The organism is Peptostreptococcus anaerobius 653-L (genome assembly GCF_000178095.1).
In the GTDB taxonomy this organism is placed as follows: domain Bacteria; phylum Bacillota; class Clostridia; order Peptostreptococcales; family Peptostreptococcaceae; genus Peptostreptococcus; species Peptostreptococcus anaerobius.
In genome coordinates this window covers 57,672-153,656 of record NZ_ADJN01000043.1, presented here as the reverse complement: position 1 = coordinate 153,656, position 95,985 = coordinate 57,672, and the positions used below count along the sequence as shown (strand labels likewise).

Here is a 95,985-nt window from a genome sequence, read left to right as displayed (position 1 = left end):
TGATATTTATATTGAATAATGAGAGCTGCCTAATTTTTGTAGTCTATATCATTGTAGATAAAGTCTTTTAGGAAAGAAACAGAAGTAGGGTCAAACCTTATTACCCAACCATGTGATCCGTATATACCGCTAGTAGTGTATTTTGGATTATCGACTAGTGGAAACTCCATCTGCTTTATATTAGATATATCCTTAGTCATGATACTAAGTCCATACTTGATAAGTTTCATTGTGTCCATATTTGTAGTTATATATGGAGCGGCAGTTTTTAATATAGATAGATATTTAAATTTTGATGTAGCCTTTAATTCCTTCATAAGGCTAGAAAGTATCATTCTCTGCCTGTTGTCCCTACCAAAAGCACTGTCATTATGCCTGATCCTTGCAAATGATAGAGCCTGGTAACCATTAAGCTTTTGGATTCCACTTGACTTGACTAGCTGCATATCACCCTTGTCTTGACGTGTATCCCAAGAATATGTTTCAGGTATAAACTTGTTTAATTCATTTATATCATGGTCCTTGACCTCTACAGTAACGCCGCCGACTGCATCAATTATTGCCATAAACGATTTAAAGTCAATTGCTACAAAGTCATCTATATCTATGTCAAAATTATCTTCCACAGTTTTGATTAACAATTTTTCCTTACCAAAAGCATAGGCATGGGTAAGTTTTGACTTGCCATGATCGTCTATATTTACTAGGGTATCTCTAGCAAGAGATGTTATTTTAACATCATCATGAATAGAGTCAATACTCATAATCATAAGTGAATCACTTCTAGAAACTTTGTCTCCTGGACGTGCATCTGAACCCATTATAAGGATATTTTTAATGCCATCCTTGTGAGAGTGACTGTATTCAGTTAAACTACTTGTATCAATGTTCTTGTCGTGGATTACTCCAGATATCTTAAATGTTAAAAAATAAGCTATGATTGGAATAACAATGACCATTACTAAAAGAAGCTTTATTATTCTTCTAAGTGTTTTCATATTATTATATCCTTTCTTTTAATTGCCCTAAGTTTACTATAGAAAGGTTAAGTTAACCATAAATATAAATTAAAAACCACCTGAAGCTCAAGTGACTCTCAAGGGTTAGATCTAAAAATCCAACCATTAGGAGTGCCTAGAGCACAGGTGGTTTAATTGTAAATTTTAGAGTAGAGCTATGGATTACTTGAACTTATCTAGCTACGATGTATTATTCAAATTTAGCTAATAATATATCATTCAAATAATATTGCTCAACTAATCTAATAACCAACGTTAGACATATACTCAGGGTCGTTTATATACTGGGTAGTTTCTCCAGATTTTTTCCATTCCTGAGTTGCCTTTTTAATCGTATCAGCCGTTGGTTTAACATTGTCGAATATGTATGAGTGAAGCAGCTTTACTTCATACTGTTCAAACGGTATTACATATCCTGATGCAGGAAGCCTTACTTCATTTTCAGGGTGAAGAGGGAACTGCATAGTATCTAACTTGAGATCTCCAACTTTCAATATATCCATACCCAGATATAATATATCTTTTGGATTCATATTTGTCTTAACATATGGTTTAACTGCATCTAATAAAGCTGGATACCTGGTGATAGAAGTTGATTTTACCTTTTGCATTATAGCTTCTATTACCTGCCTTTGTCTATCATCTCTTTGCATAGTACCGTCGTTATGTCTTATTCTGGCAAATGCAAGAGCCTGATATCCTAGGAGATGATGTTTACCAGCTGTTTTTACATACTGGATTTTATTATCTCTATTTTTCTTATCCCACTTGTGACATTCTGGTATAAACTTGTTAAGTTCTCCAATTTCTTCTTCTGTAACAGTCACTTCAACGCCATCAAGGGCATTTATAATATCAATAAATGAGTAAAAATCGACTTTGGCATAGTTCTGAATATCCAATTTGAAGTTTTGCTCGATGGTATTTATCAATAATTCTTCCTTACCATATGCATATGCATGGGTAAGTTTTTCGTATCCATGTCCCTTTATAGCGACATAGGTATCCCTTCCTAGTGAAGTCAGTTTTAGTTTGTTATTTTTAGTGTCGACTGTCAGTATCATCATCGAGTCTGATCTAGAGACTTCTTCTCCTGGTCTAGCATCACTACCGACAAGCAAGATATTGGTAATTGCATTGTCATATTTATAGTTTTGTGAAGCCAACATAGAGAAATTACCATCTACATTCATAGCCTTTAGTTTTGAGTACATCAGGCCTACAAATACAGCTGGTATGGTCAATACTAGAACAAGTAGAAAAATAACAAATTTTCTAAGTCCAGACAAGTCCTCACCTTCCTTTCTTTAAAATCACATATATATTATATTAGATATGATTACTATAGTAAATACCATATATAAAATTTGATTATTTATTTTGACTAGGTGTTTATATGGAAATACAGGGTATTAATATGGTATAATAGAATAGATTATGGAAAAATTGTAATGAAATAGGAGGATTAGATGATAAAATTTGTAGTGGTAGATATGGATGGTACTTTTCTTGATGACAACAAGCAAAAGAGTCCAGAATACGAAAGGGTTATAAGGGAGCTATTGAATAAAGGAGTCAAATTCGGCGTAGCTAGTGGTAGACAGATGGCTAGCATAAAGAAGGAGTTTCCTACTTTAAAAGATGACATTGTATTTATAGCTGAAAATGGAACTCTAGTAGAATATGAAGGCGAAATAATCCGTGAAGAATGCATGACAGCTCAGGTTAGAGATATGATATTAGATAAGGTAGAAAAACTTGAAGACAAGAAGACTATATATTGTACTAAAAACTGTACTTATGTAGATGACCTATCGCCTGAGTCAATGGAAAACATTAGAAAATACCTTCCAGCATATGAGTATATTGATAGTTTTAGGAACTTAGATTTACTACCACTTAAGATATCTGTATATTCACCAAATGGGCATGACAAGGATATAGAAGAAATATCCGAATTAGTCAGCGATTGGGCCAAGGCTTGTACATCAGGTAATGAATGGTTGGATATAATTCCTAAGGGTGCAAATAAGGCTACAGGTATAAAGGCAGTAGCAGAAAAAATGGGCATAAGCATGGATGAAATTATGGCCTTTGGTGACGAGATGAATGATTTTGAAATGATGACAAGTGTTTATTACTCATATGCAATGGACAATGCTGCTGACGAAATCAAGCAAGTGGCTAGGTTTACAGCTCCTAGCAATAATGAATACGGTGTAATACAAGTGATAAAAGAAAGATTTAATATCGACTAAAATGGATATATATAAGATAGATGGCGGTGTAAAATGGCGAAAAGAAAGAGGATTAATAAGAAAAAGCTTATATTTGTAATTCTTGTACTTGTCTTTGTTTTATATTTAGTATTTAGGATAATATCTGGCATAGGCAACTTTATAGAAAAGAAGAGGAATCCAGAACCAATACCAAGGGTTAAAACTGCAGAGGAAATACAAGAGGAAGAAAATAGAAAAATAAATATAATAATTGATCCTGCCAAGGGTGGTAAAGAAAAAGGCTTGGTTGGCTTCAGGGGAAGTCAATATGAAAAAGACTTGAATTTAGATATAGCCAAGTTGGTTGAAGCCAATTTATCAAAGCATTCAGATGTAAATGTTAAATTAACTCGTAGTTATGACAACTCAATGACCACTGCGGAGAGGGTTAAGTTTGCAAAGAAAAACAAGGGTGATATCTTGGTATCTATCATGATAAATGCCCAAGGTGGCAGCAACGAAGCGAGTGGTATGGATGTATACTATTCAAACCCAAACTCTGCATCAATAGCCCAAAAGTCTATTATCGATGAGGAAAATCAAAAAAATAATAGCCAATCTAATAATGGCAAAGTTGCAGATAAATCTTCAGACAAGATAAATGATAAAAATTCCGATGACAAATACGGTCAAAAATCTACAGACAAAGATAAGGATATAGGTGACAACAAGGGTCAGGATGATAAGACTGGTGATACCAAAAATAATGTAAGGCAAGAATTGTCTAAGTCTATGGCGGAGCAAATACAGTCTACCAGCCTATCTTTTGTACAATTTAAAGACAGGGGCATTAGAGAGGCTACATATGATATACTTGGGTATGCCGAGATGCCATCTGTAATTGTCCATACAGGTTTTATTACCAACAAGGAAGACGTAGAGATATTAGAGACCCCATCTACAAGGGAAGAATTGGCCAATGGAATAAGTGAGGGTATATTGAGGTTTATAGATCAAAACCGTAAAAACATAATAAAAGACAGGATAAATTTTAGATAGATAATTTTATGAATATAATTCAAAAAGATATGGAAAATTTCCCGTTTTTAGAGTAAAATATAATTAGCGAGATTTTTTAAGTCCAACTAGGACACAAAACGACCAATGGGTCATTAAATGATAAAGTAAAAGAAATAATTTGAATTTAAATTGGAGGTAAATTATGGAAAAGAATGTAACAATAATCAATGAAACTGGTCTACATGCAAGACCTGCAAGTATGTTTGTAAAGAAGGCATCAGAATTTAAGTCAAGTGTTGAATTGATACACAATGGCGAAAAGGTAAACGCTAAGTCAATAATGGGTATAATGAAGCTTGGACTAGCTAAGGGTACAGAAGTGACAATAGTAACTAATGGTGAAGACGAAGAACTAGCACTAAACTCAATGGTAGAATTAGTTGAAAACGGTTTCGGTGAAAAATAGTCTATTATGGATGTCAGGAGTTAGTCTCTTGGCATCTTTTTTATGGATAGTTATTATTCGTAAATACTGATTATTAGGTGAACTGTTTAATGGGGTCATATATAGTTTTATAATTATGGAGATTGACCCTTGCTTAAATTGGAGGAATTGATTATGGAAATAAAAGGTATAGGAGCATCTCCTGGTATAGCTATAGGTAAGGCACTTGTTTTAGAGCACAAGGAGATGGTAATTGAAAAGAAAGAAAATGTAAATGTAGAAGTAGAAGTTGAAAAGCTAAACTCTGCTGTAGATATATCAAAAAAAGAATTAAGTGCTGTCAAGGAAAAGGTAGCCAAGGAATTAGGGGAAGAAGAAGCTGAAATATTCGGTGCCCATCTATTGGTTCTAGAAGACCCTGAATTCATAGGAGAGGCAGAAAACAAGATAAAGAATGAATCATTAAATGCTGAGTATGCCTTAAATGAAGTAAAGGATATGTTCGTTTCTATATTCGAGTCAATGGATAATGACTACATGAGGGAAAGGGCAGCCGATGTAAAGGACGTAACGAATAGGGTTCTTAGACATATACTAGGCATTAAGATAATAGACCTTTCAAACCTAAGTGATGAGGTAGTTCTAATAGCCCATGACCTTACACCATCTGATACAGCGACTATGGACAAGAAAAAAGTTCTAGGATTCCTAACAAATATAGGTGGTAGAACATCTCACACTGCTATAATGTCTAGGACACTAGAAATACCTGCTATAGTTGGTCTAAGTGATGTCACTGACAAGGTTAAGGATTCAGATATGATAGTATTTGATGGAGACAAGGGTATTGTAATTGTCAGCCCAGAAGAAGATGTTGTAGCTGAATACCAGGAAAAGAAGAGAATATTTGAAGAAGATAAAAAGGCTCTTGAATTATTAAAGGGTCAGCCATCTGTAACAACTGATAAAAAGCACGTTGAACTAGCTGGTAATATAGGTACACCAAACGACCTTGAAGGTCTAATCAACAATGACGCAGAGGGTGTTGGACTATACAGAACAGAATTCTTATATATGGATAGTGATGAATTCCCAAGTGAAGAAATACAGTTTGAAGCCTACAAGAAGGTTCTTGAAGGTATGAAAGGAAAGCCAGTAGTTATCAGAACACTAGACATAGGTGGAGACAAGAAGCTAAGTTACTTTGAGATGGAAGAGGAAATGAATCCATTCCTAGGATACAGGGCTATAAGACTATGCCTAGATAGGACAGATATATTCAAGACTCAGTTAAGGGCCTTATTTAGAGCTTCTGTTTATGGTAAGTTAAGAATAATGTTCCCTATGATATCTTCACTTGAAGAGCTACTAGCTGCTAAGGCTATATGTGAAGAAGTGAAGTCTGATCTTAAGGCAGAGGGATTAGGATATTCAGATGATGTAGAAATAGGTATGATGATAGAGATACCATCAGCAGCTGTAATATCAGATCTACTTGCAAAGCACGTTGATTTCTTCTCAATAGGAACAAATGACTTGATCCAGTACACTTGTGCAGTTGACAGAATGAACCAGAAGATATCTTACCTATACAACCAGTTCAATCCAGCAGTTCTAAGACTTATCAAGATGGTAATCAAGAATGCTCATGCTGAAGGTAAGTGGGTAGGTATGTGCGGTGAGTCAGCTGGAGACCAGATGATGATACCAATACTTCTAGGATTTGGACTAGATGAGTTCTCAATGTCACCAATCTCTATATTAAGGGCTAGAAGGCTGATAAACTCAGTATCAGAAAAAGATATGCAGGCTCTTTCTGACAAGGTGTTAGAATTTGGAACAGCGAAAGAAATAGAAAGTTATATGAAGGACTTTATTGCTAGAAGGTAATTAAGTTGAAAAGATAGATTTAAAAGATAACAAATTAGATGTATTGTATTCTAATAAGTTAAGTCAAATATGTATGTATATTTTAGCGTTGGTAGTTATGGGTTTTGCCATAAGGTGAAACTTAGCATACCAACGCTATTTTTATGAAGACCAAGATTGGATTTGGTTTTGAGCGATTAATACCAAAATTGTATTTGGTTTTTGGTAATTACTCTTCATCGAAATAAGACGGGTTGAAAATAAATAGTAGTCATATATATGATAAATGACTTATATATCTTGTCTTTGCGAACATATAAATATGGGTATAATCATAAAAAAGTATTTAAACAAACTAAAAAACACAATTAGTATATTACATATAAAATAAATGACCTACAAATATAGTGGGACACAAAAAGTACAACTAAAATTTTTTTGGTATTTATATTTAATAAAATTAACTCAAATTGCCAAATTATCAATATTTACAAAAAATATATGGTGGGACACTTTTGTTTAACGCTTTCCCATATGAAAATATCTTGCTTAAAGCTATAGACGAGCGCACATAAATATGTTATTATTTAATTGGAAATCAATTTCCTAGATAAAATAAAATATGTGATGGAGGATTTTAGTATGTTAGGAGATATTGTTAGATATAACTTTTTTGCCTTGGATGAAGCTGATAAGGAAACTTATTCATTAGACTACGCTGTAGTATTGGATATTGATGAAGCGAAGGATGCTATAAAGATCCTGCCAATAACTAATAAGTTCTGCAAGGATTCAATAGAATCATTTTGTATAGGACATATACCTGGATTTATGGAGATAAAGAATGAAGGGTATGTAAGCAATAAGCAGTATGTTCGTTTTGATAAAATAATGGATGTTCATGAGAGTGAATTGATACCAGTACATATACAGGATGAATATGGTATGATACATAAGAATGACAAGGGAGATGCTATATCTGTAGCCCTTACTGAAGACCAGTTAGAGAAAATAGTTAAGAAATACAGGATATATGAAATAGGAGAAGAGAGGAATTTAGTAAACTTACTTTACAAGTCAGACGCAAAATTCCAGTTAGCTAAAGATGAATGCGACCTAGATATTATATCAAGAGTCTGCAAAAAAGAAATGCAGAAATACAGGGAATATAATCATGAAGGAAGAAAAGTAGTAGTATTCTTTGTAGATGGTAATCGTTACTCAGTTATAATGAATGAAACTGACAATCTAGATATAGATATGAGAAACAAGGACTTGAAAATGGCCCTAGGTTTCTAAGTTGCTATCACGTTTTGTTTACAAAACTACCATAATCACTTAAAGTAAAAACCTGTGGGTCACCACAGGTTTTTGCTTTATATTTGTATAAATATTTGATTTGATAGATAATCCCTTGTTCCTACTAGATATGAAAGTTAATAAATAATCGTGTATTTATTAGTATTCATTAGCTAGGAGTTCTGGGTCTTTTTTAGGTACAGGGTCTTTTTAAGTAATATAGGAGTAACAATCGTAGTTACAACTACCACTAGTATAATAGGTGAGAACATATGCTTGTCTATAAGACCAAGGTGGAATCCCTTTTGTGCAACTATAAGGGCTACCTCTCCTCTAGACACCATACCAATACCTATATTCAATGATTCGAACCTGTCATATCCACATATTCTAGCCCCTAATCCTGCGCCCAGTATCTTAGTTATGATGGCTACTACTAGCAGGATCATTGAGAAAATAACTAGCTCTTTAGTAAAGTTGCCTAGTTCCGTTTTAAGACCTATACTAGCGAAAAATATAGGTGAAAAGAATAGGTAAGACATGACATTGGTTTTCTTGATAATCTCGTTTCGTATACTAAACTTAGAACATATCATACCCACTAGGTAGGCACCAGTGATATCTGCAATACCTACATATTTTTCTGAAATATAGGCTACAAAAAATACAAATGCAAGTACATATACAGAAATACGCCTTTTATCTTCCTTAAAGTCCAAAAATCTTGCTCCAAAAACTGTTATTAGAGACAGTATAAACATACATATAAAATAAATAACTATTTTAATAATTACAGTAGAAACGTGTATGTTTGAGTCCTTAAAACTACAGATTATACTAAGTACAATAATTCCTATAATATCATCCACTATAGCGGCTCCAAGTATGGCATTACCTATACTAGAATTAGCATATCCAAGCTCTTTTAGAGCCTCTATTGTTATGCTGACAGAAGTTGCAGTAAGTATTACTCCTATAAATATAGCCATCAATAAATCCTGCTGGTTACCTGGATTTAGATGGAAGAACCACATATAGGCTATAGAGCCACCAATCAATGGTATAATCACACCGAATAAGGCTATTAAGAGATAGGATAAACCTTTTCTTTTTAACTGGCCTATATCTGTATCAAGACCTGCCATAAACATTAGTATAATAACACCAATCTGAGAAACACTATCCAAAAAGCTAGTGTCATGAACAATGTTAAATGCAGCGGGTCCTATTAAAATACCTGCTACAAGGGCACCAACTACTTGGGGAAGATTTATTTTCTCAGTAATACTTCCAAGAAATTTCGTGGAAATTAAAATAATAGAGATACTTAATAAATATGAATAATCAAGCATACTAACCTCCTATATAGTTTTGAAAAATTTGAATTGTACACAATATATCCATTATAACATACAAGTGCGAATTATTGAATTAAATAGAAAAATTAAACAAAAAAACTTTTACCAAAATTTGAATAAAAAAATCCCCCAGATTAAATCTAGGGGATAGGTATTATCTTGAATAGTAGGCAGCTCTAAATGCACTTATAAATATTGCTCTTGCTTCAGAGACCTGACTTCCTTGTATAGGATTGTCGCCTTCTAGATCATCGAATAACTGACCTGCAGTCTGCTCTATCTGGGCTTCTGAACCACCACTCTGTTTGAAATTTGCACCTGCACTATAACCTGCAGATTTAATTTCATTTCTGATGCTGTTGTTTAGGCTTGATACCTTTGGAACAAAGCCCTGTGAATCATTTGATCCTGAACTACTTGAGTTGCCTGGTTTTGTCCTGCTAGTGCTAGAAGAATCACCTGAATTTCTGCCTCTGTCTGATCCACTTCTGCTGTTTGAATCATTGTCTCTGTCCTTGTCATTAGACTTATTGTCTGAAGAGTTATCAGAGTCCTTCTTGTCCTTGTCCTTATCTTTGTTGTCTTTTTCTGCTACTTCAGTAACTAAATCATCCTTTTGATCTTCTGTCTTAGGTGATTTACCTCTTACCTTTTCTACATCCTTACGTATCTCATCCATCAAGTCCTTGAACTTTTTGAAGTATTTGTCATATTCTTCTAGGTCTTTTTTATACTTATCAGGATTTGAAACTACGTCCTCAGCCATTGTTTCAGATACATCATACATGTCAACTAGTATCTTTTTAGCATCCTCCAAAGGCTTGTACTTAGGTTTTACACTAGCAAGTAGTGTAGTTCCATTCTTGATGGAGTCTTTTGCAGCTATAGCATCACTCTCAAGATTACTGTTATTGCTTACATCACTAAGAGTTTTTAGGTTATTTTTTAAGTCATTGTAGTATGACAAGATTTCCTTGTATTCTATTACAACTTGTTCTACATTATCTTTCGTTATCTTAGTTATATATTCAGTTTTTTCGGTCTTTGTTTCTGATTGTTTTTCTGTTGTTTTCTTACTTGGGCCACAAGCAACAGCTGATACTGATATCGCTATAGCCAAGGAAGAAACAAGAAACTTCTTTAACAATTTCAAATTTACTCACCTCCATGATTATATAAACCTTATTATACCATAAATATATAGATTTAAAAACACCAAACTGGAAATTAGACAAGACACTACTTATTTGATTAATTTTAAAGCTAAAGCATAGGTTAGAGTGTTAGACCTATAATGTTGGCGATATAGGTAGAATATTTTTTTATATTGTATACAATTTGTGGTATAATAAAATGTAAAGCTGATTTGTAAATTTTTATATATTATTATACAAGGTAGACTTTAAATTTATACTATAGGATTTCTATAGTATAGGCGAGGCATTATACAATTTATAAAATATAACAAGGGAGGAATATATTTTGAAGTTGATACACAAGTACAATATGAATGGATACAATATCGTAGTAGACGTGAATGGCGGTGCTGTACACGTTGTAGATGATGTTACATATAGAGTCTTAGATTATTATGAAGATAAGAAAGTAGAAGATATAGTAGACCTACTTGCTGGAGAGTTCTCAGAGGACAAGGTGAGAGAAGCTTATGAAGAAATTGAGGGACTTGTTGAAGAGGGGCTATTGTACTCAGAAGATGAGTATGAGTTCCATCCTAGTTTTGTAAACAGGCAGCCAGTTGTCAAGGCACTCTGTCTAAACGTTGCCCATGACTGCAATCTAAAATGTAAGTATTGTTTTGCCAAGCAGGGCGACTTTGGTGGTAAAGCAGAACTAATGCCACTTGAAGTAGGTAAAAAAGCTATAGACTATTTGATAGCCAATTCAGGAAGTAGAAAGAACCTTGAGATAGATTTCTTTGGTGGTGAACCACTTATGAACTGGGAGGTAGTCAAGGCCCTAGTAGCCTATGGTAGAGAGGTAGAAAAACCAGCAGGCAAGAACATAAGATACACAATAACAACAAATGGTGTCCTACTTGATGATGAAAAGATAGACTTTATAAACGAACATATGCATAATGTTGTCCTATCACTAGATGGTAGAAAAGAGGTAAATGATGGAATGAGACTTACCCTAAATGACAAGGGCAGTTACGACCTTATAGTTCCTAAGTTCCAGAAACTAGTAGCACAGAGGCCAAAGGACAAGTACTACTATGTAAGAGGTACATTTACTAGAGACAACCTAGATTTTTCGAAGGACGTAAATCATTTCTATGATCTTGGCTTTGAACTTACATCAGTTGAGCCGGTTGTTGATGATGAGACAAACCCATTTGCCCTAAGAGAAGAAGACCTACCAAAGATCTTTGAAGAATATGAAAACTATGCAGCTGAACTAGCTGAGAGACAATTAAAGGGAGAAAAAAATAAATTCTTCCACTTTACGATAGATCTAAACCAGGGTCCATGTGTAATCAAGAGGATTACAGGTTGTGGAGCTGGTAACGAATATATATCTGTAGTTCCAAACGGAGATATCTATCCATGTCACCAGTTTGTAGGCAAGGAAGGATTTATATTAGGGAATATAAATGACGAAGAGATAGTTATTCCAGAAAATATAAAGAGCATGTTTAGGAATGCCCATGTATATAATAAGGAATCATGTAAGAAGTGCTGGAACAAGTTCTACTGTTCAGGTGGTTGCCACGCAAATGCCATCAACTTTAACGGAGATATCACAAAGCCATATGACTTGGGTTGTGAGATGCAGAAGAAGAGAACAGAATGTGCAATTATGATCCAGGCTAAGCTTTTAACTGAGGGAGAATAGGCATTACATAATAGTACCAATAAAAAGTAGGTGAGATATATGAGAGTCAGCTATAAATATCTAGGAAGATACAGGGAAATTGCAACCGTACTCATAAAGTACGGTTTTGGTTTCATTGTAGACAAGCTAAATAAGGAGTCTGTGGCGGGAAATGTGACTACACATGGACCGGGTTCTAGTGTCAAAAAAATGACTACAGGTCAGAGGTTGCGTTTTGCCTTTGAAGAACTCGGACCTACCTATATCAAGATAGGGCAGATTATAAGCACCAGAAAAGATTTATTTGACGATGATATAATTAGTGAACTCTCAAAGTTAAGAGATGATGTTGAGCAGTTTGATGACTATATAGCCATGGACCTACTGGACAAGGAGCTAGGAGTAAGCAGAAAAGAAGTCTTTTCGTATATAAGTGAAAGCCCAATAGCTGCAGCGTCAATAGGTCAGGTCTATAGTGCAAGGTTAAAGGATGGTACAGATGTAGTTATAAAGATACAAAGGCCTAATATAGAATCGACTATAAAGGCTGATATAGAAATCTTAAAGAGGCTATCATCCAACCTTGAGTTCCTAAAAAAAGAATGGAATGTAGACATATACGATCTTATCTCTGAGATGGAGATGCAGCTAGTAAGAGAGCTTGACTACAAGTTTGAAGCAGTCAATGGTACCAAACTTAGAAATATATTCAAGGACAGCAAGGAAGTATTTATACCTAGGATATATGATGAATACACTACTAAGAGATTGTTGGTAATGGAAAAGGTCAATGGCCTATGCCTATCAGATATATCTAGTCATAAATTATCTGATGACAAGAAGAAAAAAATAGTCGACATAGGTGTGAGGTCTTTTTTTAGGCAGGTTATGACTTGTGGATTTTTCCATGCAGACCCACATCCTGGAAATATATTTGTAATGGACGATATGAGGTTGGCATATATAGACTTTGGAATGGTCGGCCTGATAGATGATAAGACACTAGGCCAACTCAACCAACTTATATTGGCTGCTACAGATAAGAATGTAGACAAGATAATAAGGATACTGGCGGACATGGATGCGATTAGCAAGAGTTCAAACGATGAAGGTTTAAAAAGAGACTTACTATATCTTGTTCACTATTATTTTGATATACCTTTTGACAGGCTGAGGATATCTGAAGTACTGGATGAAGCCTTTAGGTTTATGAGAAATCACAGGGTATCACTTCCGTCACAACTAGTTATACTAGGCAAGACAATGATTACCCTAGAGGGGACGTCAAGGGGGCTATACAAGGAGTTTTCAGCTGAGACAATAGCTAGTTCATATATAAGATATTACAAACATGAAAAGCTTGACATAAGGAGGAATATCAATAACCTAAAATCAGGTTTTGATGAATATTATTTTGATTTAGTATCTGTACCGGGCCAACTCAAGAATATTATAAGCATACTTGAGAAAAATGAGCTAAAGCTGGATATAGGAGAGATGAGATCTCCAAAGATAGAAGAAAATATCAGAAAGTTTACGACTCAGGTTTCAATGGCCATAATGTTGACTGCTTGCATAGTTGGTTCATCCCTTATACTTGCATCAGAAAACATACAAAAGTCAAGGACAATAAAATTTGTTGGTATATGTGGTTTCATTTTATCGTTCATCATAGGGCTTGCCCTAGTATTTCTGATATTTAAGAATAATTACCATAGAAAAGACTAGCAAATAATCAGATTAATTAAAAACTAACTTATAACAAGATTAATTAAAACCAACTTATAACAAGATCAATTAAAACTAACTTATATGGAAAGAAGATATAACAATGAAAAATTGGATAGTAAAGAGCCTAGGCAGGTCCAAGGGCAATGAAGTTACTAAAAAATTTAATATAAATGACAATATTGGTCAGATACTTATAAATAGGGGCATAGAGACAGAGGAACAACTAGACCTTTATATGCATCCAGACCTTACTAGTCTTAGGGATCCATTTCTTTTGAAGGACATGGATAGGGCTGTTGACAGGATCAAAAGAGCCATATCAAACAATGAAAAAATATGTATATTTGGAGACTACGATGTAGATGGGGTATCATCCACATCAATACTGTGCCTGTATTTTGAATCTATAGGTTATCAGGTGGAATTTTATATACCAAATAGGCTTGAAGAAGGGTATGGTCTAAATGATGAAGCTATAAGACAGATTGGTCAAATGGGAACAGACCTGATAATAAGTGTAGACTGTGGTATCACATCTGTAAATGAGGTAGAGACAGCTAGGAAACTTGGAATCGACGTTATAATTACAGACCACCATGAGCCACAGGAAAAACTACCCCAGGCCTATGCGGTTATAGACCCCAAAAGAGAAGATTGTAGATACCCTTTTAAGGGGATTTGTGGATGTGGTGTTGCCTTTAAGCTAATCCATGCCCTTAGTGGTGATAGAGACTTTTACAATAATATAAATAGGTACCTTGAGATAGTTGCCCTAGCTACCATATGTGATGTTATGCCAGTCCTAGATGAAAATAGGATAATAGTCAAAAATGGACTGGAGATAATGGGAAGAGGAAACAATATTGGTATGAGGGAACTTTTGGGTGTATGCTCAATACTAGACACAAAGATGAAGAGTTCTCATCTTGGCTTTGCTATTGGTCCAAGGATAAATGCATCAGGAAGACTTGGCTTTTCTAGGTTGGGTGTAGAGTTATTTACATCCAAAGATCCACAAAAAGCTAGGTTATTAGCAGAATCCATGAACTTAAAGAACGAGGAAAGACAGATGGTTGAAGCCAAGATACTCATGGAGGCAGAGGCTATGATTGATAGAGACTCTAAGTACCAAGAGGAAAAAGTAATAGTATTGGCAGGTCATGGCTGGCACCATGGAATAATTGGTATTGTAGCATCAAAGCTTACAGAAAAATACTACAAGCCTACTGTACTACTTTGCATAGAAGATGGTGTAGCTACTGGTTCTGCAAGGTCTATAAAGGGATTTGACCTATTCAAGGCCATGAGCGAATGCAAGGATCTTATGATGAAGTTTGGAGGTCATGAACAGGCTGCAGGTCTTACTATGGCAGAAGGAAATATTCAGGCCCTAAGGGAGAGAATAAATGCTATAGCAGATTATGAACTCAAAAAAGAGGATCTTATAGAGAACATAAATATAGAATTTGAACTTGAAGAAGATGCAATAAGCCTTGACCTAGTCAAGGACCTACATATACTTGAACCATTTGGTATTAAGAATCCAACGCCGTATTTTATGGTTAGGGATTATAAGGTAAAGAAGGCTTACCTGATAGGCAAGGATAAAAACCACCTTAAACTCTCTATTGAAAAAGAATATACATATGACTGTATAGGATTTAATATGGGCCACTTGATGGACAAGTTTTCTGTTGATGATAGGGTAGATATTGTATTTCAGTTGGATGAAAATACCTTTAAGGGAAGAACTACAGTTCAGATGCTTATAAAGGACATTAGACTATCCAAGCCGGATAAGATATACAAGCATAATAATATTTTAAAAGTCCAGTCAAAAATAGTAGATTTTGATGGTTTATCATCTATAAATGGGTATAAACAAGAAAATAAAACTTCTTGCGATACTATAGGTAGATTTAGAGACATGTTTAAAAGAGATACGTCAAGAGATATTGAAATATCAAATAAGATTGATGATGATACTCTTGTTATAATAAATACTATAGAAGGTTATTTTAGGGCTATGTCAGATATTAACATATCGAATAGTGAAAAAATAAAACCTATATTCCTTTCAAATATTGATAAAACCTATTCAAAAGTATATAATAAAATTGTTATCTATGACTACTTTGATAATATTAAAGAAGTAGACAAATTAGAGGGGATATTGTTAGCTGATACAGAATTAATTTTTAATATGGATGAGTTAGATTTTATATACCAAGCGAACAAGATAAAGGACTTGGAGTTCTCTAGGGATTGCTTTGTAGATATATACAAGAGATTGGCATCACAAGTAGAGTTAAATGTCAAGTTATCTAGCTTTGTAGCAGCTACTAGGATTTCATTTACCAAGCTGGTATCTATACTTAGGGTTCTTGAATCAGAGCAGCTTATATCCTATGAAATAGATTATGATGAGGGCATATTTAAAAATATTATGCTCCCAAAACCAAAGAATAAATTGAATTTAGAGGACAACAGACTTGTAAGGGGACTGGAGTCTTTGATTAATAATTTTAAGACTAGCTATGGTATGTAGCAACGGAGGAAAAGATGAATTTAGAAGAGAAGATTAGAAACGTGCAAGATTTTCCAAAGCCTGGTATAGGTTTTAAGGATATTACAACCCTAATAGCAGATGGGCAAGCCTTTAGATATGCTGTAAGTCAGATGGCTGACCACCTAAAGGGACTAGGGGTTGAAGCCATAGTAGGCCCAGAGGCGAGAGGATTTATATTCGGAACACCAGTGGCATGTGAGTTAGGTGTAGGATTTATACCTATTAGAAAGCCAGGAAAATTGCCAGCAGAAGTAGAGTCATTTGAATATGATCTTGAGTATGGTAGCGACACTCTAGAAATTCATAAGGATGCTATAAGGCCTGGAATGAAAGTAGCTATAGTTGATGACCTACTAGCGACAGGAGGAACAGTAGCTGCTGTAGTTAAGCTGGTTGAAAAATTAGGTGGCCAAGTAGTAGGCCTAGAATTCCTTATAGAGCTTACATTCTTAAAGGGAAGAGATAAACTATCTAATTACAAGGTGAATACATTAGTAGAATATGATTCAGAATAGGGACATATATAATATAATTTATAGTAATGTCTGATAGGATATAAGACACGTTGAAATTTAGTCGTTAGGAGGTGTAGTCTTATGCATGAAAATGAAATTAATAAGTTAATAGAAAAAATTAAGACATATGCCCCCCATGCCGATTTCGACAAGGTAGTGAGGGCTTATGAATTAGCTGAAAAAGCCCATGATGGACAGGTTAGAAAGTCTGGAGAACCCTATATTATCCATCCTCTAGCAGTAGCCAATATACTTGCTGATATGCAGTTGGATATGGATACAATATGCGGTGGAATACTCCATGATGTAGTTGAAGATACAGAGTATGAAGAATCAGATATTGAAGAGATGTTTGGCAAGGATGTAGCAGTCCTTGTAGATGGTGTTACCAAGCTAGGTAAGATCCAGTATATGACCAAGGAAGAATCTCAATCAGAAAATCTTAGGAAGATGTTTCTAGCTATGGCCAAGGATATGAGAGTAATCCTTATTAAGTTGGCGGATAGACTCCACAATATGAGGACTCTTGAATATATGGACAGTAACAAGGCTAGATATAAGGCTAGGGAGACCCTAGATATATATGCCGGTATAGCTCACAGGTTGGGTATTCAGACCATCAAGTGGGAATTAGAAGACCTATCTCTAAGGTTTTTGGATCCAGAAGGATATTATAGCCTAGTCAAAAAAGTTAACAAAAAAAGAGAACAGAGAGAATGCTATATAGCTAATATAGTGGATATGTTAAAGGGCAAGTTCCAGCAGATGGAGATACCATCAGATGTATATGGTAGACCAAAGCACTTCTATTCTATATATAGGAAGATGAAGAAAAAGAACAAGTCATTTGACGAGATATACGACTTAACTGCTGTCAGGATTATAGTTGATACAGTCAAGGATTGCTATGGGGTGTTGGGTGTAGTACACACTTTGTGGAAGCCTATGCCAGGTAGGTTCAAGGACTATATAGCAATGCCAAAGCCTAATATGTACCAGTCACTCCATACAACAGTTATAGGTGCTGATGGTGAGCCTGTTGAGATACAGATTAGGACAAAGGAGATGCACCAGGTTGCAGAATATGGTTTTGCAGCCCATTGGAAGTACAAGGAAGGTGTAACAGACAAGGATGTATCAGCCCTAGACGAAAAGTTACAGTGGTTTAGGATGATGATGGAATGGGAAAAGGACGTAAAAGATCCTCATGAATTCCTAGATGCCCTAAAGGATGATGTTTTGACATATCAGGTCTATGTATTTACGCCACAGGGTGAGGTAATAGAACTACCTACAGGTTCAACTACAATAGACTTTGCCTATAGGATACATTCAAAGGTAGGTAACTCATGTGTGGGTGCCAAGGTCAATGGAAGAATTGTACCACTAGACCACATCCTTAAAAATGGGGACATAGTTGAAATACTTAGGTCCCAATCTTCACTAGGACCTAGCCGTGACTGGTTAAATATAGTAAAGACTTCAAATGCTAGAAATAGGATTAGGCAGTTCTTTAAGAAGGAAAGACGTGAAGAAAATATTGAAAGAGGTATAGCAATCTTAGATAGGGAGCTAAAACGTAACCACCTTAACAGGACTGATCCAGAAGTTTTGGCAGCCCTAAAGGAGATAGGTGTCAAGTTTAACCAACCAAACTATGAGGACTTCTTGGCTACAATAGGCTATGGTGGTATCATGGGCAACCAGGTTGCTACAAAGACAAAGGACCTACTCCTAAGAGATGTAAGAAAACAAGAAAAAGAGCAGATGGCAACCCTTGAGGAGGATGTAGAAGTCCACAACAAGGTTGACGCATCTAAAAATAGATCAAAGAAAAAAGAAAAGAGACACACAGGGGTCATAGTAGATGGACTAGAAGGAATCTATGTTAGGTTTGCAAAATGTTGCAACCCATTGCCAGGTGATGAAATAGAAGGTTATATCACAAGGGGAAGGGGTGTTACAGTCCACAGGTCTGATTGTCAGAACCTTATTAGGGACAAGGAAAACTACAAGAACAAGATGATCAAGGTGTCTTGGGTAGAGGATAACAACTCTAGGTTTGAGGCTGATATCCAGCTAAAGGCCAATGATAGGAGGGGGATTGTAAACGAAATCACCCACGTTATATCCAACGAGAAGATAGGCCTAGTCAGCATTTACGCTAGAAGAGGTAACGATATTGGAATAACGATAGACCTTACCCTAGAAGTATCTGGCATTGACCAGATGAACCAAGTAATGAAAAAAATTATGAATGTACCGGGTGTTGACGATGCCTACAGGGTGCATAGTAAATAAGGAGCAAGTATGAGGGCAGTAGTTCAAAGAGTTGCTTCATCAAGCGTCACAGTTGAAGGAGAGACGACTGGTAAGATAGATAAGGGTCTGATGGTCCTACTAGGTGTTGCTGATGGAGATACAGACAAAGATGTAACATATATGGTTGACAAGATAGTAAACCTTAGGATATTTGAAGATGAAAACGACAAGATGAACCTATCTCTTCAGGATATAGGAGCAAGTCTACTAGTTGTCAGCCAGTTCACCCTACTTGGTGATTGTAGGAAGGGTAGGAGGCCTAGCTTTATTGAAGCTGCCAGACCTGAAATGGCTGACAACCTATACCAAAAATTTGTGGACAAGGCTAGAAGTATGGGGATAAGAACAGAGACAGGAAGGTTTAAGACCCATATGATGGTTGAACTGATCAACGATGGACCAGTTACAATATTGGTCGATTCCAATAAGAATTTTTAGGAGGAAAAGATGAAGTTAGAAGTGCTAGTAGATAGGATGATGCAAGAAAATACATATGTATACTATGATGAACAAACTAGGCAGGCAGTTATAGTAGATCCAGCCCTTAACTTCAAGGATGCTGTTGATACTATAAAAAGACTTGACCTAGATGTCAAGTACATACTACTAACTCACGGTCATGCAGACCATATAGGTGATGTTGAGAAACTAAAGGAATATACAGGGGCCAAAATTGTAGCCCATATAGATGAAAAAGAAATGTTAAATGATGCCAGCAAGAACCTAAGTGTCCAGTTCTATCCAGAGAGTATAGAGTTTGATGCAGACATATATGTTAAGGACAGGGACAAGCTTAAGATGGGAGAAAATACCTTCTCATTTTTCGCAACACCGGGTCATACTAAGGGTGGTATGTGCATAAGATGTGGCATGGATATGTTTACAGGTGATACCTTGTTTAAGGATTCTATAGGTAGGACAGACCTATATGGTGGAGACTACAACCAGATACTCAAGTCATTAAAGAAGCTTAGCAAGATGGAAGACGACATCACAGTATATCCAGGCCATGGACCAGCTACCAAGCTAGGTATAGAAAAGAAAGTAAACTACTATATGCAGTTGATAGGATAAGTTGTAATGTTAAATATAGTACTAAAGGGACACAATTATAAATACGAGATATCTGAATTTTTGAGATTGTTTACATCTAGCTTTGATTTTATAGAAGATGTAGATGGCGGTATTTTTGAAAGTCAGATAGAGGACTCAGAGGACGTAAAGGCTTCTGAGCTTTCTTGTCTAGCCAACAAGTTGGATATTGACCTAAAAGACCAAAAAATATATATCCAGTCTACAACATATGCCTATGAGTATGGGCTTAGGGTATATTATAAGTCTACACAAGATACAATTGACCTAAAAGAAAAAAAATTTGCAAACAATCAAAAAAAGATAGATAATAGAGTAAAGACCATTTCAAAAAGACTCATTCAAAGGTCTATGTTTGACTACCTCAATGACAAGTACGATGCCAATGTACCTTGGGGTATACTGACTGGTATTAGGCCAGTCAAGCTGATACATAGCCACTTGGATGAGGGTATTGATGAGTCTACAATCAGGGATACCATGAAGAGGGAGTACCTGATAAGTGACGAAAAACTAGACCTTATAATAGATATAGCCAAGAGGGAAAGACCTTACATATATCCTCTTGATGGGGACAAGATTTCCCTATATGTATCTATACCATTTTGTCCAACGAGGTGCCTGTATTGTTCATTCCCATCAAATGCCCTTGGTATACAGGGGTCAAAGAGGGGACAATATGTGGATACACTCCTAGTAGAGGCAGAGGGACTAGCTGATATAATTACAAAGCAAGGCAAGACTATAGAGTCATTTTATATAGGTGGCGGAACACCTACAGCCCTAGAGGCTCATGATTTAGACAGGTTAATCACAGGCCTATTTGACATATTTGACCTCTCTAGGATTGAGGAGTTTACAGTAGAGGCTGGTAGGCCAGACACCATAACAAGAGAAAAACTCCTAGTCCTTAAAAAGCATGGTGTAGGCAGAATATCTATCAATCCACAGACTATGAATCAAGTCACACTTGACAAGATAGGTAGACGTCATAGTGTTGAGGATATAGTAGACTGCTTTAATATGGCAAGAGAGTTGGGATTTGATAATATCAATATGGACCTGATATTGGGTCTTCCAAATGAGACTCCAGATATGGTTGCTCATACAATGAATACGATAGTTGGTCTGAACCCTGAAAATGTGACAGTACATACACTGGCACTCAAGAGGGCATCAGACTTGAAGATAAATATAGAAGACTATGAAGACGAATTGACGTCATATAGGCAAATGGTTGAAATGATAAAAATATCAAGAGATGCCATGGCCCAAAACGGCTACAATCCATATTATATGTACAGGCAAAAGCATATGCTAGGCAACCTGGAAAATATTGGTTATGCCAAAGAAGGTAAAGAATGCCTATACAATATGCAGATAATGGAAGAAAAACAGTCAAACTATGCAATAGGTGCTGGTGCAGTATCCAAGTTCGTCTACCTAGACGAAAATAGGATAGAGAGGGTTGACGATGTCAAGGACCTTGACCACTACCTAAGTAGGGTTGATGAAATGATAGAAAAAAAGAGGCGGGAGGTTGAAAAGAATGAAAATTAGCGCTCCAAGAGGAACAAAGGATATAACTTCAAAAGAATCATTCAAGTGGAATTATCTAGAAACTAAGTTTAGACAAATATGCTCGATGTATGGTTATGAAGAGATAAGGACACCTATATTTGAAAACACAGAACTATTTCAGAGGGGTGTAGGTGATACTACAGACATAGTTCAAAAAGAGATGTACTCATTTAAGGATAGGGGAGATAGGGATTTAACTCTTAAGCCTGAGGGTACAGCAGGAGTGATCAGGGCATTTATAGAAAACAAGATGTTTGCAGATGCCCAGCCTACAAAGTTATTTTACATAACACCTTGTTTTAGGTATGAAAGACCCCAGTCAGGTAGGCAAAGACAGTTCCACCAATTTGGTGTAGAGGCAGTAGGAAGTGACACACCATCTCTAGATGCAGAGGCTATATCACTTGCTATGCAGTTCCTGGGTGAATTAGGACTTAAAGACCTGTCAGTGTCAATCAACTCAGTTGGATGTCCAGTATGTAGAGAGTCATACAACAAGTTACTTAAGGAATATTTAGAAAAAAAGTCAGATGTATTATGTGATTTATGTAATGAAAGACGTGAAAAGAACCCTATGAGAGTTATAGACTGTAAGGTTCAGACTTGTCAGGACAACATCAAGGATATACCGCTTATGGCAGACCACTTGTGTGAAGACTGTCAAGACCACTTTGAAAAACTAAAGTCTTACTTAGACGAGATGAATATCAAGTACCATGTAGATAAGAAGATTGTAAGAGGGCTAGACTACTATAAGAGGACAGCATTTGAAATAATATCAAATGACCTAGGTGCCCAGTCTACTGTATGTGGTGGAGGTAGATATGACGGACTAGTAGAACAGATAGGCGGTCCAGAAGGCTACAGTGGAGTAGGATTTGGTATGGGTGTTGAAAGACTGTTGCTTACTCTAGAAGCCAACAATATAGAAATAGAAAATCCAAATAAAACGGATATATATATAGTAACTCTTGGAGAGATGGCCAAGTTAAAGTCATTTGGTATATTAAAGAACCTAAGAGACAACCATATATCAGCTGATAAGGACCACCTTGACCGTAGTTTCAAGGCCCAGTTCAAGTATTCAAACAAGATAAATGCCAAGTACACAATTGTAATAGGCGATGAAGAGCTTGAAAAGGACGAGGCTACACTTAAAAATATGGAAACAGGTGAGCAAAAGTCAGTCAAGATTAGCAATCTAGTAGAAGAATTTAAAGGCTTGTTATAGGAGGAGATAGAGTGGATAATATTAAAGGAATGCATAGAACTTGTTATGCAGGAGAACTAAGAATTGAAAACGTAGGTCAGCAAGTAACCCTAATGGGATGGGTACAGAAGAAGAGAAACTTAGGTGGACTAGTATTCGTAGACCTTAGAGATAGGGGAGGAATAGCCCAGCTAGTATTCGATATTGATGTAGACAAGGAAGCTTTTGAAAAGGGCGAAAAGTTAGCATCAGAGTATGTAATAGCTGTAAGGGGTAAGGTATGTGAGAGACAGTCAAAGAACCCTAACATGGCTACAGGTGATGTAGAAGTATTCGTCGAAGAACTAAGAGTCCTAAATGAATCACAGACACCACCAATCTATGTAAAGGACGATGATGATGTAGCAGAGGCCCTAAGACTAAAGTATAGGTACCTAGATCTTAGAAAACCAAAGATGCAGAAGAACCTAATGCTAAGACATAGGGTGACAAACATAGCTAGAAACTACTTATCAGACAACAATTTCTGTGAGATAGAGACTCCATTCTTGGTAAAGCCTACTCCAGAAGGAGCTAGAGACTACCTAGTACCATCAAGAGTAAATGAAGGAAGGTTCTACGCTCTACCACAGTCACCACAGTTATACAAGCAGTTGTTAATGGTATCTGGAATGGACAGGTATTTCCAGATAGTAAAGTGCTTTAGAGATGAAGATTTAAGAGCGGATAGACAGCCAGAGTTTACACAGATAGACCTTGAGATGTCATTTGTTGAAGAGAACGACGTAATGACAATGATGGAAGGTTTCCTACAGAAGTTATTTAAGGAAATCAAGGGAATAGATATAGATCTACCACTTCCAAGACTTACATACAAGGAAGCGATGGATAGGTTTGGTTCAGATAAGCCTGATACTAGATATGGACTAGAATTTGTAAACATATCTGATGTAGTTGCAGACTGTGGATTTAAGGTATTTGCAGATTCAACTAAGGATGGAAAATCAGTAAGAGGTATCAATGTTAAGGGTGGAGCAGAAGAGTTCACTAGAAAGGCGATATCTCATTTAGAAGACCATGCCAAGCTATACAAGGCTAAGGGACTTGCTTGGATGAAGATTACAGAAGCAGGTGTAACTTCACCAATAGCTAAGTTTTTCTCAGAAGAAGAACTAGAATCTATAAAGACAAAGATGGGAGCAGAACTAGGAGACTTGTTACTGTTTGTAGCGGACAAGGATTCTGTAGTGTATGATGCCCTAGGTCAGGTCAGAATAGCAGTAGCAGACAAGCTAGGCCTAGCTGATCCTAACAAGTTCAACCTATTGTGGGTGACTGAGTTCCCAATATTTGAAGAAGACGAAGAAAATGGAAGATTTGCAGCCAAGCACCATCCATTCACATCACCAATGGATGAGGACCTAGACCACCTAGAAGATGAAGATAAATTAAAATTAAGAGCCAAGGCTTATGATATAGTCCTTAATGGATATGAAATAGGAGGAGGATCAATTAGAATATCTGATTCACAAGTCCAGAAGAGAATGTTTAAGGCTCTTGGATTTACAGATGAAGAAGCCTACAACAAGTTTGGTTTCCTAATAGATGCCTTCAAGTTTGGTACACCTCCACATGGTGGTATGGCATTTGGTCTAGACAGACTAGTAATGCTACTTGCAGGAGCAGACAATATTAGAGAGGTTATAGCCTTCCCTAAGAACCAGAATGCTGTTTGTCCTATGACTATGGCTCCGTCTATTGCAGAGGACGATCAGTTAAAGGAATTAAGTATCAAGGTATCTATAGAAGAATAAAAGCATCAAGGTATCTATAGAAGAATAATAAAGGTGGCTAGATTATAGATGAGTGGTTGTTGCACACATGAAGTGAACAAGGATAGAAAATTGAATTCTAAAAATGACAAGGATGCACTAATCAGGCGCCTTAAAAGGATTGAAGGCCAGGTCAAGGGTATCCAGTCAATGGTTGATGACGAGCGTTATTGCATAGATATACTGACACAGGTTACAGCAGTAAAGTCAGCAATAAATGCTGTAGGAGTCATGATACTAGAGAACCATATAAAGGGATGCTTGATCGATGCTATTGAGAATCAGGAAGAGGACAGAGATGCCCTAATAGAAGAACTGATAAGCTTGATAGGCAGGTACTCCAAGTAATTGAATTTGACAGGTCTTCAATAGGAGGTAGCATAATGGATCAAAGAGGATATATAGTAGAGGTAATGGATGATAAGACAGCCAAGTTTCAGATGAGGAGAATGTCAGCCTGTGCTAGCTGTGGTAAATGTATAGGTGCTGCAAAGAGTGAGTCTATGGATATAATAGTAGAAGTAGACAACAGTATAGGTAGTCAAGTAGGTGATTATGTAGAGGTCAGCATGGAACATATCAATGTCATGAGGGCTCTAGGAATCCTATATGGACTACCATTGACAGCCCTAGTAGCAGGCACAGTAGGCTCCTACTATGCACTTGGATCAGTGGTTGCTGGTCATTTACTTGAAGTGTATAGTTTTGGAATAGGACTACTAGTGACAGGTATAGTATATGGATTGATTAGGTTAAAGGATGAGTCCTTTAAAAAATCCAAAAAATATATGCCGACAGTCACAAGGATATTAGAAGATTTAAAACCTATACCTGGATTTTAGGTCTGGGTATGGGATATTTAATAAAATTTTAGGAGGTAAAAGATGGAATTAATCGATGGATTAAAGTCTCAAATTGCGGGTAAGTATATAAGGATAGTACTACCAGAAGGAACAGAACCTAGAATAATAGGAGCTGCTTCAAGATTACATAAGGAAGGTATCCTAGTACCAGTATTAGTTGGTGATCCAGCTGAAATAGGAAGGGTAGCTAGCGAAAAATCAATCGACATAGAAGGCGTTGAAATAATAAATCCAGCAGACTATGCAGAATTTGATGAAATGGTTGCAGCATTTGTAGAAAGAAGAAAGGGCAAGGTTACTGAAGAAGATGCTAGAAAATTACTTCTAGACGAAAACTACTTCGGTACAATGCTAACTTACATGGATAAGGTGGCAGGTATGGTATCAGGTGCTGTTCACTCAACAGGTGACACAGTAAGACCAGCCCTACAGATAATAAAGACAAAGCCAGGTGTATCTAGAACTTCAGGTGCATTTGTAATGATCAAGGGAGATACAAAGTACATATTCTCTGACTGTGCAATAAACATAGAACTAGATGCAGAAGGCCTAGCAGGAGTAGCAGTAGAATCAGCTAAGACTGCAAAGATATTTGGAATAGATCCAAAGGTTGCAATGCTATCATTCTCAACTAAGGGATCAGCAAAGCATGACCTAGCAACTAAGGTCCAAACAGCTACAAAGATGGCTCAGGAATTAGCTCCTGAACTTCCAATCGAAGGAGAAATCCAGTTTGATGCTGCTATAGTTGAGTCAGTAGGCCAGCAGAAGGCTCCAGGATCAAAGGTAGCAGGATTTGCCAACGTATTTGTGTTCCCATCACTAGAAGCTGGTAATATAGGATACAAGATAGCTCAGAGACTAGGTGGTTTCGAAGCTTTGGGTCCAATCCTACAGGGTCTAAACAAGCCAATAACTGACCTGTCAAGAGGATGCAACGAAGAAGACGTATACAAGCTATCAATAATAACAGCTTGCCAGAGCTTATAATTTTAAAAAAAGATGTGAACCCAAAAAGTTAGACTTTATTAGCGAGACAGTTTAGGCTGACTCGCTAATTTTTTCCAACAAGGTGGAGAGCCTGTATTTGACAGGACTCATCCATGAAGTAAGACACTGGATAGCAATACATCATATTGAAAAATACTGATTATGTGATATAATGAGGATAAGCTTAACTATAAGCAAACTATTTGAAAATAAATTTTAGGAAGGAAGTGGTGTTATGAGACATTCGATTAGAAAAGAAATTAGAAGATTTCTTTGCTTTTCAATTGCTATGATAATGATATTGACATCGATGCCGATACACTCATTGGCAGCTAATGTCGATCACAATAAGTTGTCAAGGTATAAAAACGAAATCATAAACAACAAAACACCTGTTAAGGTGGCGAAACCAGAAGAGGGGAAGACGGCAGCGGATTTGATCAAAAATCAAGACCAGCCTGCTATCTACACCCTAAGGACAGACTACAAGGTGCAAAGAGGTGAGAAGTATAAGGTTAACTACCAACCTTATATTGCTAGTGTAGGTGCAGCAGCAAGTGATGAACAAAAAGCTAAGGTCAATAGGACCATAAAATTACCTGTGATTTCTGGTTATATTGAACCACAAGATGATTTTAAAATTGACTACAACACTATAAAAGATGCTGCAGATGTAAAAAATCAGACAGGCAATGATACTAATGGAATCAGATACCAAGCTAATAGAGATTTTCGCTACAAGGCCAAGTCAAATCAAATTAAAATCAAACATGTCTTCCAAGACCTAGAAGACTTTAACAAGTACACAAATCCAGATGGAAGCATTGGAGATGAAAAAGCACTTTTCACAACTCAAAATGGTAACACAGGATCCACAATGGAAGTAAGTCCATTGGACAAAAACGATCCGAGAGTAAAAGGCTTTGTTCCAGAAGCTGACTCTATCACAATGCGAGTTCCAGAAAAAGCTAAGAACTTTATCTTGGAATACCGTTACAACCGTGCCCACTACGATGTAAAATTTGATACAGCGGGCGGCACCGAGATTCCAAACCGTAACCTTTACTACGAACAAGTCGTTCCAACAATCGAACCTGCAAGTATACCTACAAAACTAGGTTGCGAATTCCTAGGATGGAAACCATCTGTTGGTTTAAAAGGAAAGCTAAATAGTAAGAATGCAGAATTTAAAAATGGTGAAATAATTAAAGACAGTAAAGGAAATGCTATAGTTGACCTTCACAATACTATATATCAAAAAGAAGGTGATAATTTCGTAAAGGATGAAAAAGGTGATCTTAAACCGATAAAATATGGTGATACAATAAGTTTAAATATGCCTGCATCAGAGGTTACCTTCACAGCAGTGTGGAAGGACAAGGAAAAGGCTGACTATGCAGTACAATTCTGGGCAGAAAAGGCAGACCATGCAGATGGTGCTTCCCTAGCAGATAAGTACGACTATATAGGCACTCGCGTCTATAAAGACCAAAACACAGGCTCAAGACCAAACTTGGATAAGGTGTCTGTAAAAGACATAGTCTTCCCAGACCTAGACCAAGATCGTCTTAATAAGATATGGGACGGCGAAAAATCAAATTCTGGCAGAAATACTTATCTAAACAAGTTCTATGTTTACAACCAAGCTCTAACTAACGACCAAAACAAGGACCCTAAGAATGTAAACCTAGTTAAGTCTGTGGATTCAACAGGTAAGACTGTCTACAACATCTACTACGATAGACAAGTCTACAACCTCTACTTTACAAAATCTAACGTGGCTGGATCCTCTTTTTATCCAGAAATAAGCAAAGACGGTAAAGAAGTAGGTAAAGAGGGTAATCCCTACCACTTCAAGGCACGCTATAACCAAAATATGGTTGGTTTGTGGCCAGACGATGTAAAGGAAGTAAGGGGATTTGATGAAGGTAATAATAGTTTAGGATGGTTACCAAATTTAAAAAAACCAAAACATTATTATTATAGAGACACGCCGCCTTATAGACTCTCCGCCAATCTTTTTATAGATTGTCCTGATTTAGAAAAACAAGGTGGATATGTTAGTAAAATAGACCTAGGCAATGGAAAAACAGAGCCAGCTAGCATTACAGACCTTTCCTTTGGTATTGATCAAAATGAGCAAACAATGCCCCACCACATAGACTTTTGGTTGGATGATTTTGATGGTGAACAAGTTATAGATTATGACCTCTACACCATAAAATCAGATACTAACAATAGCAAATACACGGGATTTCTTCTTCCAGATCTCCAAGGTTTTACACCAAAGAATTCAGGAGGAAGAGGGTCAGAGTTTAAGGATAGTTATGATTTAGATAGCCTCAATGATGAACGTGAAGAAGTAACACCTTTTCCTGAGGTATATTCTAAAGAATTAGATGAAGATGGAGAACCTAAACAAAAGGGAAAGTTATATTTCATGAAGAATTTTCCTGGTGATAATCGTGAATTTGATCAAAATGGCTACTTGAAATTTGAGTATTCTCGTAACAAGTATCCACTAAGATTTAACTACGACCCATCAAAGATTAAGGGCGACAAAGAGTTTAACTCAACAAACCAACTACAAACTTACTACGAATTTCCTCTAAAGGCCCTAAGCCCTAAGTTAAAAGACAACGAAGAATATAAAAAAGACAATCCTGCCAACCTATTGGATAATCCGGAAAAGTTAAAAGAATTAGGCCTTACAGACTTAGTATTCGCAGATGCTGATGGCAAGTTAAAAGTCAAAAGACCGGACAATCTTTCCAATCAAATGGTCTTTAAGGGCTGGGCCCTAGACCCTGCCGGTACCAAGCTTATCTGGGAGAACCCGGGCGAGAAGATGCCTTCTCACCCAGTAAACCTATATGCTAAGTGGGGCGAACCTGATCATCAATGGAAGGTAACTTTCGACCCGAACGGTGGAAATTTAAGATCAATTGACGAAACAAAAGTAACTAAAGAACGCAAGACCATCCAAGTAGGGGACAGAGGTCAAGAAGAGAAAAAGACTTTTGCGAAAAAAGAAGCTAACGATGGCGACAAGCAAGTCTTTACAGTTATTCAAAGACAAAAACTAGTTGAACCAGAAATTAAGCCTACAAGGAAGGGCTACGACTTTATGGGTTGGGAAGTCATTCGTTACATGAAAAATCCCACAACAGGCGACTACACTAACGAGCAAGACACAAGCTATAGAGATAAATATAAGGTTCCAGAATTATACTCCTTTGGTAACGACGTTGTAGCACCAGTATATCTAAAGGCAATTTGGGTTCCTAACGATAGACTAGATGTTAAAGTTGAACATTATATCTTGGACAAGGATTATATGTTAAAGAAAAAACTTGAAGACACGCTTGAAGACAAACGTGCTAACTATTTAGTTGCTACAACAGGTGACAAGCAAGGCGACAAATATATCTTGGCAACTGATAAAGAGCTTGAAGCTCACAAGGATACTTCAGATGTTTATAGTATTTACAAAGATTATAACAATCGAGTAAATGCTGATAACACCTTCTTCCAACAATTCCGTGTTGAACCGGCACAGATTCTAAATACAGAAACTAATAAGATAGAAGATAATCCTAAAGTAACTAACAATGTCTTTAAATTCTTCTACAAGCCATTTAGAAGTCGTGAGTACAAGGTCAACTATATAGACGAAAGATTTAAAGGTAAAGAAACACAAGAAGGTGCGGCTATTATAGACCAAGAACTTGTTTCCAATGGTAACCGTCATTATGATGCAAGAAACTATAGACCAATACCAGGTTGGGTATTAGCTGACAAGGAAAAACCACAACAACAACTCTTCTTTGATGTAGATGAAGATACTAATGCATTAAAGGGCATCAATGGAACAGGTAAAGATGAAATTACCTTCTATTATAAGGACGTAAGAGTAATCGAAACTAAAAAAGATGATCCAGTACCAGATGGATATGTAAGAGTAACTTTTAAGGCAGAAAAAGGTGGATCCTTTGGTAAGGATAAAGATGGTAAAGATATTACAGAGTTACACTACGATGTAATAAAAGGAATTAAATCTGACCTACTTCCAGTTCCTAAAGAATTGGCAGAAGGCGAAACTGTAGACCCAGACAAGCACTACATCACTCCAGAAACTGGAAGGAAATTTACTAAGTGGGATAATAGTCGACTATTAAACAAAAATACAATTATCGACGAAAACCACACTTTCACAGCTTACTTTGAATGGTCAGGATTAAGTGCATCTGGCCTAGTAAGAACAGAAGCTTTTAAAGATCCTGAAAACAAATGGACAAATAACTTTGCTCCAAAGATTGAAGACTTAAAGAAACAATTAGTATGGAAAGAAAAAGATGAAGTTAAAAAACTACCAGAAGGAACTAAAATAAGTTTATTCGACAATGCTGGCATTGAATTAACAAGTGATGAACAAGTCTTCGCATTAGTCAACGAAAAGAAAGCTGCCGATAAGGATGAGCTTGTTCGTACAGTAAATGTCAAGGCTAAAGTTACTTTTACAAACGGCAAAGATCCGCAAGAACTAACTATACCGATTACAGTTTACAAGAACGTCTACGAAGCCCTTAACAAGGACGGCGACAAACCACTATTCTTAAAAGAAGCTGAAGGAAAAGAAGCAAAAGACGGTGGATTGAAAGAGATTTTAAAAGGCAATACAGAAAATAGATATATTAAGGTTACGATTAAACCAAACAAAGACTTTACAAACAAAGACGATAAGGTTTACTATGTAAATCCAAACGCTTGGGTAGAAATACCAGAAGTTAAAAATGACGGGGACTCTAACTTTACAAACTGGACAGCTGATATTGCTGAACAAAACGAAGAAGCAAAAGAAAATGGAATCTTCAACTTTACTAAACGCCATAAGTTTACAAAAGATACTATTATCACACCAGTAGGATCTGGAGATGTAGTTGAACAAGAAAAAGGTAAAGATAAACCAGACGTACCAAAGACTTATGTAAAAGTTATAGTTAAAACAACAGACAAGGCTACAGATGATACAAAGTTTGAAAAAACATTCTGGGTTAACCCTACTAAGGTAGTTAATCTAGGAGTAGCAAACCCAACAGGAAAAGAAAAACAAAAAGTTACTATTGAAGGACTTGGAGAAAAAGAAGTCAACTATGTATTTAAAGAATGGCAAAAAGTTCAAGCTGGCAAAGCCGATGATAGTTTAACAGACGTAAAACCAGCAGTTGAAATTGATTTAGCTAAGAATAAATTTACTGACAAAGTAACAGTAATCGAAGCTGTTTACTATGAAAGATTTGCAGCTACACCAATTGTTAAGCCAATAAAGACTACTAAATTAGATACACCACAAGGCAAAGAAATAACGGATGAGATTTTAAAAGGAAAAATCACACCACAAAAGGGTAAAGAAATTTTATCAATAGAAGTTATTTCTAAACCTGATGGAAATACAGTGGGTGACAAGCAAGAAGCTAAGGTCATCGTCAAGTACAAAGACGGTACTACACAAGGAACAAATGACAAACCAGTCATAATCCCAGTTGAAGTACACAAGAACATCATTCCAGAAGCACCAGGCGGCAAGAAACCAGCTGATGCTCTAGAAAATTATGTAAAAGTAACATTCAACGCTGGTACAGGCGGAACAGTATCAGGCAATCTAGTTTACTATGTATCACCAGAAGTAGAAGTCGACATGACAAAATCAGCTGAATCAGTTACAAAAACTCCAAGCGTTGGTTATACTTCTAATGGTGGAACATGGTCACCAGAAATAAAGTCTGAAAAGATTACAGCTGAAAAAACTTACGTATTTAACTTTGTTAAGTCTGAGGATATAGTAGAAAAATCTAACGACCCTAATCAAGTAATACCAGCAGGTTATGTAAAAGTAACCTTTAAGACAGAAAATGAAAGCAAGGGTAAGCTTGATGGAAATGTTAAAGAAAAAATTTACTATGTAAATCCAAAAGCTGAAATAAAATTAGTAGAATTAACTGATGGAAAAACAGCTGGTGAAAAACAATTAGCAGTACCAAAAACAGCTCCTGCAACAAACTATCTATTTGATAAATGGTATGAAGAAATTGATACTGAAACAGCAATTACAAGTGAAAGAATCTATGTAGCTAAATTTAAACTAGCTAAGGTGAAATTAACTTATGAAGCTGGTGAAGGAGCGAGAGGAACAGTTCCAGCAGTAGTTACAGTAGACCATGGTACAAGTGTAAGACTTGCAAGACCAGAAGGACTTAGCAAAGAAAATGCTACATTTGCAGGCTGGAAGATAGGAGAAAAAACTTATAAAGTTGGCGATGAAGTAACATTAAATGAAAATACTACAGCCACTGCACAATGGACAACATCTAAGCACACAGTCACATTCAACACAATGGGCGGCAGCAATGTTCCTAGCCAAGAAGTTGAATACGGAAAGAAATTGACAAAAGTTGCAACACCAACATTAAACGGCAAAGTATTTATGGGTTGGAAAGAACAAGGCAAAGAAAAAGAAGAAGCATACTTCGACTTGAACTCACCTATTAATGAAAACAAAACATTAATAGCAATCTGGCAAAACCCAGTTCAAAAAATTGGCGAAAATGATCCAGTCGAAGAACAGTTTATCAAAGTTACTTTCCTAAAAGGTGAACATGGCACACTTAAAGAAGGGAAAACTGAAAATATTGATAAAGTAACTTATAAAGTTGCTAAAGGTTTAAGCTTTGAAGAAGCAAAAGGTTTAATAGTTCCGAAAATAGTTCCAGCAAAATACTACAAGGCAAAAGCTGAAAACTCTGGTTGGGACAAGGCACTTAAACTTGAAGGAAAAGAAATAACCTTTATAGCACAATACGAACCACAAGCAGATGTAATACCAGTAGACCCTAGTAAGTCTGATGAAGATATTAAAAAAGAAAAACCAGAAGGTATGGTATTAGTAGAATTTAAAGTTCCGGCAGACAAAGCTTATATGCTCGGAAATAGAAAGTTCTACGTTAAAGCAAATACAGAAGTTGAAATCACCCCACCATTAGTTGTGAAAACTGATGAAAAATATGACTTTAAAGGATGGGACATAGACGAGGAAACCAAAAAAGTTACTGGTAAATTTGAAAAAGACACTGAAATAAATTCCGGTGAAACTGAAGCACCTAACATTACAGTTCAAGTACCAAGGGCAGGAGCAAGCTTTGTAGAAATTACTAAATTGACAGATGAAGCTAGAGGACACTTTGTTTTAACTAGAGGTGGACAAGAATATAATTTTACTTCTACTACAATGACATTAAAAACTAGAGTAAGAAGAAGAATTGTAGAAAGAGAAATAACTTGTTTTGACCTAAGTAATCAAAACTTAAAATTACAAGCTAATGATAAAATTAGTGTTTATGCAACAAAGGGTAACTTACAATCTGACACAAGAGAATACACAATTAGATAGGGAGTGGTATCTTGAAAAAAAGAATAATTACACTAGTATTGGCAATAACCATGGTTCTTCAAACCATGGTGCCACTTACAAGTTTTGCTAAGGATACGACTCCTGAAAAAAACAGTCTAGTCAAGGTAGGAACTATTGATGTTAAGTCCTATCCACAATTAGATGCAAAAACTGTACAAGAAGCCAATAGACGAAAAAAACGAGAACTACAAGGACGTAGAATGGAAAGGGGAGCCCAACTATTTAGGTCTCCCTACTTCCCAAATCAAGATCCAACTGCTGAACAAAAACCGCTTATATTTGCAAATGTAAATGCGATTTTCACAACAAGAGGTCTTGACGGAGGAAACTTTGACTGGGAAGGTGTCTTTGGCAAAGACGTAGATGGAAAACTTAATAAGGCACAAATTGTTTTTGAACAAATGGACGATAAAACATCAACAAGAACAGGAGTAAAGTTCTTCTTAAAGGTTGATAAAGCAGGAACCTATACTTGGTCTGATAGCGAAGGTAAGCCAACTAAACTTCCATTATATTCAACAAATCTGAAGCCTTATAGATATGAAGTGCTTCTTGATGAAGATGTAACAGAACACGTCAAACTATTGACAGCAAGATTTTTTGGAACCGAGGGAGGACATTCATTCGGCAAAGCGGATCCTAATACGGGAGAGATAGTTGGAAACATTAACCTTGACCTAAGTCTTCAACAAATTGCTTCAACTAAGTTTACTTCAAAATGGAATACGGGAGTAGTTGAAGCTGAGAGACCAAGAGTAGAAGGCTCTTATTTAACAGGATATGAAGCAACCCAAGAAGATTACGGTATTTTTAAATTCCCAAGTAACGATACCGACAAGACAATCATAAGAAACGATGCGCCTGACCAACAAAACCCAGGAGAATATAGTGAGTATCGAGCAAGTGATCTTGATAAAACACCAACAGTAGGTGTGGCAGATCCTGATCCTGATGCTACCGACACTTATACACTTGATAGAAATAAAAAGAAAATTTCTTATAAGGGCAAAACATATAAATATGATTTAACTTATGATGTCATAAAAGGTGGTAAGATTACTATGACAGAAGTTATTCCTGTGACCTTTGATGCTAATGGCGGAAAGTTTGCTTCTATAACAAAACCAGATGCAGAGCAAAAAATCGTAAAAGAAGTCGACTATGATGGCACATTAACTGACAAGGCAGAAAACCCAACTAAGGACAGGGAAACTTTTAAAGGTTGGTCAACAACTAAAGATGGAAAAACTCCTGTTACTGATGCTGAATTTGCAAACATCAAAGAAGCAAAGACTTTCTATGCTATTTGGGACAATAACGATATTGTTGCAGACCAACTTGAAGTAAAAGAATCATTTAAAGATGGCGACACTTGGGTTAATAGCTTTATTCCAACACTTGACAAATTAAAGGGACAAGTTAAGATTAAAGACGCAAGTGTTACTTCACAAGCATTAGCAGATACTGATAAATTTGCTATAGTTGATGGTGATAGAGAATACACAACAGATGAGGATTTAAAAACTTATCTTTATGACAAATTAAAAGAAAAAGATAATCCTAATGATGAACCTACAAGGGTAGAAACAGTTAAGGCAAAAGTAACTCATGCCAATGGCACAAGCCAAACAGTTGATATACCTATCAAGGTTATAAAAAATATCTACGAAGCAAAGACTTTAACAGAAAAGCCATTCTACGTTCCAAAGGATTATGTAAAAGTAACAGTAGATCCAACAACCAAGGCGAAAGACCCACAAAAATATTTCTACTATGTAAATAAAAATGCTAAGGTTGTAATTCCTGGAAAAGATCCAACAGGAGTTGGCGATAATAAGTTTGTTAAGTGGACAATAAAAGAAGACACTGCAACAGGAGACGGAACTGAATACAAACTTAATGACAAGCCAAGAACTCAATTCGAAAAAGCAAGTACAATCACAGCTCAATATGTTTCTGATGTAATTCCACAAACTGGAGAAGACAAGCCAAATACAGTTCCAGCTAATTTTGTTAAAGTAAGGTTTGTTCCAACAGATAAAGCTACTGATGAAACAAAAGCTGAAAAAATTTATTGGGTTAATCCTGAAAAAGAAGTAACTATTCCAGTTAAAGATCCAGTGGGTAAACAATACTTCACATTTATTGGCTGGAAGATGGGAGCAAAAGCTGATGGAGCTGAATACAATCCAAACACTCCAAAAAAGTTTACTGATACAAATGGAACGATAATCACAGCGACTTATGAAGAAGCTACGAATATCATTCCATTCGATCCAACTGATCATGATGACTCTAGCATAGTTAGACCTAATGGTTATGTTAAAATCACATTCAAGGCTGAAAAAGGATTAGAATTAACAGAAGAAAAAGCCTATTATGTTAAGAAAAATGCTGGAGTGAAATTAAGCGACATTAAAAATGATACGACAGACTATGGCTATCCAGGATATACAGTTGAAACTGGATACAAGTTTGATAAGTGGGATAAGGAAGATAAATTTGTAATCACAGATGCTGATATAGTTGTAACAGCAAAGGCAACAAAGCTTGACAATGTTATCCCAGAAAAAGATGACAAGGGTAATACTAATGAAAAGCCAGTAGGATATAAGGAAGTTAAATTTGTTGTTAAAACTGGAGACGAAGCTAAAGGTTCAATTACTGGCGTTGCAAAATTCTATGTAAATCCAACAGAATATGTAAAAATCAACCCACCAGCAACAAATGAAAATACAGGTTATAAATTTGGTGCTTGGGATACGGACGCTACAATCCCAACAGTTTACGACAAGAATACAACAATTACAGGATCCTTTAACGACTTGAAAGCTGTAATACCAAAGACAAAAAATGATGATTCAGAAAAACCAAAAGGCTATGTGACAGTTACTTTTGAAATTGAAAAGTTAGCTGGTAAAGAAGCCGGAAAAATTGTTGGTGGAGAAACTATCACTTATTTTGTGAAACCAAATATAGGTGTAACAATTCCTCAACCAAAGACTGTAGCTGACACAGGTTACGAATTTAAGGAATGGGATCAAGATACTACAACAACTAAGAAGTATAAAGCTGATACAACAGTTAAGGGTAATTTTAAAAAGCTTGACGACATTATTCCAGCAACTGATGGCAAAGGAACACCAAATGCAAAACCAGAAGGCTATGTAGCAGTAACCTTCGATAAGGGTGCTAATGGTAAATCAATAGAAGGACAAACTGTTTACTATGTAAATCCAACTGCAAACATAACTCTTGGAGATACAAAAATAGCTAAACCGACAGTAACTCCAGAAACTGGATATAAAGCTGATGGTTGGGATAAAAAAGATAGCCAACATATAACTGGAGATTTAACAGTTACTGCTAAATACAAAGAACTTTATGATGTAATTCCAAAGACAAAAGATAATGAGTCAGAAAAACCAGAAGGCTATATCACAGTAACTTTCTCTACAGAAAAAGATGGTAAGATAAAAGGTACAAAAGATACAACAAAAGTCCTATATGTAAATCCAAACAAGGCAGCAGTATTAACGCCATACGCGCCAGAGGTTACACCAAACACAGGATTTGACTTCGCTGGATGGGACACTCAAATCGAACGTGCTATCAAATACAACAACAATGATGTAATAAAAGCTAAGTATAATGTAAAAGGCGATGTTATTCCACAAGAAAAAACTGATGGATCAGACAAACCAGCAGGTTATTTAACAGTAACATTTGTTAAAGGTGACCATGGAGAATTAAATGGCAAAACAGTTTACTATGTAAAACCTAATAAAGAAGTAACAGTACCTGCTCCAGATGTTAAGCCAAGCGTTGGATATGAATTTGAGAAATGGGATAAAGAATTAACTCAAACATTTACTGCTGATACAACAATTAAAGCAGGATATAAAGCACTTGACAACATTATTCCTCAAGGAAAAACTGACAGCTCTGATAAACCTAACGGATATGTAACTGTAACATTTAAGGCAGATGCTAATGGTACTTTATCAGGCACAACAGTTTACTATGTGAAACCAAATGTTGATATAGACCTAACAGATACAGCAAAGGATATTAGCAAGAATCCAAATACTGGCTACACAGCCGAAGGTGGAACTTGGAGTCCGGCAATAGAAAATAAACAATATACAGCAGATGCAGAATATAAATTTAACTTCAAAGCATTGCAAGATGTAATTGAAAAAATAGACGAAAATACAAAGAAACCTGAAGGCTATATAACTGTTAAACTTATCCCAACATATAAGGCAACAGATAAGACTGAAAAAGTTTACTTTGTAAACCCATTGAAGGAAGTTACTATTAAAAATAAACCAGAAGGAAAAGAAATGGATATAAATGGAAATAAATCCTCCTTCAAATTTATAGGCTGGACAGTAACTAGAGGGGCTATAGCATCTTGGACTGACGAAAATATTAAGGGTAAATTTATCCAAGAAACTGACATCACTGCTAAATATGAGTTTAATTGGATTAATATACTCCAAGAGCCTATAGCAAAAGAAAATGCCGTTACAGCAAAGGGCGATGTACCTGAAGCTAAAGACTTAATCAAAAATATTCCAGGAAGCCCAGATAAACCACTTCCAGTTGGAACAAATATAACTTATGAAAAAACACCTGATGTTGATAACAAAGGTAATGTGACAGCAAAAGTTAAGGTTGAGTACCCAGGCGGAGCAGTTACTATAGTAGATGTACCTCTTACAGTTGTAGACAATGTAGTTCCACAAATTGGAAATGACAAGCCACTTGTACCAGAAACTTATGTGAAGGTAACAGTTGACACAACAAATACAGCAACGGATAATACAAAATTTGTAAATGTATTCTGGGTTAAACCAAATAAAAAAGTTAAAATTCCAGATATACTTGCTCCAACAGGAAAAAAAGTCGTGGAAAACGGAGTTACAAAGACAAATAATTTCAAAAAATGGAAATTAGTAGGAAGCAATCCTGAAAAATTCTATGAAACAGAAATTGAAGATACGTTCACTGCAAAAGAATCTACAATAGTTGCAACTTATGAACAAGACAAAAATGTAGAACCAAAAGGCAAGAACAATCAATGGATACCACAAGGATCAAATCCATCACCAAAAGATTTTATCGAAAATCCATATAACGATGATGATCCTAATAACAAAGATAACTTGCCACCAGGAACTAAAATTGAATTTGTTAAAGGAAAAGAACCTGACACTAAAACACCAGGAACAGATAAGAAAACAACTATTAAAATAACTTATCCAAATGGTGAAACTAAGGAAGTTCCAGTAAAATACAACGTTACTGGTGATGTAGTGGAACAAAAAGAAGGCGAAGACAAGCCAAATGTTCCAGATAATTATGTAAAAGTAATTTTAATCCCAACAGACAAAGCAACAGATGGAAAAAACAAAGTTTACTTTGTAAACCCTAAGGCAAAAAATGTTACTATAACAAAAAAACCAGAAGGTAAGAAAGAAAAGGTTAATAACATTGACCAAACTTACACTTTCAAGGGTTGGAAAGTTACAAAAGGTACAGTAGCTTCTTGGGCTAATGAAAATATCAATGGTCAATTTACTCAAGATACAGAAATCACTGCACAATATTCTACTAATGTTGTTCCAGAAAAACTAGTACCAGCACCAGTTGCTAAGAAGAATATTGTAACACCAAAAGGCGATAAACCAGAACCAGGAGACTTAATTAAAAATATCCCTGGAAGTGAAAAAGATCCACTACCAAAAGGAACTAAAATAACTTATGAAAAAGAACCAAAGGTAGATAAGCCTGGAGATTCAACAGCAAAAGTTAAGATAGAATATCCAAATGGAAAGACTGTTGTAATTGAAGTTCCAATCACAGTTGTAGACAATGTAGTTCCACAAATTGGAAATGAAAAGCCACTTGTACCAGAAAACTATGTAAAAGTTATTGTTGACACAACAGATAAGGCTGAAGAAAATACTAGATTTGTTAAGACATTCTGGGTAAAACCAAATGTTGAGGTTACAATACCAGGCATACTTGCTCCTACTGGAAAAACAGAAACAATCAATGGAGTAAAAAAGAAAAACAAATTTGTTAAATGGCAATTAGAAGGAAATACGACAAAAACTTATGGCAAAGAAATTAAAGATAAGTTCACTGCCAATGTATCTAAAATAATTGCAACTTATGAATTTGGTAAAGATGAAACGACACCAGACCAACCTGGCGACAAGCCAGGAGAGGTTGAAAAACACGGTCACAGATACATTGAACGTGTTGCTGGAAAGGACAGAGTTCACACAGCTATCAACACTTCTAGGAGATTCTTCAACAAGTCAAGATATGTAATCATTGCTGATTCAGGAAATTATCCTGACGCATTGACTGCAACTGTTTTGGCTCACGTATTGGACGCTCCAATATTGTTGAATAACACAAGATATCTAGAAGATGATGTTGCAAGAGAAATTGTAAGATTGGGAGCTAGTGAAGTTATTATCGTTGGTGGTCACAAGTCTATTTCTGAAAATGTTAAATCACAATTAGCAAGATACGATCAAAACAGCGTACAAAGAATTTGGGGTCGTGACAGATATGTGACTTCATCAGAATTAGCTTACGAAATCCAAAGATTAACTGGCAAAGTGAACAAGGCCATCATTGCATCTGGAGAAAATTTCCCTGACGCATTGGCAACAGCACCTCTTGGTTCAAAAGAAATCGCACCAATTCTATTGGTTAGAAGAAATCAAATTGACAAGAAGGTAGACAAGGCTCTTAAAGATTTGAACATTAAGAGAGTTTACGTTGCAGGTGGACAACATTCAGTATCCAAGAAATTGGAAGAACAATTGCCACAAGTAATAAGAAGATTTAACGGACGAGACAGATATGAGACTGCAGTTTTAGTTGCAAGTTACACATATCCAGAATCTAAGGAAGTATTTGTAGCATCAGGAGAAGTATTCCCTGACGCATTGGTAATCGGACCTGTGTGTGCAAGAAGAAAAGCACCGATACTTTTATCAAGAACAACACCAGTAAAAGTAACTGATGATTATATCGAAAAATCTAAGATAGAATATCTATATATTATCGGTGGTACGAATACAATTTATGCTGAAACAGCACACAAATACGCAATAGAAGATTAAAAAAATATTTTTAGCCGGGCACTTAGTGTCCGGTTTTTTATTTGCTTAAATATTAAGATACAATTTTTTTCCTGAGTTCAAGTGAATATTTTGCCATGAAAAAACCGACCTCCCAATTGTTAGATTTTTAGGTCTAACTTTTGGGGGTCGGTACAATGTTCGGCGTTTTGTAGTTCAGATTTTTAGACTTTTTTATTTTTAGACTCTTTCCTATTGTATAATACTTAAATTATTTTCTATCGTATACCGTAAATTTATACCTAGGTGCAGTTTCAGGATCTATATAGGCAGATTCAAAGACCAACTGCCACTCATCATCACCAAATTTGGGGAAGAATGAGTCAGCTTCAACAGCTTGATCTTCATCGATAATAGTAACGTATAGCTTGCTAGCTACATCCATAAACTGCTTGTAGACATTGTCTCCACCGCATATGAAAATATCCTCATTGGGATTATTTATTGCATAATCTACAAGTTCTTCCTTGGAATGTAGGCTATAGGCACCCTCATAGGAACCATCCCCACGGGTAAGGATTATATTTTTCCTATTTGGAAGGGGCCTTCTTGGGAATGAGAAATAAGTCTTTCTACCACATACAATAGTGTGGTTTAGAGTGGTTTCCTTGAAATACTTAAGGTCATCCTTTAGGTAAAATAGCATATCTCCGTTTATACCAATTGCATTTGTTTTTTCAGTCATTGCAACTATCATATATATATTTTTTACTGGAGCAAGTCTAGCATCCTTATTCTTAGATTCATTTGATATATTCATATTTAACATGATATCACCTATATAGCCATTTCAAATTTAAGGTTTGGTTTTACTGGATTGTAGTTTTCCATAGTAAAATCGTCTATAGTGAAATCATAGAAATTAGTCTTTTCAGGGTTTAGAACAAGTCTTACTGACTCGTCATTTTCCTGAGGTTTTCTAGACATTATTTCTTTTGCCTGGTCAATATGCCTGTCATAGATGTGGGCATTGTTTACGTAGTGACAGAAGACACCTGGTTCTAGACCCACATGACGTGCCACCATCATCTGTAGGGCAACGTACTGGATCTTGTTGATGGCATTGGCAACTAAGAGGTCAGATGATCTCTGTATCAAGGTCATATCCAAGTAGCCATCACGAGCAGTCCACTGAGTTTCCATAGCACAAGGGTGTAGGCCCTTAGTCTCAGCAAGGTCCGCCTCCTGATAAAGATTGATTATATGCCTTCTACCGTATGGCTGGTTCTTTAGGCCATCAAGAAGTTTGTTGATTAGGTCATATCTTTTAACAGTTGCACCGTATCTTTGACCAATTGTCCTGTCACCTATATCCCATTCATCCCACCAAGTTATACCGTACTTGTCTTTTAATATGTCAAGGTCGTTTGTCTGGTCCTGATATATCCATAGTATCTCCTTGATACCAGACTTCCATGCTGTTTGGCGTAGGGTAACTATTGGAAGTTCCCCCTTAGATAGGTCATACTTCTCAAACACCTGGTTGACAAATATTGTATGAGATGGGCTACCATCAGCATATTTAGGTCTTACTTTTTCGCCTTCAGTTGAATTATTTGAAGTCATTATTTCATTGCAAAGATTTTGTAAATTTTTATCCGCTATTGTCATATATACCTCCCAAAAGTTGATTTTAGAGTTTTGGCTCTATATTCTTGTTATATTGGCAAAGCACAATAGTGTTACCAATGTAATATTATACCATATTACATACCCAGTATAAATAAAAGATAAGATCAAAAAAGATATTATATATCATATGCTATAAAAATAACAATTAACTATTTCAAATTTCTATTGATATAATCGTTAAAATAGAAAAAAACTCAAAAAATTCTTGGATATTATCCCAAAATAAAAATATAATAGCAAAAATTAAACAAAAGTATAATGAAAATATATAAATTATAGTTAAAATATTGACTTTATTAATCAGGAATAATATAATGAATTTATGCTAGATATAAGCCAGCTTAAACAGGGTTGGGATAGCATATAAAAAATATATAACGGAGGTTTTACCATGTGGGAAAAAGACATTAATGTAAATGAAGTCAAGGAGATAAGATTAAAAACTACAGCATATCTAGGAGCTGGTGCGATTAACAAGTTCAATGACATAGCTCAGGAATTAAAGGCAAAAGGTCTAGATAAGATTGTTATACTTACAGGTAAGGGAGCATATAAAAAGACAGGTGCTTGGGATGTAGTTGAGCCAGCACTAAAGGCAAATGATATAGAATATGTATTATTTGATAAGATAACTCCAAATCCAGAGCATAAGGACGTTGATGATGCAGTAGCTCTAGCTAAAACAATAGGAGCCAACTGTGTAATAGGTATAGGTGGTGGTAGCCCTATAGATGCAGCAAAATCAACTGCTATATTGCTATCATATCCAGAAAAGACTTGTGCAGACCTTTATGAGTTCGAATTTACACCAGATAAGGCTGCTCCAGTAATAGCTATCAACCTTACTCACGGAACAGGAACAGAAGTAGATAGATTTGCTGTTGTATCTATACCAGAAAAGGAATACAAACCAGCAATAGCATATGACTGTATATATCCTATGTATGCCATAGATGATCCAGCCCTAATGGTAAGCCTACCAGAATTCCAGACTATGTCTGTATCTGTAGACGCAGTTAACCATGTATTTGAGGCCTGTACATCAGTAGTAGCCAACCCACTTAGTATATTACTTGCAAAAGAAGTAGTTAGACTAGTACATGAATACCTACCAAAGGCTCTAAAGGACCCTAAGGATGTAGAAGCTAGATACTACCTAGTATATGCATCTATGATAGCAGGTTCATCATTTGATAATGGATTACTACACTTTACACATGCTCTAGAACATCCACTAAGTGCTATAAAGACTGATTTCACTCATGGATATGGACTAGGAATACTACTTCCAGCAGTAGTTAGACATACTTTTGAATCAAGAAGAGCAACTATAGAAGAAGTATTTGCACCAATATTTGGTGATGAAAAAGATATAGATGCCAACAAGGCTGCTGAACTAATCAAGGAATGGTTAAGATCTGTAGGACTTACAAACACTCTAAAAGATGAAGGATTTTCAGAAGACCATCTAGACAAGTTGACTGAACTAGCATTCACTACACCATCACTTGATGGGCTATTGGGATGTGCTCCAGTAGAAGCAACTAGAGAAGTTGTAAGAGCTATCTATGCAGAATCTCTATAATAAAGGAGCAATTTAATTATCTTATTTGACAGAGAGGGGATTGCCCTCTCTGTTTTTAGATTTATTGTACATTTAGCTATAACTCTTAATGGACTATTATGGGCTAATGAAGTAACATATAGGAATATTTGCAAGTTTACTTTTATATAAGAGTGGAAAAAACCCAACAAATTTGCTATAATTATAATCAATTATAGGATAAGCGTTTTTATATGTAACTTGAATAGGTATTGTATAAAGGTCTAGTAGTGAAAGCAATACTTGTAATACTTATAAAGTTGTTATTTATAATCATATTATGGAGGTGTACCATGAAAGAAACGAATAGAATAAATTTAAAGATGGATATTGAAAAAAATATTTTTGAAGTGGATGTGACAAAGGACTTAAGTACCCTAGAAATAATAAATATTTTAGGACTTGTAATGTCTGAGTACAATATGATCCTGATGACTCAAGATGACATGGAGTCTGTAGATTTCTTGATAGGAGACAAAAGGGCAGTAGTAGATAGGATTCTTGAAATTGGTCCAATAGATATTGATTTGGTAGAATATAAGGTGAATACATTTGGAACTGCCAACCACTATGTCTATGAAATTGATGAACAGGAAGGTATGAGTATACTAGATGCTATCTGCATACTGTCTATATTAGGGTCATACCTGGAAGACACAATGATAGATGCCTTTGCTATGGATCATAGATTAAAACCTTTAGACAAGCAGGAGGCAATCCAAGAGATAGGCAATCTTAGGGAGATGATGGAGATAAATATGCACCTGCTGCAGATTTATGGGATGATAGGGTGTACCTACAAGGATGAGAGAATAGTGGATGAATACTATATTGACAGAATAGTGGACAATGTAGCTATAACTCTAGAAATAGCCCAAGACATGCTAGATAATCTTGAAAGTGATATGGATGATGAAGATATGCTAGATATTGATAGGGAAAGGTATGACCTAGTCGAAGATATGGGTAAAAATAAAGGTAAGCATAGCCATCACCACCACCATGACGGTTGTTGTGGACACGACCACAGTGAAGGCCACCACCATGACGGTTGTTGTGGACATGACCACAGTGAAGGTCACCACCATGACGGTTGTTGTGGACATAAGCATAGAAATTAGTATTGCAAAAAAGGCAGTACCTAAGATATCGTATCTAGGTCCTGCCTTATTTATTTAAACTTTAGAGTGCTTATATCCAGCAGATTCTGCTTCTTGAGGGTTCCTAAAGTATATTATATTTTTTGGGCTGATTTTATTGTAGTACCTATCACCAGGCATATGGTATATGTTGGTTCTTTTATTAGCCCTAACAGGCCCCTTGCCCTGAGTTTTAACCTGTGTGTTTTTAGGTTTTGAAGATACGTTTGGTTTTGCAGTAGTCTTTGGTTTTACAGTAGTCTTTGGTTTTTCAATAGGTTTTGGATTTGTATTAGATTTCTTCCAAAGACCTATATTATTTTTTCTAGCTAGGGATTCAAGTTCTCTGAAAATAGGGATGTATTTTACATCAGGTGGATAAGTGTATACATGACCATATCCGTTTTTTACTAGCTGAGCATTGTACATCATAGATATTACTTCATTTTTGCTAGGATTATTAGATGATGGTCTTTGAATCCATACATATCTTAACAACCTACCGTATTTATCTGTATCCCTTACATCTTTTTGTAGGTATACTGTTTTTCCTGTAAGTTTGGACTTTGCATAGTTACTTGCCTCTTTTCCATAGTATTGAACTGGTTTTTTAGGGTGGACTGTTTCAGGTGTATCAACACCGACCATCCTGATTTTATGGACCTTACCTGAAATACTAACAGAGATTGTGTCTCCATCTACAACCTTGACCACCCTGGCTTGTACAAAATTATTTGCCTTGGATTTAGGGGCCTTGTAGTCTTTTTTGTTTTTATGAGCATTTAAGACCTTAGAATCTATTGAGTTTGTGCCACCAATGGATCTGACTGTGAAAAGACATAATCCCAGTATACTTGCAATACAAAGAGATGAAATTTTTTTGAAATTCATAAACTTTACCCCCTTTTAAATTATTGAATGTATATATTCTACCATTCTTATAGATGTATTTTCAAGAGTATATAATATATACATAGTCACAAATAATAAAAAATGAAGCTATAATTTATAAATTAGAAGACATATTTTTCTATTAGCTTTACTGCTTCCTTCAAGTATTTTTCCTCTAGTTGAGTAAACCTAGATAGTTCAGCACTATCCATATCTAGTAGGCCTACACACTTTTCTCCTACAATAATAGGTATAACAAGTTCAGAATTTGATGCAGCATCACAGGCTATGTGACCAGGAAAGGCATTGACGTCATCAACCCTAATTGTTTCCTTAGTTGAATAGCATTTACCACAGACACCCTTGTCGTAAGGTATTTTTGTGCAGGCTGGCATACCTTGGAATGGGCCAAGTTCTAATTCCTTTTTGTTATCCAGATAGAATCCGCACCAATTTAGTCTACCTACAAGAGCATTTATCAGTGCTGATGAATTGGCCAACTTTGCTGTCTGAGAGTCGCTGTTATCAACTAGTCCTCTTAGGGCTGATAGCATACTTTGGTACTTTTCCTCAAGTGTTAAATTTTCAAAAATCTTAATGTCAAACATAATCTAGTCCTCCTCGTATATATATTGTTTAATTATACCTATTATTTTGTGAAATATGCAGAGCTTATCTATAATTTATGGTATAATAATTATAAGTATGTAATTTGGTATATTTACTGTAAAAACTTTTACTAAAGTATTATACCAAAAATATATTATTATTAAAATATGAATTTGTGTGCACAGCACTAATATAAATAAGGAGTGAATACTTTGAATAACATTGGAAAAAGTCTTATAAAAGAAGCGGTAAGAGAAGTAGATGAACATTTTATAGTAGACAAGTCTAAAGTCAATTCAGATCTTGACAAGGCTTTGAAGAATAAGTATGAAAAAGTAAATAAAGATGAAAAAAAATATATAGAGTTGTTGAGATATAATATTATTTTCTATAAATCAATAATTAAAAAGTTGGAATCTATACTTGAAGTATGGATCCAGAACGATGTAATATTTAGTACAGAAACAGTTGATAAGAGTATTGAAAACATAACTGATAGTTCAAGAAAGTATGTTAACAATGCTATGAAGAACGGCAATAAGGTACTCAATGAAAAGGACAAGAAGATATTTTTGTCTTATGATAAGAATACTGGATTTAAAAGAATAGAAAAAATAGAAAATGACTATAAAATACTTAACCTTTATAAGGACATTCTTGGTATGGTAATTAATGTTATCTCTCTGGATGTAGACAAGTATAGTCCGATTCTTGAAATGAGTACAGAGTCAGCTAAAATAGATATAATGAATGAAATTTTTAATGAAATAAATTCAATTCTTTTTAATGCGACAAAAGAAAAGAGAGAGTTCAAGGATGAAGCCTTGGTTGATGAAGAGCAGGTTGGTAGCGAAGAACTAGCTGATGAACATAAGAGTATGAGCTTTATAAAGTATGTTTCAATGCTTAGCGCTCCTGAGGTACTTGTTAAAATTAATGATGTACATAGAAAGACATCTGAAATGGAAAAAATGAGCGAGATGTCTTATCTCTTCTCAGAAGAATATAAGGAATATGTTTCATGCGTTGTATTATTGATGGACTATGTTTCTGCTGACAATAGAAGGTTATTTGCTAATACTTTCAGATTATTTGTAGCAGGTAAAATCGGTGAAAGTCAGTTCAAAGAGATCGTTGAGAGATTGGTTAGAGATAATACTTTCATGGACAAAAGGACTTGGCTGGAGTGTCAGAGTATAGTAAAGTGTGACTTTAACATGGAAAATAGCAACTTCTTTGGAGAGAGTATGAGCCCAGACGAAGATGAATTGTCTACAACTCAGTACCTGAGATTGGTAGAATCTTTCAGTGGTAACGGAACTATCGCAGAAGAAGTGGATTCTATATACCAGTATGAAGATGATGAATTTGATGAAGACGAAAGACCTAGAAAGAAGCTGTTTGGTTTTGCTAAGTTCTTCAACAAGATTGATACTGAAGATGAAGATTATGACGATGAATACTATGATGATGAGGAAGAAGAAGTATACGACGAAGAATATGACGAAGACTATGATGAAGACTACGATGAAGACGATAAGACATCATTCTTGTCTAAGATAGGATCATTTTTTGCTAAAAAGGATGATGAATATGAAGAATCTGATGAGGAATATGATGAGGAACAAGATGAAGAAGATGTTCAAGAACCATATTCAACAGATGAAAAGTTCAGGTCAAACCAAAAAGAAATTCAGGACCAGAGTGCAGTTGCAATTCTAAAGTTGAGACAAAAGAGTGAGAACAAGGAAAATGTTCAGAGTAAAAAAGAACTTGATAAATTAAAGGATGAAAGAAATATAGCAGAAAACCTAAAAAATAATATCATGGCTCCTTACTTTGGAAACTCCGATGTATTTGTAAAGGAAGAAGATATCATATACAAAAATGGAGTTAAGACTTGCAAGGTAAGTAAGGCTGGTGACAATGAAGATATCAAAAAAGATTCTACTAAGGAAGATTTTACTGAAGAGAATCCTACTGAAGAAGAGTTTAAAGAACTTGAAGATATGATATCTATGACAGGTGAAGACAAGGTAAGGTCAAAGAAACTTGAAAGTAAGGACATAGCAAAAATAGAGTCAAATAAGCTAAACAAGTCACTTGACCTTGAAGAAGATAGGACATCCAATGAACCCCAAAAGGACCTTGATACATATGAAGAGTCTGAAATAGAAGAAGATGAAGACTTTGAAGATGATTTTGAGGATACTGGTATATTTGGCCTAAAGGACAAATATGATGCTTTCAGGGAAAAAATGGCAAGCAAAAAGGTTGAAAGAGAGCTTAAGAAGTACAGCAAGGATAGGGAAATAGATGAATTTGAATACGATGAGCCTAAGAACATATTCTCTAAAAAGGACTCAAAAAATACTCATGTACTTGAAGACAGTGAAGAAGATACAAAATCAAAACTACAATCTGGTATAACTAGTATGTTTTCAAAGATAAAATCTGATGATGAACCTGGATATACAAAGGGTAAGATAGTGAGGGATTCGGTAATAGTTATAGCCCTTATGTTGGTGGTATTCTTTGGATATACTCATGTAATAAAGAACTTTTCAACGCCTAGTGTTTCAGAGACAAACAAGACAAGCCAGATGAAGGCTGACAAGAGGTCACAAGACAAGACTAAGGGTTCAACTAAGGACCAGGGTGATGAAGTTGATACAAAGGAACTTGCAAAGAAGAACTCTAAGATAGAAGAAGAGGATTCTATAACAAAGCAGGCTTCAGAATTAGATAGGCAAGCAGATGAGTACAAGAATAAGGGTCGTTACTATACAGTATTTGTAGGGGCTACAAAGGACAAAGATGGTGCAGAATCCGTTGCCAATAATTTTAAGGCAAGAGGAGTTAACCCTGTTGTCGTAAGAAATGCTGGCTACTATATGTTGAAGGTTGGTGAGTATTTCGATTACAACCAGGCTGCAGCTGAATCAAGTAGAATAGGTGCAAAGGGCATACAGAATTATATATCTGCCCAGAACAAGTACTATGACCTTAAAATTAAAGCATTTGAAACAAGGATTCCTAAGTTGACATCCGAACAACTTAAAACTGACTATAATGATTTGAAAAATCAAATTGTATCGAGTGGCAAAAATGCTGGATATATTTCTAACTTAGACGAAATTTACGAAGCGGGATTAAAAAGTAAGCAATAAGGGGGTAATCTTTTGTCAGATTCAGAAAAAGTGATTTTTGTTGCTGAATCAGGATTTGCCCTAAGTGGAATTGAAGACTATAAATTAGAGGATAAATGCCTACACTTAACAAACCTTGGAAATATTTATATTTCCAAGGTTGATTGTTTAAAGGAAGCTGAACAAGACCACCTAGAGTATTCCTATACAGAAAGCAAGATTAAATTAAAAGCAGAGGTTGATGGGGATAATATAAACATCGTATCTCCTAGTATCAATTTTTATGTATCAGAAGATGGACAGACTTCTAACATATTTACCAACCTGCTTATGGTTTTGGATATGGAAGAGTTTGCACAGATAAATGATGGACTTGATGAAATGATATTTGACTTTGAGGACAAGTCGGCTATTGTAACTATAGATTCAAGAGAGGCTTATGCAGGAACTTTTGAAAGGGCAGACAAGAGGTTTGTATTCAATAGTTGGGACAAGAGGTTTGAGTTTTCTTACAAGGATATTGAGGCATATTGCCTAGATGAAGATAGGCTGACTATAAAGGGTTATTTCTATAGTGATAGAGAGTCTAAAGTTAGCAGGAAGATATCTTTTATTACCAAGAGAATCAACGATTTTATACCTTCAAATTTTGATGAACTGGTAAATGAAAACTTCAAGTTGGGATTTTTACCTAAGAATGACCCTATTGTATTTTGTAAGGTGAGTGGAATCATGAACTCCAATGACTACCTACAAAAGCATATGTACCTTATAAGGCATGAAGATCTCTTTGTCATGTATGAGAAGAAGTCCAAAAAAGAAGTTATATGCAAAAGTATCCATGAATTTACAAAGTTGGATATAGGAGATGGCTATTATATTGTTTATGATGGTCAGGATGTGTATAATATATATTTAAATGACAAAAATGCTCAAGAGATTGGGTTTGATAGGATAAAGCCTGTATCAAATGAGTACATAGGCTATACAAAAGAGTATAGGCCATTCTTTATCAAGGTAGATCAAGATAGGATTGGTATATACAAGTCTTACGATAAGTGCGTTCTTGATATTGAGAAAAACTTGGTATCTGATATTTCAGTTATAGATGATAAGGACAGTGATATAGACTTTTATGTTGAGACACAAATCAAATATAAGGATAAATATATTGTAATTAACATTAGAAAAAGTTTATTGAAAGATTTATCTGAGGAAATTTTTTCTGAGTATCAAAGGACCCTTCTGGATTCTGTAGGTATGGACGAGGTATATGAAAATTGGATAAAATCTATATCCGATATGATCGTATTTAATTTTTACGGTCATATATACGCTATGAATAGCAAGTACCAATATATGGCTGACAGGGATATCACTAGCGTTGACAAGATAAATTTTATCAATGACCTGTATTTAGACCTTCATGATAGGTTGGAGAGTATAGACTTAACTTCAGTATATATGGCTGAAATACTTGAAACTAATGAATTAAACTACTTTAGGTCACTTAGAAAATCATGTGATCTCTCACAGTTAGAAAGGCTTGAAAGACTCTTTTTTGAGATAAGAAATGACATAAAAGAAGATATTTTTGAAATTATAAAGTGCATGGAAAATGTAAACCAATTATTTCTCCCTTTAGAAATGAGAAAGTCGGTTGCCAAGAGAATGAAAGAGTCTGAGTTATACCAGTTGGATTTTTATTGTGACTTATCCTACAAGAAGCTTAGTCACCTAATATACAATTTACTGCCTCACTATGTATCAAGAACTGTCAAAAAAGTATTTGAAATATATGAAAACATCTATTCAAATTATATGACATTGGATGAGGATGAGGTAAAGCTAGAGATGATGGATAGGATAAAGTCAGCCCATGTATTTAGGCAGTTTAGTGTAGACAAAGATTCTAAAATTTTAAGAAAAGACGTTATAGATGATTTATATTCATTGATGAAGTTTGGAAAAATGAAGGTTGACAGCGACTTTTATTATACTGGAGGATATAGATAGTGATTATAAATGATATATTAAACAAAGAATATAGGTTATGTGATTTTGAAGAGAGACAAAAAAGCGTAATCTATAGGGAAGTTGACCTAGATAGGTTGATTTTGGGCGATTCAAAAATGGATGAAGATAATTTAATTGAAATAGTTGATTCTGATATTGCAAGTAAAATGATTTAGGAGGGGAAGAATGAGCATATTATTAGCAGGTGGTGCTGGCTATATAGGAAGTCATACTGCTGTAGAATTGATAAATAGAGGCTATGACGTAATAATAGCAGACAACCTTTCTAATAGCTATGAATTAGTTATTGATAGAATAGAAAAAATAAGTGGTAAGAGGCCTAAATTTTATAAGGTTGATACTAGGAATGAAGATTTCGAGAGGGTTTTCAAAGAAAACAATATAGACATATTGGTGGATTTTGCAGCCTACAAGGCTGTGGGAGACTCTGTAAAGAATCCAATAAAGTACTATGATAACAACTTGTTTTCATTGATCAATACCTTGAAGCTGATGGACAAGTATGATGTAAAGAAGATTGTATTTTCATCTTCTGCAACTGTTTACGGTGTAGTAGAAGAAAAACACCTACCTGTCAAGGAAGACTACCCAAGAACTAGTGTGAATCCATATGGAAGCACTAAGGTGATGGGTGAACAGATATTAGAGGATCTTTATAATGCTGACGATAGCTATTCAATTGCTATATTGAGATACTTCAATCCTATAGGTGCCCATGAGTCTGGTTTGATTGGTGAGGAGAGTACAGGAATTCCAGCCAATATAATGCCATATATGACCAAAGTTGCCCTGGGTGAATTACCATATCTAAATGTATTTGGAGATGACTATGATACCAAGGATGGAACAGGTGTTAGGGACTATATCCATGTTTTAGACCTAGCGAGTGGCCATGTAAATGCAATAGAAAAGCTTCTAGAGGGTGGATTCGGTCTACAACATATAAACCTTGGAACAGGTAAGGGATACAGTGTGTACGAGCTTATTGAGGCCTTTTCAAAGGCATCAGGTATTGATATAGCTTATAAGGTTTGTCCTAGAAGACCAGGGGATGCTGCAGTCTCTTATGCGGATTCTACAAAAGCTTCAAAGGTGTTAGGATGGACAGCCAAGTATGATATATATGATATGTGTAGAGATTCTTGGAACTGGCAAAAACAAAACCCAAATGGATATGAGGGTTAGGAGGAAGTAAATGAAAAAATGTGTTTCTAGTTTGATTCTTTGCTCTATATTGGCACTTACAAGCGCTTGTTCTTCAGGAAATAAGCAAGATCAAACTAATGAAAAATATACAAATAAAAAGTCTAAGATAACTGTCTATATGCCTAAGGGCCAGTACATAGATAACAAGTATTTTAATAATAAAGATATTGTGATAAACTACTTGCCACCAGTTAAGGGTGATTTTGAACAAAAAGAAATAGACAAAATTGCAAATAGCATAGATAAAAATGTTAAGGTCTTGATTATATCTTCAAAAAACAAGGGTCTTATAAGTGTATTTGACAAGGTCAAGAAAAAGCTACCAGGTATAATAACTATTGCGGCTGATATGCAGGAATCCAGGGAAGATGACAGTAGGAATCTTAGAAAGGACATTAATATAGAGGTTGATATGAAGCTTGATGAAAAAAGGAATGCAAGGCACATAGCTACCCTATCAAGCCAGATGGGAGCTAATACTTTTGCCTATGTATACAACAAAGATTCTAATGACCCCGAACAGTATCTAGACCTAAGTGAAGCTAGAGAATACTGCAACCAGTCATCAATCAAGTTTGTAGAAGTGCCTATGTCTATAAATGATGTGAAATCAGGCAAGATACATGAGGTTACTGACAAGCTTGTCAAAGAAAATGGCAAGGAAATAGCAGTATATACTAGTGAGGTAGAATTGACGGGGGATATATTAAAGGACGCCTTGAAATTGGGATATATAGTACCGGATATAAATAGTGACCAAGATTCTCTTATACTAGCCAAAGAGCTAGGGCTTGAAAAAGAAATGCATAGCCTAAAACGAAAAGATTTTGACGAGAATGTTTCATCAGTTCTTGACAAGAAGAATATGAAAGGTAGAATAGCTGGACTAAGTGAGAGCAGGCAGGGGATTACTACTGAGATAGCAATAGAGACAGCTTTATATATGTACGATAAGAGCTTTGCCTTAGAGGAATGCTATGAGGATTCTTCTATCAGGGATAGGGCCAATCAAGAATTGGGTCTTTTAGTTGAACCCCAGTATTCAGGTTCTGCTTATGGATATGTTAGGTCTATATACCTAAGCCCAAGAATTTACTAGGAGGTATATTGTTGATATGACTTTTAAGAAAATTAGATTTACCCTGGTAGGTTTAGTATTGATGGCTACATTGACAGCATGTGGTTCAGGGGAAAAGAAAAAAGAAATTGTCGATACAAAAGATGATAAATTTACTAAAGTGGTGATACTTACCGACAGTGAGAAGCTTCAACCCAATGAATATTCATCAGCTGAAGCCTTAGTGAAGAATAATGAATACCAGAAAAAACATGATAAGGATGAAAAATTAGACATAAGTCATAGCATTTTACCAGATGATATGGATAGTCAGGCTATGAATAAAATATTTGATAAGATAAAAAATGATAAAAATATAAATACTTTGGTTGTTTCTTCTGAAAATTCTGGTATAATACATTATATTAAAAGTTTAGACAGGGCTAGAAAGGATATAATAACTATATCTGCTTTCTCAAGTAAAGATGTCAAAGACCTAGCAGAAAACTTTGATATAGCCCTTGACTATGAAAAAAAGACAGATGCCAAGGAAATAGTCGATATAGCAAAAACATTGGGTGCAGAGAGGTTTATCAGTATAGTTGATGAAGAGTCACTTGGTCATGACCATAAGCAAGAGCTTCTTGCTGAGCTTAGGGACAAGTCGTCAAAGATAGATACACCATATGAAGAAATTAAAATCCCAAGTGGTATGGACAGGATATCTAAGAAGGCATATGTGTCCAATGAGATCAGCAAGTATATTTCTAAGTACGGAAATGATATAAACTTCTATCCAACATCCAGAGACATAGACGAAGTGCTATTGAATAGGTTGGTTAGTGATAAGTTTATTATAGCTGAGCTATCTCAAAGAAATTCAACTAAATTTATAATGGATATATATGGACTAAAGCAGATTGGTAGGATGAGTGAAAATTATAATCTACTTAACGGACAGATTTCTAGCTTTTTCAATACCAACTATGGCTTTGGTGGTAGGGTAGCAGGTCTTGGAGCAGAGCCTAGGTCGCATATAATCAGGTATGCTACCCAGCTTGGGGTAACCCTTAATTCTAAGTCTGCAAAGCCAGACAAGGCATATAACACATATTTTTTAGAGCAGGTATCTACAATTAGAACTCAGATATCAGCCGGTTTTAAAACACCCTACAAACAATATAAAAATTACAAAGTTATGAGCGTAGACCAGATAGTATACTAATACACAAGGGTATTTGAGTTTATATGTAGTTTGTTCACCAAAACTATCGGTGACAGTTAAACTCAAACTAGCAAGGTCGATCATATATAAATTAAAGTAAACAGGAGGATGTGTATTATGGTAATGATAATACCAAAAGATTACAAATGCGAAATGGGTGTCTTAGAGACACAGAAAGCTATAAAGGAGTTAAAGGACTTTTTCCAGAATGAACTAGCGAGTGAGTTAAACCTACTTAGAGTATCATCTCCACTATTTGTTCTTCCAGAGACAGGCACTAATGATAATTTAAATGGTATTGAAACACCAGTTTCATTTACAGTTCCATTTTTAAATAAAAAGGCTGAGATAGTACATTCATTAGCAAAGTGGAAGAGAACAGCCATAAAGAAGTATGAAATACCTGTAAATGAAGGTATATACACAGATATGAATGCCATCAGAAAGGATGAAGACCTAGACAACCTACATTCTCTTTATGTAGACCAATGGGACTGGGAATACCATATAGAAAAATCAGACAGGACTTATGAAAAGTTAGAGTGGATTGTAAGAAAAATATTCGATGTATTTAAGAGGACAGATGATTTTATATTATCTAAGTATCCAGACTTTGAACCACTTCTTCCAGATGAAATAACTTTCGTATCATCACAGGAGCTAGAGGATGAATGGCCAAACCTAACAGCCAAGGAAAGAGAGAGAGAAATAGTAAAAAGACACAAGGCTGTATTCTTAACAGGAATAGGAAAGGCCCTAGAATCAGGTGAAAAACACGATGGTAGATCTCCTGACTACGATGATTGGGACTTGAATGGAGACTTCCTATTCTACAACCCTGTTCTAGATGACGTAATAGAGTTGTCTTCAATGGGTATAAGAGTTGATGAAGAAGCCCTTGAAAGACAGCTTGAAATTGCAGGAGCAGAGGATAGAAAGAAATTTGAATACCATAGAGACCTATTAAATGGTGACCTACCATATACTATCGGTGGAGGTATAGGACAGTCAAGAATTTGTCTATTCTTCCTAAGGAAGGCTCATATAGGTGAGGTGCAGGTTGGTATATGGCCAAAGGGCATGGTAAAAGACTGTGCAGCAGCAGGAATTCACCTATTATAATTAAAGTAAGGAGAAAAATATGTATCAGATTACAGGGACTATGCTAAGTCAGGAAGAAATTGAAAAGAAGGTTGTAGAACTTGCTGGAAAAATCCAGAAAGATTATGAAGGACAGGATATACTGCTTGTAGGTATATTAAAGGGGGCAAGTGTATTTGTTGCTGACCTTATGAGAAAGATAGACTTAAATGTAAATATAGACTTTATGAGCGTTTCTAGTTACGGTAGTGGTACAGAGTCTTCAGGAACAGTGAAGATACTAAAAGACCTAGACGTTGATATAGAGGGAAAAAATGTCCTTATAGTTGAGGATATAATAGATTCAGGAGCTACTCTTAGAAACTTATATGATACCCTAATGACAAGAAATCCTAAGTCATTAAAGCTATGTACTCTATTGGACAAGCCTGAAAGAAGAAAGGTACATATTGATGTAGACTATGTTGGATTTACTATTGAAGATAAGTTCATTGTAGGTTATGGTATAGACTATGATGAAAAGTACAGAAATCTTCCTTATATAGCAATGGTAGAGGATATCTAGGATGGGAAAAAGAAAATATTTTTTCTTTGATATAGACAATACTATAGCTATTGGATTTCCTAGGGTTGTACCTGAGTCTACAAGAAGAGCCATAAAAGCCCTACAAGACAAGGGCCACTATGTGTCTATTGCCACAGGTAGGATGCACGTTATGGCCAAGGACTTTTGCCAAGACTTGGGTATAAATAATATGGTGACAGACGGTGGAAATGGTCTAGTAGTAGATGGAAAGGTTGATATAGAACCGCTTGACAGGGATATGGTAATATCCATTGTCGATGAGTTTGAAGAAAAAAATATACCTTGGAGTATATGCCTTGACGATACAAGGATGTGGTATACAAAAGATAGGACATTTCCAGATGCTATGGAAAAAATACTTAGACTAAAGTCATATATGGACACAACCATTGTAGAAAATATGAATATCAGGGACTATGATACTATATACAAGGGGTTTGCATATCTCAATTTAGAAGAAGAGGCAAGGCTTGAAGGTCTTAAGAATGTTACCTACACTAGGTATTCTGACCACTATATAATAATAGAACCAGATGATAAGTCCAAGGGCATAAAGAAACTGATGAAAATAATGGATATCAAGGACGAGGATATAGTTGTTTTTGGAGATAATACAAATGATATAAAAATGTTTAGGCCTGAATGGACCAAAATTGCAATGGGAAACTCAGTAGATTCTCTAAAGGACCTTGCAGACTTTGTCACAAAAGATGCAGATGATGACGGCATAGAGTATGCATGTAAACATTTTGGATGGATTGACTAGGAGGCAAGTATGAAGAAAGTTTTGGTTGTTGGTGCAGGACCAGCCGGTATGATGGCTGCCTATCATGCAGCAAAATCGGGTGCAGATGTGACTATATTTGAAAGAAATCCAATTATAGGCAAGAAACTAAGGATAACAGGAAAGGGTAGGTGTAATATAACCAATGCCCAAGATCCTGAAGATATAATAAAAAACATCTACAAAAATGGTAATTTTATGTACAGTGGAATCTATTCATTTTCCAATGACATGGCTATGGACCTATTTAAGTCATACGGGCTTAAAATCAAGATCGAAAGGGGACAGAGGGTATTCCCTGAGAGCGACAAGGCTATTGATGTAGTTAATACATTTGATAGGATGATTAAGGATGCAGGTGTCAAGTTGATTTTGAACAATAGGGTCAAATCTATAGAAGTTGATAAAGATAAGAACATACTAGGTCTTAGGACTGCTGAAAATGACCTTGTATCTTGCGACTCTATTATCCTAGCTACTGGTGGCAAGTCCTATCCACTTACTGGTTCAACAGGAGACGGCTATAAAATGTCTAAGAAGTTAGGACATACTTGTACAGAGCTTAGTCCTTCCTTGGTAGGGCTTGAGACTATGCCTAGACCTAGTAGTGACTTGGTGGGGCTAAACTTGAGGAATGTAAGTATCAAACTCTTAAAAAATGCTAAGCCTATATATAGTGATTTTGGTGAGTTGGAATTTAGGGATTATGGAATAGATGGCCCAATCATTAAGTCAGCATCTTGCTATATATCTGATAAGGGTGATTACGAGGTTGAATTAGACCTAAAACCTGCCCTTTCATTTCAAAAATTAGATAAGAGATTGCAGAGGGATTTTGAAGAATTTTCTAACAAGGATTTTGAAAACTCGCTAGTTAAGTTGCTTCCGAAGTCTATAATCGGCTATATAATTGATGAATCTGGAATAGATAGAAAAAAATTGGTTCACCAGATTACTAGACAAGAAAGACATAACTTGGTGGGTCTTATCAAATCTATAAAATTCCATATAAAGTCAACAAGACCTATAGATGAAGCCATAGTTACATCAGGTGGCATAAATGTAAAAGAAATTAATCCATCTACTATGGAGTCAAAGATAGTAAAAAATCTTTATTTTTGCGGTGAGATTATAGATGTTGATGCCTTTACAGGAGGTTATAACCTTCAAATTGCATACTCAACAGCCTATCTAGCAGGCATAAATGCAGCCCAAGAAAATGGATCTGGTATATAAATATTATCCTATATTAAAGAAGAGCTTGTGATATATAAATATGTGATACTAAATACTAGTTTGTTATATATAAAAAACAGATAAAATAAATAAAGAGGGGCAAAAGCCCCTCTTTATTTATTTACAAACATAGTGGTAAATCTTCTCTTCACCTAAATCAATTTTGCCGGTCATGATAAATTTTTCTATACTTTCTATGTCTTTTTGAGATAGGTACTGCGTTGGCATTGATAAGTAGAAACCGCTATCCTTAAGTAATTTGTTGAGTTTAAATATGCTAGAGTATTCAGCCTTACTTGATGAGTTCGTTTTTGACATATACTTATTAGCTGCAAGAGTCTCGTTCTGTATATCTATTAGCTTGTCTACGTAATCCTTATAGGTAGATCTAAATTCTTTTGAAGAAATAGGGATTCTATTTAAAATTTCAACAATAGATTTATCTCTTAGCATATTGTCTACAAATTGATCCGAAGTAAGTTTTCCAGAAATAATACCTTTTTGGTACTTTCTTAAAACTCTCTTTGTGTGAGTGTAAATATTATACCTAGTTTGTAAATCCAAATGAATAAACTGCATCTACATCACCTCTAGTTTAATGATACATCAAAAATTCGAAAAAATCTAGATATAAAAACAAAATATTCATATAATTATGTCGAATAAATATATATTTAATCTAATAAAACATAAAATAAGACCTATTATAAAATTAAATTATTAAGGCGTATTTTAAAAAATACATTATAAGGCAAGTGATTGACAATTTCATACACACTATCGTATAATATTACATAAGTGATAACCGTTGTTATTTTAAGGGAAGTGGAGATAGACTAGTTTATAGTTTGGGAGGTTTGGTTATGAATGAATACAAGAGAATGAGGAGTCTAGTTGAGATTACCAGAATAGTTACTCAGTCAGACAACTTTTATGAAGTAAAAGATCAGATTATTAATAACATGTTGGCTGTAGTACATCCTACTAAGGCTTGTGTGAACTTATTCTACAACAATGACTACAACTATGCCCACCTAGTATGCTCATCCACCCTAAACTATATACCTAAGATTTTTCCGCAGAACGAGGAGTATGGAGCTAAGATAGATTTTTCTGTGTATCCGGACTATATCCATGAGGCTGTAGAAGAGAAGAAGGTAGTTATAGTTGATGATATATTTAAAAATGAGAAAGCCAAGGGTGAGGAGAACCTAGCTATTAACGAGGGTTATATTGGTAGGGCTATTTTTCCATTTATAATAAACGACAAGGTAATCGGATTTATGACCTGCTATCTTTCTGACCAGGAAAAACTCAAGCCAGATGACATAGACTTTATAACTCAGGTTGCGTCAATGATGTCGCTTTCAATTTCCATAACTGAAAAGAATGATGGTATAAATAAGTTGATAGGCAAGTTAAGGCAGTCTATTACAAATATAAATAAGGCTTCAAAAAGGTTATTTTCAACTCAAGACATATTCTACTATTTGCAAAAGATGGCAAATGTCGTAGCCGATACTACTGATAGTAAGTTTTCTATGGTCAATATTTATGATATAGGTGAAAATGGTGGTCCTATGGGTCAGAAGTTTACATGTGCCAACGACCAGAATGCTATAAATAGTCTTGCAGCAAGGATGCCTATAATTTTAAAAGACCACAGAATATATGATTATGGCAAAACAGATGGTGAAGTTTTGGTTGATGGAAAGTCCTATACGAATAGGATTTTTTATAAGGTCATAATTGATTCAAAATCAATGTTAGTAATTTTGGCAGTGGGTGATAAGGTATACACTGAAGATGATTTCAATATAATTGGAGCTCTTGCTAAACAGATTGCAACTAGTGTTAAGAGCTATGATTACAGCGAAAAACTAGAGGAAAACAAGGCCATAAATGATGAATTAGTTGTACTAAAACACCAGCAAAAACTGATAATGGACAATAACAGTTTGAAAAAATTTGCAGACCGTGACTTGTTCTATTTTATGAAACCAGCTAAGGTCGTAGGTGGAGATTTTTACCACTCTATGCTTGTAGATGACAGGGTTATATTTATATTGGCAGATGTAATGGGGCATGGTATAGTCGCCAACTACATGGTTGCCTTGATTAAGGGGGCTTTTGAAGTTCTAGTCAGAAAGGTTGCAAACCCTAAAGAAATAATAACTAAATTAAATAAAAACTTGTACAATGAGTTTGATAATATGGGTGCATATGCCACCATAGTGGTTGGCGCTATCAATAAAAATACAAACAAGTTGGAGCTTGCCAATGCAGGCCACTACCAACCTATAATATTTGATAATGATAACAAGTATGTTGAAATAGATACTGATGCCAAGGGTATCCCAATTGGTATAATTAACAATGAACAGTATTCGCAGATAGAGATAGACTTTTCAAAAGACAAGTGCAAGGCTATGTGTATGTTTACTGATGGTATAATTGAGATGAAGAATCAGGAACATGAGGAATTTGGCCATGAAAGACTAGTCGAATTCTTATCTGATAATATAGATAGCGACGAGAAAACCATTAAAAAAAGGCTGGACAAACTCATTAAACATTTCTCAGTTGATGATGATAAGAAGGATGATATCCTCTTAGCCTTTATTAAATGATAAAAATTACACAAAATATGTTCTACCCCGACATAATATTTTTCTTATGTTGGGGTTGTTTTTTTTACAAAAGCTTTAAAATAAAGATTAAACTCAAAAAGGTTTTTACTTAATTTACATATTATTTTTAATTAGGGTGTGATAATAAGATATGAAATTAAATGACGGATTATGTGTAATAATGTAAAGCAAAAATGGTCAACAAAGCACCTATAATATGATTATAATTAGACAAAGATTATTTTGTAATATGATTGATTTTTTCTCATAAGTCTAGTATAATTAAGCTTGATAATTGAATTATATTTATTTTATTAGAAATAATGATATAAATTCTCAGTTATTTAATTGTAATTTAATATGAGATAAATTCATGATAAAGGTAATTCTATTTTTTTATTTTACGCTTACATTGTTAAGTAAGGTAAAGATAGGTTATTTTATTTATTTGTTTCATATTGTATACAAGAAACATTATACTTAACTTTTAAATTTCTTAAGGAGGAATTAGTAATGGCAAAATTTTTGAAAACTGTTGACGGAAATACAGCCGCTGCCCACGTATCATATTGCTTTACAGACGTAGCTGCTATATATCCGATCACACCATCTTCAACAATGGCAGAAGTTGTTGACGAATGGGCTTCTCAGGGAAGAAAGAACATATTCGGTCAGGTTGTCAAGGTTGTTGAAATGCAGTCTGAAGGTGGAGCTGCAGGTGCTTTCCACGGTTCTTTAGCTGGTGGTGCACTTACATCTACTTATACTGCTTCTCAGGGACTTCTTTTGATGTTACCAAATATGTACAAGGTTGCTGGTGAATTATTACCAGGTGTATTCCACGTTTCAGCACGTGCGCTTGCATCTCAGGCACTTTCTATATTCGGTGACCATCAGGACGTTATGGCTGCGAGAATGACAGGATGTTGTTTACTAGCATCTGGATCGGTACAGGAAGTAGCTGATATAGCTCCAGTAGCTCACTTGGCTGCAATAGAAGGTAGATTACCTTTCATTCACTTCTTCGATGGATTCAGAACTTCTCACGAAATCCAGAAGGTTGAATTAATGGAAAATGAAGACTATGCTAAGCTTCTTAACTTCGATGCAGTTAAGGACTTTAGAGATAACTCACTTTCTCCAAACCATCCAATGACTAGGGGTACTGCTCAGAACCCTGATATTTACTTCCAGACAAGAGAAGTATCTAACAAGTTCTACGATGATATGGTAGGAATAGTTGAAAAATATATGAACAAGATGTCAGAGTTAACTGGCAGACCACATGGCCTATTTGATTACTATGGTGCAGAAGATGCTAAGTATGTAATGGTAGCTATGGGTTCTGTTACAGAAGCTGCTGAAGAATTAATAGATGTATTAAACGCTAGAGGCGGAAAATACGGTATCTTAAAGATACACCTTTACAGACCTTTCTCAGTTAAGCATTTCTTAGACAAGATGCCTAAGACTGTTGAGAGAATCGTTGTTATGGATAGAACTAAGGAACCAGGTTCAATAGGTGAACCTCTATACTTAGATGTAAGGGATGTTTACTATGGTAAGGAAAATGCTCCTATGGTAATCGGTGGTAGATACGGTCTTGGTTCAAAGGACGTTACTCCAACTGACCTAAACGCTGCATTCGAAAACCTTGTATCAGATGTTCCTAAGGATAGATTCGTTATATCAATAGTAGATGATGTTACAAACCACTCAATCTCTTCTTCAGAAGAAGTTAAGATTGCTGCTCCTGGTACTGTAAGATGTAAGTTCTGGGGTCTTGGCTCAGACGGTACTGTTGGTGCTAACAAGCAGGCTATCAAGATTATCGGTGACAACACTAACAAGTACGCTCAGGCTTACTTTGACTATGACTCTAAGAAGTCTGGTGGTATAACAATGTCTCACTTAAGATTCGGTGATACTCCAATCAGAGCTACTTACCTACTTGACGAAGCTGATTATATAGCATGTCATAAGCAGAGCTACGTATATCAGTATGATGTAATCAAGGGACTAAGAAAGGGTGGTACATTCGTACTTAACACTATCTGGTCACCAGAAGAAATAGAAGAACATTTACCAGCTAAGTTAAAGAGATACATAGCTAGAAATGACATCCAGTTCTACACTATAGATGCTGTTAACATAGCTAAGGAAATAGGACTAGGAAACAGAATAAACATGATCTGTCAGTCAGCATTCTTCAAACTAGCTGATATAATACCAGTAGAAGATGCTGTTGGATACCTAAAGGATTCTATAAAGAAGACTTACGGTAAGAAGGGTGACAAGGTTGTCAACATGAACTATGCTGCAGTTGATAAGGGTATAGACGCTCTTGTTAAGATAGATGTTCCAGCTTCTTGGGCTGACGTTGCAGATGAAGAAGCAGTAGTTGATAACAACGAACCAGAATTCATCAAGAATATCCTAAGACCAATGACAGCTGTTGAAGGTAACTCACTTCCAGTATCTGCATTCTTAGGAAGAGAAGACGGTAGATTCCCTCAGGGTACTGCTGCATACGAAAAGAGATGTATAGCTGTTGATGTTCCTGAATGGCAGATAGACAACTGTATCCAGTGTAACCAGTGTTCATTAGTATGTCCACACGCTGCTATTAGACCATTCTTATTAACAGAAGAAGAAGCTAAGAATGCTCCAGAAAACTTCAATACTAAGAAGGCAATGGGTAAGGGCTTAGAAAACCTACAGTACAGAATCCAGGTATCTGCTATGGACTGTACAGGTTGTGGTAACTGTGCTGACGTATGTCCAGCTAAGACTAAGGCTCTTGTTATGAAGCCAATGGAAGAACAGAAGGAAGTACAGGAAGAAAACTGGTACTTTGCAACTGACTTCTCTAAGGTATCTGCTAAGCCAGATGTAATGCCTGCTACAACTATAAAGGGATCACAGTTCAGACAGCCACTTCTTGAGTTCTCAGGTGCTTGTGCTGGTTGTGGTGAAACAGCTTACATGAAGCTTGTTACTCAGTTATTTGGACCAAGAATGATGGTTGCAAATGCTACAGGTTGTTCTTCAATCTGGGGTGCTTCAGCTCCATCAACTCCATACACAGTTAACCACGAAGGTAAGGGTCCATCATGGGCAAACTCACTATTCGAAGACAATGCTGAATATGGATATGGTATGTACCTAGCTGTTACTCAGCTTAGAAGCAAGGTAGAAGGTCTAGCTAAGGAATTATCTGAACTAGTATCTGGAGATGACAAGAATGTTGTTGATTCATACCTTGAAAATATGTTCAACGGTGAAACTACAATAGCTACAAGTAATGTATTCACAACTTTAGTTGAAGATTTAGATAGAGAAGGTAAGTTCCCAGAAGTAGTTAAGCCACTTGTAGAATTAAAAGACTACTTTGTTAAGAGATCTAACTGGATTCTTGGTGGAGACGGTTGGGCATATGACATCGGTTACGGTGGACTTGACCACGTTCTTGCATCAGGTGAAGATGTAAACGTACTTGTATTCGATACAGAAGTTTACTCAAATACTGGTGGACAGTCTTCTAAGGCTACTCCAGCTGCTGCTATGGCTAAGTTCGCTGCTTCAGGTAAGAGATCTAAGAAGAAAGACCTTGGTATGATGGCTGCTACTTACGGTAACGTATACGTTGCTCAGGTTGCTATCGGTGCTGATAAGAACCAGGTTCTTAAGGCTATAATAGAAGCTGAAAAGCATGATGGACCATCTCTAATCATAGCTTACGCTCCATGTATCAACCACGGTATTAAGAAGGGTATGGGTAAATCAGTTGAAAACGAAGCTGATGCAGTTAAGGCTGGATACTGGCACCTATACAGATTTAACCCAGAACTTAAGGCTGAAGGTAAGAACCCATTCATCCTTGATTCTAAGGAACCAACTGAATCATTCAGAGAGTTCATATTGGGTCAGAACAGATATGCTTCAATAGCTAAGATGTTCCCAGAACAGTCAGAAGAACTATTCACTATGGCTGAAGAAAATGCTCGTGATAGATATGAAGGCTACAAGAAATTAGCTGAAAAATAAATCTTGTTAAACAAGTCATTTGCAAATTAAAAATAAAAAAATAATGTAGCGTCGGTGGTCAAGTCCTTAGTCGGATTTGGCCACCGATGTTTTATTATATGTTATTTTATATACTTGTGTATTATAGATACCTGCTTTTTTGCATACAAAAATAAGGCATACATTAACTTATTATTAATGTATGCCTTTATTCTTATTAACAAGACCTAGCTAAATCTCTATAACCGCACTGTCTTCCCATTCTATATCTTCATTGTTTATAAGGTCTATAAGTCTATCCTTGAACTCTAGGTCTGTCATCCAGGCCATACCGCAGCCGGCAGACATATGTCTAGGAACCGGTATCAACTTACCGTCGATGCCATTTGACTTGCAGATAAACTCAGCACTCATAGCCTCGTTAGTTGTATAAAAACTTAGGACAAATTTTTGTTTTCCCATTGTCTTGTCCTTATTTTATTCTTATTTCATATTCATTGCCGACTTCTTTTACTTCTGCAGTTCTGTTATTTGACTTGCAGAATCTAACAATGTTTTTCATGCTGTGGGCTTCATTAGATAGAACTAATATTTCATCCCCTTTTTTTATTTCTTCTGAAACAATCATCACTGGTTCAGGGCAAGATAAACCTCTTACATCTACTTCTCTCATAGTAGTTACCTCCTTATTTATCTACTAGCTTTCTTTTCTTTCATAATACCTATAGCTGATATTACAAATAGAACAACTATACAAATAATAATTGCAACCTTACCATTAGGACCAGGTCCACCTATTTCTGCTGCCTTTTCAGCAGTTTTAAGTGCTGCACCCTTAGCTGCTAGTCCAAAGTTGTGACATATAGCAGATCCAACAAACATACCTAGAACTGTTACAACTGAGTCTGAAGAACCAGAACCAGAAAGTATCAACTGTCTAAGTGGGCAACCGCCTAGTAGAACAGCTGCAAATCCTACTACATACATACCTAGTATATTCCATAGAGTCTGAGCATGGGCAATAGGTCCGAAGCTAACGAACTTAAAGTTGCCAGTAGCTATATTGTAAACTAGCATAGTAAGGAATAGACCACCTATTACAGATAATAGAGTGAAGTCCTTAAGTAGGATAATATCTCTTATACTTCCTGCAAAACACATTCTAGTCTTCTGAGCTATAACTCCGAATAAAAGTCCTACACCTAGAGAAAGGGCAACTGGAGCGGACATACTACCTGGTCCTTTTACACTTACCACAAATAGGCTAGTAGCAATGCTGATTATAAATAGGAATACTAAGATTGCAGGGAATATATATCCATTTTCCTTTTTACAAGTATAAGATCTTCCCAAGCTGAATCCCTTTTTAAGCATATAAGCACCTGTGCCAACACCACCGATAAATCCTATAAGACCTATATAAGAACTTATATCACCGGCAGACATTCTTAGGACCATTCTAAGTGGGCAACCCAAGAATACCAATGCACCTATCATCATTATAACACCAAGTAAGAATCTTATAACTGGTGAAGAACCAGCTGTTGCTCTGTATTCTCTTGAAGCTAATGATATTATAAATGACCCTAGTACCAAGCCTACTATTTCAGGTCTAAAATACTGAACAATCTCTGCATTGTGCATCTTCATAGCACCTGCTGAATCTCTGATAAAGCAAGCTATACAAAATGCCATATTCTTAGGATTGCCAGTAGCCGCTAGTATGGCTGCACCTATACCAGCTATGATACCGAAAACAAAAATACCTTTTTTAGATTTTAAGAAATCCATTTTAAAAATCTCCCTTCATAATATGAATAATTGAAACTAATAGTTTAAATGGGCTGCTTATCTAGTTTTTAACTCTCTGCTATTTCTTTGACTGCTTTTATAGCAAGGTCAACTTCATCAATGGTATTGAAACTTGAGAAACTAAACCTCACCATACCCTGCTCGACAGTGCCAAATGATTCATGGACAAGTGGAGCACAGTGGGCACCTGGTCTCGTAGCTATATCGTAGTTTTCTGAAAGTAACATACTGATTTTAGATGCATCCTCATCACCAATATTTAGGGAAACTATCGGGCACCTATAGCTAGTTGAAAAATCCCCATATGTAACCACAGTGTCTAGGTCTTTGACAGCCCTGTAGAACCTATCAGCCAAGTCCAATTCGTGCTTTCTAAGATTATCGATTCCCTTGTCGTTGATATAATCTATAGCAGCACTTAGTCCAGCTAGACCGTGAGAGTTTAGAGTGCCTGCCTCTAAATTGGTTGGCATATTGCTAGGGTGGTCTTTGTCAAAACTCTTGCTACCACTGCCACCTACTGAAAATGGCCTTATGTACACAGAATCGCTCACGTACATACCGCCAGTTCCCTGAGGTCCAAGTAGACTCTTGTGGCCTGTAAAACACAAGACATCGATACCAGTTTTTTCGACATCTATTGGAATTACACCAGCAGTCTGTGAAGCGTCCACCACTAGTTTAATTCCGTGCTTTTTACAAATACCAGATATTTTTTCTAGATCAGCTATATTACCAGTAACATTAGAGCCGTGGTTAACCACCATCATGAAAGTGTTTTCCTCTATAAGATCTTCTATAGCCTCATATTTAAGGACCCCATCCTTATCTATTGGTACAATAGAGTATCCTATATTTTTTTCACTTGCTAATCTGTATATTGGTCTGAGTACCGAATTATGCTCATTAGCTGTTGTTATAATGTGGTCACCATCCTTGGCCAAACCAGTTATAGCTGTGTTTAGGGCCTCTGTTGAATTCTTAGTAAAAACGATATTTCTAGGATTCTTTCCACCAAAAAAGATACAAAGCTTCCTTCTAAGGTCAAATATAACCCTATCGGCCTTCAATGAATCATTGTGAGATCCCCTTGATGCATTCCCCATAGTTTTCATTGCTTGAACTACAGCATCTATAACAGAGTCCGGTTTGTGTATGGTTGTCGCTGAATTATCTAGATAAATCAAAATACAAAACCCCCTTTAAAATATTAGTTAATTTGAGTATATCAATTATATTAATGGCTTTCAACAGATAAAAGGTCTTGTGTAACAACGATTGTAAATAAGTATAAAACACAATGGAACTATAGAGAAAATATATAGATAAATACTACAAATATTAGCCTTATAATATAGCTAACAAATATGGCTAAATATATAAGTGGAAATTTAAAATACATAGGAGTTTTTAATAAATATATTTGCTATATAGATATTTTTGGGGTATAATTTACAATAGTGAGTATATCTTTAAGCAGTAGGGGTGGAGTAGTATGGTAATAAAACAGATTTTTAATAATAATGTTGTCCTTGTCAGAGATGATATAGAGGGCAAAGAATTTATACTTACTGGTTCAGGTATTGGTTTTCAGAAAAAGAAGGGTATGCAGGTTGACATTGAGAAGATAGAAAAGAAGTTTATATCTAGTGATGATAGTATCATGAATAGGATTGTCAGTCTTGCAAGTGAAATAGATCCTGAAATATTTGAAATGACCAACTCTATAGTGAATAGGATCGAAGATTTTCTAGGGGAAAACTTGTATGAATACATATATCCAGCCCTTGCAGACCATATCGCATTTGCTCTAAAAAGGAACAAAGAGGGGATTGTGGTTAGAAATACTATTCTATACCAAATTAAGCGTGTTTATTCCAAGGAGTTTGAGGCAGGTATGATAGCTGTAAACTATATAAAGGATAGACTCGGTATTGACTTGGGACAGGACGAAGCCGCCTTTATTGCAGTCCACATAGTAAATTCTTACTACCAGGGTAAGTCTGAAAAATATCAGCAAGATATAAAAGTTTTGAAAATTTTAAAGGATGTCTTGAATATTATACGATATTATTATAAAATAGACTACAGAGAGAGCGATTTGGACTATGAAAGGCTTGTGACGCACGTTAGATTTTTTGCAAAGAGACTTCTGGCTGGCGATCACAGGGAAGACAATAGTCGAGAATTGTTTGAAGTTGTGAAAATTAAATATGATAAGGCCTACGGTTGTGTAGAAAAAATAGAGGAGTATGTATCCAAGAACTATGGACATTATTTGTCTGATGATGAAAAGCTGTATTTGACTATGCATATCGAGAGGGTCTCAAACAAATTCAAGATACATGATTCTGGGGTTGTTACTGAAGAAGGCAAGACTTAGGTGTATGGAAGATTTGTGTAAATAGGGCGAGTGAGTATATATCTTAATTTATTTATTGGTATTATTTATCTCTATATTTTGGTGTTAGTATTGTGGTATAGGGCGCTGTCTATTTTGCAAAATCCATTACTTAGGTCTTTTTATTTTGTTATTTAAACAGTTTGAATTTTGCCTGCACTAGTAAGTTTTAGAGCTCGTAATCTTGCACTCTTGAAATTTGGAATTTTAGTAATCGGCATTTAATTTTCAAAAATATATTTATAAAATTATAGGAGGTATTTCTCATGGGAGAAAGCAAAATTTTTGGTATTTTACAAAGAATTGGTAGATCATTCATGCTTCCAATAGCAATTCTACCAGTAGCTGGTCTTTTCTTGGGTATAGGTGGTTCATTTACTAATCCAACAACAATAGAAGCCTACAATTTAACAGCAGTATTAGGTCCTGGGACATTTGCAAACTCATTGCTAACAGTTATGTCTCAGGCAGGTGAAGTAGTATTCGCCAACCTTCCAATCCTATTTGCGATGGGTGTTGCAATAGGTATGGCTAAGGCTGAAAAGGCTGTTGCAGCACTTGCTGGTGCGCTATCATTCTTCATTATGCATACTGCTATAGCAGCTATGATTACAGTTAATGGTGGAGCGGACAAGATGCTTGCAGGTTCTGTTGCTATGACAGTTGGTATCCAGTCACTTCAGATGGGTGTATTCGGTGGTATCATAGTTGGTCTTGGTGTCGCTTATCTACACAACAAGTTCTACAAGATCCAGTTACCACAGGCATTATCATTCTTCTCAGGAACTAGATTTGTGCCAATTATAACAGCTATAGTATACTTAGTTGTTGGTATATTAATGTTCTACGTATGGCCTACAGTTCAGTTAGGTATCAACCAGGTTGGTCAGTTGGTAAGAGTATCTGGATACTTTGGTACTTGGATATATGGTTTCATGGAAAGAATCCTAATACCATTCGGTCTTCACCACGTGTTCTACCTACCTTTCTGGCAGACATCAGTTGGTGGTACTCTAGAAGTTGGTGGGAAGATGGTGGAAGGTGCTCAGAATATATTCTTTGCTCAGCTAGCTGATCCGACAGTACAGAAGTTCAGTGTTGATGCTACAAGATTTATGGCTGGTAAGTTCCCACTAATGATATTTGGTTTACCAGGTGCAGCTCTTGCTATGTACAAAACTGCAAAGCCTGAAAAGAGAAAGCTAGTAGGTGGTCTTTTATTCTCAGCAGCACTTACATCAATGCTTACAGGTATAACTGAGCCAATAGAATTCACATTCTTATTCGTTGCTCCTTTCCTATATCTAATTCACTGTATATTTGCAGGTCTAGCTTATATGTTAATGCACATCATGAAGGTTGCAGTTGGTATGACATTCTCAGGTGGTCTAATAGATATGACACTATTTGGTATACTACAGGGTCAGTCAAAGACAAACTGGATTGGAATAGTTATAGCAGGTATAGGTTACTTTGTAGTTTACTACTTCCTATTCAGCTTCCTAATAAAGAAGTTTAACCTTAAGACTCCGGGTAGAGAAGATGATGCAAATGCTGAAGTTAAGTTATATACTAAGGCTGATGTAAATGCTAAAAAGGGTAAGGCATCTTCAAAGGGTGCAAATGCAAGTGATGATGAATTATCAATAGCTATAGTTCATGGTCTAGGTGGAAAGTCAAACATAGAAAGTGTTGACAACTGTATTACAAGACTTAGGTGTGTTGTTGTTGATTCTAAGAAGGTAAAGGATGACGTACTTAAGGCTACAGGAGCTGCTGGTGTCATCAAGTCTGGTTCAGGTGTTCAGGTTATATACGGACCAAAGGTATCTATAATCAAGTCAAACCTTGAAGAATATCTTGAAAGCTCAACAGTAGAAGATGCTTATGTTGATGGTATGGCAACTAAGGTTGAAGAAGAACCTAAGAAAATACTTGATTTAGACTCATCTCTAGAAGTTTTGGCACCAGTTAATGGAACTATCCATGACCTATCAAAGGTTAATGATGAAGTATTCTCACAGAAGCTAATGGGTGAAGGATTTGCAGCCCAGACAGAAGATGGAGATATATACTCACCAGTAAGCGGTGAAGTAGGAATGATATTCCCTACAAAGCATGCTATAATAGTAGCTACAGACGATGGATTAGAGGTATTAATTCATATGGGTATAGATACAGTTAAGCTAGAAGGAGAAGGATTTGAATTATTCTGCTCAGTTGGCGATAAGGTAAAGGCTGGAGACAAGTTAGCTCATATGGACCTTGAATTTATAAAGTCAAAGGGTTATGAAACTATAACACCTGTTATATTTACAAACCTTGAAGCTGGTAAGACTATAGAAGTATCAGAAGGTAAGTCTGTTAAGGCAGAAGCTGGAAGAGTTGGTATTAGATAGCTTGATCTGTATAAATATATAACAATTTGAAATCATGTTATTATACATAGTGACTGTCAATTATAAGTAGTGTTGACAGTCATTATATTTTATTAACAGGAGGTAATTTATTTAGATGGAAATCGGATTATTATTTTGGGGATTCTTGATAGTATATGGATTTATAATGATGGTACTGTCTCCAAAAGTAGAAAGTGTCGGCGGATTTTTTATGGGGCATGATAAGGATGGAAAATCAGCATCTCCATTTATGCTGACAGCAAGTATTTTTATAAGTTGGATATTTGCCAAATCAGTTACAAATGCTGCAAACTTAGGAGCTACTTATGGAATAGTGGGTGGAGTTGCCTATGCAGCCTACTGGTTGTGTATACCGCTAGCTGGTTTTGCTATTTATAGGTTGAGGACTAGATATGCTGCCAAGGGTCTTGTGAGTTTCTTGACTGAAAACTACGGCCATGGAGCAGCGGTTGCATTTTCAGCTGCTATACTTATTAGATTATTTAATGAAGTCTGGTCAAATACATCAGTTGTCGGTGGATATTACGGTAAGTCAGGTAGCAAGGAGTTTATAATTGCAGCAGTGGTATTTACCCTTATTACCTTGGTATATTCAATGAAGGGTGGTCTAAGAAGTTCTATAGTTACAGACACTATACAGGCAATAATTTTTGTAGTATTTGTAGTGTGGGTTGTAGCTATAATCATGCCACACCATACTGTAGGAGAAATGCTAACAACAGGTAGTTGGAAGATTGATGCAGGTGTAGATATGTTACTAGTATCAATTCTACAGATATTTTCTTATCCATTTCATGATCCAGTTCTTACTGATAGAGGTTTTATATCTGAAGAAAAAACAATGTTAAAGGCCTTTATAGTTTCAGGGTTGCTAGGATTTATAGCTATTGTTGTATTTTCCTTTATAGGTATACATGCCAAAATCACAGGTATGGCTATATCAGACAATGTACCTGCAGACTTAGGAAGGACTCTTGGTACAGGGGCCTATTTCCTTATGATAGCTGTAATGGTATCGGCAGCAGGATCTACTCTAGATTCGACATTTTCAAGTTTGGCCAAGCTTACTGCCTATGATCTTCCTAGAATGACAGGAAGAGATCTTGGAGATAAGTCTAGAAAATTAGGTATGTTGGTTATGGTGATTATAGCTTTAGTAGGTAATCTGCCTATGATCTTAGGAACAGACATCCTAAAAGCTACTACTATAAGTGGTACAATGGTCATTGGTCTTGCTCCAGTATTCTTATTGCATGGCCTTGTTAGACCTACTAAAATAGGCTTCCACCTTAGTTTTTGGATAGGAATCATATTGGGATTTGCAATGACCTTTAATGCTATACCAGCTTGGTTTGCTATAGGCACAGGAAAGTATGCAATGTTACTAGGAGTCAACCTATATGGCTTGATTGCTTGTACATTAGCTTATATTGTGGCTGGCCTAGTTTTTGGTGAAAAGACAAGTTAAAAACTATATAAAAAAGACATTATTAAGGCCCTGTATTTTGCTTTTATTAGCTATACAGGGTATAATAATATATATATAGATGATTAAAGGAGATAAGTTATGAATAGACCAGGTAGAACTTGCCCCATAGATTATAGGGTAGACCAAAGAATATATACTGATAAAACAAATGATATAAATGCAGATACCATATATGTTGTAGGAGGCCTGTACGGTAATCATGAGGCTCTCAAGGAAATTGAGAAAATGAGACTTGATGAAGATTATGAACCAATTATAATGTTTAATGGAGATATACATTGGTTTGACATAGAGTTAAAAGACTTCAAAAAAATAGAAGAAGGTATAAATAATATAAGCTTTGATTCTGATGTGAATAAGCCTAGTCATTATGAGATATTGGGTAATGTTGAGGCCGAGCTAATCAGGGAATCTGATATAAATGTTGGTTGTGGTTGTTCATATCCAGACTGTGTAGATGATGGCGCAGTAGATAGGTCAAACCTCATTCATTCCATAATGAAGTCTAATATCTACCAAGAAAAAGAAATGATAGACATCTTAAAGGAAAGGCAAAAGGCCATGGTAGTTTCTCTTGGAGGTAAAAGGATAGCTATCACACATGGGGATGAGGAGTCTTTGGCAGGTTGGAAGTGTTCTAGAGAAAATCTATCGGATAAATCTAGGCAAGAAGACCTTAAGGCTTGGTTTGAAGAACACGATATAGATATAATAGCTTGTACCCATACTTGTGCTCCAGCTGCGTATTCAGATGGTAAAAATGCAGTTATAAACAATGGTGCATCGGGGATGCCTAATTTTGAGGGTGAAAATTTTGGATTGCTTACGAGGATATCTAAGAGGGCTAGTGACAAGGCTATATATAGGGAATGTTTGGATGGTCTATATATAGAGGCACTTCCTATTAGGTATGATAGGGATAGGTTTTTGGAGTGGTTTGATTCTAGGTGGCCAAGTGGGTCTCCAGCAGATATATCATATAGGGACAGGATAGTAAATGGGACAGATGACCCTGTAGGGGATGCTATTATTAGCGGATTTAAAATATGTAAGGCAGATAGGTAAAAATATAGGTGTTAACTTTATAAAAAATGTAAAGAGGGGTTAGTATTGATACTATACCCCTTTTATTTGCCCCAAACCTTGCAAATATATCCATTATGAGATATTATATTTAATGGGTAGTAGTGTCGTTAGGGCAATCTACCTATAGGATATACAAGGACAAACTAGTAATTAATATACAATAAATATAAGAGGTGAATACAAATGGAAAATATTAAGATTCAGCCCATACTATGCGGTGGAGATTTAAATTGCTATTCTGTTGCAAGGGCCTACCATGAAGCTTACGGTGTTACGTCTATAGCTTTTGGAAGGTACTATCTTGGTGCTACAAAGGATAGTAGGTTTATAGATTTTAGGGTGACTCCTGACATCAATGACCCTGATAAGTTTGTAGGCATATTAATTGACGAAGCCAAGAAACATTCTGATGACGAAAAATTGATACTTATGGGTTGCACTGACGAGTATGCTGAACTGATAATCGACCATAGAGATGAATTAAGTAAGTATTTTATTGTTCCTTACATTTGGTCAGACCTTAAAAACAGACTTGTTGAAAAGGAATCATTCTATAATGTATGTGAGGAATATGGTCTTGATTACCCAAAGACTTACATATACAACAAGGGAGATGCTACTAGGGACTTTGGTTTTAACTATCCAGTAATAGTAAAGGCATCTGATTCTATATCGTTCTTCCAGAACCCATTTGAGGGTATGAATAAGGCCTATGTTGCCAACAACCAGGAAGAGTTTGACAAGATCATCAAGGACTGCTACTCACATGGCTATGAAAAGTCAATGATAATCCAGGACCTAATACCTGGTGAAGATGACCATATGAGGGTATTGACTTGCTACTCAGACCAAAATGGCAAGGTAAAGATGATGTGTCTAGGCCACGTCCTACTAGAGGAGCATACTCCAAAGGGAATAGGTAACCATGCAGCCATCATAACGGAGTACGAAGAAGAGTTGATGGAAAAGTACAAGGAATTCTTGGAGAAGATAGGTTATGTAGGTTTCTCCAATTTTGATATCAAGTATGATGATAGGGATGGTAAGTTCAAGGTATTTGAAATCAACCTTAGACAGGGTAGGTCCAACAACTATGTCACTGCATCAGGCAACAATATAGCCAAGTATGTTGTAGAGGACAGGGTATACAATAAAGAAATGGATCTGAAGATACAGAAGGAGCCATTTTTCTGGCATGTAATACCAGCGAGTGTTGTCTATGATTTTGTAAAGGACAAGACCTTGGTTAAGAGATGTAAGGACCTAGTTAAGGAAGGTAAGAGCGGTTCTGCCTACCACTATAAGTATGATCTATCTGGTAACTTCAAGAGGAGTCTATATATATTCTTATTTGGACTGAACCAGAGAAAGAAATTTAATAAATACTGTACAAAATACTAGGAGTTTGTTTATATATAGGTTCTATCTTAGAACTTGTATTTAAGACTTGAACTAGTTAAGATAATGGAGAATTATATGAAAGCAAATAAGACAATTGGTGTGCTAGGTGGACTTGGACCAATGGCGACAGTTTATTTTTACGATTTGATGGTAGAAATGACAGATGCCAAGTGTGACCAGGACCATGTAGACATGATAATAGTAAATAGGGCATCCACACCTGATAGGACAGCCTACATAGTTGGCCAATCAGATGATAGTCCCTTAGACTATATAATAGAGGATGCAAAGAGATTAGAGGCTTGTGGGGTTGATTTTATGGTATTGACTTGTAATACAGCCCACTACTTCTATGATAAGATCAAGGACTCAATCAATGTTCCAATTCTCAATATGTTGGAGGAGACAGTTGGTCATGCCATTAAGAAGGGTCACAAAAAGATCGGAATCATGGCAACTACTGGCAATATTAAAACAGGTCTATACCAGTCTATGTGTCAGTCAAAGGGAGTTGACTACTATATCCTTGATGATGATATGCAGAAAAAGGTCATGAAAATAATATATGATGATGTCAAGGCTGGTAAAAAGGCAGATATGGATGAGTTCAACGAAATAGTGGATGTATTAAAGGCTAATGGATGCGACTGTGCGATTTTGGGCTGTACTGAGCTATCTATTATCAAAAAGGATGAGAAGCTTCCTGATGACTTCTTTGTCGACTCAACAGAGATTTTGGTAATCAAGTCAATAGAAAAGGCAGGAGCATACTTAAAGGAAGAGTTTTCTAGTAAATAAAACGAGGTGTAATAATGAAACTAAAAGACCTATTGAAAGATATAGAGTATATAAGCAACATTAAGGAAAGTCAGTTAGAAGATATAGAAATCAGCGATATAGTATACGATTCTAGAAAGGCTGTAAAAGATAGCATATTTGTGGCTATCAAGGGCGAAACAGTAGATGGACATGACTACATAAAGGGAGCCTATGACAAGGGCTCTAGGGTCTTTATAATCAATCATGACCTTGAAATAGAAGATGATGCAATAAAGATAATAGTACCTGATAGCAGAAGGGTCCTATCAAGAATGTCAGCAATATTCTTCTCTGAGCCTACAAAAAAGCTTAAGGTTGTTGGTATAACTGGAACAAAGGGAAAGACAACTATTAGTAACTACATAAAGACTGTCCTTACTAAATCGGGTATGAACACAGGTGTTATAGGTACAAATGGAGTATTCTACAATGATGTTGCTGAAAAGACTCTTAACACTACTCCAGAATCATACGAACTACAAAAGACTATAAAGGAAATGCTGGATGCAGGAGTTGAATGTGTAGCCATGGAGGTGTCTTCAAGTGGACTTATGATGGGTAGGGTAGACGATATAGATTTTGATATCGGTGTATATACCAACCTATCTCCTGACCATATAGGACCTAAGGAACACCCTACATTTGAGCACTACAGGGAGTGTAAGTCAAGATTGTTTGGACTATGCAAGTATGGAATCATAAATGTGGACGACGAAAACGCCCAGTATATGGTAGACCATGCTAAGTGTCCTACTTGTGGTTTTTCTATAGACAAGGAATCTAATATCAAGGCTGGTAATATTGAGCTTACTAGGTCTAGTGCTAGCTTGGGGGTTGATTTTGACTACAAGCTAAAGGACCAGGATACTGTAAGGACTCATATCTGTTCTCCTGGAGAGTTCTCAATCTACAATGCCCTTGCTGTAATAGGCGTGTGTGACCATTTTGGTATAGACAGGGACAAGATGCTAGAGGCCCTATCAGATGCAAAGGTTGATGGCAGGGTAGAGGTTATACCTGTGCTTGACAATGCAACTGTAATACTTGATTATGCCCACAATGGTCTAAGTCTTGAAAATGTACTTGATACACTTTTAAAGTATGACCACAATAGGATGATATGTGTATATGGATCAATAGGTGGTAGGGCAGCCATCAGAAGAAAAGAGTTAGGTGATGTTGCAGCTAGATTATGTGATGTTTCAATAATAACAACTGACAATCCAGATGACGAGGACCCAATGAAGATAATAGATGAGATAGCTGAGTCATATGTTGGGTCAGATTCTGAAGTGCATAAGGTTGTAGATAGGGCAGAGGCTATTTACAAGGCTCTAGAGATGGCTGAGGATGGAGATATGGTGCTTGTGACTGGTAAGGGTCATGAAAAATACCAGTACATCCATGGTCAAAGGGTATTCTATGACGAAAAGGCTGAGGTTATCAAGGCTGGTAAAAAGGTTATGGAAAACAGATCAAACAGATAATATCATATTTATATATGAATTGTATAGAATATAGAATAAAATAGAATATAGAATGACATAGTATATATAATAAGTTAAATTGAGATATGGATTATATAAATAAAAGTATTAATTATATAAATTGAAATTGGAGGAAGTAACATATGAAATTAGGTATAGTGGGTTTACCCAATGTTGGTAAGAGTACCCTTTTTAATGCAATAACACAGGCGGGTGCTGAATCAGCAAACTACCCATTCTGTACAATAGACCCAAATGTAGGTGTGGTATCAGTGCCAGACCAGAGACTAAATGTCCTAAAGGACCTATACAACTCTAAGAAGATAGTTCAGACTGCTATAGAGTTTGTAGACATAGCAGGTCTAGTAAAGGGTGCGTCAAAGGGTGAAGGTCTTGGTAACAAGTTCCTATCAAACATAAGAGAAGTAGATGCCATAGTTCACGTTGTAAGATGTTTTGAAGACTCAAATGTAGTTCACGTTGATGGATCAATCAACTCTCTTAGGGATATTGAAACAATAAACCTTGAACTTATATTCTCAGATATGGAAATACTAGATAGAAGGATTACAAAGACAACAAAGGCCCTAAAGGCAGACAAGACTCTACAGGGTGAATTAGACATACTAAAGAACTTGAAGGAAACCCTTGAAGAAGGTAAGTCAATAAGAACTATGGACCTTAGTGAAGACGAGTGGAAGTTTGTAAATGGACTAGACCTATTATCTTCAAAGCCTGTAATATACGTAGCTAACGTATCTGAAGATGACTTAGCAAATGATGGGGCTGACAGCCAGATGGTGGCAGCTGTTAGAGAATTTGCAGCAACTGAAAATTCAGAGGTTGTTGTAATCTGTGCCCAGATTGAGGCTGAAATATCTGAACTTGAAACTGATGAAGAAAAATTAGAGTTCTTAGAGACTCTAGGACTTGAACAGTCAGGTCTAGACAAGTTGATCAAGTCATCATACCACCTACTAGGACTTATATCATTCCTAACAGCAGGTGTTCAGGAAGTAAGGGCTTGGACTATAAGAAATGGAGCTAAGGCACCAGAAGCTGGAGGAAAGATCCACTCAGATATAGAAAGAGGATTTATCAAGGCTGAAACAATAGCTTATGAGGATCTTATTGAGCATGGAACTATGGCAGCAGCCAAGGAAAAGGGACTAGTAAGACTTGAAGGTAAGGAATATATAGTTAAAGACGGAGACGTTATACTATTCAAGTTTAATGTATAAGGGCAATTAGGATAGACTGTTAAAAGTAAATAGAAAACTGGCTTATTGTCTTAGGGTTACTAGTAGAATCAGCCAGTGGTTTTGTGATTTTAGGAGGTATATTATTATGTTTGTGGAATTTAAGTGTGACAATTTGAAAAATGCAATAATAGAAAACTATAGAGACAAAATTGACAAGTCTTTTGATGGTAGTGAAGTCACTCAGGAGATGATGGATAAGTTTGATTTATTAGACCTAGATAATAAGGGTATAACAAACTTAGGTGGAATAGAAAAGGCTACAAACCTTAGGTTGCTTTATATGGGCAATAATGAAGTTGAGGATATCAGTCCTCTTAAAGAGTGTTCTAAACTTGAAATATTGGATTTTCATAAGAATAAGGTCGAGGATATATGGCCACTAGAAGGCCTTAGGAGACTTGAATCACTTAATATTTCCTATAATAATATAAAAGACGTTATGGCCCTAAATGATATAGCCAATATAGACTCAATAAATATCAAGGGTACAGACATAGAGAACAAGCTACCCCTACGTCATATAAGGTTTGTAAAAAAATAAATTGAAAATTTAGACTGCCAAATAAGTGATAAAGTAAAGAAGGTGACGAAATGTCAAATATTAGAAAAATAAAGTTGGATGATGGCCTGACACTGGGACTCATTAAAAATGAAAAATTTAAATCTAATTTGGTATCCGTTTATTTTGAAAGAAATATATACAGGTCAGAAGTGACAGCCCTATCCCTGTTATCGAATATGATGGTGGTTGGAACTAAGAAGTACCAGAATATGAAGCAGGTATCCATGAGATTGGATGACCTGTACGGAATGTCTATGACAAATGGTGTGTCAAAGCATGGAGAAAAGTTGCTAATTTCTTTTAAGTTTTTGACTATATCCGATGCTTATTTAGACCAGCCTATATTTGAGGACGTCATAGACTTTGTAAATGAAATTGTGCTCAATCCCTTGGTTGTAGATTCTAAGTTGAATCCAAAGGCTATAGATATAGAAAAGGAAAACTTAAGAGAAGAGATAGAATCAAAGATAAACGATAAAAAAGCCTACGCATCATCTAAGTGTATCAGCCTCATGTGCGAGGGCGAGCCGTATGCAATCAACTCTAGCGGTTATGTAGAAGACATTGACTCCATAAGTCCAGAACAAATGTATGATATATATAAGAGACTGGTTGAGACATCTCCTATTTTTGTTGTTGTCGAAGGGGACTTTGATGAGGAATATGTAGAGAGAATTTGCAGGGAAAAGTTTAGGTTTAAGAGGGGCAATATAGAGGAAATCAGGCGTTCCAACTACTTGAATAAGCCAAAGGAAACTAGGTATTTCCAGGAAGACTTTGGCAACAAGCAGGGCAAGTTGGTCATAGGTCACAGAACTAATGTAGACCACCAAGAATTTGATAAATACTATAGTCTTTTAGTAGCAAATTCTATTTTTGGAGGAGGTCCCCACTCTAAGCTATTTAACAATGTAAGAGAAAAAGAATCTATATGCTATTATGCAAATTCTGGTCTTGAAAAGTGTAAGGGACTTATGATGGTCAACTCAGGTATAGACCCTGACCAGTACGATCGTGCTCTTAAACTTATAAGAAAAGAATTAGAAGATGTCAAGTTGGGTAACTTTACTGACCTTGAAATAGAAAATGCAAAAAGAAGCATAATAAACTCTATGAAGGCTGGATATGATTCTATATCTGGAGAGACAGATTTTATATACAACCAGCACATATCGAGAAATGACCTGACATTGGACCAGGTTATAGCTTATGTTTCCAAGGTTACCAGACAAGATATAATAGACGTATCACAAGAAGTAATTGAAGATACAGTGTATTTCTTGAGATAGGAGGTCTAGGATGAAGAGAGTATACAACGAAATTATTAATGAAGAGCTATATTCAGAGACTATGGACAATGGTCTTGAGGTATATTATTTGAGAAAAAAGGGCTTTGTAAATAAGTATGCGATACTAGGTGTTGATTTTGGGTCTGTAGACCTGGAATTTCTTCCGATTGGAGAAAATGAGAGGATAAGGGTGAGTGATGGTATAGCCCATTTCTTAGAACATAAGATGTTTGAACAACCAGATGAGACCAATGCATTTGATAAGTTCTCTGCATTTGGTGCGAGTGCCAATGCCTTTACTGGTTTCAATATGACTGCTTATCTATTCTCTGCAACAGATAACTTCTATGAGTCTTTGGAGCATTTGATAGACTATGTACAGACACCTTATTATACAGACAAGAATGTCAATAAGGAGAAGGGTATAATAGCCCAAGAAATAAAGATGTACAATGATGATCCAGAGTGGAATGTCTACATGAACTGCCTAAAGGCCATGTACTCAGACCACCATGTCAATATAGATATAGCTGGTAGTGTCGAGTCGATTCAGGAAATTAATCCAGAAGAGCTATATAAGTGCTATAGGACTTTTTACAACCCTTCAAATATGAAGCTATTTATAGTGGGTGATTTGGATCCAGATCAAATAATAAAATCTGTCAAAGCATCTAATAAGAAGGACTTGATGGTTGAAAAAAATATTAAGAGATTTATGCCAAAAGAGCCCGACAAGATAAATAAAAAAGAAATTGAGGAAGAGTTCAAGGTTTCCATGCCTATGTTCTATATAGGATACAAGGATATAGTGGACAAGACTAAGCCGGAAGATGTACTTAGAAAAGAGATAGTGAGTGATATCTTGTACGACATCATATTTTCCGAAAGTGGAGACTTATATAACCAACTATATGAGCAGGGCCTTGTCATGGGCAACCTAAATGGTGGCTACCTTGCACAGAAGGACTACTCTTATGCCTTGGTTTCAGGTTCATCAAAGGATCCTAGAAGGTTAAAGTCAGTAGTTGATGACTATATATTGGATTTGAGACAAAAGGGCATAGACAAGAGTGAATTTGAAATCAACAAGAAGAAAAAAATAGGTGGTTTCTTAAAGTCCTTTGACTCAATTAGCTATGTAGCTCACAACCTATTATCGTATTCCTTTAGGGGGATAAACTTCTTAGACTATTTGGAAGTACTTAAGAGTATAGAACTTGAAGAGATAGATGCTAGGTTGAGAGAATTTTTTAAAGAGGATATGAGTGTCATATCTATAGTTAGTCCTAAAAAGGATAACTAGTAAAATTTATAAATTTGTTATATAATAGGTTATTGGCTAGTTCTATAGCCAATAATCTATTGTTTGACTGGCAATAAGGGATATATTTATAAGCTTTATAGTCAAAAGCCTGTTTGTATAAGCCATATGTATTAAAGAAGTGTTAAGAAATTTTGGAGGTAAGATGGATAGAGTAGCATTTAGCCTATGGGGCATAGACGTTATGTGGTATGGAATATTGATTGCGATAGGTATGATGCTAGCTGTATTTATAGCCACAAAAGAAGCTAAAAGAGTAGGTTATAACGAAGACTATATAATGAATCTTTGCCTATTTATGATACCTATTGGAATAATTGGTGCAAGGGCCTATTATGTTATATTTTCATGGCAGGACTATGCTGGCAACTTGTCTGAGATATTCAATATCAGGGGTGGTGGTCTAGCTATTCACGGTGGAATTATAGCAGGTCTACTTACTGCTTTTATATATTCAAAAATAAAAAAACTGGATTTCTTCAAGCTGATGGATATAGTTGTACTAGGATTACCCCTTGCCCAGGCAATAGGTAGGTGGGGCAACTTTATCAATAAGGAGGCCCACGGTGGACCAACAGACCTACCATGGGGTATAATTGTAGATGGACAAAAAGTACACCCTACTTTTCTATATGAATCTATATGGAACCTTGTCCTATTTGCAGTCTTAATGAAGCTTAGAAAGAACAAGAAATACCAGGGACAACTGATGGCAGTATATATGACTGTGTATTCTTTTGGAAGGTTCTTTATAGAGGGGCTTAGGACAGATTCACTTATGTTTGGTCCTATAAGAATGGCCCAGTTTGTAAGTCTATTAGGCATTGCTTTTGGACTTTGCCTGCATTTTATATTAAAAAAGAGGTGTAAAGATGGAATTTAAGCACGTGTCAGTATTATTGGATGAGTGTATTGACAATTTAAATATTAATCCAGACGGTACCTATGTGGATTGCACTATGGGTGGAGCAGGCCATAGCAAGGAAATTGCCAAGCGTTTGGGTGAAAATGGACGTCTGATATGTTTTGACCAGGATATAAACGCCATCAATGTAGCCAAAGAAAGACTAGCAGAGTTTAAAGACAGGGTAATCCTAGTCCATAGCAATTTCGAGAATATTAAAGAAGAACTCCTTGAAAGAAACATCGACAGTATCGATGGTGTTCTTGCAGATCTAGGTGTGTCTTCCCACCAATTGGATGAAGCGTTCAGGGGCTTTTCCTATATGAATGATGCATCCTTGGATATGAGAATGGATGATAGAAATTCTATGTCTGCCTGGGATGTTGTAAATACTTATTCACAGGAAGACCTACATAGGATTATCAAAGACTACGGGGAAGAAAATTGGGCCAGTAGAATTGCCCAGTTTATTGTAGAAGAGAGAAAAGAAAAAGATATAAATACTACTTTTGAGTTGGTGGACATCATCAAAAAGGCCATACCTAAAAAGGCTAGAATAGATGGTCCACATCCAGCCAAAAGGACTTTCCAGGCCATTAGAATCGAGGTAAATAATGAGCTTGGTGTCATCAAAAAGATGATAGATGATTCAGTATCCATGATGAATCCTGGGGGAAGGATATGTATTATTACCTTCCATTCTTTGGAGGACAGGATAGTGAAAAATGAGTATAAGTACTTGAGTTTAGACTGTATCTGTCCACCAGAACTACCATTTTGTTCATGTGACAAGGTCAGCGAGGTTAAGATAATTACTAGAAAGCCTATTCTACCAAGTAAACAAGAGATAGAGGTCAACCCACGCTCTAGGAGTGCCAAGCTAAGGGTTGCAGAGAAAAAATAGTGATTAGGAAGTAATATATTTAGATGGAGGCAAGAAATGATTAGCTTAAAAATCAAAGAAGTGCTAGAAGCTACAAGGGGTCAAAAGTCAAATGGAAGATTAGTCATAGGAGACCTTGAGGCTAGTCTTAGTTCTATTGTTATAGACAGTAGACAGGCTGGACCGGATACTATGTTTATAGCCATTATAGGTGAGAATACTGATGGACACAAGTATATCAAGTCTGCCTATGATCTTGGTTGCAGGACTTTTATGGTTAGTCAAGAATTGGATATTTTAGACCAGCTAGATGGATCTAGTATAGTTTGTGTGGACAATACTGAACTAGCTATGGGACAACTTGCAAAATACTATAAGAATAAGTTTGACATACCAGTTGTCGGTATAACAGGTAGTGTAGGTAAGACTACAACTAGGGACATGGTATATGCTGTTGTGTCAAACAAGTTTAGGACTTTAAAAAATGAGAAGAACTTAAACAATCAGTTTGGAGTTCCACTTACAATTTTCAACCTAGATAGTTCATATGAGTGTGCGGTTATTGAAATGGGTATGTCAGGTTTTGGTGAAATAGACTACCTAGCTGATATAGTGAGACCAGACATAGCTGTTATATCTAATATAGGTACATCACACATAGAACATCTAGGATCTCAAGAGGGCATATTCAAGGCCAAGATGGAGATAAGTGACTATTTCTCTGAGGATAGTTGCCTGATTGTAAATGGAGACGATGAATACCTATCCAAGCTAAGGGCTGAAAAAGACGCTATTAGCTACTCACTTTGTAGCTTTGGTAAGGATTGGAAAAATACAATAGTCCTTAAGTCTATTGAAAATCTTGACAACAAGACTAACTTTGTAGTCAAGCTTGAAGATAAGGAAGAGGAGTTCTCTATACCTACCGTTGGAGAACACAATGTATACAATGCCATGTCAGCTATCTTGGTTGGCCTAAGACTAGGTATGAACATTGATGAGATCAGACAGGGTCTTATGAATTTTGTTGCCACTGGTGATAGGCAAAATATTATAAATACTGGTAAGTACCTTGTCATAAATGATGTATACAATGCAAGCCCAGATTCTATGATAGCTTCTCTAAAGGTACTTGCCTTAAATAAGGACAGGAGAAAGGTAGCTATCTTGGGAGACTGTCTTGAGATGGGAGACTATGAAGAAGAAGGCCACAGGAGGGTCGGCCTACAGTCAGTCAGAAGGTCTGACGTTATAATAACTCAGGGAAAGGCTGCTAGGTTTATAGGTATTGAGGCTCAGGAACATGGATTTGACCTAAGCAATATATACCATTTTGATACAAAAAAAGAGTTGATAGAAGATTTGAAAAACATACTTGAAGATCAGGATGCTATACTTGTCAAAGCATCTAGAGGGATGGCTTTTGAAGATATAGTCAACTATTTGAAGGAGGCAAAATAGTAAATGATTGGATTTAGAAGTATAGCAATTACTGTATTGATGTCATATATACTAGTTATGGTTATGGGACCTTTCTTGATACCAGTATTGCACAAGATGAAATTTGGACAGACTGTAAGAGATGATGGCCCCCAGTCCCACCTAAAGAAGAATGGAACACCAACAATGGGTGGAGTCATGTTTATGGTTGCTATTACAGCGGTTACATTGTTGAGAGCGGGCATTAATGCCAATGTTTTGATGGCGCTCTTGTGTATGCTAGGATTTGGTCTAATAGGTCTGATGGATGACCTTGTGAAGATCAAGATGACTAGGTCTCTAGGACTGACAGCCAAGCAGAAAATTCTATTACAGGTGATTCTTGCCTTTGCTGTTTCATACTACCAGTATAAGGTCGTAGGAGATGGTAGTCAGTTTATTGTTCCATTTGTCCAGGCTGAGATAAATATAGGTATTGCCTATATTCCATTTATGATGATAGTAGTCCTAGGTACTGTAAATGCAGTTAACCTAACAGACGGACTAGATGGACTAGCATCTGGTATAACAGCAATAGTTGCATTGTTCTTTACAATATTTGCCTTTATAGTTGTGCAGAATGTAGAGATAAGCCAATTTGCAGCTGCAACTCTTGGAGCCTGTATAGGTTTTATGTGGTTCAATGTCAACCCAGCCAAGGTATTTATGGGAGATACTGGTTCTATGGCACTTGGTGGTGCAGTTACAGCCTTTGCCCTATTTACCAATTCAGCCCTACTGATACCGATAGTTGGAGGCATATACTTTGCTGAGGCCCTATCAGTTATAATACAGGTACTTTATTTCAAGAAGACAAGAAAGAGAGTATTCAAGATGGCACCACTTCACCACCACTATGAACAGTGCGGTTGGCCAGAGACTAAGGTTGTATTTATATTTTGGTTGGTGGCAGCCCTACTTGCTATAATCGGAGTAGTGGCCATGTTTTAATGGATCTATAAGATAGAGTGTAGAAGGTTTAGTAAAAATCATAGATGATGTTAATAATAAAATACCTATAAATATTCGGATTAGAGGATTTTCCCCTAGTCCGTTTTTTGTATTTTAATGAATATTATTGACTAGTTATAGTTAGAATGTTATCATGAAGACAATAAAAGGAAATAATATGAATATTTGACATAATGATTTGAAAAACTTTATTGAAGTTAGGAGAAGTTTGGTATCGACTTATCTAAAGTTATGATAAAACATTGCTCAATTCCAGAAAATGAGGAAGAAAGTCTATTTTCTGAGGTTTATATGATTCGTGCAATAATTTGTGGAGATTTATGTGGTATTCCAAAGTATCAGGAAGAATTTTATTTTGGTGCTTATGATAATGATGATGAACCCTTATTTCCAATATGTGATGAGTTGAATATTAATGTTTCAGATGAGGAAAATTTGTTTGAAGAGATAGGTGGAATGCTAATTTCTTTTTCACACCCTTTACCATTTTTTGCCTTAAAGGATGAGGAAAAGGTTGATGAAAAATACAAACAGTGGTTTTGTGGAGAATGTTTCATAAAAGCTATTATAAAAAAATAAACTAGTGGCAAATATCAGTGTGTAGTATTAACAATCCTTCAAAATATATAGAATATTTATTAGTATTGGTTTTACTATAAGATATTGCCTCATGATCAGGAAGCATCCTTTGATTACGTAGATATACTAATGGGAATGCTCGTTATAGATTAGTTAGTAGATATTTTTAGTACTTGCATTAATGTTAATTTCCCTTATTTATATTTTTTTGTGATATAATATACTTTGAATGATTGTTTTTATAACAAAAATGTATATAGATAGAGGTGTTTTATATGTTCGAAAATAAAAAAATACTTGTTGTCGGCATGGCTAGGTCTGGTCTAGCTGCAGCAAGATACCTTCTAAGGCAGGGTGCTGTCCTAGTTGTCAATGACTCAAAGTCTGAAGAGGACTTAAAGGGTATATGTCAAGAATTAGAGTCTATGGGTGATGTTAGATTTATACTTGGACGAAATCCTAATACTGATGAAGTACAAGATATTGATATGGCAGTGGTATCTCCGGGAGTACCCCTAGACCTTGATTATATCATGGCCATTAAAAATAATAGAAAAAAGGTTATAAGTGAGATAGAGCTTGCCTACCAAGCAGGACTTAAAAAGAATATTAGGTTTGTAGGCATAACCGGAACAAATGGTAAGACTACTACAACTTCGTTAGTAGGTGAGATATTTAAGGCCCAGGGTGTTGAGACTTATGTAGTAGGTAATATAGGCAATCCAGCTATAGAGGCAGTTGAAATGGCTGGAGATGGTGCTGTCCTTGTAACAGAACTATCTTCCTTCCAGCTTGAGAGCATAGATATGTTTTCTCCTACAGCATCTACAGTTCTTAACCTTACAGAGGACCATTTGAATAGGCACCACACAATGGAGAACTATGCTAAGGCCAAGGCGAGAATATTTGAGAACCAGGTTGATGATACTGTCTGTATACTGAACTATGACGATCCTATTACAAGGTCCATGGCAGAGGATTGTCATGCTGATGTTGTATTTTTCTCAAGAAAAGACAAGTTTGAAAGAGGAATCTACCTAGATGACGATAATAACATAATTGTCAACAATGAAATAGAAGAAATTGCCCTTTTAAAGGCAGATGAATTAAGCCTACCAGGTGGCCACAACCTAGAAAACTGTATGGCTGCCATTGGTTTGACCCTAGCCCTAGGAGTAGAAATAGAAGTGCTAGTCAAAGTCCTAAAGACCTTCAAGGCTGTAGAGCATAGGTTGGAGTATGTGGACACTGTTAAGGGTGTAAAATACGTCAACGACTCAAAGGGAACTAATCCAGACTCAACTATCAAGGCAGTCCAATCCTACAAAGACCCAATAATCCTAATAGCTGGTGGTTATGACAAGGGTAGTGACTTTAACGAACTCTTTGAGATAGCAAAAGACTATGTAAGGTCAGTTGTTATACTAGGTCAGACTGGAGATTTGATAGAAGAGACAGCAAGAAAGCATGGTTTTACCGACCTTTACAGGGTTAATGACCTAAAAGAAGCAGTTGAAAAATCAGCCCAAATTGCCAAGGAAAAAGATATAGTACTCCTATCTCCTGCTTGTGCTAGCTGGGGCATGTACAACAACTATGAAGAAAGAGGTAGGGAGTTCAAAAAACTAGTAGCTGACCTAGAAAAGTAATTTTGTTTAAAGGGTCTATTAGGATAAGATGAAAAGAGGAATTTATGAGAGTGATATTATCAGGTGGTGGAACTGGTGGTCATGTATATCCAGCCATAGCCATTGCAAATAAAATAAAAGAGAATAATCCGGACGCAGAGATTCTCTTTGTGGGTACTAAAGAAGGCATAGAGTCTGAAATAGTACCAAAGTACGGATATGACATTGAATATATAAGAGTAAAAGGATTTAAGAGAAAGATAGATTTTGAAAACGTAAAAAGAGTCCTAATGTTTATAAAATCCCTGTCTGACTCAAAAAGAATAATTAAAAAGTTTAAGCCTGACATGGTAATCGGTACAGGAGGCTATGTAAGTGGATCTGTTGTACTTAGGGCAAGCAAGATGGGAATCAAGACTTGTATCCATGAGCAGAATTCTTTTCCAGGCATGACAAATAAGATGTTGTCTAAAAATGTGGATTTTGTCATGACTAGTTTCGAGGATTCTCATAAGAGGTTTGCTGAGGGAGTCAGGGGCAAGCTTAGGCTTACAGGTAACCCAGTCAGAGATGATATATTGACTACCAAAAAAGAAGATGCCAGAAAAAAACTTGGAATAGATACAGACAAGAGGATGGTCCTAGTGTCTGGTGGTAGTGGGGGTTCAGAGGAAATCAATGACGCCCTAAAGTTAGCCCTACCAAAGATGGTAGAAGATAAAATAGCCTTTATGGTAGCCACAGGCAGGACCTACTATGACAAATTTATGGCTGACTATGGCCACTTAAAGCTAGGTCAAGACCAGAAGATAGTACCATACCTAGATGATATGGCCAACAACCTGGTTGCAGCTGACCTTACTATAGGTAGTGCAGGCGCTATATCCCTTGCTGAGATAACAGCAGTGGGTATACCGGCTATAATAGTACCAAAGGCTTATACAGCAGAGAACCACCAAGAGTACAATGCCAAGAGTTTGGAGGCTGCTGGAGCGGGAATATGTATAACTGAAAAAGAACTAAATCCAGAGTCACTTGACAGGGCTATATTCTCCTTAATAAATGATGGTGATAGGTTGGCATCCATGTCAAAGGCTTCAAAGGAATTTGGAAAGCCAGATGCTCTTGAAAAAATTTACAAACACGTTGAAGATGAGCTAAATAAATAAAAAGTTTTAAAAAAGCCTTGCAATTACACGTGCATATAGGCTATTATATAGTAGATAGAATATCTTTATATTTCAACTGGAAAGTTTTCATTATCCCCAAGAGCGGGAGGACTAAGGTCAAAAACTTTTTACTTAGGAGAGATACTATTTATTAAATTGATAAGTTAAAATGAATTAGACATAATACATAAGCGAATGGGGGTTTACAAATGTTGAACTTTGTTGAAGAGCAGACTGGTGCTGCTAAAATTAAAGTTATCGGAGTAGGTGGCGGCGGTAATAATGCTGTCAACGTAATGATTAACTCTGGTGTTAGAGGAGTAGAATATGTAGCTGTAAATACAGATAAGCAGGCCCTAGAGTCATCTAAGGCTGATCATATATTACAGATAGGTGAAAAATTAACTAAGGGTTTGGGAGCTGGTGCTAATCCTGACAAGGGTAAGAAGGCAGCTGAAGAATCTGCAGATGAAATCAAGAAAGAATTAGAAGGAACAGACATGGTATTTATCACTGCTGGTATGGGTGGTGGTACAGGTACAGGTGCTGCTCCAGTAGTTGCCCAGATAGCCAAGAGTGTAGGAGCCTTAACAGTAGCGGTAGTTACTAAGCCATTCTCATTTGAAGGTAGGGTAAGGATGAACAAGGCTGAAGAAGGTATAGCAGAGCTAAGAAAGAATGTTGATACATTAATCACTATACCAAATGACAAGATTCTTCAGATAATAGAAAAGAGAACAAGTATTACAGATGCCCTTTCAAAGGCAGATGATATATTAAAGCAGGGTATCCAGTCTATATCAGGACTAATCTCAGAAGCAGCCCTAATCAACCTAGACTTCGCAGACGTTGAAGCCATCATGAAGGACCAGGGACTTGCTCATATGGGTATGGGTACAGCTTCAGGAGAAGATAGGGCTATTGCTGCAGCTAAGCAGGCTATTGAGTCTCCACTTCTTGAGACTACAATAGATGGAGCTAAGGGAGTTCTTATCAACGTTACAGGTGGTAAAGACCTTGGTCTACTTGAAGTCAGTGAAGCGACTGATATCATAAGACAGAAGTGCGATCCGGATGCAATGATTATATTCGGTGCTGCTACAAGAGAAGACTTTGGTGATGAAATAGTGATCACAGTTGTTGCTACTGGCCTACAGGACAATGCTGATGATTTATTTACATCTCCACAGCTTAGAAGACAGGCACAGCCAGTTACACCAAAGTATAACGAAATACCAAGGGCAACTGAACAGCCTAAGCCAGCACCAGCACCAGAAAAGACATTTACAAATAGTTTCGATGAGCCTGTAACTGCTGGTGATGATGATATGGTGATACCTACATTTTTAAGAAGAAAAAAATAATAAATAATATCTAAGAATAAAGGCTCAGCTTATGGTTGAGCCTATTTTTATAAAAACGACCCCTTATAAATATAACTTATAATTGAGGGTGCAGATACTTTGTATTTTTGAGGGACTAGTTAAAAACCACTAGTATCCAGAAGGGAGAAAATATGCTTTGTCCTTATTGTGAACATAAAGAGTCTAAAGTGCTAGACTCAAGGCACATAGACAGCGGTTCTATAAGACGTCGTCGTGAATGTGAAAAATGCAAGAAAAGATTTACAACATATGAAAAAATTGAAATGATACCTGTTATGGTAATCAAAAAGGATGGCAGAAGAGAGTCATTCGATAGAGATAAGATAAAATTTGGATTAATTAGGTCATGTGAAAAAAGACCTGTATCCGTTGCCACAATAGAGAACCTAGTGGATTCAATTGAGACTGAAATAAATAAGATGTTTCTTGATGAGATAGAGTCACAGAAGATAGGAGAAATGGTGATGGAGAGGCTAAAAGAAGTCGATGAGGTAGCCTATGTTAGGTTTGCATCTGTATATAGGCAGTTTAAGGACTTAAATACCTTTGTCAATGAGCTAGAAAATATCCTTAAGGAAAGAGGAGATAGGTTTGGTGGAGAAGACGAATAAAAAAGTGATTGATGTCGATAAAGTTAAGAGGCTCTTGTCAAACAATAAATTAGAAGAAGCCTTATTAAGTGATATAGACATTTGTGATAACTGCATAGTCTTAAAGAATAATAATTTTAGGTTGACCTATACACTTTCATCAATAGATGCCAAGTCTTCAGATGACATAGGTCAACTGGCTGACCAGGTCGGTATAAACAATTCTAGGATAGTATCTAACCATCAGATACATTCAAACCTTGTCAGAAAAATTGACGAAAGCACTAGAACTGATATCCAAGATGCAGATGCTATGACTAGCAATATTGAAGATACTGGTCTTATAATATATACGGCCGATTGCGTTCCAGTAGTATTGATAGACCCTATTAACAAGGCTGTAGCGGCTATTCATGCCGGATGGAGGGGTACTTATGGTTCTATAGTTGAAGAGTCAATTTCGATGATGGAAAAAGAATATAAGACTGAACCGGGCGACCTACATGCCTATATAGGTCCCTTTATAGGACTAGGCAATTTTGAGGTAGGGGATGACCTATACTACAAGTTTGAAGAGTTTATGAAAGAAAAGTCTATACCTATGTCTGATTGGCAGACTGCATATGACAAGATAGGTTCTAGTTACCATCTAGATCTTGGTAGGATTAACGAACTTTTAATGCTTGCTTTGGGAGTCAAATCAGAAAATATAAACAAGCTGAATATATGTACTGTAGAAAATTCAGACCTATTTTATTCATATAGGGCTCATAACAAAACAGACAAGAGAATAGGTACAATTATAGAGATACTTTAATGCTAGGAGGGGAAATTTGGATAGAATATTAATAATAGATGATGAAGAACATATATTAGAACTTCTAGACTTTAACCTTAGCCTGGAGGGATATGAAGTTATAACCACTATGTCAAGTCTTGACGGTCTAGATATAATCAAGCAAGACAAGCCTGACCTAGTTTTACTAGACTGGATGTTGCCCAAGATGAGTGGTATAGAGCTTTTGAATATTATTAGAAGTGATGAAGACTATGACGACATAGCAGTTATAATGTTGACTGCCAAGAACATGGAAGAAGACAAACTAGAGGGACTTACCATAGGGGCGGATGACTATGTGACCAAGCCCTTTAGTATCAAGGAGTTGTCTGCTAGGGTCAAGAATATCCTAAAGAGATATAATAAGCAAGATTCTAACAACAAAACCAACAAGATAGGTTCAAACAAGTTAAAAGCTGGAGATTTGATCTTGGAACTTGATAGGCACGAGGTATATTTAAGAGACAGGTTGATAGACCTAACTGTCAAGGAATATGGGATACTCAAGCTACTACTTGAGAACAAGGGTAGAGTAATATCCAGAGAATATATTCTTGAAAAGATATGGGGCTATGATTATTTTGGAGAGACTAGAACTGTGGATGTCCATATTCGTTATCTTAGAAAAAAACTAGGAGAAGATGAAAATTTTATCGACACTATCCGTGGGCTTGGCTACAAAATAAAATAAGTTTTTATGGGGTAGTAAACTAGATTTATTATCCTATTTTTATTGAAGTGAAAGGGAAAAAATGAAAACAACACTATACTTGATAGCTATCCTTTTAGTGGCTTCTTGGACTGCAATATTATTTATGTACAAGAATTTCATGGAGGTTAGGATGTTTACAAAGACCATGATGAAGTTTACAAATAGGGTTAGGAACAAGGATTTTAAGGCTAGGATGGATATACCAAAATCTAGGTACACCAATAGGCTGGCAAAGAACCTAAATAGGATGGCAAAGATGATAGATAGGTATTTCAATGAGGTTCAGAGTAAGAATGACCAGTTGGATGCTATCATCAAGTCTGTTACAAACGGAATACTTGTCGTGGACATAAACAAGAAGATATATCTTGCAAACAAAGAAGCAAAATTACTCTTAGGTTGTGATTCACAAGCTATTGTAGAGGGTGAATATGTAATCGACGTTATACGAGATGGGGGACTAAAGGACTTTTTGGTGTATAATATAGGTATAAACTACTCTATAACCAAGGAGTTAAAGGTTGAAGGAAACAGGATATATAGGGTCAAGATAGATCCAGTCAGAATGCAGGATATAGACAACCTGAGCATATCTACTGTTGTAAATATTGAAGATGTGACTGAGATGAGGAAGCTTGAAAATGTAAGACGAGACTTTGCAGCCAATGTGAGTCATGAATTAAAGACCCCTCTTACTTCCATACAGGGATTTGTTGAGACATTAAAGAGTAAGGATGAGGATATCAGCCCAGAGGTTAGAAAAAGATTTTTAGATATTATAGAGAATGAGTCTAGGAGGCTTACAATATTGATAAATGATATACTCTTGATATCGTCAATAGAGGGTCAAGTCGAGCTCACTAAAGAAGAGTTTTCCATTAGGGAAGTTAGTGAGTATGTCGGCGACCTATTAAATGAAAAGGCTGAGCGTTACTCAGTGTCAGTTAATTTTGACTACTCAAATATAGACGACCTAATCTATACTCAAAAGGAGTACTTCAAGGACCTCTTGATAAACCTAGTGACCAATGGAATCAAGTACAATCAAAAGGGCGGCAAGGTAGAAATAAAGTATAGGCAAGATTCTACAAGGCTTGTGCTTGAAATAGAGGACAATGGAATAGGTATAGACAAGGATGACCTAGATAGGATCTTTGAAAGGTTTTATAGGGTGTCTAGG

Annotated in this window: 70 protein-coding genes (1 of these 70 cut by a window edge); 57 read left to right on the top strand and 13 right to left on the bottom strand. The window is 36.1% G+C overall.

Annotated features, from left to right (window positions below; all coding sequences use genetic code 11):
- Window positions 1-29 precede the first annotated feature (29 nt).
- Together HMPREF0631_RS05070 and HMPREF0631_RS05065 are read right to left on the bottom strand one after the other, a co-directional pair.
- Window positions 30-998: an LCP family protein gene (locus HMPREF0631_RS05070; RefSeq protein ID WP_002843835.1), complete on the bottom strand. Its 969-nt coding sequence runs from the start codon at window positions 996-998 to the stop codon at window positions 30-32.
- Between the two features lie 263 nt (window positions 999-1,261).
- Complete coding sequence (locus HMPREF0631_RS05065; protein WP_002843798.1) at window positions 1,262-2,308, bottom strand: LCP family protein; 1,047 nt, start codon at window positions 2,306-2,308, stop codon at window positions 1,262-1,264.
- Window positions 2,309-2,488: 180 nt separating this feature from the next.
- Between HMPREF0631_RS05065 and HMPREF0631_RS05060 the strand changes: the two genes are divergently transcribed.
- The 5 genes from HMPREF0631_RS05060 (at window position 2,489) to HMPREF0631_RS05040 (ending at window position 7,871) form a co-directional block, all read left to right on the top strand.
- Window positions 2,489-3,277, top strand: coding sequence for an HAD family hydrolase (locus HMPREF0631_RS05060; RefSeq protein ID WP_002843786.1), 789 nt, complete (start codon window positions 2,489-2,491; stop codon window positions 3,275-3,277).
- 33 nt (window positions 3,278-3,310) lie between these two features.
- Complete coding sequence (locus HMPREF0631_RS05055; RefSeq protein ID WP_002843791.1) at window positions 3,311-4,297, top strand: N-acetylmuramoyl-L-alanine amidase family protein; 987 nt, start codon at window positions 3,311-3,313, stop codon at window positions 4,295-4,297.
- Between the two features lie 163 nt (window positions 4,298-4,460).
- Window positions 4,461-4,724: an HPr family phosphocarrier protein gene (locus tag HMPREF0631_RS05050; RefSeq protein ID WP_002843837.1), complete on the top strand. Its 264-nt coding sequence runs from the start codon at window positions 4,461-4,463 to the stop codon at window positions 4,722-4,724.
- 153 nt (window positions 4,725-4,877) lie between these two features.
- The gene (ptsP, locus tag HMPREF0631_RS05045) at window positions 4,878-6,593 is read left to right on the top strand and encodes a phosphoenolpyruvate--protein phosphotransferase (protein WP_002843718.1); all 1,716 of its coding nucleotides are present in this window, start codon (window positions 4,878-4,880) and stop codon (window positions 6,591-6,593) included.
- A gap of 621 nt (window positions 6,594-7,214) precedes the next feature.
- Window positions 7,215-7,871: a hypothetical protein gene (locus HMPREF0631_RS05040; RefSeq protein ID WP_002843749.1), complete on the top strand. Its 657-nt coding sequence runs from the start codon at window positions 7,215-7,217 to the stop codon at window positions 7,869-7,871.
- Between the two features lie 173 nt (window positions 7,872-8,044).
- Here the strand turns inward: HMPREF0631_RS05040 and HMPREF0631_RS05035 are convergent, their stop codons facing one another.
- Both HMPREF0631_RS05035 and HMPREF0631_RS05030 read right to left on the bottom strand, forming a co-directional pair.
- Window positions 8,045-9,223 carry a cation:proton antiporter gene (locus tag HMPREF0631_RS05035; RefSeq protein ID WP_002843796.1) on the bottom strand — a complete coding sequence of 393 codons (1,179 nt, stop codon included), beginning with the start codon at window positions 9,221-9,223 and terminating at the stop codon, window positions 8,045-8,047.
- A gap of 160 nt (window positions 9,224-9,383) precedes the next feature.
- On the bottom strand, window positions 9,384-10,382 hold the full coding sequence (locus HMPREF0631_RS05030) for a hypothetical protein (RefSeq protein ID WP_002843719.1): 999 nt from the start codon (window positions 10,380-10,382) through the stop codon (window positions 9,384-9,386).
- 329 nt (window positions 10,383-10,711) lie between these two features.
- Between HMPREF0631_RS05030 and scfB the strand changes: the two genes are divergently transcribed.
- The 15 genes from scfB (at window position 10,712) to HMPREF0631_RS09570 (ending at window position 41,388) form a co-directional block, all read left to right on the top strand.
- On the top strand, window positions 10,712-12,085 hold the full coding sequence (gene scfB, locus HMPREF0631_RS05025) for a thioether cross-link-forming SCIFF peptide maturase (RefSeq protein ID WP_002843771.1): 1,374 nt from the start codon (window positions 10,712-10,714) through the stop codon (window positions 12,083-12,085).
- 39 nt (window positions 12,086-12,124) lie between these two features.
- Window positions 12,125-13,792, top strand: a complete 1,668-nt coding sequence (locus HMPREF0631_RS05020) for an ABC1 kinase family protein (protein WP_002843730.1) — start codon at window positions 12,125-12,127, stop codon at window positions 13,790-13,792.
- A 103-nt stretch (window positions 13,793-13,895) separates the two neighbouring features.
- Window positions 13,896-16,343, top strand: a complete 2,448-nt coding sequence (gene recJ, locus HMPREF0631_RS05015) for a single-stranded-DNA-specific exonuclease RecJ (RefSeq protein WP_002843850.1) — start codon at window positions 13,896-13,898, stop codon at window positions 16,341-16,343.
- Window positions 16,344-16,357: 14 nt separating this feature from the next.
- A complete protein-coding gene (locus HMPREF0631_RS05010; RefSeq protein WP_002843852.1) occupies window positions 16,358-16,879 on the top strand; it encodes an adenine phosphoribosyltransferase in 522 nt (173 codons plus the stop codon).
- A gap of 81 nt (window positions 16,880-16,960) precedes the next feature.
- Window positions 16,961-19,180 carry a RelA/SpoT family protein gene (locus HMPREF0631_RS05005; protein WP_002843834.1) on the top strand — a complete coding sequence of 740 codons (2,220 nt, stop codon included), beginning with the start codon at window positions 16,961-16,963 and terminating at the stop codon, window positions 19,178-19,180.
- A 9-nt stretch (window positions 19,181-19,189) separates the two neighbouring features.
- On the top strand, window positions 19,190-19,639 hold the full coding sequence (gene dtd, locus HMPREF0631_RS05000; RefSeq protein WP_002843820.1) for a D-aminoacyl-tRNA deacylase: 450 nt from the start codon (window positions 19,190-19,192) through the stop codon (window positions 19,637-19,639).
- A 9-nt stretch (window positions 19,640-19,648) separates the two neighbouring features.
- On the top strand, window positions 19,649-20,275 hold the full coding sequence (locus tag HMPREF0631_RS04995) for an MBL fold metallo-hydrolase (protein ID WP_002843782.1): 627 nt from the start codon (window positions 19,649-19,651) through the stop codon (window positions 20,273-20,275).
- Window positions 20,276-20,281: 6 nt separating this feature from the next.
- On the top strand, window positions 20,282-21,853 hold the full coding sequence (gene hemZ / locus HMPREF0631_RS04990) for a coproporphyrinogen dehydrogenase HemZ (RefSeq protein WP_002843787.1): 1,572 nt from the start codon (window positions 20,282-20,284) through the stop codon (window positions 21,851-21,853).
- Window positions 21,843-23,105, top strand: coding sequence for a histidine--tRNA ligase (gene hisS, locus HMPREF0631_RS04985; RefSeq protein WP_002843822.1), 1,263 nt, complete (start codon window positions 21,843-21,845; stop codon window positions 23,103-23,105). Before hemZ ends, hisS begins: the two co-directional genes overlap by 11 nt.
- A gap of 11 nt (window positions 23,106-23,116) precedes the next feature.
- On the top strand, window positions 23,117-24,898 hold the full coding sequence (gene aspS / locus HMPREF0631_RS04980; protein ID WP_002843831.1) for an aspartate--tRNA ligase: 1,782 nt from the start codon (window positions 23,117-23,119) through the stop codon (window positions 24,896-24,898).
- Window positions 24,899-24,946: 48 nt separating this feature from the next.
- The gene (locus HMPREF0631_RS04975) at window positions 24,947-25,264 is read left to right on the top strand and encodes a metal-sensitive transcriptional regulator (protein WP_002843807.1); all 318 of its coding nucleotides are present in this window, start codon (window positions 24,947-24,949) and stop codon (window positions 25,262-25,264) included.
- A gap of 35 nt (window positions 25,265-25,299) precedes the next feature.
- Window positions 25,300-25,758 carry a SoxR reducing system RseC family protein gene (locus HMPREF0631_RS04970; protein WP_002843838.1) on the top strand — a complete coding sequence of 153 codons (459 nt, stop codon included), beginning with the start codon at window positions 25,300-25,302 and terminating at the stop codon, window positions 25,756-25,758.
- A gap of 42 nt (window positions 25,759-25,800) precedes the next feature.
- Entirely contained in the window at window positions 25,801-26,769 is a 969-nt protein-coding gene (pta, locus tag HMPREF0631_RS04965; RefSeq protein ID WP_002843766.1) for a phosphate acetyltransferase, read from the top strand.
- 235 nt (window positions 26,770-27,004) lie between these two features.
- Window positions 27,005-34,216 (top strand): InlB B-repeat-containing protein, encoded by a 7,212-nt coding sequence (locus tag HMPREF0631_RS04960; protein WP_002843778.1) that lies wholly within the window; start codon window positions 27,005-27,007, stop codon window positions 34,214-34,216.
- Window positions 34,217-34,227: 11 nt separating this feature from the next.
- Window positions 34,228-41,388, top strand: coding sequence for a cell wall-binding repeat-containing protein (locus HMPREF0631_RS09570; protein ID WP_002843815.1), 7,161 nt, complete (start codon window positions 34,228-34,230; stop codon window positions 41,386-41,388).
- 229 nt (window positions 41,389-41,617) lie between these two features.
- On the opposite strand, the gene HMPREF0631_RS04950 is transcribed toward HMPREF0631_RS09570, so the two are convergent.
- Window positions 41,618-42,175: a dihydrofolate reductase gene (locus tag HMPREF0631_RS04950; RefSeq protein WP_002843856.1), complete on the bottom strand. Its 558-nt coding sequence runs from the start codon at window positions 42,173-42,175 to the stop codon at window positions 41,618-41,620.
- A gap of 8 nt (window positions 42,176-42,183) precedes the next feature.
- Window positions 42,184-43,017 carry a thymidylate synthase gene (locus HMPREF0631_RS04945; protein WP_002843727.1) on the bottom strand — a complete coding sequence of 278 codons (834 nt, stop codon included), beginning with the start codon at window positions 43,015-43,017 and terminating at the stop codon, window positions 42,184-42,186.
- Window positions 43,018-43,429: 412 nt separating this feature from the next.
- Between HMPREF0631_RS04945 and HMPREF0631_RS04940 the strand changes: the two genes are divergently transcribed.
- Together HMPREF0631_RS04940 and HMPREF0631_RS04935 are read left to right on the top strand one after the other, a co-directional pair.
- On the top strand, window positions 43,430-44,623 hold the full coding sequence (locus HMPREF0631_RS04940) for an iron-containing alcohol dehydrogenase (protein ID WP_002843763.1): 1,194 nt from the start codon (window positions 43,430-43,432) through the stop codon (window positions 44,621-44,623).
- A 311-nt stretch (window positions 44,624-44,934) separates the two neighbouring features.
- Window positions 44,935-45,762 (top strand): hypothetical protein, encoded by an 828-nt coding sequence (locus HMPREF0631_RS04935; RefSeq protein ID WP_002843788.1) that lies wholly within the window; start codon window positions 44,935-44,937, stop codon window positions 45,760-45,762.
- 54 nt (window positions 45,763-45,816) lie between these two features.
- Here HMPREF0631_RS04935 and HMPREF0631_RS04930 read toward each other — a convergent pair whose 3' ends face one another.
- Window positions 45,817-46,671, bottom strand: a complete 855-nt coding sequence (locus tag HMPREF0631_RS04930; RefSeq protein ID WP_002843779.1) for a thermonuclease family protein — start codon at window positions 46,669-46,671, stop codon at window positions 45,817-45,819.
- Between the two features lie 122 nt (window positions 46,672-46,793).
- Window positions 46,794-47,279: a GAF domain-containing protein gene (locus HMPREF0631_RS04925; RefSeq protein WP_002843848.1), complete on the bottom strand. Its 486-nt coding sequence runs from the start codon at window positions 47,277-47,279 to the stop codon at window positions 46,794-46,796.
- Window positions 47,280-47,483: 204 nt separating this feature from the next.
- Here HMPREF0631_RS04925 and HMPREF0631_RS04920 point away from each other — a divergent pair, with 204 nt between their 5' ends.
- The 10 genes from HMPREF0631_RS04920 to HMPREF0631_RS04880 all read left to right on the top strand — a co-directional run bounded on the left by HMPREF0631_RS04920 (window position 47,484) and on the right by HMPREF0631_RS04880 (window position 59,661).
- The gene (locus HMPREF0631_RS04920; protein ID WP_242821662.1) at window positions 47,484-50,450 is read left to right on the top strand and encodes a sporulation and cell division repeat protein; all 2,967 of its coding nucleotides are present in this window, start codon (window positions 47,484-47,486) and stop codon (window positions 50,448-50,450) included.
- A gap of 12 nt (window positions 50,451-50,462) precedes the next feature.
- Entirely contained in the window at window positions 50,463-52,445 is a 1,983-nt protein-coding gene (locus tag HMPREF0631_RS04915; protein WP_002843756.1) for a hypothetical protein, read from the top strand.
- A complete protein-coding gene (locus tag HMPREF0631_RS10000) occupies window positions 52,445-52,621 on the top strand; it encodes a hypothetical protein (protein ID WP_002843747.1) in 177 nt (58 codons plus the stop codon). Before HMPREF0631_RS04915 ends, HMPREF0631_RS10000 begins: the two co-directional genes overlap by 1 nt.
- A 10-nt stretch (window positions 52,622-52,631) precedes the next feature.
- A complete protein-coding gene (galE, locus tag HMPREF0631_RS04910; RefSeq protein WP_002843809.1) occupies window positions 52,632-53,651 on the top strand; it encodes a UDP-glucose 4-epimerase GalE in 1,020 nt (339 codons plus the stop codon).
- Between the two features lie 10 nt (window positions 53,652-53,661).
- Entirely contained in the window at window positions 53,662-54,771 is a 1,110-nt protein-coding gene (locus HMPREF0631_RS04905; protein ID WP_002843795.1) for a DUF3798 domain-containing protein, read from the top strand.
- 16 nt (window positions 54,772-54,787) lie between these two features.
- Window positions 54,788-55,954: a DUF3798 domain-containing protein gene (locus HMPREF0631_RS04900; protein WP_002843821.1), complete on the top strand. Its 1,167-nt coding sequence runs from the start codon at window positions 54,788-54,790 to the stop codon at window positions 55,952-55,954.
- A 117-nt stretch (window positions 55,955-56,071) separates the two neighbouring features.
- The gene (gene asnA, locus HMPREF0631_RS04895; RefSeq protein ID WP_002843785.1) at window positions 56,072-57,076 is read left to right on the top strand and encodes an aspartate--ammonia ligase; all 1,005 of its coding nucleotides are present in this window, start codon (window positions 56,072-56,074) and stop codon (window positions 57,074-57,076) included.
- A gap of 19 nt (window positions 57,077-57,095) precedes the next feature.
- Entirely contained in the window at window positions 57,096-57,620 is a 525-nt protein-coding gene (gene hpt, locus HMPREF0631_RS04890; RefSeq protein WP_002843759.1) for a hypoxanthine phosphoribosyltransferase, read from the top strand.
- A gap of 1 nt (window position 57,621) precedes the next feature.
- The gene (locus HMPREF0631_RS04885; RefSeq protein WP_002843819.1) at window positions 57,622-58,407 is read left to right on the top strand and encodes an HAD-IIB family hydrolase; all 786 of its coding nucleotides are present in this window, start codon (window positions 57,622-57,624) and stop codon (window positions 58,405-58,407) included.
- Window positions 58,408-58,416: 9 nt separating this feature from the next.
- Complete coding sequence (locus tag HMPREF0631_RS04880; protein WP_002843790.1) at window positions 58,417-59,661, top strand: BaiN/RdsA family NAD(P)/FAD-dependent oxidoreductase; 1,245 nt, start codon at window positions 58,417-58,419, stop codon at window positions 59,659-59,661.
- Between the two features lie 117 nt (window positions 59,662-59,778).
- Here the strand turns inward: HMPREF0631_RS04880 and HMPREF0631_RS04875 are convergent, their stop codons facing one another.
- A complete protein-coding gene (locus tag HMPREF0631_RS04875; RefSeq protein WP_002843843.1) occupies window positions 59,779-60,240 on the bottom strand; it encodes a hypothetical protein in 462 nt (153 codons plus the stop codon).
- A 284-nt stretch (window positions 60,241-60,524) separates the two neighbouring features.
- Here HMPREF0631_RS04875 and HMPREF0631_RS04870 point away from each other — a divergent pair, with 284 nt between their 5' ends.
- On the top strand, window positions 60,525-62,291 hold the full coding sequence (locus HMPREF0631_RS04870) for a GAF domain-containing SpoIIE family protein phosphatase (protein ID WP_002843738.1): 1,767 nt from the start codon (window positions 60,525-60,527) through the stop codon (window positions 62,289-62,291).
- A gap of 513 nt (window positions 62,292-62,804) precedes the next feature.
- A complete protein-coding gene (nifJ, locus tag HMPREF0631_RS04865) occupies window positions 62,805-66,338 on the top strand; it encodes a pyruvate:ferredoxin (flavodoxin) oxidoreductase (protein WP_002843764.1) in 3,534 nt (1,177 codons plus the stop codon).
- A gap of 210 nt (window positions 66,339-66,548) precedes the next feature.
- Here the strand turns inward: nifJ and HMPREF0631_RS04860 are convergent, their stop codons facing one another.
- From HMPREF0631_RS04860 to HMPREF0631_RS04845, 4 genes are all read right to left on the bottom strand, one after another.
- A complete protein-coding gene (locus tag HMPREF0631_RS04860; protein ID WP_002843849.1) occupies window positions 66,549-66,779 on the bottom strand; it encodes a DUF3343 domain-containing protein in 231 nt (76 codons plus the stop codon).
- Between the two features lie 10 nt (window positions 66,780-66,789).
- Window positions 66,790-66,990, bottom strand: a complete 201-nt coding sequence (locus HMPREF0631_RS04855; RefSeq protein WP_002843828.1) for a sulfurtransferase TusA family protein — start codon at window positions 66,988-66,990, stop codon at window positions 66,790-66,792.
- Window positions 66,991-67,007: 17 nt separating this feature from the next.
- Complete coding sequence (gene yedE, locus HMPREF0631_RS04850; protein WP_002843775.1) at window positions 67,008-68,108, bottom strand: YedE family putative selenium transporter; 1,101 nt, start codon at window positions 68,106-68,108, stop codon at window positions 67,008-67,010.
- A gap of 68 nt (window positions 68,109-68,176) precedes the next feature.
- Entirely contained in the window at window positions 68,177-69,316 is a 1,140-nt protein-coding gene (locus HMPREF0631_RS04845; RefSeq protein ID WP_002843752.1) for an aminotransferase class V-fold PLP-dependent enzyme, read from the bottom strand.
- 308 nt (window positions 69,317-69,624) lie between these two features.
- Here HMPREF0631_RS04845 and licT point away from each other — a divergent pair, with 308 nt between their 5' ends.
- The 23 genes from licT to HMPREF0631_RS04730 form a co-directional block, all read left to right on the top strand.
- Window positions 69,625-70,512 (top strand): BglG family transcription antiterminator LicT, encoded by an 888-nt coding sequence (gene licT, locus HMPREF0631_RS04840; protein WP_002843772.1) that lies wholly within the window; start codon window positions 69,625-69,627, stop codon window positions 70,510-70,512.
- A 284-nt stretch (window positions 70,513-70,796) separates the two neighbouring features.
- Window positions 70,797-72,929, top strand: a complete 2,133-nt coding sequence (locus HMPREF0631_RS04835) for a PTS transporter subunit IIABC (RefSeq protein ID WP_002843799.1) — start codon at window positions 70,797-70,799, stop codon at window positions 72,927-72,929.
- A 115-nt stretch (window positions 72,930-73,044) separates the two neighbouring features.
- On the top strand, window positions 73,045-74,418 hold the full coding sequence (locus HMPREF0631_RS04830) for a sodium:solute symporter family transporter (RefSeq protein ID WP_002843823.1): 1,374 nt from the start codon (window positions 73,045-73,047) through the stop codon (window positions 74,416-74,418).
- A 99-nt stretch (window positions 74,419-74,517) separates the two neighbouring features.
- Window positions 74,518-75,504 (top strand): hypothetical protein, encoded by a 987-nt coding sequence (locus tag HMPREF0631_RS04825; RefSeq protein WP_002843743.1) that lies wholly within the window; start codon window positions 74,518-74,520, stop codon window positions 75,502-75,504.
- Window positions 75,505-75,708: 204 nt separating this feature from the next.
- On the top strand, window positions 75,709-76,926 hold the full coding sequence (locus HMPREF0631_RS04820; protein WP_002843810.1) for a carboxylate--amine ligase: 1,218 nt from the start codon (window positions 75,709-75,711) through the stop codon (window positions 76,924-76,926).
- A gap of 75 nt (window positions 76,927-77,001) precedes the next feature.
- A complete protein-coding gene (cuyB, locus tag HMPREF0631_RS04815) occupies window positions 77,002-77,724 on the top strand; it encodes a cysteate racemase (protein ID WP_002843769.1) in 723 nt (240 codons plus the stop codon).
- Between the two features lie 14 nt (window positions 77,725-77,738).
- Window positions 77,739-79,232, top strand: a complete 1,494-nt coding sequence (locus HMPREF0631_RS04810; RefSeq protein WP_002843777.1) for a UDP-N-acetylmuramoyl-L-alanyl-D-glutamate--2,6-diaminopimelate ligase — start codon at window positions 77,739-77,741, stop codon at window positions 79,230-79,232.
- Window positions 79,233-79,375: 143 nt separating this feature from the next.
- Window positions 79,376-80,473 carry a redox-regulated ATPase YchF gene (gene ychF, locus HMPREF0631_RS04805; protein WP_002843716.1) on the top strand — a complete coding sequence of 366 codons (1,098 nt, stop codon included), beginning with the start codon at window positions 79,376-79,378 and terminating at the stop codon, window positions 80,471-80,473.
- Between the two features lie 106 nt (window positions 80,474-80,579).
- Window positions 80,580-81,035 (top strand): leucine-rich repeat domain-containing protein, encoded by a 456-nt coding sequence (locus HMPREF0631_RS04800; RefSeq protein WP_002843741.1) that lies wholly within the window; start codon window positions 80,580-80,582, stop codon window positions 81,033-81,035.
- 50 nt (window positions 81,036-81,085) lie between these two features.
- Window positions 81,086-82,345 carry an EF-P 5-aminopentanol modification-associated protein YfmF gene (yfmF, locus tag HMPREF0631_RS04795; RefSeq protein ID WP_002843853.1) on the top strand — a complete coding sequence of 420 codons (1,260 nt, stop codon included), beginning with the start codon at window positions 81,086-81,088 and terminating at the stop codon, window positions 82,343-82,345.
- A gap of 10 nt (window positions 82,346-82,355) precedes the next feature.
- Complete coding sequence (gene yfmH / locus HMPREF0631_RS04790) at window positions 82,356-83,648, top strand: EF-P 5-aminopentanol modification-associated protein YfmH (RefSeq protein ID WP_002843729.1); 1,293 nt, start codon at window positions 82,356-82,358, stop codon at window positions 83,646-83,648.
- 163 nt (window positions 83,649-83,811) lie between these two features.
- Window positions 83,812-84,549 (top strand): prolipoprotein diacylglyceryl transferase, encoded by a 738-nt coding sequence (lgt, locus tag HMPREF0631_RS04785; RefSeq protein WP_002843817.1) that lies wholly within the window; start codon window positions 83,812-83,814, stop codon window positions 84,547-84,549.
- Window positions 84,539-85,474 carry a 16S rRNA (cytosine(1402)-N(4))-methyltransferase RsmH gene (rsmH, locus tag HMPREF0631_RS04780; RefSeq protein ID WP_002843851.1) on the top strand — a complete coding sequence of 312 codons (936 nt, stop codon included), beginning with the start codon at window positions 84,539-84,541 and terminating at the stop codon, window positions 85,472-85,474. The genes lgt and rsmH overlap by 11 nt, the downstream gene beginning before the upstream one ends.
- 36 nt (window positions 85,475-85,510) lie before the next feature.
- Complete coding sequence (locus HMPREF0631_RS04775; RefSeq protein WP_002843733.1) at window positions 85,511-86,914, top strand: UDP-N-acetylmuramoyl-tripeptide--D-alanyl-D-alanine ligase; 1,404 nt, start codon at window positions 85,511-85,513, stop codon at window positions 86,912-86,914.
- 3 nt (window positions 86,915-86,917) lie between these two features.
- Entirely contained in the window at window positions 86,918-87,883 is a 966-nt protein-coding gene (gene mraY, locus HMPREF0631_RS04770; protein ID WP_002843721.1) for a phospho-N-acetylmuramoyl-pentapeptide-transferase, read from the top strand.
- 312 nt (window positions 87,884-88,195) lie between these two features.
- Window positions 88,196-88,483, top strand: coding sequence for a hypothetical protein (locus HMPREF0631_RS04765; RefSeq protein ID WP_002843754.1), 288 nt, complete (start codon window positions 88,196-88,198; stop codon window positions 88,481-88,483).
- A 275-nt stretch (window positions 88,484-88,758) separates the two neighbouring features.
- Entirely contained in the window at window positions 88,759-90,132 is a 1,374-nt protein-coding gene (gene murD, locus HMPREF0631_RS04760) for a UDP-N-acetylmuramoyl-L-alanine--D-glutamate ligase (RefSeq protein WP_002843841.1), read from the top strand.
- Window positions 90,133-90,176: 44 nt separating this feature from the next.
- On the top strand, window positions 90,177-91,280 hold the full coding sequence (gene murG, locus HMPREF0631_RS04755) for an undecaprenyldiphospho-muramoylpentapeptide beta-N-acetylglucosaminyltransferase (RefSeq protein ID WP_002843750.1): 1,104 nt from the start codon (window positions 90,177-90,179) through the stop codon (window positions 91,278-91,280).
- A gap of 209 nt (window positions 91,281-91,489) precedes the next feature.
- Window positions 91,490-92,644 (top strand): cell division protein FtsZ, encoded by a 1,155-nt coding sequence (gene ftsZ, locus HMPREF0631_RS04750; RefSeq protein WP_002843760.1) that lies wholly within the window; start codon window positions 91,490-91,492, stop codon window positions 92,642-92,644.
- A gap of 152 nt (window positions 92,645-92,796) precedes the next feature.
- Window positions 92,797-93,276 (top strand): transcriptional regulator NrdR, encoded by a 480-nt coding sequence (nrdR, locus tag HMPREF0631_RS04745; protein ID WP_002843806.1) that lies wholly within the window; start codon window positions 92,797-92,799, stop codon window positions 93,274-93,276.
- Window positions 93,260-94,072 carry a peptidoglycan editing factor PgeF gene (gene pgeF, locus HMPREF0631_RS04740; protein ID WP_002843720.1) on the top strand — a complete coding sequence of 271 codons (813 nt, stop codon included), beginning with the start codon at window positions 93,260-93,262 and terminating at the stop codon, window positions 94,070-94,072. The genes nrdR and pgeF overlap by 17 nt, the downstream gene beginning before the upstream one ends.
- A 16-nt stretch (window positions 94,073-94,088) precedes the next feature.
- Window positions 94,089-94,784 carry a response regulator gene (locus HMPREF0631_RS04735; RefSeq protein ID WP_002843814.1) on the top strand — a complete coding sequence of 232 codons (696 nt, stop codon included), beginning with the start codon at window positions 94,089-94,091 and terminating at the stop codon, window positions 94,782-94,784.
- Window positions 94,785-94,845: 61 nt separating this feature from the next.
- A protein-coding gene (locus HMPREF0631_RS04730; RefSeq protein WP_002843781.1) for a sensor histidine kinase crosses the window boundary here: on the top strand, window positions 94,846-95,985 show its 5' portion. It continues 168 nt past the right edge of the window; only the first 1,140 of its 1,308 coding nucleotides appear in the window; the start codon lies at window positions 94,846-94,848; its stop codon lies off the right edge, out of view.

Bases quoted from the DNA above. Each gene is read 5' to 3' on its own strand.
- HMPREF0631_RS04855 (WP_002843828.1), bottom strand. From the start codon at position 66,990: ATGAGAGAAGTAGATGTAAGAGGTTTATCTTGCCCTGAACCAGTGATG.
- nifJ (WP_002843764.1), top strand. From the start codon at position 62,805: ATGGCAAAATTTTTGAAAACTGTTGACGGAAATACAGCCGCTGCCCAC.
- rsmH (WP_002843851.1), top strand. From the start codon at position 84,539: ATGGAATTTAAGCACGTGTCAGTATTATTGGATGAGTGTATTGACAAT.
- licT (WP_002843772.1), top strand. From the start codon at position 69,625: ATGGTAATAAAACAGATTTTTAATAATAATGTTGTCCTTGTCAGAGAT.
- yfmH (WP_002843729.1), top strand. From the start codon at position 82,356: ATGAAGAGAGTATACAACGAAATTATTAATGAAGAGCTATATTCAGAG.
- HMPREF0631_RS05005 (WP_002843834.1), top strand. From the start codon at position 16,961: ATGCATGAAAATGAAATTAATAAGTTAATAGAAAAAATTAAGACATAT.
- pta (WP_002843766.1), top strand. From the start codon at position 25,801: ATGGAATTAATCGATGGATTAAAGTCTCAAATTGCGGGTAAGTATATA.
- HMPREF0631_RS04900 (WP_002843821.1), top strand. From the start codon at position 54,788: ATGACTTTTAAGAAAATTAGATTTACCCTGGTAGGTTTAGTATTGATG.
- yedE (WP_002843775.1), bottom strand. From the start codon at position 68,108: ATGGATTTCTTAAAATCTAAAAAAGGTATTTTTGTTTTCGGTATCATA.
- lgt (WP_002843817.1), top strand. From the start codon at position 83,812: ATGGATAGAGTAGCATTTAGCCTATGGGGCATAGACGTTATGTGGTAT.
- HMPREF0631_RS05040 (WP_002843749.1), top strand. From the start codon at position 7,215: ATGTTAGGAGATATTGTTAGATATAACTTTTTTGCCTTGGATGAAGCT.
- recJ (WP_002843850.1), top strand. From the start codon at position 13,896: ATGAAAAATTGGATAGTAAAGAGCCTAGGCAGGTCCAAGGGCAATGAA.
- HMPREF0631_RS04970 (WP_002843838.1), top strand. From the start codon at position 25,300: ATGGATCAAAGAGGATATATAGTAGAGGTAATGGATGATAAGACAGCC.
- HMPREF0631_RS05050 (WP_002843837.1), top strand. From the start codon at position 4,461: ATGGAAAAGAATGTAACAATAATCAATGAAACTGGTCTACATGCAAGA.
- HMPREF0631_RS04960 (WP_002843778.1), top strand. From the start codon at position 27,005: ATGAGACATTCGATTAGAAAAGAAATTAGAAGATTTCTTTGCTTTTCA.
- galE (WP_002843809.1), top strand. From the start codon at position 52,632: ATGAGCATATTATTAGCAGGTGGTGCTGGCTATATAGGAAGTCATACT.
- hpt (WP_002843759.1), top strand. From the start codon at position 57,096: ATGTATCAGATTACAGGGACTATGCTAAGTCAGGAAGAAATTGAAAAG.
- asnA (WP_002843785.1), top strand. From the start codon at position 56,072: ATGGTAATGATAATACCAAAAGATTACAAATGCGAAATGGGTGTCTTA.
- HMPREF0631_RS04775 (WP_002843733.1), top strand. From the start codon at position 85,511: ATGATTAGCTTAAAAATCAAAGAAGTGCTAGAAGCTACAAGGGGTCAA.
- HMPREF0631_RS04880 (WP_002843790.1), top strand. From the start codon at position 58,417: ATGAAGAAAGTTTTGGTTGTTGGTGCAGGACCAGCCGGTATGATGGCT.
- murD (WP_002843841.1), top strand. From the start codon at position 88,759: ATGTTCGAAAATAAAAAAATACTTGTTGTCGGCATGGCTAGGTCTGGT.
- HMPREF0631_RS04905 (WP_002843795.1), top strand. From the start codon at position 53,662: ATGAAAAAATGTGTTTCTAGTTTGATTCTTTGCTCTATATTGGCACTT.
- HMPREF0631_RS04800 (WP_002843741.1), top strand. From the start codon at position 80,580: ATGTTTGTGGAATTTAAGTGTGACAATTTGAAAAATGCAATAATAGAA.
- HMPREF0631_RS04925 (WP_002843848.1), bottom strand. From the start codon at position 47,279: ATGTTTGACATTAAGATTTTTGAAAATTTAACACTTGAGGAAAAGTAC.
- ychF (WP_002843716.1), top strand. From the start codon at position 79,376: ATGAAATTAGGTATAGTGGGTTTACCCAATGTTGGTAAGAGTACCCTT.
- HMPREF0631_RS04930 (WP_002843779.1), bottom strand. From the start codon at position 46,671: ATGAATTTCAAAAAAATTTCATCTCTTTGTATTGCAAGTATACTGGGA.
- HMPREF0631_RS05035 (WP_002843796.1), bottom strand. From the start codon at position 9,223: ATGCTTGATTATTCATATTTATTAAGTATCTCTATTATTTTAATTTCC.
- HMPREF0631_RS04870 (WP_002843738.1), top strand. From the start codon at position 60,525: ATGAATGAATACAAGAGAATGAGGAGTCTAGTTGAGATTACCAGAATA.
- HMPREF0631_RS04860 (WP_002843849.1), bottom strand. From the start codon at position 66,779: ATGGGAAAACAAAAATTTGTCCTAAGTTTTTATACAACTAACGAGGCT.
- mraY (WP_002843721.1), top strand. From the start codon at position 86,918: ATGATTGGATTTAGAAGTATAGCAATTACTGTATTGATGTCATATATA.
- HMPREF0631_RS05055 (WP_002843791.1), top strand. From the start codon at position 3,311: ATGGCGAAAAGAAAGAGGATTAATAAGAAAAAGCTTATATTTGTAATT.
- HMPREF0631_RS04995 (WP_002843782.1), top strand. From the start codon at position 19,649: ATGAAGTTAGAAGTGCTAGTAGATAGGATGATGCAAGAAAATACATAT.
- ptsP (WP_002843718.1), top strand. From the start codon at position 4,878: ATGGAAATAAAAGGTATAGGAGCATCTCCTGGTATAGCTATAGGTAAG.
- HMPREF0631_RS04885 (WP_002843819.1), top strand. From the start codon at position 57,622: ATGGGAAAAAGAAAATATTTTTTCTTTGATATAGACAATACTATAGCT.
- HMPREF0631_RS04830 (WP_002843823.1), top strand. From the start codon at position 73,045: ATGGAAATCGGATTATTATTTTGGGGATTCTTGATAGTATATGGATTT.
- HMPREF0631_RS04940 (WP_002843763.1), top strand. From the start codon at position 43,430: ATGTGGGAAAAAGACATTAATGTAAATGAAGTCAAGGAGATAAGATTA.
- HMPREF0631_RS04950 (WP_002843856.1), bottom strand. From the start codon at position 42,175: ATGTTAAATATGAATATATCAAATGAATCTAAGAATAAGGATGCTAGA.
- HMPREF0631_RS05060 (WP_002843786.1), top strand. From the start codon at position 2,489: ATGATAAAATTTGTAGTGGTAGATATGGATGGTACTTTTCTTGATGAC.
- HMPREF0631_RS04765 (WP_002843754.1), top strand. From the start codon at position 88,196: ATGATTCGTGCAATAATTTGTGGAGATTTATGTGGTATTCCAAAGTAT.
- HMPREF0631_RS04875 (WP_002843843.1), bottom strand. From the start codon at position 60,240: ATGCAGTTTATTCATTTGGATTTACAAACTAGGTATAATATTTACACT.
- HMPREF0631_RS04825 (WP_002843743.1), top strand. From the start codon at position 74,518: ATGAATAGACCAGGTAGAACTTGCCCCATAGATTATAGGGTAGACCAA.
- HMPREF0631_RS05020 (WP_002843730.1), top strand. From the start codon at position 12,125: ATGAGAGTCAGCTATAAATATCTAGGAAGATACAGGGAAATTGCAACC.
- murG (WP_002843750.1), top strand. From the start codon at position 90,177: ATGAGAGTGATATTATCAGGTGGTGGAACTGGTGGTCATGTATATCCA.
- yfmF (WP_002843853.1), top strand. From the start codon at position 81,086: ATGTCAAATATTAGAAAAATAAAGTTGGATGATGGCCTGACACTGGGA.
- dtd (WP_002843820.1), top strand. From the start codon at position 19,190: ATGAGGGCAGTAGTTCAAAGAGTTGCTTCATCAAGCGTCACAGTTGAA.
- HMPREF0631_RS05010 (WP_002843852.1), top strand. From the start codon at position 16,358: ATGAATTTAGAAGAGAAGATTAGAAACGTGCAAGATTTTCCAAAGCCT.
- HMPREF0631_RS04935 (WP_002843788.1), top strand. From the start codon at position 44,935: ATGAAAGAAACGAATAGAATAAATTTAAAGATGGATATTGAAAAAAAT.
- ftsZ (WP_002843760.1), top strand. From the start codon at position 91,490: ATGTTGAACTTTGTTGAAGAGCAGACTGGTGCTGCTAAAATTAAAGTT.
- nrdR (WP_002843806.1), top strand. From the start codon at position 92,797: ATGCTTTGTCCTTATTGTGAACATAAAGAGTCTAAAGTGCTAGACTCA.
- hisS (WP_002843822.1), top strand. From the start codon at position 21,843: ATGAAAATTAGCGCTCCAAGAGGAACAAAGGATATAACTTCAAAAGAA.
- cuyB (WP_002843769.1), top strand. From the start codon at position 77,002: ATGAAAGCAAATAAGACAATTGGTGTGCTAGGTGGACTTGGACCAATG.
- HMPREF0631_RS05070 (WP_002843835.1), bottom strand. From the start codon at position 998: ATGAAAACACTTAGAAGAATAATAAAGCTTCTTTTAGTAATGGTCATT.
- HMPREF0631_RS04835 (WP_002843799.1), top strand. From the start codon at position 70,797: ATGGGAGAAAGCAAAATTTTTGGTATTTTACAAAGAATTGGTAGATCA.
- HMPREF0631_RS04975 (WP_002843807.1), top strand. From the start codon at position 24,947: ATGAGTGGTTGTTGCACACATGAAGTGAACAAGGATAGAAAATTGAAT.
- HMPREF0631_RS04945 (WP_002843727.1), bottom strand. From the start codon at position 43,017: ATGACAATAGCGGATAAAAATTTACAAAATCTTTGCAATGAAATAATG.
- hemZ (WP_002843787.1), top strand. From the start codon at position 20,282: ATGTTAAATATAGTACTAAAGGGACACAATTATAAATACGAGATATCT.
- HMPREF0631_RS04810 (WP_002843777.1), top strand. From the start codon at position 77,739: ATGAAACTAAAAGACCTATTGAAAGATATAGAGTATATAAGCAACATT.
- HMPREF0631_RS04820 (WP_002843810.1), top strand. From the start codon at position 75,709: ATGGAAAATATTAAGATTCAGCCCATACTATGCGGTGGAGATTTAAAT.